At 64.8% G+C, this 113,359-nt stretch carries 99 protein-coding genes, 1 other RNA gene and 4 pseudogenes (2 of these 104 running past the window's edge); 42 read left to right on the top strand and 62 right to left on the bottom strand.

Annotated features, from left to right (window positions below; all coding sequences use genetic code 11):
• The 4 genes from H681_RS15465 to rssC form a co-directional block, all read left to right on the top strand.
• Positions 1–265, top strand: partial view of a UTRA domain-containing protein gene (locus H681_RS15465; RefSeq protein ID WP_015477816.1) — the end only. Its footprint begins 452 nt before the window's first position; 265 of the gene's 717 nt are visible here — the last part of the coding sequence; its start codon lies beyond the left edge, outside the window; its stop codon occupies positions 263–265.
• Between the two features lie 180 nt (positions 266–445).
• Positions 446–1,150 carry an MlaA family lipoprotein gene (locus tag H681_RS15460; RefSeq protein ID WP_015477815.1) on the top strand — a complete coding sequence of 235 codons (705 nt, stop codon included), beginning with the start codon at positions 446–448 and terminating at the stop codon, positions 1,148–1,150.
• Positions 1,151–1,334: 184 nt separating this feature from the next.
• On the top strand, positions 1,335–2,519 hold the full coding sequence (gene rssB / locus H681_RS15455; protein WP_015477814.1) for a two-component system response regulator RssB: 1,185 nt from the start codon (positions 1,335–1,337) through the stop codon (positions 2,517–2,519).
• The gene (rssC, locus tag H681_RS15450; RefSeq protein WP_015477813.1) at positions 2,516–2,998 is read left to right on the top strand and encodes an anti-sigma factor antagonist RssC; all 483 of its coding nucleotides are present in this window, start codon (positions 2,516–2,518) and stop codon (positions 2,996–2,998) included. Before rssB ends, rssC begins: the two co-directional genes overlap by 4 nt.
• A 64-nt stretch (positions 2,999–3,062) precedes the next feature.
• Here the strand turns inward: rssC and tal are convergent, their stop codons facing one another.
• Positions 3,063–3,983 (bottom strand): transaldolase, encoded by a 921-nt coding sequence (gene tal, locus H681_RS15445; RefSeq protein WP_015477812.1) that lies wholly within the window; start codon positions 3,981–3,983, stop codon positions 3,063–3,065.
• 62 nt (positions 3,984–4,045) lie between these two features.
• A complete protein-coding gene (gene dusA, locus H681_RS15440) occupies positions 4,046–5,035 on the bottom strand; it encodes a tRNA dihydrouridine(20/20a) synthase DusA (RefSeq protein ID WP_015477811.1) in 990 nt (329 codons plus the stop codon).
• Positions 5,036–5,303: 268 nt separating this feature from the next.
• On the opposite strand from dusA, the gene H681_RS15435 reads away from it, so the two are divergent.
• Positions 5,304–6,863, top strand: a complete 1,560-nt coding sequence (locus H681_RS15435) for a methyl-accepting chemotaxis protein (protein WP_015477810.1) — start codon at positions 5,304–5,306, stop codon at positions 6,861–6,863.
• Between the two features lie 310 nt (positions 6,864–7,173).
• Here H681_RS15435 and H681_RS15430 read toward each other — a convergent pair whose 3' ends face one another.
• The 5 genes from H681_RS15430 to puuE form a co-directional block, all read right to left on the bottom strand.
• A complete protein-coding gene (locus tag H681_RS15430) occupies positions 7,174–8,520 on the bottom strand; it encodes a nucleobase:cation symporter-2 family protein (protein WP_015477809.1) in 1,347 nt (448 codons plus the stop codon).
• Positions 8,521–8,955: 435 nt separating this feature from the next.
• Positions 8,956–10,281: a urate hydroxylase PuuD gene (locus H681_RS15425; protein WP_015477808.1), complete on the bottom strand. Its 1,326-nt coding sequence runs from the start codon at positions 10,279–10,281 to the stop codon at positions 8,956–8,958.
• Positions 10,282–10,333: 52 nt separating this feature from the next.
• Entirely contained in the window at positions 10,334–10,840 is a 507-nt protein-coding gene (locus H681_RS15420; protein WP_015477807.1) for an ureidoglycolate lyase, read from the bottom strand.
• A 68-nt stretch (positions 10,841–10,908) separates the two neighbouring features.
• Positions 10,909–11,424, bottom strand: coding sequence for a 2-oxo-4-hydroxy-4-carboxy-5-ureidoimidazoline decarboxylase (gene uraD, locus H681_RS15415; protein ID WP_015477806.1), 516 nt, complete (start codon positions 11,422–11,424; stop codon positions 10,909–10,911).
• Positions 11,421–12,356 (bottom strand): allantoinase PuuE, encoded by a 936-nt coding sequence (gene puuE / locus H681_RS15410; protein ID WP_015477805.1) that lies wholly within the window; start codon positions 12,354–12,356, stop codon positions 11,421–11,423. Before puuE ends, uraD begins: the two co-directional genes overlap by 4 nt.
• A 411-nt stretch (positions 12,357–12,767) precedes the next feature.
• Here puuE and uraH point away from each other — a divergent pair, with 411 nt between their 5' ends.
• From uraH to H681_RS26925, 5 genes and pseudogenes are all read left to right on the top strand, one after another.
• On the top strand, positions 12,768–13,121 hold the full coding sequence (gene uraH, locus H681_RS15405; protein ID WP_015477804.1) for a hydroxyisourate hydrolase: 354 nt from the start codon (positions 12,768–12,770) through the stop codon (positions 13,119–13,121).
• 204 nt (positions 13,122–13,325) lie between these two features.
• A pseudogene (locus H681_RS27130) lies at positions 13,326–13,937 on the top strand (response regulator); the annotation flags it as partial.
• A gap of 75 nt (positions 13,938–14,012) precedes the next feature.
• Positions 14,013–15,107: a PAS domain-containing sensor histidine kinase gene (locus H681_RS27125; protein WP_330217879.1), complete on the top strand. Its 1,095-nt coding sequence runs from the start codon at positions 14,013–14,015 to the stop codon at positions 15,105–15,107.
• A 40-nt stretch (positions 15,108–15,147) separates the two neighbouring features.
• A pseudogene (locus H681_RS26930) lies at positions 15,148–15,753 on the top strand (response regulator); the annotation flags it as partial.
• Between the two features lie 93 nt (positions 15,754–15,846).
• On the top strand, positions 15,847–16,929 hold the full coding sequence (locus tag H681_RS26925) for a sensor histidine kinase (protein ID WP_236620545.1): 1,083 nt from the start codon (positions 15,847–15,849) through the stop codon (positions 16,927–16,929).
• Positions 16,930–17,071: 142 nt separating this feature from the next.
• On the opposite strand, the gene H681_RS15390 is transcribed toward H681_RS26925, so the two are convergent.
• Positions 17,072–18,418, bottom strand: coding sequence for an NCS2 family permease (locus H681_RS15390; protein WP_015477801.1), 1,347 nt, complete (start codon positions 18,416–18,418; stop codon positions 17,072–17,074).
• 397 nt (positions 18,419–18,815) lie between these two features.
• On the opposite strand from H681_RS15390, the gene H681_RS15385 reads away from it, so the two are divergent.
• A complete protein-coding gene (locus H681_RS15385; protein WP_015477800.1) occupies positions 18,816–19,592 on the top strand; it encodes a GntR family transcriptional regulator in 777 nt (258 codons plus the stop codon).
• Between the two features lie 54 nt (positions 19,593–19,646).
• Here H681_RS15385 and H681_RS15380 read toward each other — a convergent pair whose 3' ends face one another.
• The 6 genes from H681_RS15380 to H681_RS15355 all read right to left on the bottom strand — a co-directional run bounded on the left by H681_RS15380 (position 19,647) and on the right by H681_RS15355 (position 26,948).
• Positions 19,647–20,999: an MFS transporter gene (locus tag H681_RS15380; protein ID WP_015477799.1), complete on the bottom strand. Its 1,353-nt coding sequence runs from the start codon at positions 20,997–20,999 to the stop codon at positions 19,647–19,649.
• A 41-nt stretch (positions 21,000–21,040) separates the two neighbouring features.
• Positions 21,041–22,234, bottom strand: a complete 1,194-nt coding sequence (lhgO, locus tag H681_RS15375; RefSeq protein WP_015477798.1) for an L-2-hydroxyglutarate oxidase — start codon at positions 22,232–22,234, stop codon at positions 21,041–21,043.
• 133 nt (positions 22,235–22,367) lie between these two features.
• Positions 22,368–23,078 (bottom strand): FadR/GntR family transcriptional regulator, encoded by a 711-nt coding sequence (locus H681_RS15370; RefSeq protein WP_015477797.1) that lies wholly within the window; start codon positions 23,076–23,078, stop codon positions 22,368–22,370.
• 119 nt (positions 23,079–23,197) lie between these two features.
• Positions 23,198–24,265 (bottom strand): HlyD family secretion protein, encoded by a 1,068-nt coding sequence (locus H681_RS15365; RefSeq protein WP_015477796.1) that lies wholly within the window; start codon positions 24,263–24,265, stop codon positions 23,198–23,200.
• Between the two features lie 15 nt (positions 24,266–24,280).
• Complete coding sequence (locus H681_RS15360; protein ID WP_015477795.1) at positions 24,281–25,861, bottom strand: MFS transporter; 1,581 nt, start codon at positions 25,859–25,861, stop codon at positions 24,281–24,283.
• 163 nt (positions 25,862–26,024) lie between these two features.
• Positions 26,025–26,948: a LysR family transcriptional regulator gene (locus tag H681_RS15355; RefSeq protein ID WP_015477794.1), complete on the bottom strand. Its 924-nt coding sequence runs from the start codon at positions 26,946–26,948 to the stop codon at positions 26,025–26,027.
• Positions 26,949–27,111: 163 nt separating this feature from the next.
• On the opposite strand from H681_RS15355, the gene H681_RS15350 reads away from it, so the two are divergent.
• Positions 27,112–27,537 carry a universal stress protein gene (locus tag H681_RS15350; protein ID WP_015477793.1) on the top strand — a complete coding sequence of 142 codons (426 nt, stop codon included), beginning with the start codon at positions 27,112–27,114 and terminating at the stop codon, positions 27,535–27,537.
• Between the two features lie 257 nt (positions 27,538–27,794).
• On the opposite strand, the gene guaD is transcribed toward H681_RS15350, so the two are convergent.
• The 5 genes from guaD to H681_RS15325 all read right to left on the bottom strand — a co-directional run bounded on the left by guaD (position 27,795) and on the right by H681_RS15325 (position 35,539).
• Complete coding sequence (gene guaD, locus H681_RS15345) at positions 27,795–29,099, bottom strand: guanine deaminase (RefSeq protein WP_015477792.1); 1,305 nt, start codon at positions 29,097–29,099, stop codon at positions 27,795–27,797.
• Between the two features lie 97 nt (positions 29,100–29,196).
• On the bottom strand, positions 29,197–30,048 hold the full coding sequence (gene xdhC, locus H681_RS15340) for a xanthine dehydrogenase accessory protein XdhC (RefSeq protein WP_015477791.1): 852 nt from the start codon (positions 30,046–30,048) through the stop codon (positions 29,197–29,199).
• A gap of 155 nt (positions 30,049–30,203) precedes the next feature.
• On the bottom strand, positions 30,204–32,594 hold the full coding sequence (gene xdhB / locus H681_RS15335; RefSeq protein WP_015477790.1) for a xanthine dehydrogenase molybdopterin binding subunit: 2,391 nt from the start codon (positions 32,592–32,594) through the stop codon (positions 30,204–30,206).
• On the bottom strand, positions 32,587–34,050 hold the full coding sequence (gene xdhA / locus H681_RS15330) for a xanthine dehydrogenase small subunit (RefSeq protein ID WP_015477789.1): 1,464 nt from the start codon (positions 34,048–34,050) through the stop codon (positions 32,587–32,589). Before xdhA ends, xdhB begins: the two co-directional genes overlap by 8 nt.
• Before the next feature lie 355 nt (positions 34,051–34,405).
• The gene (locus H681_RS15325; protein ID WP_015477788.1) at positions 34,406–35,539 is read right to left on the bottom strand and encodes an alkane 1-monooxygenase; all 1,134 of its coding nucleotides are present in this window, start codon (positions 35,537–35,539) and stop codon (positions 34,406–34,408) included.
• Between the two features lie 183 nt (positions 35,540–35,722).
• On the opposite strand from H681_RS15325, the gene H681_RS15320 reads away from it, so the two are divergent.
• The 6 genes from H681_RS15320 (at position 35,723) to H681_RS15295 (ending at position 44,359) form a co-directional block, all read left to right on the top strand.
• Positions 35,723–36,382: a GntR family transcriptional regulator gene (locus tag H681_RS15320; RefSeq protein WP_015477787.1), complete on the top strand. Its 660-nt coding sequence runs from the start codon at positions 35,723–35,725 to the stop codon at positions 36,380–36,382.
• A 17-nt stretch (positions 36,383–36,399) separates the two neighbouring features.
• Entirely contained in the window at positions 36,400–39,888 is a 3,489-nt protein-coding gene (gene smc, locus H681_RS15315) for a chromosome segregation protein SMC (RefSeq protein ID WP_015477786.1), read from the top strand.
• Positions 39,889–40,185: 297 nt separating this feature from the next.
• Positions 40,186–41,073 carry a cell division protein ZipA gene (gene zipA, locus H681_RS15310; protein WP_015477785.1) on the top strand — a complete coding sequence of 296 codons (888 nt, stop codon included), beginning with the start codon at positions 40,186–40,188 and terminating at the stop codon, positions 41,071–41,073.
• A gap of 129 nt (positions 41,074–41,202) precedes the next feature.
• On the top strand, positions 41,203–43,596 hold the full coding sequence (ligA, locus tag H681_RS15305; protein ID WP_015477784.1) for an NAD-dependent DNA ligase LigA: 2,394 nt from the start codon (positions 41,203–41,205) through the stop codon (positions 43,594–43,596).
• A gap of 53 nt (positions 43,597–43,649) precedes the next feature.
• On the top strand, positions 43,650–43,928 hold the full coding sequence (locus tag H681_RS15300) for an HU family DNA-binding protein (protein ID WP_015477783.1): 279 nt from the start codon (positions 43,650–43,652) through the stop codon (positions 43,926–43,928).
• A 53-nt stretch (positions 43,929–43,981) separates the two neighbouring features.
• Positions 43,982–44,359, top strand: coding sequence for a hypothetical protein (locus H681_RS15295; protein WP_015477782.1), 378 nt, complete (start codon positions 43,982–43,984; stop codon positions 44,357–44,359).
• A gap of 6 nt (positions 44,360–44,365) precedes the next feature.
• On the opposite strand, the gene H681_RS15290 is transcribed toward H681_RS15295, so the two are convergent.
• Entirely contained in the window at positions 44,366–44,734 is a 369-nt protein-coding gene (locus H681_RS15290; RefSeq protein ID WP_015477781.1) for a hypothetical protein, read from the bottom strand.
• A 240-nt stretch (positions 44,735–44,974) separates the two neighbouring features.
• On the opposite strand from H681_RS15290, the gene ffs reads away from it, so the two are divergent.
• The 3 genes from ffs to H681_RS25950 all read left to right on the top strand — a co-directional run bounded on the left by ffs (position 44,975) and on the right by H681_RS25950 (position 48,874).
• Positions 44,975–45,071, top strand: an RNA gene (gene ffs, locus H681_RS25960) — signal recognition particle sRNA small type.
• Positions 45,072–45,772: 701 nt separating this feature from the next.
• Positions 45,773–46,018 carry a hypothetical protein gene (locus H681_RS15285; protein ID WP_015477780.1) on the top strand — a complete coding sequence of 82 codons (246 nt, stop codon included), beginning with the start codon at positions 45,773–45,775 and terminating at the stop codon, positions 46,016–46,018.
• A 600-nt stretch (positions 46,019–46,618) separates the two neighbouring features.
• The gene (locus H681_RS25950; protein ID WP_015477779.1) at positions 46,619–48,874 is read left to right on the top strand and encodes an NACHT domain-containing protein; all 2,256 of its coding nucleotides are present in this window, start codon (positions 46,619–46,621) and stop codon (positions 48,872–48,874) included.
• A gap of 173 nt (positions 48,875–49,047) precedes the next feature.
• On the opposite strand, the gene H681_RS15275 is transcribed toward H681_RS25950, so the two are convergent.
• Positions 49,048–50,198 (bottom strand): IS3 family transposase gene (locus H681_RS15275; protein ID WP_086009564.1). Its coding sequence is split into 2 segments (ribosomal slippage): positions 49,048–49,955 and positions 49,955–50,198, totalling 1,152 coding nucleotides; the frame shifts between segments, so codons are not numbered across the junction.
• 430 nt (positions 50,199–50,628) lie between these two features.
• Positions 50,629–51,351: a transporter substrate-binding domain-containing protein gene (locus tag H681_RS15265; RefSeq protein ID WP_015477777.1), complete on the bottom strand. Its 723-nt coding sequence runs from the start codon at positions 51,349–51,351 to the stop codon at positions 50,629–50,631.
• 153 nt (positions 51,352–51,504) lie between these two features.
• On the opposite strand from H681_RS15265, the gene dnaX reads away from it, so the two are divergent.
• From dnaX to H681_RS15235, 6 genes are all read left to right on the top strand, one after another.
• Complete coding sequence (gene dnaX / locus H681_RS15260) at positions 51,505–53,628, top strand: DNA polymerase III subunit gamma/tau (RefSeq protein ID WP_015477776.1); 2,124 nt, start codon at positions 51,505–51,507, stop codon at positions 53,626–53,628.
• A 39-nt stretch (positions 53,629–53,667) separates the two neighbouring features.
• On the top strand, positions 53,668–53,994 hold the full coding sequence (locus H681_RS15255) for a YbaB/EbfC family nucleoid-associated protein (RefSeq protein ID WP_015477775.1): 327 nt from the start codon (positions 53,668–53,670) through the stop codon (positions 53,992–53,994).
• A 129-nt stretch (positions 53,995–54,123) separates the two neighbouring features.
• The gene (gene recR, locus H681_RS15250; protein WP_015477774.1) at positions 54,124–54,723 is read left to right on the top strand and encodes a recombination mediator RecR; all 600 of its coding nucleotides are present in this window, start codon (positions 54,124–54,126) and stop codon (positions 54,721–54,723) included.
• 156 nt (positions 54,724–54,879) lie between these two features.
• Positions 54,880–56,028 (top strand): acyl-CoA dehydrogenase family protein, encoded by a 1,149-nt coding sequence (locus tag H681_RS15245; RefSeq protein ID WP_015477773.1) that lies wholly within the window; start codon positions 54,880–54,882, stop codon positions 56,026–56,028.
• Between the two features lie 507 nt (positions 56,029–56,535).
• A complete protein-coding gene (locus tag H681_RS15240; RefSeq protein WP_015477772.1) occupies positions 56,536–56,808 on the top strand; it encodes a DUF4242 domain-containing protein in 273 nt (90 codons plus the stop codon).
• 29 nt (positions 56,809–56,837) lie between these two features.
• Entirely contained in the window at positions 56,838–57,650 is an 813-nt protein-coding gene (locus H681_RS15235) for a class I SAM-dependent methyltransferase (RefSeq protein ID WP_015477771.1), read from the top strand.
• A gap of 62 nt (positions 57,651–57,712) precedes the next feature.
• Here the strand turns inward: H681_RS15235 and H681_RS15230 are convergent, their stop codons facing one another.
• Positions 57,713–58,603, bottom strand: a complete 891-nt coding sequence (locus tag H681_RS15230; RefSeq protein WP_015477770.1) for an SDR family NAD(P)-dependent oxidoreductase — start codon at positions 58,601–58,603, stop codon at positions 57,713–57,715.
• Positions 58,600–60,194, bottom strand: a pseudogene (locus H681_RS15225) (flavin-containing monooxygenase). Before H681_RS15225 ends, H681_RS15230 begins: the two are co-directional and overlap by 4 nt.
• Positions 60,195–60,271: 77 nt before the next feature.
• Here H681_RS15225 and H681_RS15220 point away from each other — a divergent pair.
• Together H681_RS15220 and H681_RS15215 are read left to right on the top strand one after the other, a co-directional pair.
• On the top strand, positions 60,272–60,967 hold the full coding sequence (locus H681_RS15220; protein ID WP_015477768.1) for a TetR family transcriptional regulator: 696 nt from the start codon (positions 60,272–60,274) through the stop codon (positions 60,965–60,967).
• Between the two features lie 36 nt (positions 60,968–61,003).
• Positions 61,004–61,399 carry a GFA family protein gene (locus H681_RS15215; protein ID WP_015477767.1) on the top strand — a complete coding sequence of 132 codons (396 nt, stop codon included), beginning with the start codon at positions 61,004–61,006 and terminating at the stop codon, positions 61,397–61,399.
• Positions 61,400–61,560: 161 nt separating this feature from the next.
• On the opposite strand, the gene H681_RS15210 is transcribed toward H681_RS15215, so the two are convergent.
• The 17 genes from H681_RS15210 to ccoN (H681_RS15130) form a co-directional block, all read right to left on the bottom strand.
• Positions 61,561–62,391: a metal-dependent hydrolase gene (locus H681_RS15210; protein WP_015477766.1), complete on the bottom strand. Its 831-nt coding sequence runs from the start codon at positions 62,389–62,391 to the stop codon at positions 61,561–61,563.
• Positions 62,392–62,659: 268 nt separating this feature from the next.
• Positions 62,660–63,208 carry an adenine phosphoribosyltransferase gene (locus H681_RS15205; RefSeq protein ID WP_015477765.1) on the bottom strand — a complete coding sequence of 183 codons (549 nt, stop codon included), beginning with the start codon at positions 63,206–63,208 and terminating at the stop codon, positions 62,660–62,662.
• A gap of 103 nt (positions 63,209–63,311) precedes the next feature.
• Positions 63,312–64,046: a transcriptional regulator Anr gene (gene anr / locus H681_RS15200; RefSeq protein ID WP_015477764.1), complete on the bottom strand. Its 735-nt coding sequence runs from the start codon at positions 64,044–64,046 to the stop codon at positions 63,312–63,314.
• A gap of 250 nt (positions 64,047–64,296) precedes the next feature.
• Positions 64,297–65,679, bottom strand: coding sequence for an oxygen-independent coproporphyrinogen III oxidase (gene hemN / locus H681_RS15195; RefSeq protein WP_015477763.1), 1,383 nt, complete (start codon positions 65,677–65,679; stop codon positions 64,297–64,299).
• 71 nt (positions 65,680–65,750) lie between these two features.
• Complete coding sequence (locus H681_RS15190; protein WP_015477762.1) at positions 65,751–66,476, bottom strand: sulfite exporter TauE/SafE family protein; 726 nt, start codon at positions 66,474–66,476, stop codon at positions 65,751–65,753.
• Positions 66,469–66,690: a cbb3-type cytochrome oxidase assembly protein CcoS gene (gene ccoS, locus H681_RS15185; RefSeq protein ID WP_015477761.1), complete on the bottom strand. Its 222-nt coding sequence runs from the start codon at positions 66,688–66,690 to the stop codon at positions 66,469–66,471. Before ccoS ends, H681_RS15190 begins: the two co-directional genes overlap by 8 nt.
• 1 nt (position 66,691) lies before the next feature.
• The gene (locus H681_RS15180) at positions 66,692–69,169 is read right to left on the bottom strand and encodes a heavy metal translocating P-type ATPase (protein WP_015477760.1); all 2,478 of its coding nucleotides are present in this window, start codon (positions 69,167–69,169) and stop codon (positions 66,692–66,694) included.
• The gene (locus H681_RS15175) at positions 69,166–69,711 is read right to left on the bottom strand and encodes a FixH family protein (protein ID WP_015477759.1); all 546 of its coding nucleotides are present in this window, start codon (positions 69,709–69,711) and stop codon (positions 69,166–69,168) included. The genes H681_RS15180 and H681_RS15175 overlap by 4 nt, the downstream gene beginning before the upstream one ends.
• A 132-nt stretch (positions 69,712–69,843) precedes the next feature.
• Positions 69,844–71,259: a cytochrome c oxidase accessory protein CcoG gene (gene ccoG / locus H681_RS15170; protein ID WP_015477758.1), complete on the bottom strand. Its 1,416-nt coding sequence runs from the start codon at positions 71,257–71,259 to the stop codon at positions 69,844–69,846.
• Positions 71,260–71,471: 212 nt separating this feature from the next.
• A complete protein-coding gene (gene ccoP / locus H681_RS15165; RefSeq protein ID WP_015477757.1) occupies positions 71,472–72,437 on the bottom strand; it encodes a cytochrome-c oxidase, cbb3-type subunit III in 966 nt (321 codons plus the stop codon).
• The gene (locus H681_RS15160; RefSeq protein ID WP_015477756.1) at positions 72,434–72,625 is read right to left on the bottom strand and encodes a CcoQ/FixQ family Cbb3-type cytochrome c oxidase assembly chaperone; all 192 of its coding nucleotides are present in this window, start codon (positions 72,623–72,625) and stop codon (positions 72,434–72,436) included. The genes ccoP (H681_RS15165) and H681_RS15160 overlap by 4 nt, the downstream gene beginning before the upstream one ends.
• A gap of 5 nt (positions 72,626–72,630) precedes the next feature.
• Complete coding sequence (gene ccoO, locus H681_RS15155) at positions 72,631–73,239, bottom strand: cytochrome-c oxidase, cbb3-type subunit II (protein WP_015477755.1); 609 nt, start codon at positions 73,237–73,239, stop codon at positions 72,631–72,633.
• The gene (gene ccoN, locus H681_RS15150; protein ID WP_015477754.1) at positions 73,239–74,681 is read right to left on the bottom strand and encodes a cytochrome-c oxidase, cbb3-type subunit I; all 1,443 of its coding nucleotides are present in this window, start codon (positions 74,679–74,681) and stop codon (positions 73,239–73,241) included. Before ccoN (H681_RS15150) ends, ccoO (H681_RS15155) begins: the two co-directional genes overlap by 1 nt.
• Before the next feature lie 334 nt (positions 74,682–75,015).
• Entirely contained in the window at positions 75,016–75,939 is a 924-nt protein-coding gene (gene ccoP / locus H681_RS15145) for a cytochrome-c oxidase, cbb3-type subunit III (RefSeq protein WP_015477753.1), read from the bottom strand.
• Entirely contained in the window at positions 75,936–76,127 is a 192-nt protein-coding gene (locus H681_RS15140) for a CcoQ/FixQ family Cbb3-type cytochrome c oxidase assembly chaperone (RefSeq protein ID WP_015477752.1), read from the bottom strand. Before H681_RS15140 ends, ccoP (H681_RS15145) begins: the two co-directional genes overlap by 4 nt.
• A 4-nt stretch (positions 76,128–76,131) precedes the next feature.
• Positions 76,132–76,740 (bottom strand): cytochrome-c oxidase, cbb3-type subunit II, encoded by a 609-nt coding sequence (gene ccoO, locus H681_RS15135; RefSeq protein WP_015477751.1) that lies wholly within the window; start codon positions 76,738–76,740, stop codon positions 76,132–76,134.
• Positions 76,741–76,750: 10 nt separating this feature from the next.
• Positions 76,751–78,175: a cytochrome-c oxidase, cbb3-type subunit I gene (ccoN, locus tag H681_RS15130; protein WP_015477750.1), complete on the bottom strand. Its 1,425-nt coding sequence runs from the start codon at positions 78,173–78,175 to the stop codon at positions 76,751–76,753.
• A 122-nt stretch (positions 78,176–78,297) separates the two neighbouring features.
• Here ccoN (H681_RS15130) and H681_RS15125 point away from each other — a divergent pair, with 122 nt between their 5' ends.
• Positions 78,298–79,005, top strand: a complete 708-nt coding sequence (locus tag H681_RS15125) for an alpha/beta family hydrolase (protein ID WP_157883333.1) — start codon at positions 78,298–78,300, stop codon at positions 79,003–79,005.
• Between the two features lie 312 nt (positions 79,006–79,317).
• Here H681_RS15125 and acnA read toward each other — a convergent pair whose 3' ends face one another.
• A complete protein-coding gene (acnA, locus tag H681_RS15120; protein WP_015477748.1) occupies positions 79,318–82,050 on the bottom strand; it encodes an aconitate hydratase AcnA in 2,733 nt (910 codons plus the stop codon).
• 316 nt (positions 82,051–82,366) lie between these two features.
• Between acnA and rlmM the strand changes: the two genes are divergently transcribed.
• Positions 82,367–83,434, top strand: coding sequence for a 23S rRNA (cytidine(2498)-2'-O)-methyltransferase RlmM (rlmM, locus tag H681_RS15115; RefSeq protein WP_015477747.1), 1,068 nt, complete (start codon positions 82,367–82,369; stop codon positions 83,432–83,434).
• A gap of 101 nt (positions 83,435–83,535) precedes the next feature.
• On the top strand, positions 83,536–84,414 hold the full coding sequence (locus H681_RS15110; RefSeq protein WP_015477746.1) for a MaoC family dehydratase: 879 nt from the start codon (positions 83,536–83,538) through the stop codon (positions 84,412–84,414).
• 115 nt (positions 84,415–84,529) lie between these two features.
• On the opposite strand, the gene H681_RS15105 is transcribed toward H681_RS15110, so the two are convergent.
• The gene (locus H681_RS15105; protein WP_015477745.1) at positions 84,530–86,086 is read right to left on the bottom strand and encodes an alpha/beta hydrolase; all 1,557 of its coding nucleotides are present in this window, start codon (positions 86,084–86,086) and stop codon (positions 84,530–84,532) included.
• 158 nt (positions 86,087–86,244) lie between these two features.
• Here H681_RS15105 and tusA point away from each other — a divergent pair, with 158 nt between their 5' ends.
• Entirely contained in the window at positions 86,245–86,484 is a 240-nt protein-coding gene (gene tusA, locus H681_RS15100; RefSeq protein ID WP_015477744.1) for a sulfurtransferase TusA, read from the top strand.
• A 109-nt stretch (positions 86,485–86,593) separates the two neighbouring features.
• Here tusA and H681_RS15095 read toward each other — a convergent pair whose 3' ends face one another.
• From H681_RS15095 to H681_RS15060, 8 genes are all read right to left on the bottom strand, one after another.
• Complete coding sequence (locus H681_RS15095) at positions 86,594–87,409, bottom strand: ABC transporter permease (RefSeq protein WP_015477743.1); 816 nt, start codon at positions 87,407–87,409, stop codon at positions 86,594–86,596.
• A gap of 12 nt (positions 87,410–87,421) precedes the next feature.
• Positions 87,422–88,258 carry an ABC transporter permease gene (locus H681_RS15090; RefSeq protein WP_015477742.1) on the bottom strand — a complete coding sequence of 279 codons (837 nt, stop codon included), beginning with the start codon at positions 88,256–88,258 and terminating at the stop codon, positions 87,422–87,424.
• A 15-nt stretch (positions 88,259–88,273) separates the two neighbouring features.
• On the bottom strand, positions 88,274–89,404 hold the full coding sequence (locus H681_RS15085) for an ABC transporter substrate-binding protein (protein ID WP_015477741.1): 1,131 nt from the start codon (positions 89,402–89,404) through the stop codon (positions 88,274–88,276).
• 56 nt (positions 89,405–89,460) lie between these two features.
• Positions 89,461–90,546, bottom strand: coding sequence for an ABC transporter ATP-binding protein (locus tag H681_RS15080; RefSeq protein ID WP_015477740.1), 1,086 nt, complete (start codon positions 90,544–90,546; stop codon positions 89,461–89,463).
• Positions 90,547–90,686: 140 nt separating this feature from the next.
• Entirely contained in the window at positions 90,687–91,610 is a 924-nt protein-coding gene (locus tag H681_RS15075; protein ID WP_015477739.1) for a LysR substrate-binding domain-containing protein, read from the bottom strand.
• 235 nt (positions 91,611–91,845) lie between these two features.
• Positions 91,846–93,159, bottom strand: a complete 1,314-nt coding sequence (locus H681_RS15070; RefSeq protein ID WP_015477738.1) for an NAD(P)/FAD-dependent oxidoreductase — start codon at positions 93,157–93,159, stop codon at positions 91,846–91,848.
• Positions 93,160–93,357: 198 nt separating this feature from the next.
• Entirely contained in the window at positions 93,358–94,722 is a 1,365-nt protein-coding gene (locus H681_RS15065; RefSeq protein ID WP_015477737.1) for a glutamine synthetase family protein, read from the bottom strand.
• Positions 94,723–94,895: 173 nt separating this feature from the next.
• Positions 94,896–95,084: a hypothetical protein gene (locus H681_RS15060; RefSeq protein WP_015477736.1), complete on the bottom strand. Its 189-nt coding sequence runs from the start codon at positions 95,082–95,084 to the stop codon at positions 94,896–94,898.
• Between the two features lie 233 nt (positions 95,085–95,317).
• Here H681_RS15060 and H681_RS15055 point away from each other — a divergent pair, with 233 nt between their 5' ends.
• Positions 95,318–95,587 carry a MoaD/ThiS family protein gene (locus H681_RS15055; RefSeq protein ID WP_015477735.1) on the top strand — a complete coding sequence of 90 codons (270 nt, stop codon included), beginning with the start codon at positions 95,318–95,320 and terminating at the stop codon, positions 95,585–95,587.
• Between the two features lie 9 nt (positions 95,588–95,596).
• Positions 95,597–96,700 carry a WD40/YVTN/BNR-like repeat-containing protein gene (locus tag H681_RS15050; RefSeq protein WP_015477734.1) on the top strand — a complete coding sequence of 368 codons (1,104 nt, stop codon included), beginning with the start codon at positions 95,597–95,599 and terminating at the stop codon, positions 96,698–96,700.
• A gap of 89 nt (positions 96,701–96,789) precedes the next feature.
• Here the strand turns inward: H681_RS15050 and H681_RS26920 are convergent.
• Positions 96,790–97,023, bottom strand: a pseudogene (locus tag H681_RS26920) (RimK-like ATPgrasp N-terminal domain-containing protein); the annotation flags it as partial.
• Between the two features lie 14 nt (positions 97,024–97,037).
• Here H681_RS26920 and H681_RS27250 point away from each other — a divergent pair.
• The 5 genes from H681_RS27250 (at position 97,038) to H681_RS15025 (ending at position 99,364) form a co-directional block, all read left to right on the top strand.
• Entirely contained in the window at positions 97,038–97,235 is a 198-nt protein-coding gene (locus H681_RS27250) for a GNAT family N-acetyltransferase (RefSeq protein ID WP_080636230.1), read from the top strand.
• 76 nt (positions 97,236–97,311) lie between these two features.
• Positions 97,312–97,641 (top strand): ArsR/SmtB family transcription factor, encoded by a 330-nt coding sequence (locus H681_RS15040; protein WP_015477733.1) that lies wholly within the window; start codon positions 97,312–97,314, stop codon positions 97,639–97,641.
• A complete protein-coding gene (locus tag H681_RS15035) occupies positions 97,638–98,066 on the top strand; it encodes a YeeE/YedE family protein (RefSeq protein ID WP_015477732.1) in 429 nt (142 codons plus the stop codon). The genes H681_RS15040 and H681_RS15035 overlap by 4 nt, the downstream gene beginning before the upstream one ends.
• 3 nt (positions 98,067–98,069) lie before the next feature.
• Positions 98,070–98,504, top strand: coding sequence for a DUF6691 family protein (locus H681_RS15030; protein ID WP_015477731.1), 435 nt, complete (start codon positions 98,070–98,072; stop codon positions 98,502–98,504).
• Positions 98,501–99,364 (top strand): MBL fold metallo-hydrolase, encoded by an 864-nt coding sequence (locus tag H681_RS15025; RefSeq protein WP_015477730.1) that lies wholly within the window; start codon positions 98,501–98,503, stop codon positions 99,362–99,364. Before H681_RS15030 ends, H681_RS15025 begins: the two co-directional genes overlap by 4 nt.
• A gap of 77 nt (positions 99,365–99,441) precedes the next feature.
• Here H681_RS15025 and aceF read toward each other — a convergent pair whose 3' ends face one another.
• The 3 genes from aceF to H681_RS15010 form a co-directional block, all read right to left on the bottom strand.
• Positions 99,442–101,367, bottom strand: a complete 1,926-nt coding sequence (gene aceF / locus H681_RS15020) for a dihydrolipoyllysine-residue acetyltransferase (RefSeq protein WP_015477729.1) — start codon at positions 101,365–101,367, stop codon at positions 99,442–99,444.
• Positions 101,368–101,378: 11 nt separating this feature from the next.
• Positions 101,379–104,027, bottom strand: coding sequence for a pyruvate dehydrogenase (acetyl-transferring), homodimeric type (gene aceE, locus H681_RS15015; RefSeq protein ID WP_015477728.1), 2,649 nt, complete (start codon positions 104,025–104,027; stop codon positions 101,379–101,381).
• 202 nt (positions 104,028–104,229) lie between these two features.
• The gene (locus H681_RS15010; RefSeq protein WP_015477727.1) at positions 104,230–105,201 is read right to left on the bottom strand and encodes a GGDEF domain-containing protein; all 972 of its coding nucleotides are present in this window, start codon (positions 105,199–105,201) and stop codon (positions 104,230–104,232) included.
• A 349-nt stretch (positions 105,202–105,550) separates the two neighbouring features.
• On the opposite strand from H681_RS15010, the gene H681_RS15005 reads away from it, so the two are divergent.
• Both H681_RS15005 and H681_RS15000 read left to right on the top strand, forming a co-directional pair.
• Positions 105,551–106,207 (top strand): histidine phosphatase family protein, encoded by a 657-nt coding sequence (locus tag H681_RS15005; RefSeq protein WP_015477726.1) that lies wholly within the window; start codon positions 105,551–105,553, stop codon positions 106,205–106,207.
• 17 nt (positions 106,208–106,224) lie between these two features.
• On the top strand, positions 106,225–107,061 hold the full coding sequence (locus H681_RS15000) for a phosphatase PAP2 family protein (RefSeq protein ID WP_051070479.1): 837 nt from the start codon (positions 106,225–106,227) through the stop codon (positions 107,059–107,061).
• Here the strand turns inward: H681_RS15000 and H681_RS14995 are convergent.
• The 7 genes from H681_RS14995 to H681_RS14965 all read right to left on the bottom strand — a co-directional run.
• The gene (locus H681_RS14995) at positions 107,048–107,620 is read right to left on the bottom strand and encodes a hypothetical protein (protein ID WP_015477724.1); all 573 of its coding nucleotides are present in this window, start codon (positions 107,618–107,620) and stop codon (positions 107,048–107,050) included. The two genes, H681_RS15000 and H681_RS14995, sit on opposite strands and share 14 nt — an antisense overlap.
• 105 nt (positions 107,621–107,725) lie before the next feature.
• Complete coding sequence (locus tag H681_RS14990) at positions 107,726–108,103, bottom strand: NUDIX hydrolase (RefSeq protein ID WP_015477723.1); 378 nt, start codon at positions 108,101–108,103, stop codon at positions 107,726–107,728.
• Between the two features lie 359 nt (positions 108,104–108,462).
• Entirely contained in the window at positions 108,463–109,842 is a 1,380-nt protein-coding gene (locus H681_RS14985) for an ATP-binding protein (protein WP_015477722.1), read from the bottom strand.
• Positions 109,842–110,498, bottom strand: a complete 657-nt coding sequence (locus H681_RS14980; protein ID WP_015477721.1) for a response regulator — start codon at positions 110,496–110,498, stop codon at positions 109,842–109,844. The genes H681_RS14985 and H681_RS14980 overlap by 1 nt, the downstream gene beginning before the upstream one ends.
• Positions 110,499–110,587: 89 nt before the next feature.
• A complete protein-coding gene (locus tag H681_RS14975) occupies positions 110,588–111,385 on the bottom strand; it encodes an SDR family oxidoreductase (protein WP_015477720.1) in 798 nt (265 codons plus the stop codon).
• Positions 111,372–112,058, bottom strand: a complete 687-nt coding sequence (locus H681_RS14970) for a TenA family transcriptional regulator (RefSeq protein WP_015477719.1) — start codon at positions 112,056–112,058, stop codon at positions 111,372–111,374. Before H681_RS14970 ends, H681_RS14975 begins: the two co-directional genes overlap by 14 nt.
• A gap of 10 nt (positions 112,059–112,068) precedes the next feature.
• Positions 112,069–113,359 carry the 3' portion of an AMP-binding protein gene (locus H681_RS14965; RefSeq protein ID WP_015477718.1) on the bottom strand. The gene runs 176 nt beyond the window's last position, so only the last 1,291 of its 1,467 coding nucleotides appear in the window; its start codon lies beyond the right edge, outside the window — the gene reads right to left on this strand; its stop codon occupies positions 112,069–112,071.

Raw genomic sequence — 113,359 nt, 5'->3', positions numbered from 1 at the left:
CCTGCTCGACGAGGCGCTGGACAGGTCCCTGACCCGGGTACTGCGCGAACGCCTGGGGCTGACGCTGTCGCGCTGCGAACTGATGATGCATCCCACGGCGCTGGATGACGTCTGGGCGGCGCCCTTGCAGCTCACGCCGGGGTCGCCGGGGCTGCACGTGGAGCGGACAAACTACACTGCCGGCGGGCGGCTGGTGGAGTTCGACCGGGAGTTCTGGCGTTCGGATGCGCTGGAAATCGTCATCGACGCACGCTTCCCGGACTGAACTGGCACTATGCTTTGTCCGTGGAGGTCGTCGCGGGCGGCATGCTTGCCCGCGGCGGCGGCCTTTTCGAAACTCCACGATGGTGCTGCCTGTCATCAAAATGCTCGCGGACCTATATACTCCGCCCGCATAGCGGCCTGCTCGGACGGGTCCGAAATGTCATTCACTGGAGAACTACCGATGCGCCCACTAGGCGTCCAATGGACGAAACGCTGCCTCAGCCTGCTCGCCGCTACCTGCCTGGCGACGACTCCCATCCTGGCCCAGGCCGAGAGCGAGGATGATCCGTGGGAGAGCATCAACCGCCCGATCTTCACCTTCAATGACACCCTCGACACTTACGCGCTCAAGCCGCTGGCCCAGGGTTACCAGTACGTCACCCCGAACTTCGTCCAGGACGGCGTGCACAACTTCTTCAGCAACATCGGCGATGTGCGCAACCTGGTCAACGACCTGCTGCAGCTGAAAATGCGCGATGCCGGCGTCGACACCAGCCGCCTGCTGTTCAACACCACCTTTGGCCTCGCCGGCTTCTTCGACGTCGCCACCCACATGGGCCTGCGCCGCAACGACGAAGACTTCGGCCAGACCCTCGGTCACTACGGCGTCGGCAGCGGCCCCTACGTGATGCTGCCGCTGCTGGGCCCGAGCACCCTGCGCGATGCGCCGTCGCTGATTCCGGACGCCTACACCGGCCCGTATCCGTATATCGACAACGTATCGGTGCGTAACAGCATCCGTGGGGTGGACATCGTCGATACCCGCGCCGACCTGCTGAAGTCCGAGAAGCTGATCAGCGGCGACAAGTACACCTTCATTCGCAACGCCTACCTGCAGAACCGCGAGTTCAAGGTCAAGGACGGCCAGGTCGAAGACGACTTCTGATCCTGGCCCTCCCGCTCCGCAGGCACAGCCCCCGCGCCCGGCAGACCCGGTCGCGGGCGGCGCCCGCTTGAACCCTCGGACGGATGGGAGTAGTGTCTGCGCCTTGTCGCACCCGACCCGCGCCGTTGTTCCCTTGAATGAGCGCCACCACCACTACCTCCGGCGCCGTTTGCCTGGATGACCCATGCACAAACCCAGTGCCTCGCTGCTGATCATCGATGACGACGACGTCGTTCGAGAAAGCCTCGCCGCCTACCTGGAAGACAGCGGATTCACCGTCCAGCAGGCCACCAATGGCCAGCAGGGCCTGCAGGTATTCGAGCACTCGCTGCCCGACCTTGTGATCTGCGACCTGCGCATGCCGCAAATGGATGGCCTGGAGCTGATCCGCCGCGTCAGCGAGATGGCGGTGGAGACTCCCGTCATCGTGCTTTCCGGCGCCGGCGTCATGAGCGATGCGGTCGAGGCCCTGCGCCTGGGCGCCGCCGACTACCTGATCAAGCCGCTGGAAGACCTCGCCGTCCTGGAACATTCGGTCCGCCGCGCCCTGGACCGCGCCTTCCTGCGTTCGGAAAACCGCCGCTACCGCGAGAAGCTCGAAACCGCCAACCGCGAGTTGCAGGCCAGCCTGAACCTGCTCCAGGAAGACCAGAACGCCGGTCGCCAGGTGCAGATGAACATGCTGCCGGAAACCCCGTGGGAGTCCGACGGCCTGGTGTTCTCCCACCAGATCATCCCGTCGCTGTACCTGTCGGGCGATTTCGTCGACTACTTCCGCGTGGATGCCCGCCGCATCGGCTTCTATCTGGCGGATGTGTCCGGCCACGGCGCCTCCTCGGCGTTCGTCACCGTGCTGCTGAAGTTCATGACCACGCGCCTGCTCTACGAATCGCGGCGCAACGGCATGCTGCCGGAGTTCAAACCCTCCGATGTGCTCGGGCATATCAACCGTGGCCTGATCAACTGCAAGCTGGGCAAGCACGTGACCATGCTCGGCGGCGTGATCGACCTGGATACCGACCGCCTGACCTACAGCATCGGTGGCCACCTGCCGTTGCCGGTACTCTATGTCGACGGCGAAGCCCGTTACCTGGAAGGCCGTGGCCTGCCGGTCGGGCTGTTCGACGAAGCGACCTACGAGGACCATGTCCTTGATCTACCCAAGTCCTTCAGTCTTTCGTTGTTCTCCGACGGCATTCTCGATGTGCTGCCGGGAGTTACCCTGAAGGAGAAGGAGACGGCCCTGCCACAGCAGGTCGTCGCCGCCGGCGGAACGCTGGATGGCCTGCGACAGGTCTTCGGGCTGGCCAAGTTGTCCGAGATGCCGGATGATATTGCCTTGCTGGTGTTGAGCAGGAACCTTGCATGAGTACCGGTAAAATCCAGTTCGCCGAGCAGGATGGCTCATTCGTCCTGAAGTTCGTGGGCGAAGTCCGACTGACCCTGTGTTCGGCGCTGGATGCCACCATTGAAAAAATCTTCGCCGCGCTGAATTTCTCGGCGATCATCATCGATCTCACGGAAACCCAGAGCATCGACAGTACCACGCTGGGCCTCCTGGCCAAGCTGTCGATCCTCTCGCGGCAGAAGGTCGGCCTGTTGCCCACGCTGGTCACCACCAACGCGGACATCACCCGGCTGCTGCAGTCGATGGGCTTCGATCAGGTGTTCAACATCGTCGATCGCCCGATTCCGTGCTCGGATTGCCTGACCGATCTGCCTCCCCAGGACCAGTCCGAGGAGGTGGTGCGCGGCAAGGTGCTGGAAGCCCACCGCATCCTGATGGGACTCAACGAGTCCAATCGCGAGGCTTTCCACGATCTGGTGAACGCCCTCGAGCGTCACTGATCCGCTGATCCCCGAATGAGAACCGGCGCCCTGGGGCGCCGGTTCTCATTCGTGCGCGCCGGGATTATTGGCCGGAAAGCAGCGCCTCGAGCTTTTCCTGGTCGCGGGCGAACAGGCGGATGCCTTCGGCCAGCTTCTCGGTGCCCATCGCATCCTCGTTCATTTGCCAGCGGAAGGCGCTTTCGTCCAGCACCTGGCGCGCTTCGCCGCCGCCGGGTTGCAGTACGCGGGGCAGGTCGCCCTGGGCCTCGGCCAGTTGCTGCAGCAGGTCCGGGCTAATGGTCAGGCGGTCGCAGCCGGCGAGCTGTTCGATCTGGCCGAGGTTGCGGAAGCTGGCGCCCATCACCACGGTTTCGTAGCCGTTGGCCTTGTAGTAGCGGTAGATGCGCGAGACGGACTGCACGCCTGGATCTTCCGCGCCCACGTAGTCGCGGCCGTTGGCCTTCTTGTACCAGTCGTAGATGCGGCCGACGAAGGGCGAGATCAGGAATACGCCGGCATCGGCGCAGGCTGCGGCCTGGGCGAAGGAGAACAGCAGGGTCAGGTTGGTCTGGATGCCTTCGCGCTCCAGTTGCTCGGCGGCGCGGATGCCTTCCCAGGTGGAGGCGATCTTGATCAGCACGCGGTCGCGGCCGATGCCTTGCTGGTCGTACAGTTCGATCAGGCGATGGGCGCGCTGCAGCGTGGCTTCGCTATCGAAGGACAGGCGGGCGTCCACTTCGGTGGAGATGCGCCCCGGAATCACGCCGAGAATATCCTTGCCCACGGCGACGGCGAAGCGGTCGCAGGCCAGGCCGGCGTCACCGCGCGCGCCTTCGGTGGCGCGGGCAAGGTGCTCGGCGTAGCGGGGCAGGGCGGCGGCTTTCAGCAGAAGCGAAGGGTTGGTGGTGGCATCCACCGGCCTCAGGCGGGCAATGGCGTCGAAATCGCCGGTATCAGCGACGACCGTGGTGTACTGCTTGAGTTGTTCGAGCTTGGAAGTCATGGCGAGTTTTCCGTGGAGGATGCATCGACCTTACCCGAGGCCGATGCATCGCTCAACGGGACTCAATGACCCGCGAGAAGTTCGCCCGCCTGGTCGAGCAAGGCCAGCGGATCGGCGGCCTTGTGCACGTCCACCGACAGCAGTTGGCGGAAGCGCCGCGCGCCGGGGAAACCCTGGGCCAGGCCGAGGATATGGCGGGTCACGTGGTGCATCGCGCCGCCTTCGGCGATGTGCCGCTCGATGTAGGGACGCAGGCGCGCCAGGGCGTCGGCGCGGCTGATCGCGGGTACGTCCGAGCCGTACAGCGCCGCGTCCACCTGGGCCAGCAGATAGGGGTTGTGATACGCCTCGCGGCCGAGCATCACGCCGTCGAACACCTGCAGGTGCTCGCGGCATTCCTGCAGGGTCTTGATGCCGCCGTTGAGGATGATCTCGAGGTTGGAGAAGTCGCGCTTGAGTTGCGCGGCGATGTCGTAGCGCAGCGGCGGAACCTCGCGGTTCTCCTTCGGCGACAGGCCTTCGAGGATGGCGATGCGCGCGTGCACGGTGAAGCTGCGGCAGCCGGCATCGCGCACCTGAGCGACGAAGTCGCAGAGCTGTTCATAGCTGTCGCGGCCATTGATGCCGATGCGGTGCTTGACCGTCACCGGGATCGACACGGCGTCGCGCATGGCCTTCACGCAGTCCGCCACCAGTGCCGGATGTCCCATCAGGCAGGCGCCGATCATGTTGTTCTGCACGCGGTCGCTGGGGCAGCCGACGTTCAGGTTGACTTCGTCGTAGCCGGCGGCCTCGGCCAGCTTCGCCGCCGCCGCCAGGTCCGCCGGATTGCTGCCGCCCAATTGCAGCGCCAGCGGATGCTCGCACTCGTGGTGGCGCAGGAAGCGCGCGGTGTCGCCATGCAGCAGTGCGCCGGTGGTGACCATCTCGGTATAGAGCAGGGCATGGCTGGACAGCTGGCGCAGGAAAAAACGACAGTGACGGTCAGTCCAGTCCATCATCGGGGCCACGCTGAAGCGGCGGGAAGGCTCGGGACGGGTGGTGGCGGTCATCGTGGCAGTGGTCATCGGTGCGTCGGATCAGGGGTCGCTGGGTGGCGCGAAATCGATCGCGCCGGCGGAAAGGGCGGAGATTTTACCGGTCTTGCCGGCCGAGCGCACGGAAACCGGCGGGCGGTCGATGCATGTGCCTGGCGTGCTACTAAGGAACGATAGCCGCAGCCCGCCGCAGGCTGCCTAATGGCCCCGACAAGAATAATCAGGGCTCCCGGCGGGGTCGCACGAGTCCCGGCCGAGCGCCTGCCAGAAGAGAGCTGCCGCCATGGATACCGCGCGTCCGCGTATCGTCCTCACCCTTTCCCTGCAGACTTCCGGTCTGGTGCTGTTGTTCATCGCCCAATCCCTGGGTGGCTGGCCCTTGTCGTTGTGCCTGTTGCTGGGAGCGGCGCTGCTCTGGGTGCCCTGGTTCCTCCACTGGTACTCATCCTCGCCCAGCGAGCCGGCGACGCTGCCGGACATCGCCGAGCTGACCCGCGAACTGTCGCGGGGGACCAGCCGCAACGCGCTGTCCGCCGCGGGTGTGTCCTATTCGGTGCAGCGGCTGGTGGAGAAGCTCGAATCCCAACTGGTGGCCGCCGAGCAGATCGTCGGCAGCGCCGAAGTGATGATCCATACCGAGCGCGCCACTTCCAGTCTGGCCCGCCAGGCGAAGGAGGCTGCGACGCGCGCGCGGGCCGGCAGCGACCAGGGACGTGGCGAATTGCAGGCGGCCATCGATTGCATGCATCAACTCAGCGAGCGTGCCAATGCCAGCCGGGCGCTGATCGAGACCCTGAACCAGCGCAGCGAGGACATCCAGCGGGTAACCCAGGTGATCCAGTCCATTGCCAGCCAGACCAACCTGCTGGCGCTCAACGCCGCCATCGAGGCGGCGCGCGCTGGGGCGCATGGGCGTGGTTTCGCAGTGGTGGCGGAGGAGGTGCGCGGGCTGGCCGGACGCACCGCCGAGGCGACCGATGAAGTGGGGCAGATGGTCGAGGACATCCAGCGCCAGACCAGCGAGGTGGTGGAGCAGATCCGCCAGTTGGTCGACGATCTGGTACAGGGCGTCGGCCAGGTGGAAGGCACCGGGCGGCAGTTGCAGGACATCGCCGGCCTGGCCGCCACGGTGGAAACCCAGATCACCGAGATCGCCGAAGGCGCGGAGATCAACCGCAGCCAGCTGGACAGCCTGTTCGCCGCCGTCGAGCAGGTGCGTGGCGACCTGCGCGTGAGCGACGAGCAGACCCATCGCCTGGCGGAAGCGGCGGTGCAGCTGGAAACCCAGGCCGAGATGGTCAGCGAGCGCCTGGCCCAGGTCGCCCTGGACGATTATCACCAGCGCGCCTATGACCTGGCCCGTGAAGGCGCGCAGGCCATCGCCGCGCGTTTCGAGACGGACCTCGATGCGGGCCGCATCGGGCTCGACGACCTGTTCGACCGTGATTACCAGCCGCTTCCCGGAACCCGTCCGCAGAAGTACCGCACGCGCTTCGACCGCTATACCGACGAAGTCCTGCCGCGCATCCAGGAGGACCTGTTGCAGCGTCACGAAGGGCTGGTCTTCGCGATTGCCTGCACCGCCGAAGGCTACGTGCCCACGCACAACCAGGCGTTCAATCATCCGTCGAGCGGCGACCTGCAGGTCGACATGCTCAAGAGCCGAAGCAAGCGCTTGTTCAACGATCGCACCGGCCTGCGCTGCGGCAGCCATAGCCAGCCGATGCTGTTGCAGACCTACTGCCGCGACACCGGCGAGCTGATGCATGACCTGTCGGTGCCGATCTTCATCGGCGGCCGGCAGTGGGGTGGCCTACGCCTGGGCTATCGCCCGGAGGCTTGAGCGTGTGCTGCGCTTTGGCATGTCTGCGTTAAGGCGGGCGCCCCCGGAGGGTTGCCTGTGGCAGATGACGGGGCCTGTGCCAGGCTCGGTTTCTACCGAACTGCCGAGTTGGAGCCCCGTGCGGGGGGCGGCTTGCCGTGTAGGAGCGAGCTTGCTCGCGAACCGCCCAAACATCGGAGTCATCGGTAAACACCGTTCTCGAGCAGGCTCGCTCCTACGAGACAGAGAGATCCTGCGCAGACGAAAAAAAGCCGCGCAGGAATAGGCGCGGCTTTGAAACGGGTGCCCGGGAAGCACCCGCGAAAGCGCCTCAGTGATGCCCGCAGAGGGCATCCCGGCCATGTTCTCCAAGGATGTTGAACAGAATGTTCAGCACCACGGCCCAGATCGAGGTCATGGCGATGCCGCTGTGGGTGATCGGCTCCATCCACTGGGGCAGGGCGGCGAAGAAGTCCGGGCGGACCACCGGGACCATGCCCATGCCGATGCTCACCGCCACCAGCAGCTGGTTGCGGCGGTCAACGATATCCGCTTCATGCAGGATGCGGATGCCGCTGGCGGCGACCATGCCGAACATGGCGATACCGGCGCCACCCAGCACCGCCGGCGGAATCGAGGCGACCAGGAAGGCGGCCTTGGGCAGCAGGCTCAGGATGATCAGGAAGACGGCGGCGGCCGCGGTGACGTAGCGGCTGCGCACCCCGGTCATCTGCACCAGGCCGATGTTCTGGGCGAACGAGGAGTGGGTGAAGGTGTTCATGAAGCCGGCGAAGAACGACGCGCTGGCGTCGCACAGCAGGCCGCGACGCAGGCGGTTGGGGCAGATCTCGGTTTCGGTGACCTTGCCCAGGGCGAGGAACATGCCGGTGGACTCGACGAAGATGATCACCACCACCAGGCACATGGAGAGCACGGGGGCCAGGTGGAACTCCGGCGTGCCGAAGTGCAGCGGGGTGACCACGTCGAACCAGGGGCGCTGTTCGATGCCGTCCAGGCTGACCATGCCCATGCTGGCGCCGATGATGTAGCCCAGCAGCATGCCGATCAGTACCGAGACGTTGACCCAGAAGCCTTTCAGGAAGCGGTTGATCAGCAGGATCACCGCCAGCACGAAGGAGGACAGGCCGAGGTATTCGAGCGCGCCGAAGTTGGCCGCGCCTTCGCCGCCACCGGCCCAGTTGATCGCCACCGGGAACAGGCACATGCCGATGGAGGTGATCACGGTACCGGTCACCAGCGGCGGGAAGAAGCGCACGATACGGCTCATGAACGGCGCGATGATCATGCCGAAGAAACCGCCGGCGATGGTCGCGCCGAAGATGCCGTTGAGGCCCACGCCGGGCATGCCGGCCATAGCGACCATGCTGCCCACGGCGGCGAAGCTGGCACCCATCATCACCGGCATGCGGATGCCCACCGGACCGATGCCGAGGGATTGTACGAGCGTGGCGATACCGGCGACCAGCAGGTCGGCGTTGATCAGGAAGGCGATTTCTTCACGGGAGAGACCGGCGGCCTGGCCGACGATCAGGGGAACGGCGACGGCGCCGCCATACATCAGGAGAACGTGCTGGAACCCGACCAGCAGCAGCTGCAGCAAGGGCAAACGCTGATCGACAGGCGAGCCGGGAATGCGGCGTTCAGATACCACGGACATGCAACACCTCGGTTTTTATTGTTGTCAGTCACAGGCTGCCGGACGGGCGCGGCAGCTGGGAGATACTGGCCATCATTCACCCCCGGGGCCGAGCGGGTGAAGCGGTGCGGCACTTTATACTTGCGATATGTATTAGGTTCAATCGATTTTTGTATACAACTCATCGGTCACGTTCTGTCTCGGTGGTGTTGGATGCCTCTAGGTCGCGTGTTTCCTGGCTTCGCGATTTATGTAGCCATTGGTCGAGTGGACTACATTTTTTGCTTTATTGGCTTTTCGTAGGAGCGAGCTTGCTCGCGAACCGGGCCGCAGCCTATTGATCCGGCGTGCACTGATGGTTTGTTTGCGAGCAAGCTCGCTCCTACAGGTTTGCTTTATTCGCAGGCATAAAAAAACCGCACCCGAAGGTGCGGTTTTCCTGGCCGTGCCGCAGGCTCAATTAACCTGGGCACCCTTGGCGATCCAGTCGCCAACGAGCTTGCGCTCTTCCGGGGTCATCTGGGTGATGTTGCCCAGCGGCATCACCTGCGAAGCCACGGCCTGCGCCTGGATGCGCGGGGCGAGCTGCTGGATCTGCTGCGGGGTGTCGAACATCACGCCAGCCGGAGCGGCACTGAACATGTTGCTGGTCGGCTTGGACGAGTGGCAGACAGTGCAGCGTTCCTGGATCACGTGGTGGACCTTGTCGAAGCCGGCACCGACGCCCGTGGAGGCTTGCGCCTGGGCGGGAGCCTGCTCGACAGTGGCGGGTTTCGCGGCGTCTTCCTTGGCGCGCTCGGCCGGGGTCTTGCCACCGATGGCGGTTTCCGGCAGCGGCTGGTACTCCACCTTCGCAGGCTGGGCGCTGGCGGCGCTGTCGCTGCTGGGGAGGTTCGGGCCGGTGACGAAGGCCAGGGCGATCATGCCGACGGCGCCGGCGGGCAGGGCCCAGGCCATGCCGTTGCCTTCGTGGCGGGTGTTGAAGTAGTGGCGCACGATCACTGCCAGACCCGCGATGCCCGCCAGGATCAGCCAGTTGTACTGGCTGCCGTAGGTGCTCGGGAAGTGGTTGCTGATCATGATGAACAGCACCGGCAGGGTGAAGTAGTTGTTGTGGCGCGAACGCAGCAGGCCCTTGGCCGGCAGCACCGGGTCGGGCTGGCGGTTTTCCTCGATGGCCTTAACCAGCGCGCGCTGGGCCGGCATGATCACGCGGAACACGTTACCCACCATGATGGTGCCGATGATGGCGCCCACGTGCAGGTATGCGCCGCGGCCGCTGAACACCTGGCTGAGCAGGTAGGCGGCGAGGACGATCAGGGCGAACAGGATGGCGCCGAGCAGGGCAGGGGTCTTGCCCAGCGGGGAGTCGCACAGGGTGCTGTAGATGAACCAGCCGGCGATCAGCGAGCCGATGCCGATGGCGATGGCGGCGGCCGGGGCCAGGTCACTGCCCGGAGCGATCAGGTACAGGGTCGGGTTCAGGTAGAACACGATGGTCAGCAGGCAGACGCCCGAGAGCCAGGTGGAGTAGGCCTCCCATTTGAACCAGTGCAGGTTGTCCGGCATTTTCGGCGGGGCGAGCTTGTACTTCTCCAGGTGGTAGATACCGCCACCGTGGATCGCCCATAGATCACCGGAGAGCCCTTCGCGCGGGTTGGCGCGATTGAGGTTGTTTTCCAGCCAGACGAAATAGAACGAGGCACCGATCCAGGCGATACCGACGATCATGTGTACCCAGCGAACCAGCAGGTTCGCCCATTCGATGAGATGTGCTTCCACTGTTATTACCTCTTGCCCGGACGCCGCCGTCGCGGTGAATGGGCCACTCTTATTAGTTTAGTTGGGGGTCGAGGAGGAGCTGTTCGTCCTCGGTGAAGAAATGCTCGTCGCAGTTGTTGCCAGAACCGCTGCGATCGACCACCAGGAAGTCATCCCGCTTTTCGATCGTCAGCACCGGGTGGTGCCAGACGCCGCGGTGGTAATTGACGCCCTGCTTGCCGTTGGACAGGAAAGCGCGGACGAGGCCCGATACAGGTACGTCGCCAACTGGCGCGACCACGATCAGAAATTGGTTGCCGAGCAGCGGAATGAACGCTTGGCTGCCCAGCGGATGGCGCTCCAGCATGCGGATGCGCAACGGCATCTCCAGGGATTCGGCGCTGAAGATGCTGATGATCGCCTTGTCATCGGGCTGCGCCGTTTCGACGGTGGCGAGCTTGTGATAACGGCGGGTGGAACCGTTGTTGATCATGAAGAAGTCGCTGCCTTCGGTTTCGATGACATCACCGAACGGTGCGAAGGCTGACTGGGTCAACGGCTCGATCTTCAGGGTACGCATGGCTGGTCTTCTTATCTCGTTGTTCGCATGGGCCCCTTCGTACGGAAGGGGAGTGAAGGTCCGCTCGCTCAGAGCTGCTGCAGGCGGAACATCGCGATCTTGTTGATCTCCGCCAGGGCGGTCTGGAACTCCTGCTCCGGCGTGTTGTGGATGCGCTCTTCGAACGCAGCCAGGATCTGGTGGCGGTTGCTGCCCTTCACCGCCTTGATGAAGGGGAAGCCGAACTTGGCCTTGTAGGCGTCGTTGAGTTCGGTGAAGCGGGCGAACTCCTCGGCGGTACAGTCCTGGATGCCGGCGCCGGCCTGTTCGGCGGTGCTCGAGGCGGTCAGTTCGCCGCGGATCGCGGCCTTGCCGGCGAGGTCCGGGTGGGCGTTGATCAGTGCCAGCTGGGCTTCATGACTGGCGGACAGGAGGATGTCGGCCATGCGCTGCTGCAGCAGCTCGATGTCGTTCAGGCTGTCGTCGACGCCCAGGTCATAGGCCTTCTCGGCGACCCACGGGGAGTGCTCGTAGATGTCGGCGAAGGTGGCGACGAACGCGGCGCGGTCGAGGCTGGCCGGAGTCAGGGTCTGGAAACGGCTCATGCCTGGTTCTCCTGGGCTTTGAACGGGTGGTTTTCGTGCCAGTGCTTGGCGATGTCGACACGGCGGGTGATCCACACCTTCTCGTGACCCTTAACGTACTGGATGAAACGCTCCAGCGAGGCCATGCGGGCCGGACGGCCGAGCAGGCGGCAGTGCATGCCGATGGAAAGCATCTTCGGCGCGCCCTCGGCACCCTCGGCGTAGAGCACGTCGAAGGCGTCTTTCAGGTATTCGAAGAAGTCGTCGCCCTTGTTGAAGCCCTGCACCTGGGTGAAGCGCATGTCGTTGGTGTCCAGGGTGTAGGGGATCACCAGGTGCGGCTTCTCGGCGGTGCTCGCCGGGTCCCAGTAGGGCAGGTCGTCGTCGTAGGTGTCGGAGTCGTAGAGGAAGTTGCCGTCCTCGCGGACGATGCGTCGGGTGTTCGGGCCCAGGCGGCCGGTGTACCAGCCCTGCGGGCGCTGGCCGGTCAGTTCGGTGAGGATGCGCACGGCCTCGAACATGTGCTCGCGCTCCTGTTCCGGATCCATGTACTGGTAGTCGATCCAGCGGTAGCCGTGGCTGCAGATCTCGTGGCCGTCGGCGACCATCTGGCGGATCGCCTCGGGGTGGCGCTGGGCGGCCATCGCCACGGCGAAGATGGTCATCGGCAGGTCGTATTTCTTGAACAGCTTGAGCAGGCGCCATACGCCAGCGCGGCTACCGTATTCGTACAGCGACTCCATGCACATGTTGCGCTCGCCCTTGAGCGGCTGTGCGGCCACCATCTCGGAGAGGAAGGCTTCGGATTCCTTGTCTCCGTGCAGGATGCAACGCTCGCCGCCTTCCTCGTAGTTGAGGACGAAGGAGAGAGCGATGCGGGCATCGTTCGGCCAATGCGGATGGGGGATGTTGTTGCCGTAACCGATCAGGTCGCGTGGGTAGTCGGCGCTCACTGCAGTGTTCCTTCTTGTGGTTGGCGGTCTGCGCGGAGTCGGTGGACCGGGCGCTGCCGTTGATGGGCGCATTGTATACAAAATGTTTGGCGATCTGTAAATACAATCCGCACAACGGTCATTTCTCTTCCGTATACGCGTGGGAGTCGCCGCAAGAACCCCGCCTGACCACGTTCCATGCTGTCTGCGACGCCCATTCTCAGGCATCTGGTGCACCCGTGCAGGCGGCTGTCCTGGTGGCTTTTTGCAAGGTTGAATTACTTTTTTGTATACAATTGAGCGCATCGCTGGGTATATTCGATTCCGCACAAACGCACTTGCCGGCTGTCCGTGCGGCAGCCCGCCGAATTTGAATCAACGAGACAGAGGAGGAAGGTGTCCGCCGGCGGCGCCGGAGACATCGATAAGCCAATGGGACGCTTGACCACTCACGTACTGGATTCCGCCCACGGCTGCCCTGGCCACGGCATCAAGATCGAGCTGTACCGCGTCGAAGGTCAGCAGCTGGAGTTGATCACCACCCGTGTGACCAATGACGACGGCCGTGTCGACGAGCCGCTGCTGCAGGGCGACGATTTACGCGCCGGCGTCTACCAGTTGCTGTTCAATGCCGGCGATTACTACCGCGCCCGTGGTGTGGAACTGCCGACCCCGGCCTTCCTCGACCAGGTCGTACTGCGCTTCGGCATCGCTTCCGAGAAAGATCACTACCATGTGCCGCTGCTGATTTCGCCTTACAGCTATTCCACCTATCGCGGCAGCTAGCAGGCGCTTCTTCGACGGCCTGCCGCCGGCCCGGGCATTACCCCCGACTCTTCGTGGAGTCTCCTTCAGCCCGCCGATTGGCGGGCTTTTTTATCCTCCTCCTGAGTACGTCTGCCTCATGGTTGGCGCACCGTTGCCTGCGCGGTCGCTGCCCGGGGCATAGCCATCTATTCTTTCTGTCCTGAGTATTCGATGGAGTTCTGGATGAGCAGGATCCTGATCGCCGACGCGCAGCCGGTGACCCGGCACGCGATCCGGCTATTGATGGAAGAAGATGGCCATGAGGTGGTGGGCGAAGCCGACAATGGCCCGAAGACATTGCAACTTGCGCGCTCCCTGCGCCCCGATCTGACCATCCTCGAACTTTCCATTCCCGGTCTGGGCGGGCTCGAAGTGCTCCAGCGCCTGATTGCCGCCGAGCCGGATGCGCGAGTGCTGGTGCTGACCACCCAGGATTCCGAGTACTTCGCCGGGCGCTGCCTGCAGACGGGCGCCGGTGGCTTCGTCAGCAAGCAGGACGATCCCCTGAATCTGCGGCGTGCGACGAACGCCATACTGCGGGGGCACAGCTATTTCCCGGATGGCGCACTGACTGGCGCCGCCCCCGCGCTGGTGGGCTGCCAGCAGCCGTCGCTTTCCGCGCGCGAGGTTTCGGTCCTGCAACTGCTCGCCCGTGGCTTCAGCAACATCGCCATCGCCGAGCAACTGGCGATCAGCGACAAGACCGTCAGCACCTACAAGGCGCGTCTGCTGCAGAAGCTGCACGCATCATCGCTGGTGGAGCTGATCGACATCGCCCGCCGCAATGACCTGTTGGGCTCGTCCAGCGGCGACGCGAAAGCCACTGACCTCGGCCCCGGACAGGGCGAGCAGCTCGAACTGCTGCAGAAGATGATCGACGCCGTGCCCGGAACCCTTGCGGTGCGCGATATCGACGGGCGAGTGATGATCTGCAACCAGGCCTTCCTCGAGATCTCGGGATTGTCCAGCGACGAGGTCATCGGTAGCCGCTACGCCGATATCATGACCTATTCGCTGGAGGATGCCCGGGCGGTTCAGGGCAACTACCTGCAAGCGGTTGCGCAGAACGCGCCGATGACCTTCGAGCGGGTATTTACCGACAAGCGCGATGGACGTCGGGTGCTGACGCTGTGGGCCAAGCCTCTGCATGACGCGGGTGGGCGACTGATAGGCATGCTGTGCGGATCGCAGAACCAGACCGAGCGCGATGGTCTGCTGCGCGAGTTGCGCGATACCTCCCGGCGCATGGAAGCCGGGAATCGTGTCAGGGATGCCTTCATACAAGCCATGAGCCGGGAAGTGGGCGCGGTATTTCGCGGGATCTCGGCGATGATCGATCTGACGCTGTCGCAACCGCGCATCGGCGACGCCCAGCGCGAGCCGTTGAAAGTGGCCCATGAGATGACGGCAAGTCTGAGCAGCGTGTTCGCCGATCTGCAGGACTTCGGCCTGTTGCAGGCCGGAAGGCTGACCCTGGATCCGCAGCCCCATGACCTGCGCGAGCTGGCCGAGAGCTGTATTGCCGGGCAACGGGATCAGGCCCAGGCCAGGGGACTGGCGCTGGAGCTGCAGTGTGGCCGGTTGCAGGAGCCCAGGGTGTGGGTGGATGCCGGGCGACTGCGCCAGGTGCTGGACAACCTCCTCGGCAATGCCGTGAAGTTCACCGACGACGGCGGCGTGTTGATGCGCCTGAGTGCGGTGGCGGGGGGCAAGGGGCAGGTCGAGGTCATGCTGGCCGTGGAGGACAGCGGCCCCGGCATCGACGATGGAGAGCTGGAGCGGCTGTTCGAGCCATTCCGCCAGTTGCCGGACGCCGGGCACATTCTGCGCGGCGGCTCGGGCCTTGGCCTGACGCTGTGCCGCATGTTGCTTGAACTGATGCACGGCAGCATCGAGCTGAAAAGCCATCCCGGCGCGGGTACGCAGGCGCTGGTGCGGTTGTCGTTGCCGGTAGCGGAGGGTTGATGCGGATGTCGAAGTCTGTGGTGATTCCGGGAGGCCGCGGGTGAGCAGGATCCTGATTGTCGATCCGGAGCCGGTAATCCGGCATGCGATCCGTCTGCTGATGGAAGCGGAAGGGCATGAAGTCGTGGGCGAAACCGGCAGCGGTCCACAGGCGCTGCAACTGGCTCGCAGGCTGTTGCCCGACCTGGTGGTGATGGAGCTTTCCATTCACGGGCTGGGAGGGCTGGAAGTGATCCAGCGCCTGGTTGCGATGGAGCTGGGCTGCAGGATTCTGGTGCTGACGGCCCAGAATTCGGAGTATTTCGCCGGCCGCTGCCTGCAGTCTGGGGCGCGGGGTTTCGTCAGCAAGCAGCAGGACCCGCGTGAACTGAAGGCCGCCGTACATGCTTTGCTCGCCGGTCAGAACTATTTCCCCAGCCACATACTACTTGGCGCAAGCCAGCATAGCGAAGTGCTGCAGGACCTGTCGGTACGCGAACTGGCGGTGCTGCAACTGCTGGCGCGCGGGCTCAGCAACGTCGCGATCAGTGAACAGCTGGCGATCAGCGACAAGACCGTGAGCACCTACAAGGTCCGCCTGATGCAGAAACTGCATGCGACGTCGCTGGTGGAACTGATCGACATCGCCCGGCAACAGGGGCTGGTCGAAGCCTCCGGGAGCGAGCCGGAGCCTCAGGCTGGCGGCCCGGGGCTGAAACAGCGGGAAAGGCTCGAAATCCTGCAGAAACTGATCGATGCCATGCCGACCCCGCTCACCCTGCGTGACCCCGAAGGGCGGCTGATGGCCTACAACCAGGTCTACCTGGATTCGATCGATATGCCGCGCGAAGAGGTGATCGGCAGTCAATTCGTCGAGGTATCCAGATTCACCGACCCGGAAGACAGGCGGGTCATCCGGGAGGCTTACCTGAAGGCGGTGGCCGAACGGAAACCGCTGTTCATCGATCGCGTGGTGGAAACCAGGGAGGGGCGGCGCACGCTCTCCACCTGGACGAAGCCCATGTTCGACGCCGATGGCTCGCTGCTCGGCATGTTCTCCGGCTCCGAGGATCACACCGAACGGGAAGAGCTGCTGCGCCAGTTGCGCCATTCCAGTCTGCAGGCGCGGTCGACCGAACGCATGCGCAGTCACTTCCGCGGCGCGGTGACGCGCGAGATCGGTGTGGCCTTGCGCGGAATCTCGAAAACGCTGGAGCAGGTACTGGCCGGGACGGAAATCGGCGAGGGGCAGCGTGACCTGCTGACGGCCGTTGGACAGATCGCGGAGAACCTGCAGGGCGTGTTCGCCGACGTGGACGATTTCGTCCAGCTGGATACCGGCACTCTGCTTCTAGAGCCCCGGCGCCATGATCTGCGTGAGCTGATCGACGCCTGCCTGCCGGACTACCGCACCGAGGCTTCGACGAAAGGGCTGGATTTCAAGGTGCGGCTGGAGCGGCTGCAGGCTAAGCCGGTGTGGATCGATGCCCCGCGTCTGCGCCAGGTACTGGACAATCTGATGGGCAATGCCCTCAAGTTCACCGATCGTGGCGAGGTACTGCTGCGCGTCGAGACCAGCGAGAGTGCCGGTGGTCAGGTCGAGTTCGTGCTGGATGTCGAGGATAGTGGCCCGGGGATGGCCGACGAGGAGCTGGCGCACCTGTTCGAGCCGTTCCGCAGGCTGCCCGACTCGGAGCACCTGGTGAGTGGTGGGATCGGTTTCGGGCTGGTGCTGTGCGAAGGGCTGGTGAAGCGGATGGGGGGCAGTATCGACGTCAGCAGCGAGCAGGGCGTCGGCACAAAAGTGCGTGTGCGCCTGCTGCTGCCCGTTGCCAGTGACTGAGCCTCGGCGGCTCGGCAGGGAAGCTCCGTCTGCGGCGGCGAACAGTGCGGCGTTGCTGTAGAGCAGCCGGGTATCCGGGATCATCGACGGTGTTTCGCCGAAAGTGAAAGCCCCGGCGCAGTTGCGCCGGGGCCCCAGGGTCTTACAGGAAGATGAACTTGGCCACGAAGATGGCGCACAGCGCATACAGGCTGACGGTCACGTCCTTGTGGCGGCCGGTGAAGACCTTCATCGCCACGTAGGTCACGAAGCCCAGGGCGATGCCGTCGGCGACCGAGAAGGTCAGCGGCATCATGATCACGGTAACGATGGCCGGAATGGTTTCGGTGTGCTCGTTCCAGTCGATGTGGGCCATGCCGCCCATCATCAGCATGGCGACATAGATCAGCGCGCCGGCGGTGGCGTAGGCGGGGATCATGCCGGCCAGCGGAGCGAAGAACATCGCGGCGACGAACAGCAGGCCCACCACCACGGCGGTCAGGCCGGTACGGCCACCGGCGGCGACGCCCGCGGCGCTTTCCACGTAGCTGGTCACCGGCGGTACGCCGAGCACCGCGCCGAAGGCGCTGGAGGTGCTGTCGGCCTTCATCGCCTTGGACAGGTTCTCGATGCGACCGTCCTCACGTACCAGGTGCGCACGCTGGGCCACCCCCATCAGGGTGCCGGCGGTGTCGAACATGTGCACGAAGAGGAACGCCAGGATCACGCTGATCATGGTCACGTTGAAGGCGCCGGTGATGTCCATCGCCATGAAGGTCGGCGCCAGGCTCGGGGGCATGGAGAACACGCCGCCGAACTGGACGATGCCCAGGGCGATGCCGGCCACGGTGACGGTGAGGATGCTGATCAGGATGCCGCCGAACACGCGACGGTACTCCAGCACCGCGATCATCAGGAAGCAGAGGGCGGCCAGCAGCGGCCCGGGGCTGGTCAGGTCACCCAGGTGTACCAGGGTGGCGGGGCTGGCGACCACGATACCGGCGGTCTTCAGGCCGATCAGCCCGAGGAACAGGCCGACGCCGGCGCCCATCGCGAAGCGCAGGCTCACCGGGATGCTGTTGAGCAGCCATTCGCGCACGCGGGAGAAGGTCAGGATCATGAAGGCGATGCCGGAGATGAACACCGCGCCCAGCGCGATCTCCCAGCTGTAGTTCATGGTCTTGACCACGGTGTAGGTGAAGAAGGCGTTGAGGCCCATGCCCGGCGCCAGGCCCACCGGCCAGTTGGCGTACAGGCCCATCAGGAAGCAGCCGAGCGCCGCGGCAAGGCAAGTCGCGACGAATGCGGCGCCGTGGTCGATGCCGGCGTCGGCCATGATGTTGGGGTTGACGAAGATGATGTACGCCATGGTGATGAAGGTCGTGAGGCCCGCGGCGAGTTCGGTCTTCACGGTGGTGCCATGCTGGCTGAGCTTGAACAGACGTTCGAGCAGGCCGGTAGCAGGCGGGCTTGAAGCAAAGGCTTGTTGTTCTTGTTTGGTGCTTTCCACAGCGGTACTCCTCAACGCTCTTGTTGTTGGTCCCTTGCCGTCGGCTGGTTCACCTGCGTCCCTTGCGCAAACGGAAAGAGTTGTGAGGGTGTGATTTGTTGACTCTTAGGTCAGGAAGTCACGCCGCGATTATGCAGTTGTGTACAAAAAGTTCAAATAATGTTTGGTGCCTTTTTGAAAGATTTTTACAAGCAAAGGCATGGATTGGTCGCAGGATGGTGCCGGAACCCCTGGCGAATCCCTTCCTATTGGCGCCAATCGCGACTCGCTTGGGACGGCTGCACGATGCTGGCCATTTTGTGTACACTGTTGCCCAATACCTGGCCGACGCCAGCTCTCCGCTCGCTCCAACGGATTTCGCGCCGGCCCCACGCCGGCTGATCAGGGTTCGACACCAATGACCGACCAGTTGCAACAGATCAGGAAGCAGCCGCGCAATGGCAAGAGCCGCAGCGGTACTCAGGACGAGATCGTCTACGCGCACATCTTCGATGCGATCCTTGAGCAGCGCCTCGCTCCCGGCACCAAGCTGAGCGAAGAGGCCCTCGGCGAAATCTTCGGTGTCAGCCGCACCATCATCCGTCGCGCGCTGTCGCGCCTGGCCCATGAGCAGGTCGTGCTGCTGCGCCCGAACCGCGGCGCGGTGGTGGCGAGCCCGAGCATCGACGAAGCCCGGCAGATCCTCTTCGCCCGCCGCACCGTCGAGCGCGCGATCACCGAGCTGGCCGTGGACAACGCCAGCAGCGATACCCTCGCCGAGCTGCGCGACATGGTGAAACAGGAGCAATCCAGCTTCGCCCGTGGCGACCGTGGCGCCGGCATCCGCCTCTCCGGGGAATTCCACCTCAAGCTCGCCGAGATGGCGAAGAATGCGCCGCTGGTGGTCTTCCAGCGCAGCCTGGTGTCGCAGACCTCGCTGATCATCGCCCAGTACGAAAGCGGCGGTCGCTCGCACTGCTCGTTCGACGAGCACAACGAGATCCTCGACGCCATCGAACGGGGCGACAAGGAAAAGGCCGTGATGCTGATGATGCACCACATGGCGCACATCGATGACAAGCTGAACCTGGACGTGGATGGCGCATCCGGCGACCTGCACGCGGTGTTCTCGCACCTGCTGGCCGGCAAGAAGAAGCCGCGCCGCAGCAAGGCGGATGCCGATTCGGCGGCCTGATCGCCAGGCAGAAAAAAGCCCCGCAAACGCGGGGCTTTTTTCGTTCTGGCGGCGTCAGTTCTTGAATGCCGAGTGCTTGCTGCCCTGGTCGAACGACGCGGCGATCACCAGGATCACGGCGGCAACGAACAGGATCGCGACCACCCCGGCCGTGGAGTGGGTCGGCGACGACGCCACCAGCGACAGCGCACCCAGCGGTGCCAGGCCGCCTGCCACCGCGGTGCCAATCTCGCGGCCGGTACCCACGCCGGAGGAGCGGGTGTGAGTGGGGAACTGGCGGCTGAGGAAGGAGCCCTGCGGAGCGAACATCATCGGCGCGAGGAGGCCGGTGCCGATACCCAGCGCCACGTAGATCCACAGGCTCTCGCCGGTTTCCAGCAGCGCCATGAACGGGTACGCGCAGATCGCCGAGAGTACGCCGCCGGCGATCAGCACCTGCTTGCTGCTGTAACGGTCGCACAGGCGGCCGAACAGTGGCACGGCGAAGATGGCGATGAGGCTGGCGATGGTTACCGACAGCGAGGTGACGTTGGCCGTGACGTGCTTGTACTGGGTCAGATAGGCCAGGGAGAAGGTCTTGAAGATGTAGCTCAGCGCGTTGTAGCCGATGGCCACGAAGAACACCACCAGCAGGCCTTTCAGGTCGTTGCGGAATAGCGCCAGCAGCGGGACTTTCTGCACGCTGTGCTCGTCGTGGCTGACCAGTTCGCCGGCCTTGGCTTCGTGCAGTTCGCTGTATTCCGGGGTTTCCGGGATGCTGCTGCGCACCCACAGGCCCACGCCCACCAGTACGATGCTGGCGATGAACGGGATGCGCCAGCCGCCATCGAGCAGGAACTGATCGCCATGCAGGGTCAGCGCGTACACGGTGAGGGACGACAGCAGCAGGCCCAGGTTCAGGCCCAGCGCCGGCCAGGCGCCCTGGCTGCCGCGCTTGCCTTCGGAGGCGTGTTCGTAGGAAGTCACCGCGGCGGCGGCCAGTTCGGCGCCGGCGCCCAGGCCCTGGATGATGCGGATCGCCACCAGCAGGATCGGTGCCCAGATGCCGATAGTGTCGTAGTTGGGAATCAGGCCGATCAGCGTGGTGCACACGCCCATCAGCACGAAGGTCACCACCAGCATCTGCTTGCGGCCGAACCTGTCGCCCATGTGGCCGAACAGCATGCCGCCGAAGGGACGGGCGATGAAGCCGATGGCGAAGGTGGAGAATGCCAGCAGCGTCGCGGTTTGCGGGTCGCTCGGGTCGAAGAAGATCTTGGCGAAGACGATCGCCGCCATCGTCGCGTAGAGGTAGAAGTCATACCACTCGAGCATGGAACCGACGATGGTGGCGGCGGCCACCTTGCGCAGACGGGTCTTTTCCTGGGCAGGCGTTTCCCGCAAGGACGCGGGCCTTGTTGCGGTCATCTGTTGTTTTCCTTGTGTGAATGACGAGGTCGGGCGTTGGCTCAGGCCTGTTGCAGCAGGCGGTCGGCGATCATTTCGCCGATGGGGATGGCCGAGGTGGCGGCCGGCGAGGGCGCGTTGCAGACGTGCAACATGCGCGGCGTTTCGAGGAACAGGAAATCATGCACCAGCGTGCCGTCGCGCATCACCGCCTGGGCACGGATGCCGGCCTCGATGGGTTGCAGGTCGTCCAGTTGCAGGGACGGGCAGTACTTGCGGCATTGCTCCAGGTAACCGGCCTTGAACAGCGAGTTCTTCATCTCTGCCAGGCCCGAGCGCAGGTTGGCGCCGATGGTTTTCCAGAAGCCGGGGAAGCGCGCGTACTCCAGTACGTCGGCGAGGTGCGTGGAGAACTTCGGATAACCCTCGCGGGCGAAACCGAGCACCGCGTTGGGGCCGACGGTGACGCTGCCATCGATCATCCGCGTCAGGTGGATGCCGAGGAACGGCAGTTCCGGGTCCGGGATCGGGTAGATCAGGTGCTTGACGATGTCGTTCTTGCTCGCCGGCAGGCGGTAGTACTCGCCGCGGAACGGAATGATCTGATGCTGCGTTTCGATGCCCGCCAGGCGCGCCAGGCGGTCGGACTGCAGGCCGGCGCAGGCCACCAGTTGCCGTGCCGTCCAGCCTTCGTCGCCAGCACGGATGTGGACGTTGTCGCCGCCCTCGCGGATCGCATCGACCTTCACGCCCAGGCGGACTTCGCCACCGCTGCGTTCGATGACTTTCGCCATCGCCTGGCAGACCTGGCGGTAGTCGACGATGCCGGTGGAGGAGAGGAACAGGCCGCCGAGGCCGACGATGTTCGGCTCGCGCTCGCGCAATTCGCCGGCCTCCACGCGCTTGACGTCCAGGCCGTTGAGCTTCGAGCGCTCCAGCAGGGCGTCCATGCGTTGCAGTTCGAGGGCGCTGGACGCCACCAGCAGCTTGCCGCAGACGTCGTAGGCGATGCCGTGCTCGTCGCAGAAGTCCTGGGTGGCCTGGGCGCCACGCTTGCACAGGTCTGCCTTCAGGCTGCCCGGCGCGTAGTAGATGCCGGCGTGGATCACGCCGCTGTTGTGGCCGGTCTGGTGGCGGGCCAGGCTGTCTTCCTTTTCCAGCAGGAGCAGCGACGCACCGGGGCGCACCTGCAGCAGGCGCATGGCCGTGGCCAGGCCGACGATGCCGCCACCGATGATGCAGAAGTCGTAAGTCATTGTTGTTTCTCTTGTACCGCGGTCGGGTTGTCAGACTTTATTGATCAGGTCAGGTTGTCTGACAAATTCAGCTGGCGGCGATTAAATCAGGTTGTCAGACAAATTTCGAGTCCGACTTACGGATGAATATGTTTCAGTGGGGCAGGGGCGCCAGTTCGATGCCTAGGCGCTTGGCCGAGGCGCGCAGATGGCTCTCGGCGCTGTTCGCGGCGGCGTCCGCATCGCTGGCGGCGATGGCTTCGTAGAGCGCGCGGTGCTCGTTCTGCGCAGGAGACGAGCCGCCCTTGAGGCCGGCGGAGTTCTCCCAGGCGGTGCGCCGGGTGTGCGCCAACTGGCCGCCGAGGAAGTCGTGGAAGGCCACGAAATAGTCGTTCTTGCAGGCGGCGGCGATGGCCTTGTGGAACTCCACGTCGGCCCCGCCGGAGCGGTCGAAGTCGGCGCGGTGCTCGTCCATCACCTTCAGCGCCTCGGCCATGCGCGCAAGGTCGGCGGCGCTGCGGCGCTGGGCGGCGATGCGGGCGGCCTGAATCTCGATCCACAGGCGCATCTCGAACAGTTGCGCCAGCCCCTGGCCGCCATCGTTGCGGCCAGGCAGACGAAACACCGTACCGCCGGGTGTGCCGGAGATGAACGAACCGCTGCCCCGGCGGCTGACCAGTACGCCGTCGGCCTTGAGCTGCGCCACCGCCTCGCGCACCACCGAACGGCTGACGTTCAGCTGTTCGGAAAGCTGGAATTCCGTGGGCAGGCGCGAACCTGCGGGCAGGCGACCGGAATCGATTTCACGGCGCAGGGAGGCGACCACGCGCTCCACCAGGGAGTCGGGGCGTTCGAGTTCGATCATGGGATTCGTCAGGTTGTCGGACTGGATGGCGCATAGCGTGGCTGATCGACGCGCGCCAGGCAACCGCCGCGTCAGACGCGGTGGGTGCCGTGCAGCCTGTCCGAGGTGCCGGCGGGGGATCATTGCACCGCCACTTTCCGCTCATCCGCGGCGTGCTTGCCGGTGTCGATGCGCGCGATCACCGACATGCCCACGCGCAGCTTCTCGCGCAGCGGTTGGTCGGTGTCGAGGACGATCTTCACCGGGATGCGCTGGACGATCTTGGTGAAGTTGCCGGTGGCGTTGTCCGGAGCGATGGGGGCGAAGCTCAGGCCGGTGGCCGGGGCGATGCTGTCGACGTGGCCGTGCAGGGTTTCGCCGGGGAAGGTGTCGATGCTGATCTCGACGCGCTGCCCTGGCTGCACTTCGGTCAGCTGGGTTTCCTGGAAGTTGCCGACCACGTAGGCGTCCTGCAGCGGCACCACCGCCAGCAGGGCATTGCCCGGCGTGGTGTAGGCGCCCACGCGCACAGCGCGGCGGCCGACCATGCCGTCGAAGGGCGCACGAATCTCGGTGTACGACAGGTTCAGTTGCGCCTGCTGCAATTGCGCCTGGCCACGCTTCAGTGCGCCGAGAGCTTCGGCCTGCTGGGCCAGCAGGACGTCGAGCTGCTTGCGCGCGGCGAGGGCGGCGGCCTTGTCCTTGTCCAGCACGGCCCTGGCCGAGTCGATGCGGGAGCGCGCCTGCTGGGCGTTCTGCAGGGTACCGGCGCCCCGGCTGACGAGGTGCTCGTAACGCTTGAGCTCCTGCGAGGCGAAGACCAGCGCGGCCTGGTCGGCCTGTACCTGGGCGGCGCTCTGGGCGATCACCGCCTGCTGGCGTTCGAGGTCGGCGGCGACATGATGATGGCGCGCCTCGGCAGCCAGCACGTCGGCCTCGGCGGCCTCCAGCGCGGCACGGTAGTCGCGGGCGTCGATGCGCGCCAGGACCTGGCCGGCCTTCACCGATTGGTTGTCTTCCACCAGCACTTCTGCGATGAAGCCGGCGACCTTCGGCGCCACCAGGGTGAAATCGGCGTGGACGTAGGCGTCGTCGGTGCTCTGCTCGCGGGCGGGACCCAGCAGGCGCAGCAGCAGGTAGACGACCAGGGCGAACAGCAGCACGGCGACCAGGGCCAGGCTGCCGCGACGGGCGTTCAGTTTCGACATGGGCAGACCTTCGAATCAGGGAGTGGGAACGACAGGGCGCGGCGGGTAGACCCGCAGCGGCATCAGCGGAATCAGGACGAGCAGGGCGGCGGCCAGGCCGGCCATCGCCAGCAGGGTGTCGGAGGCGGCGAGCACGCCGGCCTGGCCACGTACCTGGCCGGCCAGGCGGTCGATGTTCTCGACGCCGCCCAGTTGCTCCAGGCGCAGGCCGAGGGCATGCGGGACGTTGCCCAGATGATCGACCAGGCGGTTGGAGTGGTAGTGCTCGCGCCAGGTCATCAGGATCGACACCACGGCGCTGCCGAGCACCGCCGAGAAGCCGCGCACGCTGTTGAACCAGGCCGAGGCGAACGGCCCTTCGATGGGCGCGACCACACTGGTGGCGGACATCAGCAGCGGCACCACGGCCATCGGCTGGCCGATGATCTGCAGCGCCAGCAGCCAATAGAAGTTCTCCCGCGTCCACTCGCTGGTCAGTTGGCTCATGCCGAAGGCCGACAGCCCGCACAGGCTGATGCCGATGGCCAGCACCCAGCGGCAGTCGACGCGGGGGATGTTGCACAGTCCGGCGACCAGCGGCAGCGAGATCAATTGCGGCAGTGCCACCAGCAGCGCCATCGGCGCCGATTGCAGTGGGCGATAGCCGTGGGCCGAGGCAAGGTAGGACGCCGGCACCCCGGCGCATGCGCCGAGCACCACCAGCACGCCGGCGAGGGTGATCAGCGAGTGGGTGAAGTTGCGCCGCTTGAGAATGTCCAGACGGTAGAAGGGCAGCGGGTGCGTCCATTCGTTGATGAAAAAAGCCACCAGCAGCCCGGCCCCACCGATCACCAATAGGATGATCAGGTCGGATTCGAACCAGTCCAGGCGTTCGCCCTGCAGCAGGCCCATCACCAGCATCAGGATGCCCGGCAGGCCGAGGGCGAGGCCCAGGTAATCGAACTGGCGCAGGCGCTCCAGGCGCAGCGGGTCCTGTGGGATGCCCCAGGCGACGGCGGCCAGCGCCACCGCGCAGAGCGGGATGACCTGCCAGAACACCCACTGCCAGCCGACGAACTCGGTCCACAGCGCCGCCAGCGGCATGCCCAGGTTGGGCGCGAAGGTGGCGGTCAGCGCGTAGGCGCCCAGGCCGTAGAGCTTGATGCCCGGCGGCAGGAAGCGCAGCGCCACGGTCATCAGCATCGGTGGCATGCAGCCGCCGGCGAAGCCCTGCAGCAGGCGCAGCAGGTAGAGCGTCTCGACGTTCGGCGCGAACGGGCAGAGCAGCGCCAGCAGGGCGAAGCAGGCGATGGCGCCGAGGGTGAAGCGGCGCAGCGAGACGGTGACCGAGAACCAGGGCGCGAAGGCCATCGCCGCCACCTGCGCCGCCGAATACAGGGCGAGCAGCCAGGTGCCCTCGTCGTGTCCGATGGCCAGCGCGCCGCGCACGTCGGTCATGGCCAGGTCGGTGACCTTCTCGTTGAGCCCGGCGCTGAGGGACGCGATCAGCACGCCGAGCATGCCGACCACGATGCGCAGGCCGAATGGCTGGGCAACAGGTGCGGAAGGTTTCGCTGGTGGCGGGCTGGCAGCTGAAATCGGGGCGAGCGCGGTCATGGCCGGCCTCCACGAGGGTGGCCGATGCCGCCGCCCTTGGGCGGTGAGGTGCAAGGCATAGGAATCAACTCGGATATTTTCGACCGAGTCTAGGGAAGGGCGATAGCTGTGGAAATTGAAATGATTGCAGCTAATCAGTGTGTCTGATGCACTTGTTGTTCGCTCAGCTCAGCAGGCCGGAGCTCTCGCGCAATTCGATGCAGACCCGTTTCACCGTCTGCCGCAGCCAGCAGTGCGCCGGGTCGTTGTCGAAGCGCGGGTGCCAGGCCTGCAGGATCACCACGGATTTCAGCGGCAGCGGAATGTCGAACTGGCGCAGGGCGAAGCCCAGGCGATCCAGGCGCCAAAGCGAGTGCTCGGCGATGGGCAGCACCAGGTCGGACTCCAGCAGGGCGAAGATCGAGGAGTGGAAGGTCGGCGCGGTGAGGCGAATTTCACGGTGCAGGCCGAGGTTCGCCAGTTCCTCGTCGATCGGCCCGATGGCGCGGCCGCGCCGCGAGACGCTGATCTGCGGGAAGGAGGCGAAGCGCTCGGCGGTGATCTCGTCGTCGAAGATCGGATGGTCGCGCCGCGCCAGGCCGACGAAGCTGGTGGTGAACAGGGTCTGCGTGCGGATTTCCGGTTCCAGCGTCGAGGTGGCGCCGATGTACAGGTCGATGCGGTTCTGCCGCAGGGCTTCGTCGTCGAAGTCGGCTTCCGGGGCGATGCGCAGGCTGCAGCGCGGCGCTTCCTCCTTCATCACCGCCAGCATCCGGGCGGCGAAGCCTCCCACCAGCACGTTGTTGGAGCGCAGCACGAAGCAGCGTTCGAGTTGGTCCATGCGCAGGTTTTCCTTGGCATTGAACAGGCGCGTGGCGTGTTCAACCAGGTCGCTGACTTCCTCGCGCAGCTGCAGCGCACGTGGCGTAGGCACCAGGTTGCGCCCGGCACGGACCATGATCGGGTCGCCCACCGCCTCACGGATGCGCGACAGGGTGCGGCTCATCGCCGGTGCGCTCAGGTGCATGCGCCGTGCGGCACCAACCACGCTGCCTTCTTCGAGCAGGATGTTAAGGGCGACCAGCAGGTTCAGATCGGGCAGGGCCATGACGACTCCGAAGGGGCAGGGCAGTCCGGACATGTTCCATTTCGACGGGCCTGCCTGGCAAGCGTGCGTTTCCTGCAAGGGTCCATTACGTTTTGCGTGTCTTTACGGGGCCCGGTGAGGCCCGAAGAATGCCCCTGGGTTCTTGTTTCGGAAGGAGAGCGGCATGTTCAAACGGATTCTGCTGGCCATCGATGGCGCGGCGCAGTCACCACGGATCATCGCCACGGCGGGGGAGCTGGCGCGTTGCAACGGCGCGGAGCTGCACGTGGTCTGCGCGGTGGACCGCGCCTTCGCCATGCCCCGCCAGGACGTGCTGGAGTACCCGCCGGCGGAGCTGGAGCAACATGAGGCGCAGGTGCTGGTGGATGACGCGGTGGCGCAGTTGCAGCCGTGCGCCGCTTCCGCTGCCGTGGTGGCGGGCGACCCGGCGCGGGCGATCCTGCGCGAGGCGGAGCGGCTGGCGTGCGACCTGATCGTGATCGGTCATCGGCACCTGGGGCGTATCGAGCGGCTGCTGGACCCGTCGGTGGGGCAGCGGGTGATCGAGCGGGCGCCTTGCCCGGTGCTGGTTGAGGTGCGGGGGGAGTAGAGGCTTTCGCAGGAGCGGACTTCGTCCGCGATCCAGTGCCGTGCTGTTCGCGAGCAAGCTCGCTCCTACAAGTCAGCTCCGGTGCGCTCTTCGTAGGAGCGAGCTTGCTCGCGAACCAACACCTGCACCGTGCCACGGCCCGGAAATCCAGGTGTTGGGTGGGAGCGGTCGCGTGCAAGGCGCGCGAGGGGGGAATGAAAAGCGGCCGCAGCGCCGGGTTGGTCCTGAGCGAGGCCCCGGCGCTGCGACCGTAAGGGTCAACCGCGGCGATGAACGGAACGGCCGTGCGCGAAGGTTTCCTTCACGGTACGGTCGTCGCCGAGGATGACCAGTGCGAAGAGTTTCTCCTCCAGGGTCCTGGCCTGCTGCAGGCGATAGTCCAGCAGCGGGGTGGCCTTGTAGTCGAGGACCACGAAGTCGGCCTCGTTGCCCTGGGCGAAGCTGCCGACCTTGTCCTCCAGCTCCAGCGCGCGGGCGCCGCCGAGGGTGGCCAGGTACAGCGACTTGAACGGATCGAGCTTGATGCCCTGCAACTGCATCACCTTGTACGCCTCGTTCAACGACTGCAGCTGGGAGAAGCTGGTGCCGGCACCGACGTCGGTGCCCAGGCCGACCTTGACCTTGTGCTTCTCCAGCTTGGCCAGGTCGAACAGGCCGCTACCGAGGAACAGGTTGGAGGTCGGGCAGAAGGCCACGGCCGAACCGGTTTCCGACAGGCGCTGGCATTCGCCGTCGCACAGGTGCACGCCGTGGGCGAACACCGAGCGCGGGCCGAGCAGGCCGTGGTGGTCATAGACGTCCAGGTAGCCCTTGCGCTCCGGGAACAGCTCCTTGACCCACTCGATTTCCTTGAGGTTCTCCGACAGGTGCGTGTGCAGGTACACGCCGGGGTGTTCCTTGAGCAGGCGGCCGGCGGCGTCCAGTTGCTCCGGAGTACTTGTGGGAGCAAAGCGCGGAGTTACCGCGTAGAGCAGGCGGCCCTTGCCGTGCCAGCGCTCGATCAGCGCCTTGCTGTCCGTGTAGCTGGATTCGGCGCTGTCGGTCAGGTAGTCCGGTGCGTTGCGGTCCATCATCACCTTGCCGGCGATCAGGCGTAGGTCGAGCTTCTGCGCAGCGCCGAACAGCGCGTCCACCGACTGCGGGTGCACGGTGCCGAACACCAGCGCGGTGGTGGTGCCGGCGCGCAGCAGTTCCTTGAGGAAGATGCCGGCGACATCGGCGGCATGGGCCGGGTCGGCGAACTGCTTCTCGGTGGGGAAGGTGTAGGTGTTCAGCCAGTCCAGCAACTGCTCGCCGTAGGAGGCGATCATGCCGGTCTGCGGGTAGTGGATGTGGGTGTCGATGAAGCCGGGGGTGATCAGCGCGTCGCGGTATTCCAGCACGTCGACACCGCCCAGTTGCGGCAGCAGCTCGGCGGCGTGGCCGACGCGGGCGACCTTGCCGTCTTCCACCAGCAGGATGCCGTCCTCGAAGTACTGGTAGGACTTCTCCACACCGACTTCGGCCGGGTCGGCGACGCTGTGCAGGATGCTGGCGCGGTAGGCTTTGGCTTGAGTGCTCATCGATCTCTCTTCAGTCGGGTTTCGGGGCCGGGGCGCTCGCAGGCGCCGGGGCGGGATGGGCGGCGCGGAATAGAGATGCGCCCATGCTACGGAAATTTCAGGCGCCGCTTTCGGCGGTGCGTGCGCGACGGCTCGTGGGTAACAGTTTGGCCACAGTGTTCTCGCCCTTGCCGGTCTGCTGACCGAAGGTGGCGTTGTAGGTGGCGATCACCTCGCCGGCGATGGACACGGCGATCTCCACCGGCAGCTTGCCCTTCACCTCGCCGATGCCCATCGGGCAGCGCATGCGTTGCACGGTGTCGGCGGCGAAACCGCGGTCGCGCAGGCGGTGTTCGAACTTGGCGCGCTTGGTGTCGGAGCCGATCAGGCCGAAGTAGGCGAAGTCGTTGCGTTCGAGGATCCTGGCGGTCAGCTCCAGGTCCAGCGCGTGGTTGTGGGTCATGACGATGAAGTAACTGCCGGCGGGCATCTCGTCGATCTCGTCGATCACGTCCTCGTTGATTACTCGGGTCACGCCTTCGGGGATGCGGTCGGGGAACTCGGCCTCCCGCGAGTCGATCCAGCGCACCTTGCACGGCAGGCTGGCGAGCAGCGGCACCAGGGCGCGGCCGACGTGGCCGGCGCCGAATACGGCGATGTGCGCCTGGGGCTGGCCCATCGGCTCGAACAGCAGCACGGTGGCGCCACCGCAGCACTGGCCGAGGCTGGCGCCGAGGCTGAAGCGCTCCAGCTTCGGCTCGCGCTCGCGGGCCAGGAGCATCTCGCGGGCGATTTGCATGGCCTTGAACTCGAGGTGGCCGCCGCCGATGGTGTCGTAGGCCTTGTCGGCACTGATGACCATCTTCGAACCAGCATTGCGCGGGGTCGAGCCGCGCTCTTCGATGATGGTCACCAGCACGCTGGCTTCGGCGCGTTGTTGCAGGTCGGCGAGGGCACTGATCCAGTTCATGGCTTCAACCTCTGAGGCTGGGCTCTTCGTAGGAGCGAGCAAGGACTAGGCGTCCCCCTCGCTCCTACAGGTTCTTGAAAGGATGGGGCGCCGCTGACCCGGGGGAGGACGGGATTGGGGACGTCTTCCCGTGCCAGCGGCACCCCATGGTCACATCACGCCGGCTCGACCTGAGCCGGTGCCTTCTCCGCCTGGGCCAGCTTCAGCTTGCGCATCTGCTCCACGCCCCAGAGTACGCGCTCAGGGGTGGCCGGGGCGTCGATCTGCGGCTGGGCGCGATAGTCGGCCAGGCTGGCCACGGCGTCCTTGATCGCGCAGAACACCGAGATGCCCAGCATGAACGGCGGTTCGCCGACGGCCTTGGAATGGAACACCGTCTGCTCCGGGTTCTTGCGGTTCTCCACCAGCTTCACCCGCAGGTCGATGGGCATGTCGGCGATGGCCGGGATCTTGTAGCTCGCCGGGCCGCTGGTCATCAGCTTGCCCTTGGCGTTCCAGACCAGCTCTTCCATGGTCAGCCAACCCATGCCCTGGACGAAGCCGCCTTCCACCTGGCCGATGTCGATGGCCGGGTTCAGCGAGGCGCCGACGTCATGCAGGATGTCGCTGCGCAGCATCTTGTACTCGCCGGTGAGGGTGTCGACTATCACTTCCGAGCAGGACACGCCGTAGGCGAAGTAGTAGAACGGCCGGCCGCGCGCCTGGCTGCGGTCGTAGTAGATCTTCGGCGTGCGGTAGAAGCCGGTGGAGGACAGCGACACCTGGCTGAAGTAGGCCTGTTGCACCAGTTCCTCGAAGGGCAGGATGAGGTCGCGCACACGCACCTGGTTGTTGCGGAACTCGATGTCTTCCTCGGTCACCTTCCAGTGTTTGGCGGCGAATTCCACCAGGCGCTGCTTGAGGGTCTCGGCGGCGTTCTGCGCGGCCTTGCCGTTCAGGTCTGCGCCAGACGAAGCGGCGGTCGGCGAGGTGTTGGGCACCTTGTCGGTGTTGGTCGCGGTGATCTGCACGCGGTCGATATCGACCTGGAAGACCTCGGCCACCACCTGGGCGACCTTGGTGTTCAGGCCCTGGCCCATCTCGGTGCCGCCGTGGTTCAGGTGGATGCTGCCGTCGGTGTAGATGTGGATCAGCGCGCCGGCCTGGTTGAGGAAGGTGGCGGTGAAGCTGATGCCGAATTTCACCGGGGTCAGCGACAGGCCTTTCTTCAGCACCGGACTGCTGGCGTTGAACTCGCGGATTTCGGCGCGGCGCTTGGCGTACTCGGCGCTGGCTTCCAGCTCCTCGGTCATCTCCTGCAGCAGGTTGTGTTCCACCTGCTGGTAGTAGTGGGTGACGTTGCGCTCGTCCTTGCCGTAGTAGTTGCGCTTGCGCACTTCCAGCGGGTCCTTGCCGAGGTGGCGGGCGACCGCGTCCATGATTTCCTCGATGGCGACCATCCCCTGCGGGCCGCCGAAGCCGCGGTAGGCGGTGTTCGACGCGGTGTTGGTCTTGCAGCGGTGACCGTTCACCGTGGCGTTGCCGAGGAAGTAGGCGTTGTCGGAGTGGAACATCGCGCGGTCGACGATGGAGCCGGAGAGGTCCGGCGAGTAGCCGCAGTTGCCGGCCAGCTCGATGTTGATGCCGTGCAGCAGGCCGTCATCCTCGAAGCCCACGTCGTACTCGACGTAGAAGGGGTGGCGCTTGCCGGTCATCTGCATGTCTTCGACGCGCGGCAGGCGCATCTTCGCCGGGCGACCGGTGAGGCGCGCGATCACCGCGCACAGGCACGCCGGTGCGGCCGCCTGGGTTTCCTTGCCGCCGAAGCCGCCACCCATGCGGCGCATGTCGATGACCACCTTGTTGAAGGAGATGCCCAGCACTTCGGCGACCAGCTTCTGCACTTCGGTGGGGTTCTGCGTGGAGGTGTAGACGATCACGCCGCCGTCTTCGGTGGGCATCACCGAGGAAATCTGCGTCTCCAGGTAGAAGTGTTCCTGGCCACCGATGTGCAAGGTGCCCTGGATGCGGTTCGGCGCGGTGGCCAGCATGGCCTGCGAGTCGCCGATCTTGTGCTGGTGGCTGTCGAGCACGAAGTGCTTCTTGCGCAGCGCCTCGACCACGTCGAGCACCGGCTCCAGGTCTTCGTACTCGATGATCGCGGCCATGGCCGCCTTGCGCGCGGTTTCCAGGCTGTCGGCGGCGACGGCAATGACCATCTGGCCGACGTATTCGACCTTGCCGTCCGCCAGCAGCGGGTCACCGGCGACCACCGGGCCGATGTCCAACTGGCCGGGCACGTCGTCCTTGGTGATGGCGATGGCGACGCCGGGGAACTGGTAGCAGGGGCTCAGGTCCAGCTTGGTGATGCGCGCATGGGCGCGGTCGCTCATGCGGGCATAGACGTGCAGCTGGTTGGGGAATTCCAGGCGATCGTCGATGTACTGCGCCTCGCCGCTGACGTGCTTGGGCGCGCTCTCGTGCTTGACGCTGCGGCCCACGCCGGTGGTGAGGTCGGCGCGGAACAGTTCGGCGAGTTCTTCCTGGCTCTTCTGGGGCTTATGCATAGTGGGTCACCCGGGTTACGGCCTGAGGGGCTTCCAGTTCCAGGAAGCACTTGCGCAGCAGGTTCTGTGCGGTGAGCAGGCGGTATTCCTTGCTCGCACGGAAGTCGGTGAGCGGGGCGAAGTCCTCGCTCAGAGCCTGCGCGGCACGTTCGAAGGTGGCGCTGTTGAAGGTCTGGCCCAGCAGCGCGGCCTCGCAGGCCTTGGCGCGTTTCGGGATGGCGGCCATGCCGCCGAAGCCAGTGCGCACGGCGGTGATCCTGCCGTCTGCCACGGTGATCTGGATCGCGGCGCAGACGGCGGAGATGTCGTCGTCCAGGCGCTTGGAAACCTTGTAGGCGCGGAACGCCTGGTTGGCCTGCGGACGCGGGATGATCACCTGCTCGATGAACTCGCCTTCCTGGCGCGCGGTGACCTTGTAGTCGATGAAGTATTCATCGATGGGCAGTTCGCGGCGCTCGGAACCCTTGCGCAGCACCAGGCGTGCGCCGAGGGCGATCAGCAGCGGCGGCGAGTCGCCGATGGGCGAGGCGTTGCCGATGTTGCCGCCCAGGGTGCCCTGGTTGCGGATCTGCAGGGAGGCGAAGCGGTGCAGCAGCTCGCCGAAGTCCGGGTAGTCGCGGGCCAGGGTTTCGTAGCAATCGGTCAGCGGGGTGGCGGCGCCGATCTCGATGCGGTCGTCGAAGACTTCGACGCGCTTCATTTCCTCGACGTGGCCGACGTAGATCATCACCGGCAGTTCGCGGTGGAACTGGGTGACTTCCAGGGCCAGGTCGGTACCGCCGGCCAGCAGGCGCGCCTGCGGGTTGGCGGTGTAGATGTCGGCCAGGTCGGCGATGGTCAGCGGCAGCAGGCAGCGCTTGTCGCCGCTGTTGAGCTCTGCGGTTTCGCGCGGGGCGATGGCTTTCAGCTGGGCGATGGTCTCGGCTTCGGCGGCGTCGAACTGGTCCGGCTGCTTCTGGCAGCAGGACTGCTCGGCGGCATCCAGGATCGGACGGTAGCCGGTGCAGCGGCAGAGGTTGCCGGCCAGTGCTTCATGGGCTTCGGCCTTGCGTTCCTCGACGCTTTCGCCGGAGCTGTTCTTCTGCAGGGCAAACAGCGACATGACGAAACCCGGGGTGCAGAAGCCGCATTGCGAGCCGTGGCAATCGACCATCGCCTGTTGCACGCCGTGCAGTTCGCCACGGTGCTTCAAGTCATCGACGCTGATCAGCTGCTTGCCGTGCAACGAGGATACGAAGGTGAGACAGGAGTTGAGGGTGCGGTAGCGAATGCGCTCGGCGCCATCTTCGCCCACCAGCTCGCCGACCACGACGGTGCAGGCGCCGCAGTCACCGGAGGCGCAGCCCTCCTTGGTGCCGGTCTTGCCCAGGGTCTGGCGCAGGTAGTTGAGCACGGTGAGATTGGGGTCGAGGCGGTCTTCGACGCGCAGCTCGCGGTTGAGCAGGAACCTGATCAAGGCTTGCCTCCAGGCTGGTTCTTGTTTTTGGTAGGGCACTGGAGGGTGAATCTATGAAAAGCTGACTTTTGAGTCAATAAAAATTCTGTCCAAATGGTCAGAAATTTTTTCGCAGGCGATAAATGGTGCTTTTTGTAGGAGCGAGCTTGCTCGCGAACAGCCGGAATTGCCGGCGAGCGCGGTGCTGGTCGGGCATGCCAATGCGCTCCCTCTGCCTTTGCGAGAGAGTAGGGGGAGGTGATTCCAGGTAGAAGAGCTTCGCGAGCAAGCTCGCTCCTACCAAAAGCCAAAGCCAATAGCAAAAAAGGCGGCAAGCCGGGGTAAGGGCTTGCCGCCAAGGCGTGGAACGCGCGGATCAGGCTTGTTGGGTGGCGCTCAGCTGGTACTCCTCGCCGGCGTAGTAGGCGCGTACCCGCGGGTCCATCACCGCGCGCCAGAGCGGCGGGAACAGCGCGAGGACGATCATCCCGGCATAACCATTGGGCAACTGCGGACTCTCGTCGAAGTGGCGCAGCACCTGATAGCGGCGCTTGGCATTGGCGTGGTGGTCGGAATGCCGCTGCAGGTGGAAGAGGAACAGGTTGGTCAGCAGGAAGTTGCTGTTCCAGGAGTGCTCGTGGGTGGTCCGCTCGTAGCGTCCGGACTCCAGGCGACGACGGTGCAGGCCGTAGTGCTCGACGTAGTTGACGATCTCCAGCAGGGTGAAGGCCATCACCGACTGGCCGATGAAGTACAGCGCGCCGATCCAGCCGAAGGCGACGCTGAAGCCGACCAGGAACAGCGCGCTGATCGCGTACCACCAGATCAGTTCGTTGCGCCAGTGCAGCGCCGGCAGGCCCTTGCGCTTCAAGCGCTCACTCTCCAGTCTCCAGGCGTTGAGGAAGTTGTGCCTGTAGGCGTGGGGCAGGAAGGCATAGAGGCTCTGGCCGTAGCGCGACGACGAGGCGTCTTCCGGTGTGGAGACGTTGACGTGGTGCCCGCGCACATGCTCGACCTTGAAGCCGGCGTAGCACACCGCCGCCAGCAGCAGGCCACCGGCGTTCTGCTCCAGTTGCGGGTCCTTGTGGATCAGTTCATGGGACACGGTGATGCCGATGGCCCCCATCACCGTGCCGACGGAGAGAATCCAGCCCAGTTGGCCGATCCAGTTCCACGCGTCATAAGTGGCCAGCACCCAGCCGCCGTAGACCAGCATGCCCAGCAGCAGCGGTACGGTGGCCAGGCTCAGCAGGCGGTAGTAGCCCTCGCGCTCCAGCCGCGGGACGTCCTCCGCCTCATCGGGGTTGGCCGGGTCGCGGCCGACCACGAAATCCAGCAGCGGGATCACTCCGAAGACCACGGTGATTACCAGCCAGGGCCAGGCGTTGGGATACTCGCTGCCGTAGGACCACCAATAACTGACGGGAATGCCGAAGACCGGCACCAGCCAGATCCAGTAACCGGCTTTCTTCAGGCGCAGCGTCCAGGCGGGGGAAAGGAGGGCGAACATGGGCGACTCCCGGCATGTCTTTGTGTAGGATTGTCCGACAATCCTGCGCCTGTTCTGCCCGTCGGGCGCACCAACCTTTGTTCTGTCGCCCACCCGTCAGAGGAGATGGCGCGGTAACACCCTGTGTTACACTTCGCGCCCGCGTCACCCCCTCGAAAAGCGCCCAGATTCTTAAGGACAACCATGACGTTCAAGGCCCCGGACAGCCTGGCTGAGCAGATCGCGCACCACCTTGCCGAACGCATCATCCGGGGCGAACTCAAGGAACGCGAGCGCATCCAGGAACAGAAGGTCACCCAGACCCTCAACGTCAGCCGCGGCTCGGTGCGCGAGGCGCTGCTGATCCTCGAGCGCCGCCATCTGGTGGTGATCCTGCCGCGCCGGGGGGCGCAGGTGTCCGAGCTCTCCGCCAGCCATGTGGAAAGCCTCTACTCGCTGGTCACCGAGCTCTACATCATGCTCGCCAGCAGCGTGGCCCGGCGCTGGCGCGAAGAGGGCGACCTGCAACCCTTCCTGGCCATCCAGCAGCGCCTGCTGGACAACCTCGAGCGCGGCGATATCAATGCCTTCGTCGAATCCAGCTTCGACATCATGCGCGTCGCCTTCCCGTTCGCCGCCAACCCCTACCTGCAGGAAACCGTGGAAAACCTCCTGCCGGCCATCAGCCGCACCTATCATCTGGCCCTGGAACGCCGCAAAGGCGAAATGAGCCAGTTCATCGGCAGCTTCGAGCAATTGCTCCGCGCCGTGGTCGGACGTGACGAGGCGGCGATCCGCGAGGTGCTGCTCGACTACAGTCGGCGCAACAGCCAACTGGTCCTGGCCGCGCTGGCTGAACGATAAGAGATAGGGGGGGGCGCATGCGGCTCAAGTGCATCAAGCTGGCGGGCTTCAAGTCCTTCGTCGATCCGACGACGGTCAGTTTCCCGAGCAACATGGCGGCCGTGGTCGGCCCCAACGGATGCGGCAAGTCCAACATCATCGACGCCGTTCGCTGGGTAATGGGCGAGAGTTCGGCGAAGAACCTCCGTGGCGAGTCGATGACCGACGTCATCTTCAACGGCTCCAACACGCGCAAGCCGGTAACCCAGGCGTCCATCGAACTGGTGTTCGACAACTCCGACCAGACCCTGCTGGGCGAGTACGCCAGCTACACCGAGATTTCCATTCGCCGCCGCGTCACCCGCGACGGCCAGAACACCTACTTCCTCAACGGCACCAAATGCCGGCGCCGCGACATCACCGACATCTTCCTCGGCACCGGCCTGGGCCCGCGCAGCTACTCGATCATCGAGCAGGGCATGATCTCCAAGCTGATCGAGGCCAAGCCGGAGGACCTGCGCAACTTCATCGAGGAAGCCGCCGGCATCTCCAAGTACAAGGAGCGCCGCCGCGAGACCGAGAACCGCATCCGTCGCACCCAGGAAAACCTCGCGCGCCTGACCGACCTGCGCGAAGAACTGGAGCGTCAGCTGGAACGCCTGCACCGCCAAGCCCAGTCGGCGGAGAAATACCAGGAGTTCAAGGCCGAGGAGCGCACCCTCAAGGCCCAGCTCGGCGCCCTGCGCTGGCGCGACCTGAACGAGCAGGTCGGGCAGAAGGAAAAGGTGATCGGCGACCAGGAAGTGGCCTTCGAGGCGCTGGTCGCCGAGCAGCGCAGCGCCGACGCCAGCATCGAGCGCCTGCGCGACGGCCACCACGAGCTGTCGGAAACCTTCAACCAGGTGCAGGGTCGCTTCTATTCCGTGGGCGGCGACATCGCCCGCGTAGAGCAGAGCATCCAGCACGGCCAGCAGCGCCTGCGCCAGTTGCAGGACGACCTGCGCGAGGCCCAGAAGTCCCGCCAGGAGACCGAATCCCACCTTGGTCACGACCGTACCCTGCTGGCCACACTGTCCGAGGAACTGGAGCGTCTGGCCCCGGAGCAGGAAATCAGCGCCGCCGCCGCCGAGGAAGCCACCGTTGGCCTGGAAGAATCCGAGCTGCGCATGCAGGACTGGCAGCAGCGCTGGGATGCCTTCAACCAGCAGAGCGCCGAGCCGCGCCGTGAGGCGGAGGTGCAGCAGTCGCGCATCCAGCACCTGGAGCAGAGCCTGGAGCGCCAGGGTGAACGCCAGCGCCGCCTGAACGACGAGCGCGTGCAACTGGCCGCCGACCCGGAAGACGCCGCGATCCTCGAGTTGAGCGAGCAGGTCGCCGCTATCGAGTTGCTGCTGGACGAGTCACAGATTGAAGAGCAGGAACTGGCCGAACGCCTGGAGCGTGTGCGCCAGTCCTTGCAGGAAAGTTCCGCCGCGCAGCACCAGGCGCAAGGCGAGTTGCAGCGCCTGAATGGCCGCATCGCCTCGCTGGAAGCCTTGCAGCAGGCGGCGCTCGATCCGGGCGACGGCACTGCGCAATGGCTGCGCGATCAGGGGTTGGAGCAGCGTCCGCGCCTCGCCGAAGGGCTGCGCGTGCAGCCGGGCTGGGAGCTGGCGGTGGAAACGGTGCTCGGCGCCGACCTGCACGGCGTACTGCTGGATGATGTGAAGGGGCTGCCGTTCGATGCGCTGGAGAAGGGCGAGCTGCGCCTGCTCGACCTGGCCGCCGGCGCCGCGTCCCGTCCCGGCAGTCTGCTGGACAAGGTCGAGACCACTGTCGACCTGAACTACTGGCTGGGCCGCGTGCGCCCGGTGGAAACCCTCGACCAGGCGCTGGCGCAACGCGCTTCGCTGGGCGACGGCGAAAGCCTGATCAGCCGCGAAGGCTACTGGGTCGGGCGGAATTTCCTCCGCGTGCGCCGTGGCGAGTCTGCCGATGGCGGTGTGCTGGCGCGTGGCCAGGAGCTGGAGCGTCTGTATGTCGAGCGCGAAACGCTGGAGCAGCGCCTCGCCGAAATCGATGAACAACTGATGCGCCTGCGCGATGAGCAGCGCCAGGCCGAAGAGGGTCGCGACCAGGTGCGCCGTCGTCTGCAGGACGAAGGCCGTCGCCAGGGCGAGCTGAAGGCGCAGCTGTCCGCGCAGCAGGCCAAGGTCGAGCAGTTGACCCTGCGCCGCCGACGACTGGACGAAGAACTGGCGGAACTGGCCGAGCAGCACGCCATCGAACAGGAACAGCTGGGCGAAGCGCGCCTGAGTTTGCAGGAAGCACTGGATGCGATGGCGGTGGACACCGAGCACCGCGAGTCGCTGCTGGCCGAGCGCGACGGCATGCGCGAGAAGCTCGACCGTATTCGCCAGGAATCCCGCCAGCACAAGGATCATGCTCATCAACTGGCCGTGCGTGTCGGCTCGCTGCGCGCCCAGTACGAATCCACCCGCCAGGCGCTGGAGCGCCTGGACAGCCAGGCGGTGCGTCTGGTCGAGCGCTGCGAGCAGCTCAACCTCAACCTGGAGGAGGGTGCCGCGCCGCTGGAAGAGCTGCGCATGCGCCTGGAGGAGTTGCTCGACCGGCGCATGGCGGTGGAGGACGAACTCAAGCACGCGCGTCTGGCCCTGGAAGACGCCGACCGCCAGTTGCGCGATGCCGAGAAGCGCCGCACCCAGGCCGAACAGCAGTCGCAACTGCTGCGCGGCCAGCTGGAGCAGCAGCGCATGGAGTGGCAGGCCCTGAGCGTGCGGCGCAAGTCGCTGCAGGAGCAGCTCCACGAGGACGGCTACGACCTGCACGGCGTGCTCGGCACGCTGCCGCACGATGCCGCCGAGAAGGTCTGGGAAACCCGCCTGGAAGAACTGGCCGCGCGCATCGGGCGCCTGGGCCCGATCAACCTGGCGGCCATCGAGGAATACCAGCAGCAATCCGAGCGTAAACGCTACCTGGACGACCAGAACGACGACCTGGTGGAAGCGCTGGATACCCTGGAAAACGTGATCCGCAAGATCGACAAGGAAACCCGCAACCGCTTCAAGGAAACCTTCGACCAGATCAATGCTGGCCTTCAGGCATTGTTCCCCAAGGTTTTCGGCGGCGGTCACGCTTATCTGGAACTTACCGGCGAGGATCTACTCGATACCGGAGTGGCGATCATGGCGCGCCCGCCGGGCAAGAAGAACAGCACCATCCATCTGCTGTCCGGCGGCGAGAAGGCCCTGACCGCCCTGGCGCTGGTATTCGCGATCTTCCAGCTGAACCCGGCACCGTTCTGCATGCTCGACGAAGTCGATGCGCCGCTGGACGATGCCAACGTCGGCCGCTATGCGCGGTTGGTGAAGGAAATGTCGGAGAAAGTGCAATTCATCTATATCACCCACAACAAGATCGCGATGGAGATGGCCGATCAATTGATGGGGGTGACGATGCACGAACCGGGATGTTCGCGACTGGTGGCCGTGGATGTCGAGGCGGCGGTGGCGCTGGCCGAAGCCTGATGTGGATACAACTTGCAAGGCGCTATCGGAATACTACGCTACGCTTGTAAGGCGTTGATTATATTGAGGTAGCCATCGCGCCAAGGATGAACTCGCGATAGGCTATGAAAAGTTGCAAAGACCAGGGCGGAGTGTCGCTACAAGCAGTGTAAAGTTGTGTGCGAGCGTGTTAGCTTAATGCCCACTTTTGTATCGCGTGGAAAACATCAGTCAGAACATGAAGTTGGCTCCACGTTTTCAAGGGATAGGATGTCCTTTTCTTCATCATCATTTTTTGTTCAGGGGCTACGGGATTAGATGGATATCGGTCTGCGCGAATGGCTGATCGTCATTGGGCTTATCGTGATCGCCGGCATTCTGTTCGACGGCTGGCGTCGTATGCGGGGTGGCAAGGGCAAGTTGCGCTTCAAACTGGATCGCCACTTCGCCAACCAGCCTGACGATGGGGATGATAGCAACCCCGAACTGCTCGGGCCGTCCCGCGTGGTCGAGCACCGCGAGCCGGCGCTCGACGAGGAAGACCTGCCCAAGGTCAGCGCCAGGGAGTCGCGCGGCAAGCGCCGCGGCGAGCCGCGCCAGGGCGACCTGAACCTGGACGATCCGGCGCCGAACCTGCTCGGCCCGCTGGACGAGGAGGATTTCCCCAACCCGCTGGACGAAGCGCCGCAGGAGAAGGAAAAGCCCAGGAAGGAGCGCAAGAAGGACAAGGAGCGCGCCGCCGCACCGGCTGCTGCCTCCGCGCCTCTCGCCCCGGTCGAGGAAGTGCTGATCATCAACGTCATCAGCCGCGACGAGAACGGCTTCAAGGGCCCGGCGCTGCTGCAGAACATCCTCGAAAGCGGCCTGCGCTACGGCGAGATGGATATCTTCCACCGTCACGAGAGCATGGCCGGCAACGGTGAAGTGCTGTTCTCGATGGCCAACGCGGTCAAGCCGGGTACCTTCGATCTGGACAACATCGACCAGTTCAGCACCCGCGCGGTGAGTTTCTTCCTCGGCCTGCCGGGCCCGCGCCATCCCAAGCAGGCGTTCGACGTGATGATCGCCGCCGCCCGCAAGCTGGCCCAGGAACTCAACGGCGAGCTGAAGGACGAGCAGCGCAGCGTGATGACCGCTCAGACCATCGAGCACTACCGCCAGCGGATCATCGACTTCGAGCGGCGCGCGCTGACCCAGAAGCGCTGATCCTGATACGAAAACCGCAGCGATAAGCAACAGGCCCCAAGCTGCAAGCCCTAGCGCTTGGCTTGGGGCTTTGCTTTTCTTTAGGGCTCCTGTCCTGCCGCTTACAGCTTGCAGCTTGAGGCTTCCCCAATGACCGATTCCCAGACCGCTGCCGAACGCATCGCCCAGTTGCGCAGCGAGCTCGACGACCACAACTACCGTTACTACGTGCTCGACGAACCGAGCGTGCCGGACGCCGAATACGACCGCCTGTTCCGCGAGCTGAAAGAACTGGAAGCCGAGCATCCCGAGCTGATCACCGCGGAGTCGCCGACCCAGCGCGTTGGCGGTGCGGCCGCCTCGGCCTTCGGTGAGGTGCGCCACGAAGTGCCGATGCTCAGCCTGGGCAACGCCTTCGAGGAGCAGGACCTGAGCGACTTCGACCGCCGCGTGCGCGAAGGCCTGGCCGACCAGTTGCCGTCCTCCGACCTGTTCGGCGGCGGCGTCGACGTGGAATACAGCTGCGAGCCCAAGCTCGACGGCCTGGCGGTCAGCCTGCTGTACGAGAATGGCCTGCTTACCCGTGGCGCCACCCGTGGCGATGGCACCACCGGCGAAGACATCAGCACCAACGTGCGCACCATCCGCAATGTGCCGCTGCGCCTGAAGGGCGACGGCTGGCCGGCAGTGCTGGAAGTGCGCGGCGAGGTGTTCATGTCCAGGGCTGGCTTCGACGCGCTCAACGCGCGGCAGATGGAAGCCGGCGGCAAGACCTTCGCCAACCCGCGCAATGCCGCCGCCGGCAGCCTGCGCCAGCTGGATTCGAAGATCACCGCCAGCCGTCCGCTGGAATTCTGCTGCTACGGCTTCGGCCGGGTCGAGGGCGGTGTGCTGCCGGATACCCAGGTTGGTATCCTCGAAGCACTCAAGGGCTGGGGGATCCCGATCAGCCGCGAGCTGAAGCTGGCCAAGGGCGTCGAGGGCTGCCGCGCCTATTACGAAGACATCGGCAGCCGCCGCGACAGCCTCGCCTACGAGATCGACGGCGTGGTGTTCAAGGTCAACCGCATCGACTTCCAGCGCGAACTGGGCTTCCGCGCCCGCGAGCCGCGCTGGGCCATTGCCCACAAGTTCCCGGCCCGCGAGGAGCTGACCGAACTGCTTGACGTGGAGTTCCAGGTCGGTCGCACCGGCGCGGTGACGCCCGTGGCGCGCCTGAAACCGGTGCAGGTGGCTGGCGTGACCGTATCCAACGCCACCCTGCACAACATGGACGAGGTCGCCCGCCTGGGCCTGATGATCGGCGACACCGTGATCATCCGCCGCGCCGGCGACGTGATCCCGCAGGTGATGCAGGTGGTGACCGAGCGCCGCCCGGCGGACGCCCGCCCGGTGGAAATCCCCACCCAGTGCCCGGTGTGTGGCTCGCAGGTCGAGCGCACCCAACTGGTCAAGCGCAGCAAGGGCAAGGAATCGGTCAGCGAGGGCGCCATCTACCGCTGCGTCGGCCGGCTGTTCTGCCAGGCGCAGCTCAAGCAGGCGATCATCCACTTCGTCTCGCGCCGCGCGATGGACATCGACGGCCTCGGCGACAAGATCGTCGAGCAACTGGTGGACAAGGGCCTGGTGAAGTCCCCGGCCGACCTCTACACCCTGACATTCGAGCAGGTCATCGAGCTGGAAGGCTTCGCCGAAGTTTCCACGCGCAACCTGCTCGCCGCTATTGCCGACAGCTGCAAGCCCACCCTGGCGCGCTTCGTCTTCGCCCTGGGCATTCCGGACGTGGGCGAGGAGACCGCCAAGCTGCTGGCGCGCTCCCTGGGCTCGCTGGCGCGCATCCAGAAGGCGTTGCCGGAAGTGCTCACCTATCTGCCGGACGTCGGCGGCGAGGTGGCCTACGAGATCCATAACTTCTTCGATGACGAGCACAACCGCAGCGTCATCGCCGAGCTGCTCGACCCCGAGCATGGCGTGCAGTTGCAGGACGAGGGCGAGGTCTCCGCCGAGTTCGCTGCCGTTGCCACGCTGGCGGGCTTCATCGACAAGCTGAATATCCCCTTCATTGCCGCCACCGGCGCCGAGAAGCTGGCTGACCGGACCGGCAGCCTCGACGCGCTCGTCACCCTCAGCCAGGACTGGCTGGACCTCAGCACCCTCAAGGGGGTGAACGAGAAGGCCAGGCAGTCGGTGCGCGAGTATTTCGCCAACGCTGTGCGTGTGGAGCGTGCCAAGGCTGTCGAAGCGCAGCTGGTAGAGTTCGGCATGCACTGGCGCAGCGAGCGCAAGGTGGTCGAAGGTCTGCCACTGGCCGGCCAGACCTGGGTGCTCACCGGCACGCTGGAGGCCATGAGTCGCGACGTCGCCAAGGAAAAGCTCGAAAGCCTGGGCGCCAAGGTAGCCGGTTCGGTCTCGGCCAAGACCCATTGCGTCGTTGCCGGACCGGGAGCGGGTTCGAAGTTGGTCAAGGCCCAGGAACTTGGCGTCGCCGTGATGGACGAAGAGCAACTGATCAGGCTGCTGGCCGATCACGGTATCGGCGCCTGACACGCCTTTCAACCGATCGAAGAATCAAGATCAACCTATCAAGGAGTCATTCCATGCCCATGACCAAGGACCAACTGGTTCGCGATATCGCCGAATCCCTCGACCTGACCCAGGCCGCCGTGCGCGGCGTGTTCGAGCAGTTGGCGCAGATCGCCCAGGACGCCCTGGAAAATGACGGCGAGCTGACCCTGCCGGGTATCGGCAAGCTCAAGGTCAGCGAGCGCGCTGCCCGTACCGGCCGCAACCCGCAGACCGGCAAGACCATCCAGATCGCCGCGAAGAAGTCGGTGCGCCTGGTGCCCGCCAAGGCCCTGGTCGACAGCCTGAACTGATCGGCAGGCCCGTTCCGCACAACGGGGCGGGCTGTCCGCTAGCGGAGAGCGAGATGGACAAGGCAAGAAAACAGCGCCTGCTCGGCGTGGCGGCACTGGTGCTGCTGTTCGGGGCCTACGTGGCCTGGACCGAGCGCCCGCAGATCGTCCTTCACTACGAGGGGCAGGGCGGGCCGGCGGTGAGCTACAGCTTCAAGGAAAATGGTGAGGAACGCCTGGCAGGAGAGATCAAGCCGGGCGAGGCGCGCGCATTCCCGCTGCGCCTGTGGCGCTCGGGCGAGTACCGCGTGGCCTTCCAGTTCCACCAGGGCGCGGAGCGCTATTCCACGTTCAGCACCCGTCCGGGCTACAGCAAGATGGACCTGTTCATCGGGCCGAACCTGGAAGTCTCCACCCAGCCCCGGCCCGAAGGATTGCTGCAGGCGCAGTGAGTCCCGTTACAGGTACTCGGCCACGAGCACCAGGTTGCGTTCGGCGCCAGCGGCGGCGCCTGCCGTCATGGCGCGAATGACCCTGTCGGTGCCGCCAGTGGTGGTGACCGCCGGGCCCAGTGCGCGCCCTTTCGTGTCCGTCAGCTGATAGTGCTTGCTGGGCAGTGCGCCCCGTGGCTCGTTGAGTTGCAGGAACATTGTCTGGTTGCATTGGCGTACCTGCACCTGGGCACTGCTGGCGGTCGAGCTCCCCAACTGGAGCTGGCAGCCGTCCTCGACGACGGCACCGGTGAACCGGACCATGCCATCGGCGGCCAGGAGCTGGCCACTGAAAAGCGTGGCCAGGAGCGTGGTGGATCGCAGGGCAATAGACATATCGGCATTCCTCGCTCGGTATTGGCCGCCCCTCATGGGCGGCCATGTTCCTAAGCGTCGGCCTGGTCGGGCGTTTCTCAATGAGTTGTAGGGTGATTCCCTTACTTTTCAGGGCGATTCGTGATGCTGATCGGGAATTGCTTGAAGGACGCACCTAAGTGCTTGAAGTACTTGTAACTTGCGAACAAGCCGCTACAATGGCGCGGCTCGCCGAACTGGCGAGATTCGCGATGGTGGCCCTGTCGGTCCCCCCGCAACGATTACTCGCTTACCTGGTCAGGTCCGGAAGGAAGCAGCCAAGGCGGGGACATTGTGTGCCGGGGTGTGGCTGACGGGGCCGCCTCCATTTCGTAAGTCCTTAATTCTAAAGGACTTCCTCTCCTGAAATTCTCTGAGTGTGACAGCGCCTTGGCACACCTGTGTGGTGCACCGAGAGAATACGCTACAGCATTCCATTCGTGCCTTCTAGACAGGTTTTCTTGTCGAATCCCTTCCTATCTTCTCAATGCCGAGGCTCGCCGGCCGAGAGATGTGGAGTGACAGAATTTTGGAGGGAAATGCCTCTGAAATATTCAGAAACAAATGGTACGACAATGGCTTGACGTTTCTCTCGGGAAGGAGGGAATACGCTTAAGTGCAGGCTGTGTAAGGGCTTTTGCTCTTAGGTGGGGGAATTGATCACATATTGCCCACCATTCACGCACAAGTTATCCACAAGAATTCCCAACCTGGTCTGCCTTGCAAATGCTCTGATGCCCCGTATCATGTGGGCTGTAGCTGGTGCAGACACAATATATTGTGATCTGTTCGCTGCATCCTGCGTATTGAGTGAAGGTAAAGACTACGGGCAGTGCCGCTTCGGTCGACCAAAACTTGGCGACACCACCCGTACCACCGGAGCCAAGCGACAGGAATGACGCTGGTTCTGATAGGGGTGGCTATTCAGCCTAGTATTGCTTTCCGTCGTCAATGGGCAATCTGCTGAGCGGTTTCCTCTATCGGAGTTGGCACATCACTCCTTGGTTGAGGAATATTCCCATGACCAATCGCAAGACCACTTCTGGCGACGTATCCAAGCTCGCCTCTGACACCCTCCGTGATCCCAACGCTTCCGCTATCGCCAAGAGCTTGGCTGCATCTGCCCTTTCGCAATCGTCGACCTCCAAGGAGACGGGAAAGGCGATGGAGACGAAAGCATCCAAGGTGCTTCAGTCGGAAAAGTACAGTGATGACACCAAGACGCTCGCCGCCTCGGTTCTGTCGCAGTCTGATAAGCAGCGCTGAGGGTTGATGCCATGTACAGCAACTACTACGTCAATCGCCAAGCTCAGTCCAATGGTGACCATGAGGTCCATCGTGACGACTGCCGCTACCTGCCGTCGAACCGACACTACCTGGGAGTGTTCACGAGTTGTTCTAGTGCGGTCGCAGAAGCACAGCGTCTGGGGTTCTACCGGGCGAATGGATGCTATTTCTGCTCCAATGCATGCCACACGAGCTAGACGGCAGATGGAAGAAGGGGGTGGCGGAAATCGCCGCCTCCTTTAATTGACGATCGTAGCGACGAGCGCGACGTCGGAAAGTACCTCCGGAACCCCCTCCGCAGTCTATAAGCCTGAAAAATCAGTCATCGCCTTCGATTTCACTCAGTCCCTCGGTTGTACTAGCTTTGCTAAAGCTCTCGAAGGGAATGGTTTGGGTGCCAAAGCGGATCGATCCTCTACTACTATTCAGCAAAAGGACATCGCATCGCAGTCGACCTACATCTGTTGATGTCAATCTGGAATCACTATAGATTTCATGGCTAACCGCATTAGACCTCGCAGCGCTCTCTCGAAGGCCCTGTCTAGAGCGGGGTTTTTGTCATCAAAAATGGAAAAAGACATGGATGCCCAAAAAGTAGAACGACTCAAGTCCTTAGAAAAAGAAGTCCAGGATTTTCATCCATTGTTGAAGGTTCTTCTGTCCCGTATTCCATATATACGGAGTGTGGAGTATCGGCAGGGGCCTCATGAGAATGGAGCTGACTTTGTTCTTGAGAAAAATGACGATATTTTAGGGTCTACGACTTATATTGGAGTAATTGTAAAGGTCGGGAAGATTAAGCAAGATCAATCTGATATTGAGCGCCAGGTTGATGAGTGTGGTATGGAGCGAACTTTTGATGGGGGGAAGAGGAAGATATTTTTGAATGAGGTTTGGATAATAACGAACGATGCAATTACAGAGAATGCTCAACAAAAAATTCATCATAAATACAAGAGTACCAATATACAGTTTTTTGATGGCGTGAAGATTGTAAGTTTGCTTGATAGGTTCTATCCTGAGTATTGGACTGATATAAGCGTTAAGCTTGGTGAATATATTCGTAGGACTAGAGCTTTTGCTGAAAAGATAACCAGGAACTCTGCGCTTTTGGAGTTTCAAGAAAACATAAATATAGAGCAGAGGCTCGTAAAGCTATCTACAAAAATTAAGCCTGATCAAGGTCGGCCTCAAGAGCAAAAGAAGACAACAATTCATGAGGCCATACGAAGTGAGCAGTTGATTTTTTTAGAAGGCTTTATGGGTTCGGGTAAGTCCAACCTTGTAAAACGTGCTATCGAGAGGATTACTAAGCCAGATGTGCTTAATCTGGAAAAAATAATACCGATAGGTATGACCTTTAAAGAGTATCTCGATCTATATGGAATGGACTTGGAGGGGGTTTTCCAGTCAGCCATAGATGATTCCAGTACGGATCCGAAGGCTCATACTTACCTATTGGTTCTTGATGGCCTTGATGAGGTGGCCCTTTCTACAGAAGAAAGGAGGGAAATACTCCAAGAGATCAGTCAATTTATACGAAATAGGGCAAACTACAAGGTTCTAGTAACAAGCAGGCCTTTGGATGATCTCAAGGAAAGAAATGAAATAGATAAGCATTTCTGTAGATATCAAGTTCTTTCCTTGTCCACAAGTCAGCTGATTACCTTTATATCAAATTCTTGCGATAATCCGGTGGCGATTGAACGATTGACCTCCGGTATCGAAAGGTCACTTCTTTTTAAATACCTTCCTAAGACTCCTATTTCTGCAATTCTCCTCGCTAGAATAATAAAAGAGGATCCGGCAGAGTTGCCATCGACGATGACGGAACTGTACTCAAAGTACTCTGAGTTAGTTCTGGGGCGTTGGGATATGAGCAAAGGCCTTCAGTCGCAGAAAGAGTATGAAATTATTGATAGTGTTTGCACGGATTTGGGCGCCTATGTAATTCAGAATGGTCTTGATGAGGTTTCTTCTGCGGAGGCTCGTGAATTCTTCTCTAGATACATAAAAGAGAGGAATATAAAGCTTGATCCTGGTGTTGTATATGAAAGGTTTTTGTCGAAGAAGGAAATAATAAATTACAATGTTAATAATTTGACTATTAGCTTTAAGCACAGGACTTTCGCTGAGTATTTTTCGGCTAAGAAGCTTGTTCGAGAAAACTCGGCAGTCATTGACGAAAAGGTTTTTGACTCCTACTGGTGCACTGTTTATTTCTTTTTCGTTGGCCTGAAGAGAGACTGTCCCGAGCTAATTGATGCGATTGTGGCAGTGGAAAGCAAGGACGAAAGGCAAAAAATTATTCGTGTGTTCCAGATGAGTCAATATTTACTTGCTGGACACTTAACTCCTTATAAAAATATTCAGAATGGACTCAAGAAAACCTATAAACTCGCAGCAACCTTACTGCGTGAAGGGCTTGATGGAAGTTCACCATTGTCATCTTTGCCTCCGATGCAGATGGTCTATATTTTTAGTCATGGTATAAGCAATGCTTATGGTTATGAGTATTTTAGTGATGCAATACATAACGCTATGCTTGAGTCGCTGAATGGCGAGCTAACCGAAGAGGAGTTAATAGAGCTGTTTTTGTTGAGTACTACCTCTGCCTATCTCGGAAGGAACGACGCTTTCGATGCAATGATAGAAGAGTATGGTGCTGCCCTTCCTGAAGTCCTGCGGTTAGGGATAAAACATATTAATGATGATTTCTCTCTAAAGTCTGATGTGGCAAATAAGTATATTAAGAAATTGAATAAAAATCTTCGTGCAAGACAGAATATGCGCGAATTGGTTACACAGCTTTACGAAACTCCAGTTTCAAAATAAGAGAGTAGGATTTTTGTATCCAGGGGGCTTGGTTGCAGAATGCGTGCTCCCTGGGTTTTTAGTTTTCGGCTTGGAAGGTAGGGGATGGTAAGCAAGAAATCTTCAGAGATGATTGGATGGTACTTCATCGATGGCGGTGGTAGGGGAATTGAGTATGAATCGCCCCGGCTTTCCTAGACACTCTCCAAGCTCTGGAAATAGCGCTTTTCAAACTCCACTGGCGATAGCTGCATAGCGCTGCTGTGCCGGCGTTTGGGGTTATAAAACATCTCGATGTAATCGAACACATCACTGCGAGCTTCTTCGCGAGTGCCGTAGGTTTTCCGTCGGATGCGTTCGCGCTTCAGCAACTGGAAAAAGCTTTCTGCCACCGCGTTGTCGTGACAGTTGCCGCGTCGACTCATGCTGCTGATGAGATTGTTGGCCTTGAGGAAACTCTGCCAGTCCGAGCTGCTGAACTGGCTGCCCTGGTCGGAGTGGATCATCACTTCCTGCTTGGGCTTGCGCCGCCACACCGCCATCAGCAACGCATCGATGGCCAGGTCGCTGCACATCCGTGGTTTCATCGACCAGCCAATCACCTGGCGTGAAAACAGATCCAGCACCACCGCCAAGTACAACCAACCCTCATAGGTGCGGATGTAGGTGATGTCGGTGACCCAGACCTTGTTCGGTTCACTGACGTTGAACTGCCGCTCCAGGCGATTGGGCGAGGCCACCGTCGGTCTGCCACCGTAATAGCCGGGACGCCGACGATAACCGGTCTGCGAGCGCAGCCCTCTCCCCGCCATCAGGCGAGCCACGCGGTGCCGGCCACAGGACTCCCCCAGTTCACGCAGGTCGTCGTGGATCTTGCGGTAGCCGTAGACCCCACCGCTTTCCAGCCAGGCATGCTTGATCAATCCGAGCAGGCGCTGATCTTCCTTGGTGCGTACGGATTTCGGCTCGGCCAGCCAGGCGTAGTAACCGCTGGGATGCACCTTGAGGGTCTGGCAGAGACGCCGTACCGGGTACTCCACCGACAGCTTGCTGATGAAGGCGTACTTCAGCCGGACTCCTTGGCAAAGTACGCGGCGGCCTTTTTTAGGATGTCTCGCTCTTCGGTCACCCGCTTGAGTTCGGCGCGCAGACGACGCAGTTCGGCCTGCTGATCGTCTTCCTGCTGCCGTTGTTCCTGGGGCTTGCCGTAGCGCTTGATCCAGGCATACAGGCTATGCACCGACATGCCCAGCCGCGCTGCCACCTCGGCCACGGGGAGGCCGCGCTCGGTCACTTGCTTGACCGCTTCGATTTTGAATTCTTCGGGGTAACGCTGGTTGCTCATGGCACCTCCTAACGGGCCTCATTATGAGGCTTGGAGGTGTCTACGAAACTAGGGGCGATTCAGGTGTCGCGTTGACGGTGTAGGTGCTTGGGCAGTCTCAAGTTGAGGTAATAGACAGCGCCGCGACGAAGGATGAATGCCATGAGTGTGACACCTGGGTGGTACAGCAAAGTGTGACAGTGCAGCCACACCCAGAACTTTCAGGACCGATTCTTTATGAAAATTTCGGTTTGGAATTCCTTGAAAACCACGCCCCACAGGGCTTTCAGCGATGCATTTGCCGATCTGGAAGGCTTCGGAAATAGTCAGCCAAAACAACGGGAAATACCTTGCCAAATGCTGACGGGGCCGCCTCCATTTCAGGGCCAGGAAAATCGCTCCGCCGTCCCGGGTGTCGAGCTTTTGCCTTGCCCTTGATGGTGCGGCCCCCTCAACGATAGTGGCTGAGGATGCGCTCGATCTCTCCGGAAGCCTTCAGCGCCGCCAACGCCGCCAGCACCTCGTCCGTGGACGTTTCCGGGCTGTCCAGCACCATGCACGACAGCGGGGTTTCCTCGATGATGCTGGCGGGTGTCAGCCGCTGGCTCTGCGGCAACGAGCGGTTGAACCAGTCCAGGGCGATTTCGCTGCTGATCGCGTACTGGTAACGGCCAATCTGCAGCTTCTTCAGTACCAGCTCCTGATTGCGCGCTTCATCGCGGGTTGCCCGGCCGCTTTCCAGCAGCGGCTGCAGGCGCGGGTAGTGGTAGCCGAGCACGGTGCCGACGGCCTGGCCGGATAGGCTCTGCAGGTCGCCCTTGAGGCCGGCGCGACTGACCAGCACGTCGCGCTGCATCATCAGCGGCACGCTCCAGCGGTAATCGTGGAAGTCGTGTTCGGTCCAGGCCGGTGCGACGTAGCAGCGCACGTCCACCGCGTGGCTGAGCAGCGCCTGCTCCACGCGGGCGCGGGGCAGGATATGGAAGACCGGCGTCCGATGCACCTGGCGGGCGGTTTCGGTGAACAACTCGAAGAGAATACCGCCGGTCAGCTTGTCGTCTTCGATTCGCGCCAGGGGCATCGCCCAGCTGTCGACCACCGAGAAGCGCAGGGGGCGGTCCTCGGCAAGGGTGACGGCAGAGCTCAACAGCAGGACGATGGCGAGCAGGCGCATCTAGACTCCGATGGCGGCGTAGTGGCGACACAATGCCTGTACGGGTCGGGCCTTGCCAAGATGTACCAAAGGCCAGAGCGGACATCGGGTGCAATTTACGGTCCGCTTCGCTAGGATTAGCCCACTTCTGCTCACCTGTCGCGATGGATATCAATGAGTTATCAGGTTCTTGCCCGCAAATGGCGTCCGCGTTCGTTCCGCGAAATGGTCGGCCAGACCCATGTGCTCAAGGCCCTGATCAACGCGCTGGACAACCAGCGCCTGCACCACGCCTACCTGTTCACCGGTACCCGCGGGGTGGGCAAGACCACCATCGCGCGGATCCTGGCCAAGTGCCTGAACTGCGAGAACGGTGTCAGCTCGACCCCGTGCGGGCAGTGTTCGGTGTGCCGCGAGATCGATGAGGGGCGCTTCGTCGACCTGATCGAAGTGGACGCCGCCAGCCGCACCAAGGTCGAGGACACCCGCGAGCTGCTCGACAACGTGCAGTATTCGCCGACCCGCGGGCGCTACAAGGTGTACCTGATCGACGAAGTGCACATGCTCTCCAGCCACAGCTTCAACGCCCTGTTGAAGACCCTGGAGGAGCCACCGCCCCACGTGAAGTTCCTGCTCGCCACCACCGACCCGCAGAAGCTGCCGGTGACCATCCTCTCGCGCTGCCTGCAGTTCTCCCTGAAGAACATGCCGCCGGAGCGGGTGGTGGAGCACCTGACCCATGTGCTGGGCGCCGAGAACGTGCCGTTCGAGGACGATGCGCTGTGGCTGCTCGGTCGTGCCGCCGACGGCTCCATGCGTGACGCCATGAGCCTCACCGACCAGGCCATCGCCTTCGGTGAAGGCAAGGTGCTGGCCGCCGACGTGCGCGCCATGCTCGGTACCCTGGATCATGGGCAGGTCTACGGCGTGCTCCATGCGCTGCTCGAAGGCGATGCCCGCGCACTGCTGGAAGCCGTCCGCCACCTGGCCGAGCAAGGCCCGGACTGGGGCGGCGTGCTGGCCGAAATGCTCAACGTGCTGCATCGCGTGGCCATCGCCCAGGCGCTGCCCGAGGCGGTGGACAACGGCCAGGGCGACCGCGACCGCGTGCTGGCGCTGGCCCAGGCGCTGCCCGCCGAGGACGTGCAGTTCTACTACCAGATGGGCCTGATCGGCCGCCGCGATTTGCCGCTGGCGCCCGATCCCCGTGGCGGCTTCGAAATGGTGCTGCTGCGCATGCTGGCGTTCCGCCCGGCCGATGCCGACGGCGCGCCCAGGTCGCCACTAAAGGATCTGGGGATCAGCAAGGCCACGGCTGATTCCAACCCGAACCCAGTGGCCGCCGCCGCCGTTGCAGCGCCGGTTGCATCCATTGCTCCGCCGCCTGTTGCGCCTGCGTCGGTCGCTCCCGTAGCTCCGGTCGCCGAGGTTGCGCCGATCATTGCCGCGCCGCAGCCTCAAACGGCTCCGGTCGTGGAGGCAGTGCCTGCTGCTCCCGCGCCGGTCGTCGAAGCGTCCTCGGCTACGGTCGAACCGCAATCGGAAGGGATCTCTGAAGCAAAGCCGGCTCCGGCCGTCGAACCTCAGCCGGCAGTTGCCGAAGCGCCGGTCGACCTGCCGTGGGACGAGCCTTCGGCACCGGTTGCCGCCGCCCCCGCGCCAGTCGAACCTGCCGCACCTGCACCTGCACCTGCACCTGCACCTGCACCTGTAGCGGCAGCACCGGCTCCGGTGGAAGCGCCCGCTCCGGTCGTGGCCGAGGCTGACGATGACGACCGCGACGACGAGCCGCCGCCCGCCGAGGACTACTACGAAGTCGACATGGAGTCCTATGGCTACCTGGAAAGCGAAGCGCAGCTCGAAGCCGCCGAGCCGGAACCCGAGCCCGCCGCCATGCCGGCAACGGGCCTTGCCGCCGAGTGGCTGGAGTTGTTCCCGCGCCTGGGCCTGGCCGGCCTGACCGCCAGCATCGGCGCCAACTGCACCCTGGTGGCGGTGGAGGGCGACAACTGGTACCTGCACCTGGACCCAGGGCAAAGTGCGTTGTTCAACCCCAACCAGCAGCGTCGCCTGAACGATGCGCTGAGCCAGTTCCACGGGCGCGCCCTGAGCCTGCAGGTGACCCTGCAGAAGCCCGAACAGGAAACCCCCGCCCAGGCCGCCGCGCGCAAGCGCGCCGAGCGTCAGCGCCAGGCCGAGGCATCGATTGCCGCCGACCCCTACGTGCTGCAGATGAAACAACAGTTCGCCGCGATCGTCCGCGACGGTACTATCGAACCCCTGGAAGCAAAGGCTTGATCGCCTGCGCCGACGACTGAACGAATCGAGGAACTCGACATGATGAAAGGTGGCATGGCAGGCCTGATGAAGCAGGCTCAGCAGATGCAGGAAAAGATGCAGAAGATGCAGGAAGAGCTGGCTAACGCCGAAGTGACCGGTCAATCCGGCGCCGGCCTGGTGAGCGTGGTGATGACCGGTCGCCATGACGTCAAGCGTGTCACCCTGGATGACAGCCTGATGCAGGAAGACAAGGAAATCCTCGAAGACCTGATCGCCGCCGCGGTAAACGACGCCGTGCGCAAGATCGAGCAGAACAACCAGGAGAAGATGTCCGGCATGACCGCCGGCATGCAGCTTCCCCCTGGTTTCAAGATGCCGTTCTGATCCAGGCGCTTCCCCTGTAGGAGCGAGCTTGCTCGCGAACGCTCTTCCGGCCCTGGTGGCTGGGGCAGGGTTCGCGAGCAAGCTCGCTCCTACAGTCGTTCTAATCCCCAGAAAACCCGAGACCGCCCCATGAGCTTCAGCCCGCTGATCCGCCAACTGATCGACGCCCTGCGCACGTTGCCCGGAGTGGGACAGAAGAGTGCCCAGCGCATGGCGCTGCAGCTGCTGGAGCGTGACCGCAGCGGCGGTCTGCGCCTGGCCCAGGCGCTGACCCAGGCGATGGAAGGCGTCGGCCATTGCAAGCAGTGCCGCACCCTGTCCGAGGACGAGTTCTGCCCGCAGTGTTCCGATCCACGCCGTGACGACAGCCTGCTGTGCGTGGTGGAAGGCCCCCTGGACGTGTTCGCTGTCGAGCAGACGGGCTATCGCGGCCGCTACTTCGTGCTCAAGGGGCACCTGTCGCCGCTGGACGGCCTCGGCCCGGAAGCCATCGGCATTCCCGAGCTGGAAGCGCGGATCAAGGCTGGCAACTTCAGCGAGATCATCCTGGCCACCAACCCCACGGTGGAGGGCGAGGCGACCGCCCACTATATCGCCCAACTGCTGGGCGGCGGCGACCTGGTGCTGTCGCGTATCGCCCACGGCGTACCGCTGGGTGGCGAGCTGGAGTTGGTGGACGGCGGCACCCTGGCCCACGCACTGGCGGGACGTAGGCCGATCAGCGGCTGATCCTTGCTCGGCAAGGGCTCCGGCGGCAGCAACGGTGCGATTCCCCGGCGCGCATGAGTTTGACGGCGCTTTTGTCCTAGCCGATGGCGGGTGTCTCGCCTTGTAAACCAAGCAAGCGCTCGGTAAGTTCTCAGGCATATTGTCTGGAGCCTTGCCATGTCCGTGTTCACCGACTACTTCGATGACAGCCACCGCCTGGTCCGCGACAGCGTTCGGCGCTTCGTTGAACGGGAAATCCTGCCCCACGTCGCCGACTGGGAGGAGGCCGAGGAGTTTCCCCGCGAGCTGTACCGCAAGGCCGGCGAGGCCGGCATCCTCGGCATCGGCTATCCGGAGGTGCTCGGCGGCAGCCACGAGGGCGACCTGTTCGCCAAGGTGGTGGCCAGCGAGGAGCTGATGCGCTGTGGTTCCGGCGGGTTGGTGGCGGGGCTGGGCTCGCTGGATATCGGCCTGCCGCCGCTGATCAAGTGGGGCCGCCCGGAACTGCGCGAGCGCATCGCGCCGCAGGTGCTGGCCGGCGAGAAGATCATGGCGCTGGCGGTCACCGAGCCGTCCGGCGGCTCCGACGTCGCCAGCCTGAAGACCCGCGCCGTGCGCGATGGCGATCACTACCGCGTGAGCGGCAGCAAGACCTTCATCACCAGCGGGGTGCGTGCCGACTACTACACCGTGGCTGTGCGCACCGGCGGCGATGGCTTCGGTGGCGTCAGCCTGCTGCTGGTGGAGAAGGGTACGCCCGGCTTCACCGTCAGCCGCAAGCTGAAGAAGATGGGCTGGTGGGCGTCGGACACCGCCGAGCTGTTCTTCGACGACTGCAAGGTGCCGGTGGAGAACCTGATCGGCGCGGAGAACATGGGCTTCGCCTGTATCATGGCGAACTTCCAGAGCGAGCGCCTGGCCCTGGCAATCATGGCCAACATGACCGCGCAGCTGGCGCTGGACGAGGCGCTGGCCTGGTGCCGCGAGCGTGAGGCGTTCGGCAAGCCGATCGGCAAGTTCCAGGTGCTCAAGCATCGGTTGGCGGAGATGGCCACGCAGGTCGAAGTGTCGCGCGAGTTCACCTATCGCCAGGCGGCGAAGATGGCGGCCGGCAAGAGCGTGATCAAGGAAATCTCCATGGCCAAGAACTTTGCCACCGACGTCGCCGACCGGGTGACCTACGATGCGGTGCAGGCGCTGGGCGGCATGGGCTACATGCGCGAGAGCCTGGTGGAGCGGCTGTACCGCGACAACCGCATCCTTTCGATCGGCGGCGGCACGCGGGAAATCATGAACGAGATCATCGCCAAGCAGATGGGGTTGTAACGGGTACGGACCGCTTTTCGTAGTAGCGAGCCTGCTTGCGAACCGGCCCGCTGGGAGGTTTGTTCGCGAGCAGGCTCGCTCCTGCAAAAGCTGAAGCCGTACGCCAGCGCTCTGACTGCGCCGCCAGGTTGCCGGCGGACAACCGATCAGACCCTGGAAGCGCTCGGCCAGCAGCGATCGCGAGGTGCCGGCGCAGCGTGCCAGTCGGGACTGACCCGCTCGCCGCCGCCCTTCCAGTGGGCGGTGGCGGCGACATCCTGACTCCGGGCGATGGCGGGCCGCTGGCGCACCCGGTGGGCCAGGCGCCGTTGTGCGGCGAGGATGGTTTGGACAGTCCCTCGCCGGGAGCTTTCAGAAATTCTGGGCGTGATCCGACCGCCGCGATGGGCCGTCGGACGATCGGGCGGGGAAGGCCGACGCCGGAGCAGGACGGAAGCCGGCGCGCGGCGCAGTATGAAGGTGCGGGAGGTTGCAGTCCCCGTCCGTTCCTTCCCACTGGAGACTGCCATGCCCAGGTTCGTTATCGAGCGCGAAATCCCCGGCGCCGGAGCCCTGCCCGAGCGTGATTTCAAAGCCATCGCACAGACGTCCTGCAAAGTCCTGAATCAGTTGGGGCCGCAGATTCAATGGCTGCACAGCTACGTGCTCGATGACCGCATCTACTGCCCGTACATCGCCCCCGACGAGGCCACCGTGCGCGAGCACGCGAGCCTGGGCGGCTTTCCGGCCAGCGGGGTGTCGCAGGTCGTCACCATCCTCGATCCGACCACCGCCGAATGAGCGCGCCCGCTCGGCCTGGAGAGATACCAATGAGCACCGCCGTAGACCTCAATGCCCTGAAACAACGCCAGATGGCCACCTGGGCCAGCGGCGACTACGCCGTGATCGGCACCACCCTGCAGATTGTCGGCGAGCGTCTGGCCGAAACCTGCGACCTGCTCTGCGACGAGCGGGTGCTGGATGTCGCCGCCGGCAACGGCAATGCCACCCTGGCGGCGGCCCGACGCGGTTGCCGGGTCATGTCCACCGACTATGTGCCGCGCCTGCTGGAACTGGGAGCCGAACGTGCCCGCGCCGAGCATCTGGATGTGGAATTCCGCGAGGCCGACGCCGAAGCGTTGCCCTTCGAGACGGGCGGTTTCGATGCCGTTGTCTCGACCTTCGGTGTGATGTTCACTCCCGATCAGTCCAAGGCAGCCTCGGAGCTGGCGCGAGTCTGCCGTTCCGGCGGGCGCATCGGCTTGGCCAACTGGACGCCGGAAGGCTTCATCGGTCAGTTGTTCAAGGTGCTTTCGGGTTACGTGCCGCCGGCTGCCGGCGTGCGTCCGCCGTCGGCCTGGGGGCGGGAGGAGCACCTGCGCGAACTGTTCGGCGACTCGATCAGTGAACTGCGCGCCTCGCGGCAGACCTTCAACTTCCGTTATCGCTCTGCGGCGCATTTCATCGAGATCTTCCGCGACTGGTACGGCCCGTTGCACAAGGCCTTTGCCAGTCTGCCGGAGGCTGAAGCGAAAGGATTGGAGCGTGACCTGACGCAATTGCTGGATGCGAGCAATCGTGCGGGGCCGGCGTCGCTGGTGGTGCCCAGCGAGTATCTGGAGGTGGTGCTGATTCGTCGCTGATAAAAAAGGCGCTCACCCGGGGGTAGAGGGTGAGCGCCGCCCCGACAGGGAAAAAGGGACTCTTACTTGGCTTCGTACCCTTCAGCACCTTGCTTGCGCTTGGGTTTGGGGGCGAAGCGCTTGGCCAGTTTCATGCTGCCGGTGACCACGTTCTGGTACCAGACCGGTAGCAGGCGCAGCATCAGGTCGATGGCGTGGGCGTCCGTGCCGATCAGGATGCGCCGCGAGTCGCGCTCCACGCCTCGGATGATTACCTGCGCGGCCCTCTGCGGGGTGGTGCGCAGCAATTGGTCGTTGAACTGGCTGCGGGCGGCTTCGGCGTTCTGCCCGGTGACCTTGGCCATGCTCTCGTTCATTCGCGCGGTCTTGGCGATGTTGGTCTTGATCCCGCCGGGGTGCACGCAACTGGCGGAGACGCCGCCGCGTTCCATGTCCAGCTCCTGGCGCAGCGACTCGGTGAAGCCGCGCACGGCGAACTTGGTGGCGTTGTAGGCGCTCATGCCTGGCTGGGAAAACAGGCCGAACACGCTGGAGACGTTGACCACGTGGCCGTCGCCGGACGCCTTCAGGTGTGGCAGGAAGGCCTTGGTGCCGTAGACCACGCCCCAGAAGTTGATGTTGGTGATCCACTCGTACTCTTCGTAGTCGCTGGCTTCCACGGTGCCGGCATGGGCGACGCCGGCGTTGTTGAACACCAGGTTGACCTTGCCGTGTTCGCGGGCGGCCTTGTCGGCCCAGGCGTGCACCTGCTCGCGGTCGGCGACGTTCACCGTATCGATGGACACACGCACCCCGGAGGAGGTGAGCAACTGACGGGTTTCCTCCAGGCCGGCGGCGTTCACGTCCGCCAGCGCCAGGTGGCAGCCACGGGAGGCCAGTTCGATGGCCAGGGCGCGGCCGATGCCGGAACCGGCGCCGGTGATGGCGGCGACTTTGTTCTCGAAGTTCTTCATGCCGACATCTCCTCGGCGTGGCGTTGCGGTTGGACGACAGGGCTGCTCAAGGGCTTGGCCTTCAGATGATAGGCGCTGGGGTCGAACTGGCTGGTCAGCGCGCGGAAGCGCCAGGTAAAGCCCGGCCACAGGGTGCAGTTGCGCCCGCTCACCGGGTGCAGGTACCAGCTCTTGCAGCCGCCGGTGTTCCACACGCTGTGGTTGAGGCCGCGCTGCAGCTTCTCGTTCCAGCGCTCCTGCACCTCTTCCTTGACTTCGACGCTCTGCAGTTCGCGGCGGTCCATCAGCTTGATGGCGCCGAGCACGTAGGTAATCTGCGACTCGATCATATAGACCATCGAGTTGTGGCCCAGGCCGGTGTTCGGACCCATCAGGAAGAACAGGTTGGGGAAGCCGCGGGTCATGGTGCCCTTGTAGGCTTCCGGGCCGTTCTTCCAGGTATCGAGCAGGTCGACGCCGTTCTTGCCGAACACCACGCCGCGCGGGATGGGGTCGTTGGCGGTGAAGCCGGTGCCGAAGATGATGGTGTCCACCTGGCGCTCGCGGCCGTCGCTGGTGACGATGCTGTTGGCCTTGATCTCGCGGATGCCGTCAGTGATCACCGAGGAATTGGAGGCGGTCAGCGCCGGGTAGTAGTTGTGCGACATCAGCACACGCTTGCAGCCGATGGTGTAATCCGGGGTCAGCTTGCGGCGCAGGTCCGGGTCCTTGACCTGTCGGCGGATGAAGCGCTCGGCCTGCTTGCCCACCAGCTTCATCGCCCAGGGCGCGAAGGTGAAGCCCAGTACACGGCCTTCGAGCATGCTGTACAGCGCGCCGCGCCAGAGCTTCTGTGCCAGCGGGAAGTGGCGGAAGCGTGCGCGCTCCTTGTCGCTGATGGCACGGTCGGGCTTGGGCAGGATCCACGGCGCGGTGCGCTGGTAGAGGTCGAGCTTGGCCACCTGCGGCTGGATTTCCGGGACGAACTGGATGGCCGAGGCGCCGGTACCGATCACCGCCACGCGCTTGCCGGTCAGATCGTAGTCATGGTCCCACTGCTGCGAGTGGAAGGCCTTGCCCTGGAAGTTTTCCAGGCCGTTGAGTGCCGGGATCGAAGGGATCGACAGCGCGCCCATGCCCGACACCACGGCCTTGGCGGTGTAGTGGTTGCCGGCGGCGTCGAACAGGTGCCAGAGCTGCTGCTCGTCATTCCACTCGAAGCGCAGCATCTCGGTATTGAGCAGAGTCTTGTCTTCCAGACGGTACTTCTTCCAGCAGTTCTCCAGGTAGGCGCGGATTTCCGGCTGGGGGGCGAACATGCGCGTCCAGCCCGGGTTCGGCTCGAAGGAGAAGGAGTAGACATGGGATTGCACGTCGCAGGCGCAGCCCGGGTAGTTGTTGACGCGCCAGGTGCCGCCGACGCCGGCATCCTTTTCGAACAGCAGGAAGTCGTTCTCGCCTTCCTGCTTCAGGCGGATCGCCATGCCCAGCCCGGAAAAACCGGTGCCGATGATGGCGATCTTGCAGTGTCTGCTCGGGGCAGTCTGAGGTTGCGTGCTCATACCCGTACTCATGGCCAAGCTCCTGTTATGATTATTGCTGGCGTATACAACTGTCTACGTGGCTAGAATGTAGACATCTGTATACTTCGGGGTCAACCAACCTTAGGTAGGGTCGGACGGGAGCCTTATGGACATCGAACAGGAAGAACGGCCGGCGGAAGCGGCGGGCAAGCGGGCGTTGATCGATGCGGCGCTGCGTCTGGCCTCGGGGCGGCGCAGCCTGAGCAGCCTGGGATTGCGCGAACTGGCACGGGAAGCGGAGTTGAATCCGAACACCTTCTACCGGCATTTCGGTGACGTCGACGACCTGGGGCTGGCGATCATCCGCGACATCGCCGCCCAACTGCGCCAGCCGCTGCGCGACCTGCGCCGTGAGGCCGCCGAGCGTGCACAATCGGGGGAGGGCGCCGCCAGCGCGCCCTTCGGTCTGGACATGGAGCGGGGCCTACGGGTGACGCGGGAAACCGTGCGGCTGTTCTTCGACTGCGTCGAGAGCCACCCGGAGGCCTTCATCATCGGCGTGCGCGAACTGCACGGCCCGTCTCCGGTGCTGCGCGCGGCGCTGGCGCGAGTGATGGATGAGTTCGGCGAGGACATGGCCGAGGATATCCGCCAGTTCCACCTGCTGCCGGAGATCGACGAGGGCGAGCTGAACCAGCTGTCGCGCGCGATCAGCCGACAACTGTTCCAGCAGTCGCTGGATTACCTGGAGCGCCCGCCGGAGCAGCGTGCGGACGTCTGTGCCCTGGCCGTGCGACAAATCCTGTTGCTCTTCACCGGTGTCGCGGTGCTGCAGACTTTCGGCATGCTGGCCAGGCTCTGAATCTTCTTTGTCATGATCGGGTTGCCTGAGATGGCCATGTCGACCTTGCCCCTGTTCGGTGGTTGCGCCTGTGGCGCGGTGCGCTACCGTGTGGACGCCGAGCCGCAGGAGACCGGCTACTGCCACTGCCGCATCTGCCAGAGGTCCAGCGCCGCGCCGGCGGTGCCCTGGGCGGTGATTCCGCTGACGGGGTTCGCCTACCTGTCCGGTGAGCTGGGCCTGTGGCGTTCGAGCGAGGAGGGCGAGCGGCGCTTCTGCGTGAAGTGCGGCACGCCATTGGAGTTCCGGGTGCGGGACGGTGAGACGGTCGGGCTCAACATCGTGACCCTGGACGAGCCGGAACGGATCGAGCCGCAGTGCCATATCTGGTGTTCGTCGCAACTGTCCTGGTTCGATACCAGGGACGATCTGCCACGTCGGCAGGAGGGCTAGCCGGCTTTCGTAGGAGCGGACTCCGTCGTCTGCGATAGGGCCGCATCGCGCTGGACGGCATCGCGGACGGAGTCCACTCCTACGTACAGATGGCCATTGATGCATTAGGTTGAATGAAAAACGCCAGGCATTGCCTGGCGTTTTCTATTTCACCCCGAGGATCAGCCGGCAAAGTCCAGCTGGTCTTTCCAGCGGGTTTCCAGTGCCTTGGTGTCATGGTCGAAGGGGTGGAAACCAGGGCGGAAGTAGTCCAGCCACGGGCGGATCAGGTTGACGAAGTAGCCACGGCGCGGGTGCAGCAGCACGCCCAGGCCGTGCTTCCAGCTGCGCCAGTTGAACAACTGGCCGTCGCGGCGCAGCAGGTTGATCTGGAAGCCGGCGATGACCCCGAGGAAGATCACGGTGGTCAGCAGCATCACCGCTGTACGAGTGAAATAACCGCCGTAGACCTGCTGGTAGACGTCGTAGGCCACCGCCTTGTGCTCGTTCTCCTCGACGGCGTGCCACATCCACAGCTTGTACATCTTGTCCGACTTCATCTGGCTGCTCAGGTCTTCGCGCTTGAGCAACTGCTCGGCCATCGTCGCGGTGAAGTGCTCCAGGGCGCAGGTGATCGCCAACTGGTGCTTCTTGGTGGTGACCTTGCTGATGTTCTCCAGCAGGACCTTGATGCGCAGTTCCAGGGTCTCCAGGTCGATCCCGTGCTCGTCGGCATACTCGTTGTAGGCCGCGTGCTCCTTGGAGTGCATGGCTTCCTGGCCGATGAAGGCGCTGACGTCCTTCTGCAACTGCGGGTCCTGGATGCGCTCGCGTACGGCGCGCACGCTGTCGACGAAGAACTTCTCGCCGTAGGGGAAGAGCGACGACAGATTGTTCATGAAGTGGGTCATGAAGGGTTGTCCGTCCCACCAGTATTTCGGCGTTTCGCTGAAGCTGAAGTCCATGCGACGGACTGGGAAGTTGGCGCGGATCGGCGTGGTGCTGGCATTCATGACTAACTCCTTGTTGTTGTGCGGGCTTGGGATGCGGGAGCGCGGCAGGTGCGGCGACCCGGGCAAGTCCTGTCGTTAGTTCGCTATGCCACCTCGGAATGTGTCATTAGCTGATGTCATATTCGAAGTGTTGTCGGACAATCGCCAGGTCATATCCGGTCATGGATGGGTCGAATCAGGCCAATGCGGCCACGACCAGCCTTAGGATGGGGCGGTAGAAACGACAACGGGCGCCGAAGCGCCCGTTGTCTGGAGGCAGTAGCGCCGATCAGCGTTCGTCGAGGGTGAAGGCGGTCAGGCTGTAGGTGGGAATCTGCGCGTCGGCCAGTTTGGCCGAGCCGCCCAGTTCCGGCAGGTCGATGATCGCGGCGGCTTCGAACACGCTGGCACCCATGCGGCGCACCAGCTGCGCGGCGGCCAGCAGGGTGCCGCCGGTGGCGATCAGGTCATCGAAGATCAACACGCTGTCGCCTTCGCACAGGCTGTCGGCGTGGACTTCCAGCAGGGCTTCGCCGTACTCGGTCTCGTAGGCCTGGGCCAACACGTCGGCCGGCAGCTTGCCGCGCTTGCGGAACAGTACCAGCGGCTTGTTCAGTTCGTAGGCGATGATCGAGCCGATCAGGAAGCCGCGCGCGTCCATTGCGCCAATGTGGGTGAACTCGGCCTCGACATAGCGCTGGATGAAACTGTCGGCAACGAAGCGCAGGGCCCGCGGCGACTGGAACAGCGGAGTGATGTCACGGAAGATCACGCCCGGCTTGGGGAAGTCGGGTACGGCGCGGATCATGGATTTCAGGTCGAGTTGATTGAGGATCATACTGGTTTTGCACCTGACGGACGCGGAGTTTTCAAGGGCGGAAGTATAACGGGCCCGCCAGTTGGCGAGCCCGTTTTCGATGACCGGAAAGTCGACCGATTGGTTAACTTTCCAGTTGCCCACCGGCCAGTGCGCACAGCTCGATGGAGTCGAGGATGTGCACCTCCTTGCCTTCGGCGGCAATCAGGCCGTTCTGCTGGAAGCGGGTGAAGACGCGGGAGACGGTTTCCACCGCCAGGCCCAGGTAGTTGCCGATCTCGTTGCGCGACATGGCCAGGCGGAACTGCTGGGCCGAGAAGCCGCGGGCGCGGAAGCGTGCGGAGAGGTTCACCAGGAAGGTGGCGATGCGCTCGTCGGCGGTCTTCTTCGACAGCAGCATCATCATCTGCTGGTCGTCGCGGATTTCGCGGCTCATCACCCGCAACAGCTGGCGGCGCAGTTGCGGCAGTTGCTCGGAGAGCTCGTCCAGGCGTTCGAAGGGAATCTCGCACACCGACGTGGTTTCCAGGGCCTGGGCCGATACCGGGTAGCTCTCGGTGTCCATGCCGGACAGGCCGACCAGTTCACTGGGCAGGTGGAAACCGGTGATCTGCTCTTCGCCGCCGTCGGTGATGCTGAAGGTCTTGAGTGCGCCGGAACGGACCGCGAAGACCGAGCCGAAGGCGTCGCCCTGGCGGAACAGAAATTCGCCTTTCTTCAGCGGCCGACCGCGTTTGACGATTTCATCCAGGGCATCCATGTCGTTGGTGTTCAGCGACAGGGGCAGGCAAAGGGGCGCCAGACTGCAATCCTTGCAGTGTGCTTGGGGGAGGGCGCGCACTTTGATGGTTTCGGCCATTGGGAGTTCCTTGAATGGGAAGGCACACAAAAACCAAGGGTACCCCAGTCGAAGGATCTGACGCCAGTTGCCGGCCCCTCTGAATCGGCCATTTGAGCGATGGAGGCGGGGGCCCGTGAGGGCTTCGAAACAGCTCGAGACGGTCCGAAGAGGGCCGGTTCAGGGCGGTTCCCCGAGGTGGAGGCGAGGGACACATCCTGTTGCAATGGTGCGACAGTCAGTCTCGGCCGTCTGTCGCGTCATGGGTGGATCAGATGACCCGCGAGAAGCGTTGCAGGTTCTGCATCGGCAGGTAGCGATCGAACGCCATGCAGATGCTGCGCACCAGCAGCCGGCCCGAGGCGCTGACGTCGATGCCGCGTTGGCTGAGGCTGATCAGCCCATCGGCGGCAAAGCGCTCGAGTTCCGGCCAGATGTCGTTGAAGTAACCACGGAAGTCGATGTTGTAGAGCTCCTCGATCTCGTCGAAGTCCAGTTGGAAATGGCAGATCAACTGCTGGATCACCGCGCGGCGGATGCTGTCGTCCTTGTTGCAGTGCAGGCCGCGACGGGGCGCGAGCTGGCTCTGGTCCAGCGAGCTCTGGTAGTCGGCGATGTCGCTGCTGTTCTGGCTGTAGAGGTCGCCGATATGGCTGATCGCCGAAACGCCCAGGCCCACCAGGTCGCAGTGGCCGTGGGTGGTGTAGCCCTGGAAGTTGCGTTGCAGGGTGCCGTCTTCCTGGGCCATTGACAGTTCGTCGTCCGGCAGGGCGAAGTGGTCCATGCCGATATAGCGGTAGCCGGCGCTCTCCAACTGCTCGGTAGTGTGCTGGAGCATTTCCAGTTTCTGGCCGGGGGAGGGCAGGTCGTCGACGTTGATCCGGCGCTGCGGCATGAAGCGTTCCGGCAGGTGTGCGTAGTTGAACACCGACAGCCGGTTGGGCTGCAGGGCGATGACCTGTTCGACGGTGCGGGCGAAGCTGTCGGGAGTCTGCTTGGGAAGGCCGTAGATCAGGTCGATGTTGATCGAGCGGTATTGCAGGGTGCGCGCGGCATCGATGATGGCGCGGGTCTCGTCGAGGCTCTGCAAGCGGTTGACGGCCTGTTGCACCTCCAGGTTGAAGTCCTGTACGCCAATGCTGACACGGTTGAAGCCCAGCTCGCGGAGCAGGCCCATCGTCGACCAGTCGGCCTCGCGCGGGTCGATCTCGATGCCGTAGTCGCCGGAGTCGTCGTCGAGAAGGTGGAAATGCGTGCGCAGTTGGCTCATCAGCTCGCGCAGCTGTCCAGGGCTCAGGAACGTCGGGGTGCCGCCGCCGAAGTGCAGTTGCTCGACCTGCTGCTGGCTGCCCAGGTGGCGGCTGACGATCTCGATCTCGCGAATCAGGCGGGCGAGGTAGGGGGCGCTGCGGCCGCGGTCCTTGGTGATGACCTTGGTGCAGGCGCAGTAGTAGCAGATGTTGGCGCAGAACGGGATGTGCACGTAGAGCGAGAGCGGGCGCTGCGCCTTCTGGCTATCGCGCAGCGCGTGCAGCACGTCGAAGGGTCCGACGCCTTCGTGGAACTGCACGGCCGTGGGATAGGAGGTGTAGCGCGGGCCGGACAGATCGTAGCGGCGTATCAGATCTGCATCCCAGCGAATATTGTCGAGCATGCCGAGGTCCCCGGTGGCGAGCTTTTCCCGCGCAGTCTAGGGAGTGTCCGATGGGGGGCTGTTGACCTGTATCAAGCGGCTTTATGGTGGGTGTCGGCCGCGCCGGCGTGCATCTCGTGCCCCATGATCCAGGCCTGGTGTGGTCCAGGCAGGGTCCACAGGCCGAAGAGGATCACCAGGATGCCGCCAGTCATGCGCACGCTGCGCTTGCGCAACAGTGCCGTGACGCGTTCCGCCGCAAGACCCGTGGCCAGCAGCACCGGCCAGGTGCCCAGGCCGAAGGCAAGCATCAGTAGTGCGCTGTCGATCGCCGAACCCTGGCTGGTGGCCCACAGCAGGGTGCTGTAGACCAGGCCGCAGGGCAGCCAGCCCCAGAGGGCGCCGAGCAGCAGCGCCCGCGGGACGGTGGCGACCGGCAGCAGGCGGCTGGCAAAGGGCTGGATGTGTTTCCACAGGCCGCGGCCGAGGGCTTCGATACGGGTCAGGCCGCTCCACCAGCCGGCCAGGTACAGACCCATGACGATCAGCAGTAGTCCTGCAGCGACGCGCAGCGCGGAGGCGAACGGCGTGCGGGCGATGGCCCAGCCGGCGAGGCCCAGCAGAAGGCCGGCGCAGGCATAGCTGAGAATGCGCCCCAGGTTGTAGGCCAGCAGCAGGCGCAGGCGTCGACCGCGCTGTTCCGGCGGAATCGCCAGGGTCAGAGCGCCCATCAGGCCGCCGCACATGCCCAGGCAGTGGCCGCCGCCGAGCAGGCCGAGGATCAGCGCCGATGCCAGCAGCGGCGCCAGCTCAGGCATCGCGCTTGTCCTGCGGCTGATCGTCCGGGGAGGCGGCGCCCTCGGCCTCGTCGATGCCGGCCTGGTGCTTGGGATCTTCGTCGTCGAACAGGATGCTGTGGGCCGGTCCGTCCATGTCGTCGTACTGGCCGCTGTTCACCGCCCAGAAGAAGATCACGATGCAGATGCCGACGATCAGCACGGCGATCGGGATCATGACGTAGAGTGCGGGCATTTCAACTCCGTGGCAGCGCCTGGGCCGCGAGCGGGGCGGCTGACAGGGCGGTGGTCGCTGAGGGGGTGTCGGCGCCCTTGGGCAGCCGGGTCAGGCGCAGGGCATTGAGCACCACGGTCAGCGAGCTGATCGACATGCCTACCGCCGCCCACACGGGCGTGATCCAGCCGAGGGCGGCGAAGGGCAACATGAGGCCATTGTACAACCCCGCCCAGACCAGGTTCTCGATGATTACCCGGCGGGTGCGGCGCGCGAGGCTGAATGCCTGCACCAGGCTGTCCAGTCGATTGGACAGCAGCACGGCGTCGGCGCTGGTCTTGGCCAGGTCGGTGGCGGAGCCCATCGCGACGCTGATGTCGGCGGCGGCCAGTACCGGCACGTCGTTCACGCCGTCACCCAGCATCAGCACGCGGTGGCCGTCCTGGTGCAGTTGGCGCAGTACGTCCAGTTTGTCGTCGGGGCGCAGGCCGCCCCGGCAGTCGTCGATGCCCAGTTCGGCGGCAACCCGGCCGACCATCGGCGAGCTGTCGCCGGACAGCAACAGGGTGCGCCAGCCACGGGCGCGGCAGGCGTCGAGGAGGGCGGAGGCGTCCTCGCGGATGCGGTCGTCCAGCACCAGCCAGGCCAGTGCGCCGCGCTCGTCGCCCAGCAGCAGCCATTGGCCGGGCTCCTGTGGGTGCGCCGGCGCCGCGGTCTGGCTCAGGGTGCAGACGAAGGAGGGTTCGCCGATACGCAGGCGGCGTTCGCCAACCTGGCCTTCCAGGCCGAGGCCGGGATGGCTTTCGACACCTTCGGCGGGCTGCGGCGCGCGGCCGAAGGCACGGGCGATGGGGTGTTCGGAACGGTTCTCCAGCGCGGCGGCCAGGGCCAGGCAGGTGTCGCTGTCCAGGTCCGCCAGCGGGCGTACGGCGCGCAGGGTCAGGCGGCCTTCGGTGAGGGTGCCGGTCTTGTCGAAGATCACCGTGTCGATGTGGTTCAGGCCTTCCAGTACATGGCCCCGGGTCAGCAGCAGGCCGAGCTTGTGCAGGGTGCCGGTGGCGGCGGTGAGTGCGGTCGGCGTGGCCAGGGACAGCGCGCACGGGCAGGTTGCCACCAGCATTGCCAATACCACCCAGAAGGCGCGGGAGGCGTCGTGCTGCCACCAGAACAGGCCGACCACGGCGGCCAGCACCAGCAGGGCGACGAGGAACCACTGCGCGGCTTTGTCGGCGAGTTCGGCCAGGCGCGGTTTGTCCGATTGGGCGCGCTCCAGCAGACGAACGATGGCCGAGAGCCGGCTGTCGCCGCCCAATGCGCTGACTTGTACGGTCAGCGGGCCTTCCACGTTCAGCGTGCCGCCGGTAACACCGTCGCCGACCTGACGCGGTTGCGGCAGGTATTCGCCGGTAAGCAGGGACTCGTCGACACTGGACTGGCCATCGAGGATCAGGCCGTCGGCGGGAATCACCGCGCCGGGCTGCACCAGCACGCGGTCGCCCAGCTTCAGTTCGCTGAGCAGCACGCGGCTACTCTGGCCGCGCTCGTCCAGGCGCAGGCAGGAGGCGGGCAGCAGATTGACCAGCTGTGCGGTGGCTGCAGCCGTCCGCTCACGGGCGCGGCGTTCCAGATAGCGGCCGGTGAGCAGGAATAGCGCGAACATGCCGACGGCGTCGAAATACAGGTCGCCGCTGCCGGTGACGGCGGTCCAGATGCCGGCCAGGTAGGCGCCGCCGATGGCCAGGGAAACCGAGACGTCCATCGTCAGGTGGCGGGTGCGCAGGTCGCGCAGGGCGCCCCGGAAGAACGGCTGGCAGGAGTAGAAGACGATCGGGGTGGTGAGGAACATCGCGACCCAGCGCAGGATTTCGTGCAGCTCGGGGCTGAGATCGATGTTGAACTCCGGCCAGGTGGCCATCGTCGCCATCATCGCCTGGAACCACAGCAGGCCGGCGACGCCCAGTTGCCGCAGGGAGCGGCGGTTTTCTTCGTGCAATTGCTCGGCGGCACGGTCGGGCTGGTAGGGATGGGCGGCGTAGCCGATCTTGCGCAGTTCGGCGAGCAGTGCGCTCAGGGGCATCTGGCTGTCGGACCAGCGCACGTGCAGGCGGTGGTTGGACAGGTTGAGGCCGGCCTCGGCGATGGCGGGCAGGCCCTTGAGGTGCTTCTCGATCAGCCAGCCGCAGGCGGCGCAGCTGATACCTTCCAGGATCAGGGTGGTTTCCGCCAGTTCGCCTTCGTGGCGGACGAAGGGTTCCTGCACGTCGGGGCGGTCGAACAGCTTCAGCTCGTCGCTGAGCTGCTCGGGCAGTACGTCGGGATTGGGCGCCGCTTCGGTGCGGTGACGGTAGTAGCCTTCGAGGCCGCCGGCGACGATGGCTTCGGCCACGGCCTGACAGCCCGGGCAGCAAAATTCGCGGGTTTCACCAAGAACCTGCGCCGTGAAACGGCTGCCGGGAGGAACCGGCAGGGCGCAGTGGTAGCAGGGCAGCGGGGCGCTCATGGGCGCTCGGCTTCGTCTCCCTTGAGGGGTTCGTCGCCAAGGACGAACGAACCGCCGGGGGCGACTTTCTCTTCTTCGAACAGACGCCAGGCCTGACCGTTTTCCTGGCCGAGCAGTTCGATGAAGCGACGACCCTTGACGGCGGCGTCGAGGCTGCCGGTGTAGCGGCCGGGCTCGACCGGGCTGGGCAGCAGCTCGATGTGCTTGTCCTGGGCTTCCAGGGTAGGGGAGAGCAGGTTGAGGGTGAGTTTGTCCGGGTGGCTGCCGCCGGAGAGGCGCAGGTCGATTTCACCGGTCAGCTCGTCGAAGCTGATTTTCGCTTGCAGCTTGAGCTGCTGCGCCAGGTGTTCGCGGTCCAGGGAACGGTTGATGCCCTTGCCGGCCTCGTAGTAGTTGTCGCTGACCAGGGAGTCCTGGTTGTTCACTGCGATGTTGACCATCACCAGGCTGAGGAACACCGAGGTGGCCAGCATGCCGATGATGATCCACGGCCAAAGGTGCTTGTACCAGGGTTGCACGGGCGTTTTCATGGCCGTTTGCATTGTCTTTTTCTCTCGCTGGAATGGCCCGCGCTGACGCGGTCTACCCGTTGACGGGGCGGGCGGATTCTACGTACTTCGATCGGCACTGGCACCCCATGCGCAACATGGGGTGCCAATTCGTTCAGCCGGGGTTCAACGAACGCGCGGACCGATGAAGCGGCTGGAGGATTCCTTGCTGATGGACGGGTTGTCCACCGACTGGATGGTGAAGCTGATTTCGTTGGTGGTGGAGGGCAGCTTCTCCGGGTCGATGGAGAGTTCCACCGGCATGCTGATGATATCGCCGGCGGCCACCGAAATTTCCTTCTTGCCTTCCAGGATCAGGCCGTCCAGGCCCTTGGCGCCGAGTACGTAGGTGTGGTCCTGCTGATCCTTGTTCATGATCTTCAGGCTGTACACGTTCTCGATGCGGCCTTCGGCGTTCTCGCGGTAGAGCACGCGGTCCTTGCTGACGTCGAAGCCTACCAGCGGGCGGATGGCGATGGCGGTGATCAGCAGGCCGATCATGATGCACAGGGCGATGGCATAGCCAATCAGGCGCGGGCGCACCAGGTGGGTTTTCTGGCCGGACAGGTTGTGCTCGGTGGTGTAGCTGATCAGCCCGCGCGGATAGTTCATCTTGTCCATGATGCTGTCGCAGGCGTCGATGCAGGCGGCGCAGCCGATGCACTCGATCTGCAGGCCGTCGCGGATGTCGATGCCGGTCGGACAGACCTGCACGCACATGGTGCAGTCGATGCAGTCGCCCAGGCCCTGTGCCTTGTAGTCCACGGTCTTCTTGCGCGGACCGCGCGTCTCGCCGCGACGGGGATCGTAGGAGACGATCAGGGTGTCCTTGTCGAACATCACGCTCTGGAAGCGGGCGTAGGGGCACATATAGATGCACACCTGTTCGCGCAGCCAGCCGGCGTTGCCGTAGGTGGCGAGGGTGAAGAAGCCGACCCAGAAATAGGCCCAGCCATCGGCCTGGCCGGTGACCATGTCGGTCAGCAGTTCGCGGATGGGCGCGAAGTAGCCGACGAACGTCAGGCCGGTGACCAGGCCGATCAGCAGCCAGAGACTGTGCTTGGCGATCTTGCGCAGCAGCTTGTTGCCGCTCATGGGCGCCTTGTCGAGCTTCATGCGCTGGTTGCGGTCGCCTTCGGTGACTTTCTCGCACCACATGAAGATCCAGGTCCACACGCTTTGCGGGCAGGTGTAGCCGCACCAGACCCGACCGGCGAATACGGTGATGAAGAACAGGCCGAAGGCGCTGATGATCAGTAAGCCGGACAGCAGGATGAAGTCCTGCGGCCAGAAGGTCGCGCCGAAGATGTAGAACTTGCGCTCGGGCAGGTCCCAGAGCACTGCCTGGCGACCGTTCCAGGTCAGCCATACGGTGCCGAAGTAGAGGAGGAACAGGAAAGCGCCTCCGGCCATTCGGAGTTTTCGGAAGAATCCGGTGAAGGCTCGGGTATAGATTTTTTCCCGAGAGGCATAAAGATCGACGTTTTCACCCTTGCCCTTGGCGGGCGGGGTGACGTCTTGGACGGGAATCTGTTTGCTCATCAGTGTATTCCACGGCAGCGGGAGGGCGCCCTGTCGATACATGCCGAGCAGGGTCAGAGATATGCTTGCACGCCTAACAATGATACGGCGTGGAGGGCGCTCCAAAGGTGCGACAGTTGGTCGCGCAAGGAATTATGGACCCAGAAATAGAGCGGCGCCGGTGTAGGAACCGGCGCCGCTGGGGGTCGCTTTTGGAGTAGGAGGGCAGAGGCTTATTCGGCGCTCTTCTCACCTTCACCATGAGACAGGCTGTACACGTAGGCTGCCAGCAGGTGGACCTGGTCCTTGCCCAGACGTTCCAGCTGAGCCGGCATCTGGCCTTGGCGGCCGTAGCGGATGGTTTGCTGCAACTGAGCGAAGCTCGAGCCGTAGATGAAGGCGGCCGGGTGAGTCAGGTCCGGTGCGCCCATCGCGGCGGTACCTTTGCCTTCCGGACCGTGGCACGCCACACAGTTGGTCTGGAAGATCTTCTGACCGCTGGCAACCTGCTCGTCAGTCACGCCTTCGGGCAGCTTGCGGCCGTCCAGCTTGGTGGTGATGAAGGCGGCCACGTCGTGAACGCCAGCGTCGCCGATGACTTCGCCCCAGGCCGGCATGGCCGCGTGGCGACCGCCTTCGATGGTGGCGATGATGTCTTTCGGCTCGCCGCCCCAGCGCCAATCGGTGTCGGTCAGGTTCGGGAAGCCGTGGGCGCCCTTGGCGTCGGAGCCGTGGCAGACCGAGCAGTTGGAGGCGAACAGGCGGTTACCCATTTTCAGGGCTTGCTCGTCCTTGGCCACGTCCTCGATCGGCATGGTGCCGAACTTGGCGTAGATCGGACCGTACTTCTCGTCCGCCTTGGCCATTTCCTTTTCCCATTGGTGCACACCGGTCCAGCCTTGTTCGCCGTTGGCGAACTCGGCCTTGTCCTGGTAGCCAGGCAGCAGACCTTTCCAGTTGCCCAGGCCCGGGTAGAGCACCAGGTAGGCGAGGGCGAAGACGAAGGTGGCCACGAACAGCATGAACCACCACTTCGGCAGCGGGTTGTCGTATTCCTCGATACCGTCGAAGGCATGGCCGACGGTTTCGTCGGTGGCTTCGCTGCGCTGGCCGCGGCGGGTAGCGAACAGCAGCCACGCCAGGGCGAAGATGGTGCCCAGGGTAAGTACGGTGACGTACAGACTCCAGAAGGTTGTCATTCTTTGTTGCTCCTAGAAGCTTGCTCTTGCTCGACGTGCTTTTTGGCGACCGGGTCGTCCGCGAAGGGCAACAGGGCGTCTTCGTCGAAACGCTCCTTGCGCTTGCCGCTGTAGGCCCAGAGCAGTACGCCGATAAAGGCGACCATCACTACTACGGTGCCGACACCGCGAATCGTCCCGATATCCATCACCGTCACCGTTTGCTCTTGATGATGGTGCCGAGGCCTTGCAGGTAGGCGACGACAGCATCCATCTCGGTCTTGCCTTTGACGGCATCACGTGCACCGGCGATGTCTTCGTCGGTGTAGGGCACGCCCAGCGTACGCAGGGCTTCCATCTTCTTCGCCGTGTCCTTGCCATCGAGCTTGTTCTCGACCAGCCACGGGTAGGACGGCATCTTCGACTCAGGCACTACGTTGCGCGGGTTGTACAGGTGCGCGCGGTGCCAATCGTCGGAGTAGCGGCCGCCGACACGGGCCAGGTCCGGACCGGTACGCTTGGAACCCCACAGGAACGGGTGGTCCCAGACGCTCTCGCCGGCGACGGAGTAGTGGCCGTAGCGCTCGGTTTCGGCGCGGAACGGACGCACCATCTGCGAGTGGCAGCCTACGCAGCCTTCGCGGATGTAGATGTCACGGCCTTCGAGCTCGAGCGCGGTGCGTGGCTTCATGCCTTCGACCGGCTTGTTGGTGACGTCCTGGAAGAACAGCGGGACGATCTGGGTCAGACCACCGATACTCACGGCGATGACCATGAAGAAGGCCAGCAGGCCGATGTTCTTCTCGACTGCTTCGTGCTTCATCAGTGGGCTCCTACAGCGGGAATCTGAGCGGCGGCATCGGCTTCAGCCTGCTTGTAACCGCGTACGGTACGGAAGGTGTTGTAGGCCATCAGCAGCATGCCGGTGGCGAAGAAGGCACCGCCCAGCGCACGGACCATGAAGCCCGGGTGGCTGGCCTGCAGCGCTTCGACGAAGGAGTAGGTGAGGGTGCCGTCGGCGTTGACTGCGCGCCACATCAGACCCTGGGTGATGCCGTTGACCCACATGGAGGCGATGTACAGCACGGTACCGATGGTGGCCAGCCAGAAGTGCGCGTTGATCAGGCCGACGCTGTGCATCTGTTCGCGACCGAAGACCTTCGGAATCAGGTGGTACAGGGAGCCGATGGAAATCATCGCAACCCAGCCCAGAGCGCCGGCGTGTACGTGGCCGATGGTCCAGTCGGTGTAGTGCGACAGGGAGTTGACGGTCTTGATCGCCATCATCGGGCCTTCGAAGGTGGACATGCCGTAGAAGGCCAGGGACACCACCAGGAAGCGCAGGATCGGGTCGGTGCGTAGCTTATGCCAAGCGCCGGAGAGGGTCATCATGCCGTTGATCATGCCACCCCAGCTCGGAGCCAGCAGGATCAGGGACATCACCATGCCCAGCGACTGGGCCCAGTCCGGCAGCGCGGTGTAGTGCAGGTGGTGCGGGCCGGCCCAGATGTACAGGGTAATCAGCGCCCAGAAGTGCACGATGGACAGGCGATAGGAGTAGATCGGACGCTCGGCCTGTTTCGGCACGAAGTAGTACATCATCCCCAGGAAGCCGGTGGTGAGGAAGAAGCCCACGGCGTTGTGGCCATACCACCACTGGATCATCGCGTCGGTGGCACCGGCGTAGATCGAGTAGGACTTGAAGGCTGTTACCGGGATTTCCGCGCTATTGACGATGTGCAGCATCGCGGTCACCAGGATGAAGCCGCCGTAGAACCAGTTGCCCACGTAGATGTGCTTGGTCTTGCGCTTGACGATGGTGCCGAAGAACACCACGGCATAGGTGACCCAGACGATGGCCAGCAGGATATCGACCGGCCATTCCAGTTCGGCGTACTCCTTGGAGGAGGTGTAGCCCAGCGGCAGGGTGATGGCGGCCAGCACGATCACGGCTTGCCAACCCCAGAAGGTGAAGGCGGCGAGGCTGTCAGAAATCAGGCGAGTCTGACAGGTGCGCTGTACGACGTAGTAGGAGGTGGCGAACAGAGCACAGCCGCCGAAGGCGAAGATCACCAGGTTGGTGTGCAGCGGACGCAGGCGCCCGAAACTGGTCCAGGGAAGGTCCAGGTTCAGTTGGGGCCAAACCAACTGTGAGGCGATGTAAACACCGAGCCCCATTCCAAGTATCCCCCAGACCACCGTCATGATGGCGAACTGGCGGATGACCTTATAGTTATAAGCAGTCGGACTGATTGCTGTGCTCATTCTAAGGTTCCACGGTTTTTGAGTATTTATGGACAAAAAAACGGCGGCAAGTATGGAGAAAGCAGATAGGCAATGCAACGCGCCGGGCCTGGGCCCAAGGCCGGTTCGATGCCTGCTTCAGAGCGCTTTCGGCCGTTGTTCGCCGCTCGTTTCGAGTCGCTCGTAGCAACCTGGGGCGTGGGTCAGGTTAGTCATATTGCAGGTTTGCGAATGGAAACCAGCTTAGACGCGAACGCTGAGGGTGTGAAGAAAGGGGATGGGGAGGGTGCGACACTTCGTCGCTAGAGGCGGGAAAACTCGCGCCCGATGACGGGCGCGAGTGGGGGAGGGGAAATTACTTCGCCTGACCGGAGATGTTGTAGATGTAGGCGGCGAGGATGTGCACCTTGTCCTTGCCCAGGTACTGTTCCTGCGCCGGCATCTGGCCCTGGCGGCCGTGACGGATGGTTTGCTGCAGTTGCGCGTAGCTGGAGCCGTAGATGAAGGCGCCCGGATGAGTCAGGTCGGGGGCGCCCATCAGCGGGTTGCCCTTGCCTTCCGGACCGTGGCAGGCGACGCAGGTGGTGGCGAACAGATTGCTGCCGTTGTCGACGTTGTCCGCGGTCACGCCCTCGGGCAGCTTGCGGCCGTCCAGTTTGGCGGTGACGAAGGCGGCTACGTCCTGCACTCCCTTGTCGCCCAGCACGTCACCCCAGGCCGGCATGGCGGCGTGACGTCCACCGAGGATGGTGGCTTCGATGCTCTTGGCATCGCCGCCCCAGCGCCAGTCACTGTCGGTGAGGTTCGGGAAGCCGACAGCGCCCTTGGCGTCGGAACCGTGGCAGATGGAGCAGTAGGTGGCGAAGAGGCGCTCGCCCATTTTCATGGCTTGCGGATCTTTCGCGACTTCTTCCACGGGCATGGCGGCGTATTTAGCGAAGATCGGGCCATATTTCTCTTTGGCCAGTGCTTCTTCGCGCTCCCATTGCTTGTCCTGGGTCCAGCCGCCGTCGTAGCCCGGCAGGATGCCTTTCCAGGTGCCCAGGCCCGGGTAGAGGACCAGGTAGCCGGCGGCGAACACGATGGTGCCGACGAACAGCAGGAACCACCACTTGGGCAGCGGGTTGTCGTACTCCTCGATGCCGTCGAAGGCGTGGCCCATGGTCTGGTCGGTGGTGTTCGAGGACTGTCCGCTGCGGGTGGCGAATACCAGCCACAGCAGGGCGATCAGCGAGCCGACTGTTAGAACGGTGATGTACAGACTCCAGAAGGTAGTCATGCGTTGTTGCTCCTAGAAGCTTGCTCTTTCTCAGCGTGCCGCTTGGCCACCGGGTCATCCGCGAAGGGCAGCAGGGCGTCTTCGTCGAAGCGCTCCTTGCGTTTGCCGCCGTAAGCCCAGAGCAGTACGCCGACGAAGGCCGCCATCACGATGACGGTGCCGAGGCCGCGAATGGTCCCGATATCCATGCTGTCACCGCTTGTTCTTGATGGAGGTGCCGAGGACCTGCAGGTACGCGACCACCGCGTCCATTTCGGTCTTGCCTTTGACAGCGTCGCTGGCGCCAGCGATGTCGTCGTCCGTGTAGGGCACGCCCATGACACGCATCACTTCCAGTTTCTTCGCCGTGTCCTTGCCGTCGAGTTTGTTCTCGACCAGCCAGGGGTAGGCGGGCATCTTCGATTCCGGCACCACGTTGCGCGGGTTGTACAGGTGCGCGCGGTGCCAGTCGTCCGAGTAGCGGCCGCCGACGCGGGCCAGGTCCGGGCCGGTACGCTTGGAGCCCCACAGGAACGGGTGGTCCCAGACGCTTTCGCCGGCGACGGAGTAGTGGCCGTAGCGCTCGGTCTCGGCGCGGAACGGACGGATCATCTGCGAGTGGCAGCCTACGCAGCCCTCGCGGATGTACACGTCACGGCCTTCCAGTTGCAGCGCGGTGTAGGGCTTCATGCCTTCCACCGGGGTGTTGGTGACGTCCTGGAAGAACAGCGGAACGATCTGGGTCAGGCCGCCGATGCTGACGGCGACGGCCATGCACAGGGCCAGCAGGCCGACGTTTTTCTCGAGTACTTCGTGTTTCATGTCGGTCTCCTCAGGCCATCTGCGCCGCGGCTTGCATTTCAGCCGGCTTGGCGGCAGCGACGGTGCGCCAGACGTTGTAGGCCATGACCAGCATGCCCAGCAGGAAGATGGCACCACCGATCATCCGCACGATGAAGCCGGGGTGGCCGGCGGCCAGGGCTTCGACGAAGGAGTAGGTGAGGGTGCCGTCTGAGTTCACTGCACGCCACATCAGGCCCTGGGTGATGCCGTTGACCCACATGGAGGCGATGTACAGCACGGTGCCGATGGTGGCCAGCCAGAAGTGGGTGTTGATCAGGCCGACGCTGTGCATCTGCTCGCGACCGAAGACCTTCGGGATCATGTGGTACAGGGAGCCGATGGAGACCATTGCCACCCAGCCCAGAGCACCGGCGTGTACGTGGCCGATGGTCCAGTCGGTGTAGTGGGAGAGGGCGTTGACGGTCTTGATGGCCATCATCGGGCCTTCGAAGGTGGACATGCCGTAGAAGGCCAGGGACACCACCAGGAAGCGCAGGATCGGGTCGGTGCGCAGCTTATGCCAGGCGCCGGAGAGGGTCATCATGCCGTTGATCATGCCGCCCCAGCTCGGAGCCAGCAGGATCAGGGACATCACCATGCCCAGAGACTGGGCCCAATCCGGCAGCGCGGTGTAGTGCAGGTGGTGCGGACCGGCCCAGATGTAGACGGCGATCAGCGCCCAGAAGTGCACGATGGACAGGCGGTAGGAGTAGACCGGACGCTCGGCCTGCTTGGGTACGAAGTAGTACATCATCCCCAGGAAGCCGGCGGTCAGGAAGAAGCCCACGGCGTTGTGGCCGTACCACCACTGGATCATCGCGTCGGTGGCGCCCGAGTACAGCGAGTAGGACTTGGTCAGGCTGACCGGGATCTCCATGTTGTTGACCACGTGCAGGATCGCCACGGTCAGGATGAAGCCACCGAAGAACCAGTTGCCCACGTAGATGTGCTTGGTCTTGCGCTTCATCAGCGTGCCGAAGAAGACGATGGCGTAGGAGACCCAGACGATGGTGATCAGGATGTCGATCGGCCATTCCAGCTCGGCGTACTCCTTGGAGGAGGTCATGCCCAGCGGCAGCGTGATGGCGGCGCACAGGATCACCAACTGCCAACCCCAGAAGGTGAAGGAAGCGAGCGTGTCGGAGAAAAGACGGGTCTGGCAGGTCCGCTGCACCGAGTAGTAGCTGGTGGCGAACAGTGCGGAGCCGCCGAAGGCGAAGATCACCGCATTGGTATGCAGCGGACGCAGGCGACCGAAGCTCGTCCACGGTAAGCCGAGGTTAAGGTCCGGCCACACCAATTGAGCAGCGATCAGGACACCGACGGCCATGCCGACGATCCCCCACACCACTGTCATAATGGCGAACTGGCGGACCACCTTGTAGTTATAAGCGGTCTGATTGGTTGTGCTCATTTATGGGCTTCCATCCACGGTTATGGGCTATGCCCATCCCGGCAAGGTTTTTTACGGCTTACGGCGTATGCCGCCCCTCCCCCTTGGGATAGGTACTAATTTCGAAATTAGCGGAGTGAAGGATGGATAAAGGCACCTCTTGGAATATTGATTCGGATCAATTTCCACTTGAGACCCCTGTCGCGAGCGCCTGCGGTCCTTTGTCGCTGCTATGGAACCTGACACGCTGCGAACGGTCAGCGACGCTGGTTCTGGCGCACGGAGCGGGTGCGCCGATGGACAGTCCGTTCATGGACGACATTGCCGCACGCTTGGCCGAAAGAGGTATCTCGGTAGTGCGCTTCGAGTTCCCCTATATGGCTATGCGCCGTGAGGACGGAAAGCGCCGCCCGCCGAACCCGCAGAAGCAATTGCTGGAGTGTTGGCGGCAGGTCTACGCGCAGCTTCGCGCCGAGATTCCGGGCAAGCTGGCCATCGGCGGCAAGTCCATGGGCGGGCGCATGGCCAGCCTGCTGGCGGACGAACTGGATGCCGATGCGTTGGTCTGCCTGGGCTACCCGTTCTACGCCGTCGGCAAGCCGGAGAAGCCGCGCGTGGCGCACCTGGCCGAGCTGGAGACGCCGACCCTGATCATCCAGGGCGAACGCGATGCGCTGGGCGATCGCCCGACGGTGTCCGGCTACGCCCTGTCACCGGCTATCCGGTTGCATTGGCTGGCGGCTGCCGACCACGATCTGAAGCCGCTGAAAGCCTCCGGCCTGACCCATGAGCAACATCTGAAGGCAACGGCGGAGCGCGTTGCCGAATTTCTGCGGAATTTGCCCGCCTGAATGAAAAGCCCGTCTCAAGGACGGGCTTTTTCTTGTGTCTCTCATCTCGGCGGTTGAACCGCACCACCCGCGAGTACTGGCGGTGCGCGGTCTGGGTCAGCTCTTCGCTGAGCAGGGCCGTACGCTGGGTGATCGACTGGATGTTGCGCATGTCCGGACGTCCACGGTGGAAGCGAACCGGTGGGTTGGGTTATCGGCTGCCGGACGCCAGGTCGATGGTTGTGACGGAAAGAAGTCGGGACAGTGGCGCCAGGATAGTGCCTGGCTTTGCAGCCGTGGTGCGGCGGCCCGTTGCGGGCCGCCGCCGGTGGCTCAGATCAGGCTGCGCAGCACGTAGTGGAGGATGCCGCCGGCCTTGAAGTACTCGACTTCGTTCTGGGTATCGATGCGGCAGAGCACCTCGAAGCTGTCCTGGCTGCCGTCCTCGCGCGTCACCCCGATCCTGAGGCTCATGTGCGGCTTCAGTTCACCGGACAGTCCGCTGATGCTCAGCACTTCCTTGCCGGTCAGCTTCAGGGTCTTGCGATCCTGGCCGTCCTTGAACTGCAACGGCAGAACGCCCATGCCCACCAGGTTGGAGCGGTGGATGCGCTCGAAGCTCTCGGCGACCACCGCCTTCACGCCCAGCAGGTTGGTGCCCTTGGCCGCCCAGTCGCGGGAGGAGCCGGTGCCGTATTCCTTGCCGGCGATGATCATCAGCGGCGTGCCGTCCTGCTGGTAGCGCATGGCCGCGTCATAGATCGCCAGCTTGTCGCCGCTGGGTACATGGAGGGTGTTGCCGCCTTCCTCGCCGCCGAGCATCTCGTTCTTGATGCGGATGTTGGCGAAGGTGCCGCGCATCATCACCTCATGGTTCCCACGGCGTGAGCCGTAGGAGTTGAAATCGGCGTAGGCCACGCCGTGCTCACTGAGGTAGCGGCCGGCGGGGCTGTCCTTCTTGATGTTGCCGGCGGGGGAGATGTGGTCGGTGGTCACCGAGTCGCCCAGCACCGCGAGGATACGGGCGTTCTGGATATCCTCGACTTTCGGTGGCGCTTCGGCGATGTGCTCGAAGAAGGGTGGATGCTGGATGTAGGTGGAGTCGTCCTGCCAGGTGTAGGTCTTGGCGTCCGGTACCTGGATCGCGCGCCATTTCTCGTCGCCCTGGAAGACTTCGGCGTATTCCTTGTGGAACATCGCGGTGTCCACTTTCTGGATCGCCTCGGCGATTTCCTGCTGGGTCGGCCAGATGTCCTTCAGATAGACCGGCTGGCCGTCCTTGCCGGTGCCCAGCGGGTCTTTCGTCAGGTCGGTGCGTACGGTGCCGGCCAGGGCATAGGCCACCACCAGCGGCGGCGAGGCCAGCCAGTTGGTTTTTACCAGCGGGTGCACGCGGCCCTCGAAGTTGCGGTTGCCGGAGAGAACCGAGGCGACGGTCAGGTCGGCCTGCTGGATGGCCTTCTCGATGGGCTCCAGCAGCGGGCCGGAGTTGCCGATGCAGGTGGTGCAGCCGTAGCCCACCAGGTCGAAGCCCAGTTCGTCCAGGTAGCGGGTCAGGCCGGCGGCGCGGAAGTAGTCGGTGACCACCTTGGAGCCGGGCGCCAGCGAGCTCTTCACCCAGGGTTTGCGCTGCAGGCCCTTCTCCAGCGCCTTCTTCGCCAGCAGGCCGGCGGCCATCATCACGCTGGGGTTGGAGGTGTTGGTGCAGGAGGTGATGGCGGCGATCGCCACGGCGCCGTTCTTCAGCCGGTAGGTGTGGCCGTCCTGCTGGTAGTCGATCTCGCCGGATGGCGTCGAGGCGCCTACGGCAGCGCCACCACCGCCTTCGCTGAGTAGCCGGCCTTCCTCGGTGGAGGAGGGTCTGATCTGCAGGCCGAGGAAGTCGTCGAAGGCCTGGCTGACGTGGCCGAGGGCCACGCGGTCCTGCGGGCGCTTGGGGCCGGCGAGGCTGGCTTCGACGTCGCCCATGTCCAGTTGCAGGGTGTCGGTGAACACCGGCTCATGGCCTTGTTCGCGCCACAGGCCCTGGGTCTTGCAGTAGGTCTCCACCAGCTTGACGGCGTCTTCCGGGCGGCCGGACAGGCGCAGGTAGCCCAGGGTGATCTCGTCCACCGGGAAGAAGCCACAGGTGGCGCCGTATTCCGGAGCCATGTTGGCGATGGTGGCGCGGTCGGCCAACGGCAGGTCGGCGAGGCCGTCGCCGTAGAACTCGACGAATTTTCCGACGACGCCTTTCTTGCGCAGCATCTGGGTGACCGTCAGTACCAGGTCGGTGGCGGTGATGCCTTCCTTCAGCTTGCCGGTGAGCTTGAAGCCGATCACCTCGGGAATCAGCATCGACACCGGCTGGCCGAGCATGGCCGCTTCCGCCTCGATGCCGCCCACGCCCCAGCCGAGCACGCCCAGGCCATTGATCATGGTGGTGTGCGAATCGGTTCCGACCAGGGTGTCGGGGAAGGCGTAGGTGCGGCCGTCCTCGTCCCTGGTCCACACGGTGCGCCCCAGGTATTCCAGGTTGACCTGGTGGCAGATGCCGGTGCCCGGCGGTACCACGCGGAAGTTGTCGAAGGCGTTCTGCCCCCAGCGCAGGAAGGCGTAGCGCTCACCGTTGCGCTGCATCTCGATCTCGACGTTCTGGGCGAAGGCGGCCTGACTGGCGAACTTGTCGACCATCACCGAGTGGTCGATGACCAGGTCGACCGGGGACAGCGGGTTGATCTTCTGCGGATCGCCCCCGGCCTTGGCCATTGCATCGCGCATGGCGGCGAGGTCGACCACCGCCGGCACGCCGGTGAAGTCCTGCATCAGCACCCGCGCCGGACGGTACTGGATCTCGCGCTCGGAGCTGCGGGTCTTCAGCCAGCCGGCCAGCGCCTTCAGGTCGTCGCCGGTGACGGTGTTGTCGTCCTCCCAGCGCAGCAGGTTTTCCAGCAGGACTTTCAGGGACATCGGTAGCTTGCCCAGGTCTCCGAGACTCTTCGCCGCTTCGGGCAGGCTGTAGTAGTGATAGGTCTTGCCGGCGACCTCCAGGGTACGCAGGCTGTTCAGGCTATCCACTGCGGGCATGACTTTCTCCTCAGGCTTGGATCGGCAGCGTATGGCCGATACTGGGCGAAGGGCGGGCAAAATGCCCTGATCCATCGCATAAAAATCACGATTGGCGTCGATCTTCGCCATACTGGGTGATCACCGGCGCCGGTCGGCGGCGGTGCACCGGAACACTCAAGCTAGACCGCCGTGCAGGGTCTTGCCATCTGTTCTGGACCGGTCGCCCGGTTCAGGGGGTCCTGCCAAATGCAGGTCATGGTCGGAGAATACCCGCGAATCTGAATGAAACCTTCACGAGCAGGCTCTTATAGTGCGCGACCGAGGAGACACCCCGATGAATACCCTGTTACTGCATTGTCGTCCGGGCTTCGAGAGCGAGGTCTGCGCCGAGCTGTCCGAGCACGCCGCGCGCCTGGGAATCCCCGGTTACGCGCGGGCCAGGCCGTCCGCCGCCTATGCCGAGTTCGTCTGTCAGGACGCCGATGGCGCCGAGCGCCTGATGCGCCAACTGCGCTTCTCCGAGCTGATCTTCCCGCGCCAGTGGGCGCGTGGCGTCGGTTTCACAGTGTTGCCGGAGCAGGACCGCATCGGTGCGATCCTCGAGGCGCTCGCCGGCGCTCCCCAGTGTGGCAGCCTCTGGCTGGAGGTGTTCGACACCAACGATGGCAAGGCGCTCTCGACCTTCTGCCGCAAGTTCGAGAAGCCCCTGCGCGCCGCCCTGGCGAAGGCCGGCAGGCTGCTGGACGACCCCAGCCTGCCACGCCTGCTGCTGACCTTCCGCTCCGGCCGCGAGGCGTTCGTTGGCCTGGCCGAGTCGCGTAACTGCGCCATGTGGCCGATGGGCATCCCGCGCCTGAAATTCCCCCGCGAGGCGCCCAGCCGTTCGACGCTGAAGCTGGAAGAAGCCTGGCACCACTTCATTCCGCGCGCCGACTGGGACCGCCGCCTGGCGCCGGACATGCTCGCGGTGGACCTGGGCGCCTCTCCCGGCGGCTGGACCTGGCAGCTGGTGAACCGCGAAATGCGCGTCGTCGCCGTGGACAATGGGCCGCTGGCGGAGAACCTGATGTACTCCGGGCTGGTCGAGCACCAGCGTGTCGATGGCTACGCCTATCGTCCGCGTCAGCGCATGGACTGGATGGTTTGCGACATCGTCGAGAAGCCCGCGCGCACCGGGGCCATGATGGAAACCTGGATCGGCGAAGGGCTGTGCCGCGAGGCCATCGTCAACCTCAAGCTGCCGATGAAGCAGCGCTACGCCGAGGTGCGGCGTATCCTCGACCGCCTGCGGGAAGCCTTCCGCGAGCGTGGCCTGAAGGTGCAGGTCGGCTGCAAGCAGCTCTACCACGACCGCGAGGAAGTGACCTGCCACTTGCGCCGGCTGGGGAAGGGCGAGCGCTGACGTGCCGGAGTCGCCCGGCAGCGCCACCCGACCTTCGGTGACTTGTCGCGGCGCGCCGCCTTGGCCCATGCTGTGCGGCGCGAATCCTTGCGGAGACCTTCGTGAAGCGAAAGTTGCCCTCCCTGCTGGGCAGTTACAGCCGCATGCTGCTGCCGCGCCGTGGCCTGGGCCAGGGCGAACGCGTCCCCTACCTGGCGATGGACAGCCGCACCCTGCATTTCGATCTGCGCCACTTGCGCGCCTACCGCGAGCACTTCGGCCTCGATCCGGCGCTGGGCGTGCCGCTGCTCTATCCGCAGGTGATCAGCCTGCCGTTGCACCTGCGCCTGCTCAGCCGCTCGCGCATGCCGCTGTCGGTGCTCGGGCTCATCCACTTGCGCAGCCATATCCAGCGCTACCGCCTGCTCGACGAGCACGAGCCGCTGCAGTTCGACTGCCGCATCCTCACCAGCCGGCGCAGCGCGCTGGGCCTGGAGGTGGACGTACTCACCGAGGCCTGGCACCACGACATGCTCTACTGGCAGTCGATCACCACCTACCTGCGCCGTGGCGACTTCCTCGACCCCGGCGCCGCGCCTGACCCACTGCCGGAGCGGGCCCAGTGGCATACCCTGGAGGCACCGATCCACGCGGGCGTGCAGTGGCGCGTACCGAAGATCGTTGGCTGGCGCTACGCCGGGTTGAGCGGCGACTTCAATCCGTTGCACCTGTCGCGGCTGATGGCCTCGCACTATGGCTTCGGCAAACCCTTCGCCCACGGCATGTGGGGGCTGGCACGCAGCCTGACCGGCCGTCGGCTGGCGGAGAACGTGCGGCTGGACGCGCACTTCAAGGCGCCGCTGCCGCTGGGCAGCCAGGTGAAACAGAGCTATCGCCGGTTGGGCCAGAAGGAGCAGTGGGCGTTGCTGCCAGTCGAGGGGGATGGGGAGCCGATGCTGTTGGCGCAGCTGGACGAGGCGCCGGACGGGCCTTTGCGTTAGTTGTCATGCGGGAGCGTCGGCGCGCCTCTGTTCGCGAGCAAGCTCGCTCCTACAACGAGCGCACCGAGCTCGTCCTGTAGGGGCGAGCTTGCTCGCGAACCGCACGGCAGAGCGGTTACGGGTGCACGGCAACGCGGGGCTGCAGCGGGACGAGGCTGGGCAGTTGCACTTCACCCTGCAATTCCACGGGGGATAGCCGCCAGGAGCTGTTGAACAGGTACTGGTCGCTGAACCCGCTCACCAGCAACCCAATCTCATCCCCCGGCGCGAGGCTGGCGCTGACGGCGTTTAGCCGCGTGCTGCCCTGGTTCGCCAGCGGTTTCACCTGTTCGTCCAGGCGCCGGGTACGGCCATCCGCGCTGCGGATCGCCAGAGCCGCGAACACCTGCGCGTCGGGGCGCCCGGCCAGCGGCTGGCTGAGGTGCACTTCGGCGCTGCCGAGCAGGGCGCTGTGCTCGCTGACACGTTGCAGGGGAATGAAGCGGGAGGGTTGCAGCAGGCCGCTCACTGCCGGGCGGATGGCCGTGGCTGGCAGCGTCACGGTAGGGCCGGGCGGCGGCAGGTCGTCCAGCGCCAGGCCCTGGTCCAGGTCCAGGCTGATGCACAGGTCCGGCACGCCGTCGGCGGCGCCGGGACGCTGGCGCAGCTTTTCCTCGTACCAGGCGACGATGCCGGTGTAGAGGTTGATCGCCCGCGAGCCGCAGTGGATCACCGGCTCGTTGTTGAACGGCGGCAGCCCGCTCCAGGCCTGCAGGGGCGGCGGCAGGATGTGCCCGCCCTGCATGCCCAGTAGGCGCACGTCCGCCGGGCCCTGTTTCAGGCACTGGCGGATCTGCAGGCCCTGGTCCAGCGGGAACAGCGTGTCGCGCAGGCCCTGGATCAGCAGGGCGTCGGCGTGGGGCCGGCGGCCCGCCGCGCAATAGCTGGCAAGGCTGTTGGCGTGCAGTTCGGCTTGCACCGGCGCGGCCATGCGCCCGCCGGTGGTGTGCAGGTAATCGGCCTGGACGAACTTGCCCAGGTCGTAGCCGGTGGCCAGGCCCAGGCTGACCAGTACGCCGCCCCAGCCGATCTTCAGTTGGCCATCGGGTGCCAGGGCATCGGCCAGGTCGTACCAGGTGGCGATGGGCACGATGGCATCGATGCGCGGGTCTTCCGCCGAGGCGAGCAGTTGCACCGCGCCGCCGTAGCTTTCGCCAAGCATGCCGACGCGCGGGTCGTTCGGGCCGTCCATCCGCAGGCGCGGCAGGTGCGCGGCGGACCAGTCGATCACCGCGCTGGCGTCCTGTACCTCGAACTGCGGGTTCATCATCTCGATGCGCCCGTCGCTGCCGCCCCAGCCGCGCTGGTCGTAGCTGACCACCCAGAAGCCGGCCTTCCAGGCGCGCAGCGCGGCGCGGCCGGACATCATGGTCTTGCCGTAGTAACCGTCCGGCCCGGTGACCCGCCAGCCGCCCCAGCCGTGGGTATGGACGACCAGCGGGGCGGTTTCGCCGGCTTTCAGCGCGGGCTGGAATACGGTGGCGGAGAGCTTCGTGCCGTCGCGGGCGACGATCACCGCCTCGAACCAGGTGGCGGGCAGGTCCTTGTCGGTACTGGCGTCGAAGTCGGGCAACTGGTCGCGGGCGGCGCAACCGGCGAGCAGCAGGACGAACAGGCAGAAGAGGGCGCGCATCGAAACTCCTGTCGGGAAGGGTGGGGGCGGATGCGCCAGCATGCCCGGCACCCGCGGCGCCTTCCCCCAACCAAGGTTCGGTGACCCGGACGGACGCGGGGTGACCGCACGGTGCGCTTTGCGCGAGAATACGTCATTGGTTTTTCTGGAGTTAAGCGATGTCCCAGCCTGTCGACGCGATTCTCGACGCCACCGGCCTGAACTGCCCCGAGCCGGTCATGATGCTGCACAACAAGGTGCGCGACCTGCCGGCCGGCGGCCTGCTCAAGGTGATCGCCACCGACCCGTCCACCCGTCGCGACATTCCCAAGTTCTGCGTGTTCCTCGGGCATGAGTTGGTGGAACAGCAGGAAGAAGCGGGGACCTACCTGTACTGGATTCGCAAGAAGGCGGAGTGATCCGTCTGAAGAGGGGCTTTCGTAGGAGCGAGCTTGCTCGCGAATTACTCAGCGTAAGAGCTGCCGGGAAGCTGGTTCGCGAGCAAGCTCGCTCCTACAGGTCAAGTCCTCAGTTCCCCACCGGCCGCGCCGCCAATTTCTGGGCAACCATCCGCCCGACCAGCGCAACGAAGGTCAGGGCGATCAGCACCACCGAGATGGCCGCCACGGCCGGGTCGATGTTGTCGCGCAGGCCGGACCAGATCTGCCGGGGCAGGGTATTCACCTCGGTGCTGGTGACGAACAGGGTCACCGCGATCTCCTCCCACGAGAGCGCAAAGCACAGTAGTGCGGTGCTCGCCACGCCCAGCTTGAGGTTCGGCAGCACCACCATGAAGGTGGTCTGGCCCAGGCTCGCGCCGAGGTTGCGCGCGGCCAGCTCGATGCGCCGGTCCAGTTGGCTCAGCGCCACCAGCATGGTCACCACGCCGTAGGGCACGACCATCACGATGTGCGCGATGGTCAGGCCGAACAGGGTGTCATAGCCCAGGCCGGGGGCGAACTGGCTGACCTTGGTTTCCATGAAGTACAGGACCATCGCCGAGATCATCGGCGGGATCGCCATGGGCAGCAGCACCAGGCCGATCAGCAGGGTCGCCAGGCGCGAGCGCAGGTACCAGATGCCGAGGCTGAAGCTCACCGCCAGCGCGGTGGCGATGATGCAGGTGGCGGTGGCGACCATCAGGCTCTGGCCGATTGCCGAGAGCCATTCCGGGCTGTCCAGCAGCGCTTGGTAATGCCGCAGCGACCAGTTGCCGTTGGGCATCGACAGGAAGCGCTTGCTGGTGAAGGACACTGGGATCACCGCCAGCAGCGGGAAGACCATGAAGATCATCGCCATGGTCGCCAGCAGGCGGCTCGGTGCCTTGGTTTCGTGTGCGTTCATTTCTGCGGCTCCTTATCCCACCAGCTTGTCGACGCGGGTCATGCGCAGCAGCGCCCAGATCATCCCGCTGACCAGCGCCAGCAGCACCACCGAGAGCGCGGCGCCCAGGCCCCAGTTGCTGGTCTGGAACATCTGCAGGTAGACGTACTCGGCCACCATCACGGTCTGCCCGCCGCCGAGGATCGCCGGGGTGATGAAGAAGCCCAGGCAGAACACGAAGACGATGATGAAGGCGCCGAGGATGCCGGGAATGGTCTGCGGCACGAAGATGCTCCAGAAGGTGCGCATCTGCCCGGCGCCCAGGCCGCGCGCGGCCAGCAGCACGCGCGGGTCGAGGCGGCGCATGGTCGAAACCAGCGGGAACAGCGCGAAGGGCACCATGAAGTGCACCATGCCGATCACCACGCCCATCTCGTTGCGGGTGAGCTGCAATGGCTCGCTGGTGATGCCCAGGTACTGCAGCCACTCGTTGAGCAGGCCGTTGCTGCGCAGGGCGATCAGCCAGCCGAAGGCGCGCACCAACACCGACAGCCAGAACGGGATGAACACGCAGATTTCCACCACGCGCTGCCAGAACGGCGGGCTGTAGACCCAGCAGTAGGCCATGAGGTAGGCGATCAGCAGGGAGATCACGCTGACCGTGGTGCACAGGCGGAAGGTCCGCCAGAGCACGTCGTGGATCGCCGGGTCCGTCATGATCCGCTGGTACTGCTCGATCCCCGGCTCCGGCAGGGTCACGCTCCAGCCGAGCACGCCGAGGAAGGGCAGTACGTAGAACACGATCAGAACCACCGGCAGCGGCAGCAGCAGGGCGCCCAGCTTGAGCCGCGAGGGGGCGTTATCGGCCATGACCTGCGCTCCGCGTCACTTGGAAATGTGGGTCAGGTACTGCTCCAGGGTTGCCGCGTAGTGGTCGGTGTACCACTCGTGGCTGAGCATGATCTGCTTGGGCAGGTTGGCCGGGTCGGTGCAGTTCAGGTGCTTGCGGTCGTCCGGGATCAGCGCGGCGGCGGCAGGGTTGGCCGGGCCGTTGCCGAACATCTTGAACAGTTCCACCTGGGACTGCGGGTCCTGGGCGTAGGCGATGAACTTCATGGCCGCCTCGGTGCCGGCCGGGTTGCCCTTGAGCACGCCCCAGTTGCTGCAGCCCAGCAGGGCGTTGTCGAAGGTCCACTTGATGCGGTCTTCGCTGTCCTCGGTGATTACCTGGGCGCGGGTGTTCCAGATCGCGCCCATGGATACTTCGCCCTCGATCAGCAACTGCTGAGTCTCCGCGCCCGAGCCCCAGAAGGCCAGCACGTGGGGTTTGAGCTCCTCGATCTTCTTCATGGCGCGCGCCACGTCCAGCGGGTAGAGCTTGTCCGGCGCCACGCCGTCGGCCAGCAGCGCGGCCTCGAGCATGCCGTTCATCCACTTGTAGAGGGTGCGCTTGCCGGGGAAGGTCTTCACGTCCCAGAAGTCGGCCCAGGTCTTGGGCGCCTTGTCGCCGAAGCGCTCGCTGTCGTAGGCGATCACGTAGCTGAGCATGTAGTCGGCGATGCCGTATTCGTAGGCGAAGCCGGGCAGCACCTTGTCCTTCGAGACGACGTTGTAGTCGATGGCCTGTACCAGGCCTTCCTTGCCCAGGTTCTGCAGGATTGAGCTTTCCGCGTCGACCACGTCCCAGCTCACCCGGCCGCTGGACAGTTGGGTGCGGATGGCGCCCTCGGTGGGGCCGCTGCCGTCGATCTTCACCGGGATGCCGGTGGCCTTGCTGAAGCCCTCGGTCCAGGCCTTGCCGAACGCCTTGATGGCGTCGCCGCCCCAGTTCACCACCACCAGCGGCTTGTCGCCGGCAGCGAAGCTCACGCCGCTGCGCAGGGCCAGCGGCAGGGCGGCCATCAGGCCCATACCCTTGAGGAAGGTGCGGCGGTCGATCTGCCCGCGGCGGGTCTTTTCGATGAGGACTTCGATGCAGTCTTGCTGGTGAGGATTGAACTCTTTCGGATTGAACATGGGTGCAGCTCCCGATCAGGTGGGATGGCGAATAGGGGACGAACGCGTTCGGCGACTCAGGCGATCAGCAGGCTTTTCTCGATGGGCCAGCTCAGCCAGACCTTGGCACCCTGTTCCAGGCGCGAGGCCTGGTGGTCGGCGTGCACGGCCAGGCTCATCGGTTGCTTGCCCTCGCTGCCGGCACCCAGGCACAGCTCGGTGCTGGCGCCCTGGTAGGTCTTGGCGGTGAGTACCGCCTGCACCACGTTGTGGCCATTCACCTGGGGCGGCACGCTATGCAGCTGCATGTGTTCCGGACGCACGGCCAGCAGCGGTGCTTCGGCCTGCACGGCCGGGGAGTAGCCGGCGCGCAGCTCGGCCTCGCCGAAGCGTCCGCAGGCCAGTTCGCCGGCACGGCCCACCTGGCTCAGCGGGAACAGGTTCATCTTGCCGAGGAACTCGGCGACGAAGCGGTTGCTGGGTTGGTTGTAGATGGTCTGCGGGTCGTCGACCTGGGCCAGTTGGCCACGGTTGAAGATGGCGATGCGGGTGGACAGGGCGAGGGCTTCGTTCTGGTCGTGGGTGACGAAGACGAAGGTGGTGCCGACCTGGCGGTGGATGCGCTGCAGTTCGGCCTGCAGCTGCTCGCGCAGGTTCTTGTCCAGCGCCGAGAGGGGTTCGTCGAGCAGCAGCATGTCCGGCTCGAACACCAGTGCGCGGGCGATGGCCACGCGTTGCTGCTGGCCGCCGGAGAGCTCGCCGGGGCGCTTGCCCAGGTGCTCGCCGAGGCCGACCACTTCGAGCATGTGGCGCACGCGACGGTTGCGTTCCTCGGCCTTCACGCCACGGATCTTCAGCGGGAAGGCGACGTTGTCCTCGATACTCATGTGCGGGAACAGGGCGTAGCCCTGGAACACCATGCCGAAGTTGCGCTTCTCGGCAGGGCGTTTGGTGATGTCGGCGCCGCCCTCTTCGAGCTTGCCGCGGGACGGGTCCTGGAAGCCGGCGAGGATCATCAGGAAGGTGGTCTTGCCGGAGCCCGAAGGCCCGAGGAGGGTCAGGAACTCGCCCTGGCGGATGTCGATGGACACGTTGTCCAGCGCGTTGAAACTGCCGTAGCTCTTGCCGATGCCGATGGCACGTAGTTGGGGCTGTCGCTCCACTGCATTTACCTCGATTTCTTGTTCTTGTTCGAGCAGCCGCCGGGTGAGGATCGGGGTAAAAATCGGCGGCCTTTTTTTAATGCAGTATTGTTAAAACTCTCTTCGCTTCAATCGCGTTTTTTCTCCCTTATTGTTCGAAATTATTCACCAATCAGGACATTGCGACCGCCCTGGCGGAACTGCTCGGACATGCGCAGTTCGGCCTTCATCCAGGCCTTGAAAGCCCGCACGTCGGGGCGTTCGGTCTTCGCCGGGTCGGTGACGAAGTAGTAGCGGTTGGGCGGCTCGATGGCGACGTTGAACAGCCGCACCAGTTGCCCCTTGGCCATCGCATCGCCGCTGACCAGTGCGTCGCCCATTGCCACGCCTTGTCCGGCGATGGCCGCCGACTGCACCAGGTGGGCGTCGGAGAAGACGATACCGTTGCGCACGTTGAGGTCGCGCACCCCGGCCGCGGCGGCCCAGAGCAGCCAGTCGGAGTGATCGACCATGTGCAGGAAGGGCAGGCTGGCGAGATCTTCCGGCGAGTCCAGGCCGCCCACCGAGTTGAGCAGCGACGGGCTGCACACCGGGAAGGTGTCGAGGGTGGCGATCAGCTCCACATGCAGGTCCGGCCAGTCGCCCACGCCGTAGGCGATGAACAGGTCGACGTCGCGGTTGGTGACGTCGTCGGGAATCCGGGGCGAGACCAGGTTCAGTTCCACCTGCGGGTGGGCGCGCTGGAACTTGCCGATCTGGTGGCACAGCCAGTAGGTGGCGAAGCCCGGCGTGCAGCTCACGCACAGGCGGCCGGCCACTTCCTCGGCATTGGCGAAGCGCCGCGCCTCGTTGAGGATCGCCAGGGCGCGCTGGGTTTCGCGGGCGAAGCATTCGCCGTGGTAGGTCAGCGCGATGCCGCGGCCGACCCGTTCGGTAAGCGGGATGCCCAGGCAGTCTTCCAGGCTGTGCAACTGGTGGCTGACGGCGCTGCGGGTCAGGCTCAGTTCGCTGGCCGCGCCGGACAGGCTGCCCAGGCGGGCAACGGCGTCGAGCACGCGCAGGGCGGTCATCGAGGGGAAACGCATGGCTCACTCCAATTTCGAAGTGGAGCCTTTATCCCTGAGCGCGGCGGTGGTGTCGAGTGGCTGCGGGTACGGGCGCACTGGGCGCCTGTTTCCTGGCGTTTCGTGATGCGCAAGTCGCTGCGGCGATGGTGACGGCGAACCCCCTGTAGGAGCGAGCTTGCTCGCGAATTCCGCCCCGCTGCGGAGCCCGTTCGCGAGCAAGCTCGCTCCTACAGGTTGGCCTCGCAGTCTGCTATCAGCGCAGCTTCTCCATCATCTGGTAGTACCACATGCCCGCGGCCAGCATCGGGTTGCCGAACACGTCGCCCATGGGCACGCGGATGTGCTTGCACTGGGCGAAGGTGTCGAACTTCTCCAGGTCGCCGGTCATCGCGGTGGCCATGATCTCGCCCATGATGTGGGTGGTCGCCACGCCGTGGCCGGAGTAGCCCTGGCAGTACCAGACGTTCTCCGACAGCTTGCCCAGCTGCGGGATGCGGTTCATCACAATGCCCATGGCGCAGCTCCACTGGAACTCGATGTCCACGCCCTTGAGCGCCGGGAAGGTGCGTTCGATGCACGGGCGCAGTTCGCCGGCGATGTCGCGCGAGTCGCGGCCCGAGTAGTTGGCGCCGCCGCCGAACAGCAGGCGGCCGTCGCCGGTCATGCGGTAGTAGTCGAGCACGAAGCGGCAGTCGTAGACCGCCAGGTCCTGCGGGTTGATGCGCTTGGCCAGCTCGCCCAGCGGCTTGGTGGTGACGATGCCGCCCATCGCCGGGAAGATCATGCCCTTGAGCTGCTTGCGTTCCAGCTTGTGGTAGACGTCGCCGGCGAGCATCACTTGCGCGGCGTTGATCCGCCCGCCTTTGGTGACCACCGCCGGGCGCGCGCCGTGGATGATGTCCAGTACCTCGGAGTGCTCGAAGATCAGCGTGCCCAGGCTGGCGGCGGCCTTGGCCTCGCCGATACACAGGTTGAGCGGGTGCAGGTGCATGTTGCGGGTGTTCTTGATGGCGCCGCAGTAGAGGTCGCTCTCCAGGTGCGCGCGCACGCCGGCACCGTCCAGCAGGCTGATCTCGTCGCCCATGCCACGGCGCTTGGCGTCGTCGAAGGTGGCCTTCAGCTCGTCCATGTGCGACGGCTTCATGGCCGCGTGCAGGTGGCCGAACTTCAGGTCGCAGGCGATGCCGTACTTCTCCACGCGGCTCTTGATGATCTCGTGGCCGCGCCAGCGCAGGTGCCAGATGAAGTCGTCGACGTCGTCGCCCAGCCACTGGCGCATCTGCTTCTCCATCGCGGCGTCGCCCGAGAGGCTGCCGGTGACCTGCCCGCCGTTGCGCCCGCTGGCGCCCCAGCCGACCTTGTTGGTCTCGACGATGGCCACCTTGTAGCCGCGCTCGGCCAGTTCCACGGCGGTGGCGACGCCGGTGAAGCCGCCGCCGATGATGGCGATGTCGACGCTCACCTCGCCTTGCAGCGTGGGGTAGCCGGTCTCTTCGTTGAGGCTCGCGGAGTAGTAGGACTTCGCGCGCTCGGGGGCGGGCGTGGCGGGGTTCAGTGCAGCGTTCATTTCGGTGTTCCTGTTGTTGTTCGCTTTCCCTCTCCCCAGCCCTCTCCCTGAAGGGAGAGGGAGCTGATTGGAGCGGGCTGAAAATTCGGTTTCCGCCGATGGCTTCAGTGAGCGAAAGGCTCATCTCGGCACGAACGGCCCCCTCTCCCTCTGGGAGAGGGCTGGGGTGAGGGGTTCTTCAATTCTTCCATCACAACTTCACGCTTGCGTCAGATACCAGCGCCAGTCCTGCTCGCCGACCTCACCCATGAACTGGCGATATTCGGCCTGCTTGACCTTCAGGTAGACGCCGAGGAATTCGTGCCCCAGCGCATCCCGCGCCCAGCTGGAGCGCTCCAGCGCGCGCAGTGAGGTCAACCAGTCGGTGGGCAGCAGTTCCTTGGCCTGGGCATAGCCGTTGCCTTCCACCGGCGCGCCCGGGTCGATCTCCTCGCGGATGCCGCGATGGATGCCGGCGAGGATCGCCGCGGCAGCCAGGTAGGGGTTGGCGTCGGCGCCGCAGATACGGTGCTCCACGTGGCGGGTATGGGCCGGTCCGCCGGGTACGCGCAGGCTCACGGTGCGGTTGTCGCAGCCCCAGGTCGGCGCCAGCGGCGCATAGCTGTTGGCCTGGAAGCGACGGTAGGAGTTGGCGTTGGGGCAGAACAGCAGCAGCGAGTCGAGCAGGCTTTTCAGCATGCCGCCCACGGATTGGCGCAGCAGCGGCGTGCCGGCAGGGTCCTCGCTGGCGAACAGGTTGTTGCCCTCGGCATCGGCCAGCGACACGTGCATGTGCATGCCGGTGCCGGCCAGGTCGTCGAACGGCTTGGCCATGAAGCACGCCTGCATCCCGTGCTTGTGCGCCACACCTTTGACCAGGCGCTTGTAGCGCACCGCCTGGTCCATTGCGGTGAGTGCGTCGCCGTGCTCCAGGGTGATCTCCACCTGGCCCGGCGCGTACTCGGAAATCGCCGTGCGCGCCGGAATGCCCTGAGCCTTGCACGCGGCATAGAGGTCGGCGAGGAACGGCTCGATCTGTTCCAGCTCGCGCAGGCCGTAGACCTGGGTGGCGCGCGGGCGGCCGCCGTCGGCATCCAGCGCCGGTTGCGGGCGGCCGTTGGCGTCGCGCTTGGCGTCCAGCAGGTAGAACTCCAGCTCGCAGGCCATCACCGGGTGGTAGCCAGCGGCCTTGAGACCGTCGATCACGTGGATCAGGACATGGCGCGGGTCGGCGATGTCCGCCGGCTTGCCTTGCTCGGGGTGCATGCTGACCTGCACCGCCGCCGTGGGAATCTGCCGCCAGGGCAGGCGCACCAGGCTGCCGGCCAGCGGGTAGGCGCGGCAGTCGATGTCGCCCACGTCCCAGACCAGCCCGGAATCCTCCACATCCTCGCCGTGCATGGTCAGGCCGAGGATGGTGCTCGGCAGCGGCCGGCCGGACTGGTACACGGCGAGCAGTTCCTCGCGGTGCAGCAGCTTGCCGCGCGGCACGCCGTTGGCGTCGAGGATGAACAGCTCGACCATCTCGATATCGGGGTTCTGGGCCAGGAAGGTGTGGGCTTCTTGCACGGAGGCGAAATTCATGGGGCTCTCGTTAGCATCCAGCCGGATGCGCTGACGACCTGCAGGCCAGGGCCGCACTTGGAGTGCGGAGATAAAGGCAGGCAAGCGATGTGACGGGCTACGTCTGGTTCGGGGAGGGCGTCGGGCCTTCCTTGAGCGTAGTTCCGTCGATGGAGTTCGGGCGCGGCGGCCCGTCAGCGGTTGGCGCTATCCGGTGGACGCGCATGGCGGCAATGCCAGAGCGCCCAGAAGGCCAGTTCGAGAGGCAGGGTCAGCGGTTGCAGTTCGAGCCAGCGGGCATGTTTGCGCGGCAGGCGGACGACGCTGCCGGCCTTGCGGGCGGCGACGGGTTCCAGCGGTGCGGGCGAAACGAGCAGATGCATGGGGGACGAGTTGGCTGACGTTGGAAGCAGCCTCGCACAGGCACATGCGTTTATTAAATGTGATTTTCAAGATGCTTGGTTTTGAAAAAACGAAACTGAATGCCGAGGCCCCGTCGCTACGAGCGCCGTGCCAGAGGTATCGCGGGGGATCGAGTGCAGTTGGTCGTGTGCTCCGATGGGGGAGTGTGCCTCTCTTACACTGGGAACATCGTTCGTCAGTATCGGGCCCGCCCATGTGCCGCATCGTCTTCGCTCCCTCGATCCAGCGCCACGTCGCACTGGAGGAACGCGAGCTGGCGGCGCCGACGTTGCGCGCGGCGCTGGAGACGGTATTCGCCGAGGCGCCGGCCCTGCGCGGCTACCTGCTGGACGACCAGGGCGGGCTGCGCCGGCACCTGACGATATTCATCGACGGCCTGCGCCTGCGCGACCGCGCCCGCCTCAGCGATGCGCTGGCGGCGGACAGTGAGGTCTACGTGGTCCAGGCCCTGAGCGGCGGTTAGGAGGCGGAAATGGACGATCGACTGCTGGTGGCGACCCGCAAGGGGCTGTTCACCTTCCAGCGTGGCGCGAACGGCTGGCAGGAGGCGCGCCGCGAATTTATCGGCGAGCCCCTGAGCATGGTGCTGGCCGATCCCCGCGACGAAACCCTCTACGCCGCCCTCAACCTCGGCCACTTCGGCTGCAAGCTGTGGCGCCAGCGTCCCGGCGAGGCCTGGCAGGAGGTCGCCGTGCCGGTCTACCCGCCGCAGCCGGACCCATTGCCGACCCCGAAGGAGGGCGATGCCCCGCCCGCGCCCTGGACCCTGCAACAGATCTGGTGCCTGGAGACCGGCGGCGCCAGCGAACCGGGCGTGCTCTGGGCCGGGACCATTCCCGGCGGGCTGTTCCGCAGCGCCGACGCTGGCGACAGCTGGGAGCTGAATCGTTCGCTATGGGACCGCCCCGAGCGCGCCCGCTGGTTCGGCGGCGGCTACGACTGGCCGGGCATCCACTCGGTCAGCGTGGATCCGCGCGACAGCCAGCACCTGACCGTGGGGGTGTCCTGCGGCGGCGTCTGGCAGAGCGACGACGGCGGCGCCAACTGGCGCAACACCACGGCGGGCATGTACGCCGACTACATGCCGCCGGAACTGCGCGAGGACGGTGCCATCCAGGACCCGCACCGCCTGGTGCAGTGCCCGGCGCAACCCGACCGCCTGTGGGTGCAGCACCACAACGGCATCTTCACCTCCGCCGATGGCGGCGCGCGCTGGCACGATGTGCCGGTCAAACCCTCCAGCTTCGGCTTCGCCGTCGCGGTGCACCCGACCCAGCCGGATACCGCTTGGTTCGTCCCGGCGGTGAAGGACGAATGCCGGGTGCCGGTGGACGGCCGCTTCGTGGTTACCCGTACCCGCGATGGCGGCGCCAGTTTCGAGGTGCTGGACGGCGGACTGCCGCAAGGCCCGGCATTCGACCTGGTGTACCGCCACGGCCTGGCGGTGGACGACGATGGTGTGTGCCTGGCGATGGGCTCCACCACCGGTGGGCTGTGGCTGTCGGAGAATGGTGGCGACCATTGGCAATGCCTCTCGGCCAACCTGCCGCCGATCTACTGCGTGCGCTTCGGCTGAGCCTTGCGCCTGGCCTGCTCGCGCACCTCGCGCGGCCTCATGCGATGGTCGAAATAGTTGATCGCGGTGCCGAAGACGACGATGGCGATCAGGATAGCCAGGTCATAGCGCGCCAGGCGCCGCGAGTTGGGCTGCGCCAGACGCGCCGGCTGAAGCGGTCGAGGGCGTCGGCGATGGTTCTCCCGCAGCTAGTGCGGGGCGCCGGGGGGCGCACCGGCGATAGGCCAGGCATCGGTGCGGCGGAAGTCCACCAGCAGGATCGGGCAGGGGAAGGCCTCGAACAGCTGGCGGGCGATGGGCTGCAGCGGTTCGAGGTCGATTCTGGCGCAGGGGGGGGCTGGGCGGTGGCCTGCTGGAGCAGGCGGAACTGTTCGCCGCGCGGCACGGCTGCAACGTGCTGCGGCTTGCAGTGCGCGTCGATAACAGTGTTGCCATCGGCCTCTACGAATGGCGGGGTTATCGGCGCTCCGGCCATATCCGGGGGTTCTACGCGGACGCTGCCGATGCCTGGCGCTATGAGCAGCCGCTGATCTGAGAAAGGCCTGAGGGTCTGGTCAGGGCACGAAAAACAATCTATAAAAATATAGATTATTTATTGGTAGATCGTTCCCATGACCGCCACCACGCTCGACCCCGCCGACGCGCTGCGTCTGCATCAATCCGCCGAATCCGCCTGCCAGCTGCTCAAGGCGCTGGCCAACACCGACCGCCTGATGCTGCTCTGCCAGTTGGCCCAGGGCGAGCTGAACGTCGGCGAGCTGGAAGCCCTCACCGGCATCAGCCAGCCCACCCTGTCGCAGCAACTGGCCGTGCTGCGCCGCGAAGAACTGGTGGAAACCCGCCGCGAGGGCAAGCAGGTCTACTACCGCATTGCCAGCCAGCAGGCGCTGGCGGTGATCGAGACGCTGTACCGGCTGTTCTGCGCGGAGGCAGCGAAATGATCGACTGGACCAGCTTCACACCCTGGAGCGCCCTGGCCGGTGGCGCGTTGATCGGGCTGGCGGCGGGGCTCTTCGCCGTGCTCGATGGCCGTATCGCCGGCATCAGCGGTTTGCTCGGCGGCCTGTTCAAGCGCGCCGCGTGGGGCGGGGAGGGATCACTGTTCCTGCTCGGCCTGCTGGCGGCGCCGCTGCTGTGGGCGCTGCTGCGGCCGCTGCCGGAGATTCGCTTCGACGCCGGCTGGGCGACCTTGCTGGTGGCGGGGTTGCTGGTCGGCGTCGGCAGCCGCTTCGGCTCCGGCTGCACCAGCGGGCATGGCGTCTGTGGCCTGTCGCGGCTGTCCGGCCGCTCCCTGGTGGCGACGCTGTGCTTCATGGGCACCGGCTTCACCACCGTGTTCATCCTGCGTCACCTGCTGGGAGGCTGAGACATGGGCAAGATCGTCGCGTTTCTGGCCGGGCTGCTGTTCGGCGTCGGCCTGCTGCTGTCGGGGCTGGCCAATCCGGCGAAGGTGCTGGGTTTCCTCGATCTCGCCGGGCGCTGGGACCCGTCGCTGGCGCTGGTGATGGCGGCCGCCATCGGCGTGGCGCTGCCGTTCTTCGCCTGGGCGCGGCGGCATGATCGCGCGCTGCTGGGTGGGGCCATGCAGTTGCCCACGCGGCGCGATCTGGATGGCCAACTGATCGGCGGAAGCCTGTTGTTCGGAGTCGGCTGGGGGATTGCCGGCATCTGTCCGGGACCGGCGCTGGTGACCGTTGCCGCCGGCTACTGGCAGGGCGCGCTGTTCTGCCTGGCCATGCTGGCGGGCGTGGGCCTGCACGCCGGCTACGAATGGCAACGCGACGCGACGAGGAGACCCGCATGAGCGCCACTCTCCAACCCTTCTTCGATCCGGCCACCTCCACCTACAGCTATGTGGTGGCCGACCCCGGCACCGGGCGCTGCGCCATCGTCGACCCGGTGCTCGACTACGATGCCGCCGCCGGACGCATCGGTTACGGCAATGCCCGGAGCATCCGCGACTACGTGCGCGAACAGGGGCTGACGGTGGAGTGGCTGCTGGAGACCCACCTGCATGCCGATCACCTGTCCGCCTCGGCCTGGCTCAAGGACGAACTGGGCGGGCGGCTGGCCATCGGCGCAGCCATTGCGCCGGTGCAGCACACCTTCGCCGGGTTGCTCAACCTGGGCGCGGCGTTTCCCTGCGACGGCAGCCAGTTCGACCACCTGTTCAGCGATGGCGAGCGTTTCTTCATTGGTGAGCTGGAAGCCGAGGCGCTGCATACCCCCGGCCACACGCCGGCGTGCATGACCTACCGGGTGGGCGATGCGGCCTTCGTCGGCGACACCCTGTTCATGCCCGACTACGGCACCGCCCGCTGCGACTTCCCAGGCGGCGATGCGCGCCAGCTGTACCGCTCGATCCAGCGATTGTTCGCGCTGCCGGACGAGACCCGGCTGTTCATGTGCCACGACTACCTGACGCCGGATCGGCAGGAGCACGCGTACGAAACCACCGTCGCGCGGCAGCGCAGGGACAACGTGCACGTGCACGATGGCGTGGGCGAGGAGGCTTTCGTCGCCATGCGCCGGCAGCGCGACGCGACGCTGCATGCGCCAGCGCTGATCTGGCCGTCGATCCAGGTGAACATGCGCGGTGGGGTGCTGCCGGAGGCGGAGGACAACGGCGTGCGCTATTTGAGGATTCCGCTGGATCGGATGTGATGGGTTCGCGAGCAAGCCCGCTCCTGCGAAGAGCAGGCCTGCCCCACCTGTAGGAGCGAGCTTGCTCGCGAACCGCGTTACAACAGCAGACTGCGAATATCCCCCAGCAACTCGCCCAGCCGCCGGGTGAACCGCGCCGCCGCCGCGCCGTTGATCACCCGGTGGTCGTAGGACAGCGATAGCGGCAGCATCAGGCGCGGCTGGAAGGCCTTGCCGTCCCACACCGGCTGTATCGCCGCCTTGCTGACGCCGAGGATCGCCACTTCCGGCGCGTTGACGATCGGCGTGAAGCCGGTGCCGCCGATATGCCCCAGGCTGGAGATGGTGAAGCAGGCGCCCTGCATGGCGTCGGCGGAGAGCTTCTTGGTCCGCGCCTTCTCCGCCAGTTCGGCGGCCTCGGCGGCCAGTTGCAGCAGGCTCTTCCGGTCGACGTCGCGGATCACCGGCACCAGCAGGCCGTCCGGGGTGTCCACGGCGAAGCCGATGTGCACGTACTTCTTGCGGATCAGCGCCTTGCCGCTGGGAGCCAGGGAGCTGTTGAAGTCCGGCAGCTCGCGCAGCAGATGGGCGCAGGCCTTGAGCAGGATCGGCAGGATGGTCAGCTTGGTCCCGGCCTTTTCCGCCGCCGCTTTCTGCGCGATGCGGAAGGCTTCCGCCTCGGTGATGTCGGCGGACTCGAACTGGGTGACGTGGGGCACGTTGAGCCAGCTGCGGTGCAGGTTGGCGGCGCCGACCTGCATCAGGCGGGTCATGGCGACTTCTTCCACTTCGCCGAACTTGCTGAAGTCGACTTCCGGGATCGGCGGGATGCCAGCCCCGCCAGTGGTACCGGCCGACGCCGACTTGCCGCGTTGCAACTGCTCCTTGACGAACGCCTGCACGTCCTCCTTGAGGATGCGGTCTTTCGGACCGGTGCCTTTCACCTGGGCGAGATCGACACCGAACTCGCGGGCGACCATGCGCACCGCCGGACCGGCATGGACCTTGGCGCCATCGCGGCTGGGCGCGCCCACCGGGGAGACGTCCGGCGCCTTGGGCGGCTCGGCCCTGGCGACGGGCTGCTCCGCGCTGGGCGTCTGAACCCGGGATTGAGCCTGGGCCGGCGCGGCGCCACCGGCGACTTCCAGTTCGAGGATGGCATCGCCTTCCTTGAGGGTGTCGCCGATCTTCACCTGGAGCGCCTTCACCACGCCGGCTTTCGGCGCGGGGATTTCCATGCTGGCCTTGTCGGATTCCAGGGTCAGCAGGCTCTGGTCGGCCTCGATGCGGTCGCCGGCCTTGACCATCAGTTCGATGACCTGGCCCTCGCCATTGCCGATGTCCGGCACCCGGATGGTTTCCACGCCACCACCTGAAGGGGCGGGTGCCGTTGCCGGTGTTGCGGCGGGCGTGTCTTGCGCCGCCGGCGCCGGTTCGGCGGGCGCGCTGGCGGCCGGCGCGCCACCCTCGGTTTCCAGCTCGAGGATGTCGTCGCCTTCCTTGAGCGTGTCGCCGATCTTCACCTTGATCGCCTTCACCACGCCGGCTTTCGGCGCGGGGATTTCCATGCTGGCCTTGTCGGATTCCAGGGTCAGCAGGCTCTGGTCGGCTTCGATGCGGTCGCCGACCTTGACCATCAGTTCGATGATCTCGCCCTGGCCGTTGCCGATATCCGGGACCTTGATGGTTTCCAGGCCGCCGCCACCGGCAGCGGGTCGGGGCTCGGGCGTTGCGGGCGGTTTCGGAGCCGCGGCGGCGGGCGGGGTGGGGGCCGGCGCTTCGGCGGCTCCGCCTTCGGCCTCCAGCTCGAGGATGTCGTCGCCTTCCTTGAGGGTGTCGCCGATCTTCACCTTGATGGCTTTCACCACGCCGGCGCGGGGACAGGGGATTTCCATGCTGGCCTTGTCCGACTCCAGCGTCAGCAGGCTCTGTTCGGCCTCCACGCGGTCGCCGACCTTGACCAGCAGTTCGATGACTTCGCCCTGGCCGTTGCCGATGTCGGGTACGCGGATGGTCTCGCTCATCGTGCCTCTCCTCAGCAATCCAGCGGGTTGGGTTTCTCGGGATCGAGGCCGAACCTGGCGATGGCCTCGGCCACCACCTTCGGTTCGAGGTCGCCACGGTCGGCCAGGGCTTCGAGCGCAGCCAGCACTACCCAGTGACGGTCCACCTCGAAGAAGTGGCGGAGCTTGGCGCGGGTGTCGCTGCGGCCGAAGCCGTCGGTGCCCAGCACCTTGTACTCCTTGCCCGGTACCCACTGGCGGATCTGCTCGGCGTAGACCTTCAGGTAGTCGGTGGAGGCGATCACCGGCCCTCGCCGGCCGGAGAGGCATTGCTCGACATAGCTGGGCCTGGGCTTCTGGCCCGGATGCAGACGGTTCCAGCGCTCCACCGCCAGGCCATCGCGGCGCAGTTCGTTGAAGCTGGGTACCGACCAGACGTCGGCGCCGATGCCGAAGTCTTCGCGCAGTATCCTCGCGGCGGCCTCGACCTCGCGCAGGATGGTCCCGGAGCCGAGCAACTGCACGTGGTGCGCCGCGTCCTTCCTGTCCTCGTCGAGCAGGTACATGCCCTTGATGATCCCGGCCTCGACACCCTTGGGCAGCGGCGGGTGCGGGTAGTTCTCGTTCATCACGGTGATGTAGTAGAAGACCTCCTGCTGCTCCTGCATCATCTGCCGCACGCCCTCCTGGATGATCACCGCCAGCTCGTAGGAGTAGGTCGGGTCGTAGGTGCGGCAGTTGGGGATGACCGAGGCCAGCACGTGGCTGTGGCCGTCCTCGTGCTGCAGGCCCTCGCCGTTGAGCGTGGTGCGCCCGGCGGTGCCGCCGAGCAGGAAGCCGCGCGTCAGGCTGTCGCCGGCGGCCCAGGCCAGGTCGCCGATGCGCTGGAAGCCGAACATCGAGTAGAAGATGTAGAACGGCAGCATCGGCTGGCGGTAGTTGCTGTAGGCGGTGCCGGCGGCGATGAACGACGACATGCCGCCGGCTTCGGTGATGCCTTCCTCGAGAATCTGGCCCTTCTTGTCCTCGCGATAGAACATCAGCTGTTCCTTGTCGACCGGCTCGTAGAGCTGGCCCACCGAGGAGTAGATGCCGAGCTGGCGGAACATGCCTTCCATGCCGAAGGTGCGTGCTTCGTCAGGGATGATCGGCACGATGCGCGGGCCCAGCTCCTTGTCCTTGACCAGTTGCGAGATGATCCGCACGAAGGCCATCGTGGTGGAAATCTCGCGATCGCCGGTACCGTCGAGCATGGCTTTCAAGGTTTCCAGCGGCGGTGCCGGGATGCGCTGGCTGTTGCCGTGGCGATGGGGCATGAAGCCGCCCAGGGAGGCGCGGCGCTCCTTCAGGTAGCGTGCTTCGGCACTGCCTTCGTCGGGGCGGTAGAAGGGCAGCTTGGCGAGGTCCGCGTCCTTGATCGGGATGTCGAAACGGTCGCGGAAGGCGCGCAGGCTGTCGACGTCGACCTCGTGGATGTTGTGCGCGATGTTCTTCGCTTCGCCGGTGCCGGTGCCGTAGCCCTTGATGGTCTTGGCCAGCACCACGCTGGGCTGGCCGGTGTGGTTCACCGCGGCATGGTAGGCGGCGTAGACCTTGTAGGGGTCGTGCCCGCCCCGGTTGAGCTTCCAGATTTCCTCGTCGGAGAGGTCCTTGACCATCTCCAGCAGCTCCGGCCGGGTACCGAAGAAGTGCTCGCGGACGTAGGCGCCGTCCTTGGCCTTGTAGTTCTGGTAGTCGCCGTCCACCGCCGCATCCATCCGTGCCTGCAAGAGGCCGGTGGTGTCCTTGGCGAAGAGTGGGTCCCAGAAGCGGCCCCAGATCACCTTGATCACGTTCCAGTTGGCGCCGCGGAATACGCCTTCCAGCTCCTGGATGATCTTGCCGTTGCCGCGTACCGGACCGTCGAGGCGCTGCAGATTGCAGTTCACCACGAAGATCAGGTTGTCCAGCCTCTCGCGCCCGGCGAGGGAGATCGCGCCCAGGGATTCCGGTTCATCGGTTTCGCCGTCGCCGAGGAAGCACCAGACCTTCTGCTTGCCGGCGGGAATGAAGCCGCGGCTTTCCAGGTATTTCATGAAGCGCGCCTGGTAGATCGCCTGGATCGGCCCCAGGCCCATCGACACGGTCGGGAACTGCCAGAAGTGCGACATCAGGCGCGGGTGCGGGTAGGAGGGGAGCCCCTTGCCGTCCACCTCCTGGCGGAAGTTCACCAGTTGCTCGTCCGTCAGCAGGCCTTCGATATAGGCGCGGGCGTAGATGCCGGGGCACGCGTGGCCCTGGAAGTAGATCAGGTCGCCGGCGTGTTCGTCGGTGGGGCCGTTGAAGAAGTAGTTGAAGCCGATGTCGTAGAGGGTCGCCGAGGAGGCGAAGGTGGAGATGTGTCCACCCAGCGACGAGTCCTTGTGGTTGGCGCGCATCACCATCGCCAGGGCATTCCAGCGCACCAGCGAGCGGATGCGGCGCTCCATGAACAGGTCGCCGGGCATGCGGGCTTCATGGGTGACCGGGATGGTGTTGCGGTAGGGCGTGGTGATGGCGTAGGGCAGTTGGGTGCCGGTGCGGCTGGCCAGCTCACCGAGGCGGGTCATCAGGTAGTGGGCGCGCTCCTCACCTTCCTTTTCCAGTACGGATTCCAGCGCGTCCAGCCATTCCTGGGTTTCCACGGGGTCGATATCGTGCATGGTCAGGGGTCCTGGTTTACGGGGTCGGCTCTACGCTATGCCGGCTCCGGGGCCAGTCCCACCGCCAGGTTGGCGGATAGGCCAGGGTCCGATTCCGGACCTCGTTGCCTGCCGCCGGCACGCGCGTGTGGGATAGAGCTTAGACAGCCTTGCCGAGACTGTCGGGGCAGATTGTCGTGTCAGGAGGTCGCAGCGCCGCAAATCAGCGTGTGCCGTCCCGCATCGAGCCCTCGTCACGCGACCATTGCGCCGCCGCCAGCCGGTTGCGTCCGCCCTGCTTGGCCTGGTAGAGCAGCCGGTCCACCGCCGCCACGAAGTCCAGCGGACGATCGCCCGCGCGGGGCACGGCGGTGCCGACGCCGAGGCTGATGGTCAGCAGCGGGGCGACGCTCGACTGCTCATGGGCAATGCGTTGCTCGCGGATGAAGCGGCGGCAGCGCTCGGCCACCTGGAGCGCGGCGTCGCCGTCGGTTTCCGGCAGCACCAGGACGAACTCCTCGCCGCCGAAGCGGGCGATGAAGTCGCGCGGGCGGTGCAACGCGCCGGCCAGCGCCTTGCCGACGCTGCGCAGGCAGTCGTCGCCCTGGATGTGGCCGTAATGGTCGTTGTACTGCTTGAAGTAGTCGATATCGAGGAGGATCAGCGACAGCGGCTGGCCGCTGCGCTGGGCGCTGGCCCATTCGGTTTCCAGCACCGAATCGAACATGCGCCGGTTGGCCACGCCGGTCAGGCCGTCCTTGTAGGAGTACTCCTCCAGCTGGCGCTGCAGCTGGATCAGCTGTTCTTCGGCGCGCTTGCGTTCGCTGATGTCGAACATGAAGCCGATCAGGGCGTCCACCTCGCCGTTGCCGTCGCGCATCACATGCACCACGTCGCGAATCCAGATGTAGTCGCCGGAGGCGGTGAGGGCGCGGTAGTCGGCCTCGTGATCGGTGCCGTTGCGCGATTGCGACACGCAGAAGTCCACCACGCGCTCGCGGTCCTCGGGGTGCATGCGCTCGGCCCAGTCGTTGGCGCTGACCCAGCTGGACTGGCTCCAGCCCAGCAGCGTTTCGATCTGCGGGCCGATGTAGGCGAAGGTCATGGTCTTCCAGTCGATCTTCCAGGGGATGGCCCGGGTCGATTCGAGCAATGTCTTGTAGACCGCGCTATCGGTCGGGGCGTCGTGCAGCATGGTGGCTCTCTAGTGTCAAAGTGCCTTGCTTATACCGTACCCACGGGGCGCCCGGTACGCCGCCAGGCGCCAGTTCGATGCACAGGGGGCGCCTTCTCGACGGACGGTCGCGGCGCCACCGGCGCCAGCGCTCGCGGGTGGCTGCGCCGGGGGACGTTGCGGACGCTAACGGCATCTTCAGCAATTCATGACGGGTTCTTCACGAACCCGGCGCTAGGTTGCCCTCGCCCGACATCTGAAAACCCGCAGTGCGGTGTGAGCCCCACGGATGGGCCGGGCCTCGGAGGCGCGCCACGGCGCTCCGGGCGGGGCAGGGATGCAGCCTTGTTTGCCCGTCACTGGAAATGAAATGTCGATTTCCCTGCTCGTCCGGAAAGCGCGACGAACCCTTGCCAGCCGCTGGCTGCTGTTTCCCCTGGCGCTGCTTGCGTTCGGCCTGATCAGCGGCTTCTGGCTCATCCGCCCGTCAACCGCACAAAGCATCGCCCATGACCCGGTCCGGCTCGAGGCGCTGCGCGAGCACTGGCGCAACGGCGATCTGATCGTCCTGGTGCGTCATGCCGAGCGCTGCGACCATTCCAGCGCCCCCTGCCTGTCCGCCCCCGAAGGCATCACGGTTCGCGCCCAGGCCGCGGCCCATGAGCTGGGTCGGCATTTCCGCATGCTCGGCCTCGCCGGCAGCGACATTCTCAGCAGCCCGCAGGTCCGCGCCGAACAGACCGCCACCTCCATGTTCGGCCAGACGCCGGCGCGGCAGGACTGGCTGTTCGATTGCCGCGGCTCGATGCTGCGCGACGCCCGGCAGCACAAGCAGCCTCACCGCAACCTGATCCTGGTGACCCACAGCGAGTGCATGGAGGACCTGGAGTCCACCGTGAGCATCGCCGATCCCCAGACGCCCGATTACGCGTCGTCGCTGTTCCTCATCAGCGACGGCCACACCGCACCCAAGCTGCTCGGCTACCTGGATGCCGACCAATGGGCCGCCGTCGCACCGATCCGTTGACCCTGCAAGGACCCTGCATGTCTGCTCCCCGCTTCTATCTGCACAATCTCGGCGTACCGCTGCTGCTGGCGGTCGTGCTGTTCTGCGCGTTCGATCTCACCCAGCTCGACGTGCTGATCAGCAATCAGTTCTACGATCCGTTGACGCATACCTTCGTGCTGGAGCACGACCGTCTGTTCGAGAAGCTGACCCACAAGCTGCCGCGCATCCTGCCCGACACCACGGGGGAACTGGCGGTGATCGGGATGCTGCTGTCGTTCGCCTGGACGCTGCTGCCCAAGGGGCGCTTCAGCGCCTGGCTGGAACGCGTGCGGGTCGCGCCGGCCCTGCGCTGGCTCACCGCACACCGGCGGGACTTCATCTTCCTGGTGGTGTCGTTCGCCATCACCACCGGCATGGTTCATTACTTCAAGAGCCACACCAGCGTCTGGTGTCCGGTGGAAACCACGCTCTACGGCGGCATTCACGAGAAGCGCGAATGGTTCGAGAACTTCAGCCTGCTGCACGAGGCAGGCGAGGGGCGCTGCTGGCCGGGTGGGCATGCCTCCAGCGGTTTCACCCTGCTGGCGCTGTATTTCGTGGCGCGGCGCTACCGCTGGCGGCATGCCCGCGCGCTGTTCATCGCGGTGATGACGCTGGGCATGATCTACGGCAGCACCCGCGTGCCGCAGGGCTGGCACTTCGTGTCGCACACTTTCTGGTCGGGCATCATCGTCTGGCTGTCGATGCTGGGCACCGCCCTGGCGTTCTACGGGCGTGAGCGCCTGAGCCAGCCGGCGCTCGATGCTCCCCGGCACGCGCCGGAGACGGCCGCGCCAGGACTGTCGGAAGGGCTTTCCGTCAGCGGACGCTGAGGCTGCGGGGCGCGCCGCCCAGACGGTAGCGCTCCAGTTCCTGCGGCGAGAGCACGCGCATTTTCTGCGGCTCGATGCTCTGCATGTCGTCGGCCAGGGCGAGCGGGATGTCCATGTCGCGCAGGTAGCTGCGCGCGTTGTAGCCGCCGCTGGCCTGGGACGAGTCGCCGCCGGGGTAGTAGGGGCGGTGCAGGCCGACGTAGCCGCGCACCGTCTTGCGATGGCCGGCGGCCAGCAGGTAGACGCACGACCCCTGGCACAGACCGTTGGTCGGCACCAGGGTCTCGAAGCCGGACTCGCGCAGAAGACGGCCCATCTTGATCGATTCCGCCGCGCTGCCACCGATGCTGTCGAGCAGCGCCACCTTGCGCGCGAACTTGCCGGGATTGCCCATCAGCCCCTTGAGCAGGCGTTCGTAGTCGCCCGGCGCGATGTCCTCGGAAATACGCACCGCCAGCACCGGACCGACCTTGCTGTGTTGCACCGGCTTCACCTCGACCTTGGCCAGGACGCTGGCGGAGCACAGAAGGGTGGCGCAGAGCAGGGTGACGCGGCGCATGGGCGGGGAGTCCTGACAAAAGGTGCGTTCGGAAGGCGCCGAAGATACCGCGAAGCGCCTGGGTCTTGCACCTTTCTCAGGGGCGTGGGAAGCGCGACCCGCTGTTCAGCTCGCCTTGGACAGGCAGGTGCGCAGCAGCCGGCGCACCGACTTGTTGACCTTGCGCCGCTCCACTTCGTCCGGGGCAAACCAGCGGCAGTCGGCGATCTCGTTCAGCGGCACCGGTTGCTGGGCCGGATCGACCGGCGTTTCGAAGACGTAATGCAGCGTCTGGTACAGCTCCAGCGGGGCCAGGTAGCTGAGCTGCGCCGCATGCAGACCGGTTTCCTCGTTCAGTTCGCGCAAGGCTGCCTGGCCTGGCCGCTCATCCCGCTCGATACGCCCGCCGGGCAGGTTCCATTTCGACTTGGCCTTGCGCACGAAGAGGATCTTGTCGTCGAGACGGCAGATGACCGTTGCACGTTCCTTCAGCGATTTACCCATGACGGCACCTCTGCGGCAAAACCAGTAACTCTGTAAACCTCGGACGCACGGCCACGGGTAAAGAATTGCTTGGTGGGGTAGTCAGTTACGGACATGAAGTCGGCGGATGGTAGTGGTTGGGGGACGGAGGCGTCTGTAGGGAATTTCCTAGCGCCATACTCCGAGATCCTGAGTCTTGAGTGCCCCGGAGTCTTGTCAGTGAGACGCCAGATAGCCATCACACGTTCATTGAGAATATTTCCCATGACACCTTCCCCCTACGGCAGAGCGCGGGTGCGCTTTCCATAAGCATAAGACGCCCGGAGAAAATCTCCATCGATCGAATGGGTTATGTGCAGGATCTCGACACGGACTGAGGTTCAGGGCGAGGATTGGCCCTGTACCGGCAGGCGCACGCGCGCCTCCAGGCCACCCTCGGGACGGTTGCCCAGCCGCACGTCGCCGCCCAGCCGCTGTACCGCCCGGCTCACGATGGACAGGCCAAGGCCCGCGCCATTGGGGTTTCCGTCGCTGTAGAAGCGCTCGAACGCCCGATCCATCCGGGTTTCCTCGATCCCCGGACCGCTGTCCTGCACGGTCAGCAGCAGGTCGCCGCCCTGGCGCTCGAGGGTGACCCGCACGGTGGCGCCGGCGGGGGAGAAGTTCACCGCGTTGCTGACCAGGTTCTGCAGAACCACTTCCAATGCCCCGCGATCACTCAGGGTGCGGTAGTCGCCGCTGGCGATTTCCAGGTCGGGCTCGACCTGCTGGCGCAGCATCCAGGGGGTCAGCTCGGCGAGGCTGTCGGTGACCAGCGCCTGCACGTCCAGCGCTTTCCAGCGGCTGCGGTTGGACGCCGGCTCCAGGCGCGCCAGGGTCAGCAACTGGTTGACGACCCGGCTGAGACGGTCGACCCCGTCGATCAGGAAGTCCAGGGCCTTGTCCCGCTCCTGTTCGTTGTCGGCCTGGGCGGCGTTCTGCGCGTGCAGCCGCAGGACTGCCAAGGGCGTACGCATCTCATGGGCGGCATCGGCGATGAAGCGGTGTTCGCGCTGGAGCAGGGATTCCACCTGGCTGAGCAGGCGGTTGAGGGCGGCCTGCATGGGTTCCAGCTCGCGCGGCAGAGGCACCAGTTGCAGCGGCTCCAGCGAGTCGGCGTGCCGCCCGCGGATGACCCGCGCCATGTTCTGCAGCGGCTCCAGTCCGCGGCCGATCGCCAGCCAGACCAGCAGCGCCAGCGCCAGGCTGCCGGCCAGGAAGGGCATCAGGGTATGGCGCACGATGCGGCCCACCAGGTCGTCGCGCACGTCGTAGCGCTCGCCGACCCAGATCACCAGTTTCTGCGCCGGCACCGGCAGGACGAAGCCGCGCCATTGCCGGCCGTCGCGGGTCTCGGTGCTGAACCCGGGAGCCTTGGGTGGCGTGTCGAAACCCGGCGCGCTGGCCGAGCGCACGCGCAATTGGCCGTCTTCGCTCCAGACGGCGAAGGCCAGCTTGTTTTCGTAGGGGTGACCGGGGCCGCCGGCGCCGGACTGGCTGAGTGCCTCGTTGAACGCCTGGTACAGCGTCTGGCGCTCGGCGCCGGCCAGCGGCAGGCTCATCACGCCCTGCAGCAGGCGGGCGTTCTGCGCCAGGTGGGCGTCGTAGACTTCGGCGATCTCGTGGCTGCTGTCGTGGTAGTTGTACAGCGCCAGCAGACCGGTGCCTGCCAGCAACAGGAGCATCACCCGCCACAGGGTGCGGCTGCGCAGCGAGCCCATCAGGCTTCCACCAGGTAGCCGATGCCCCGTACGGTGCGGATCAGGCCGCTGAACAGCTTCTTGCGCAGGTGCGAGATGTGGACTTCCAGGGTGTTGCTTTCAGCGCTTTCATCCCAGCCGTAGAGCAACTGGGTCAGGCGGTCGCGGGTGAAGACCTTGCCCGGCTGCGCCAGCAGTTCGTGCAGCAGTTGGTATTCCTTGGGGGTGAGGACCACGGGCTGCCCCTGGAAGCGGACCTGCTGGGTCGACGGGTCGAGGCTGACCCCGGCGTGCTCGATCAGCGCCCGCGCCCGTCCGCTGCTGCGGCGCAGCAGCGCGCGCAGGCGGGCCTGGAGTTCGTGGAGGTCGAAGGGTTTGACCAGGTAGTCGTCGGCGCCGGCGTCCAGGCCGGCGATGCGATCCTCGGTGGCGTCGCGGGCGGTGAGGATCAGCACCGGGACCGTCGAGCCGGCCGCGCGCACGCGGCCGAGTACGTGCAGGCCGTCGAGGCGCGGCAGCCCGAGGTCGAGCACCACCAGGTCGAACTCTTCGGTCCGCAGGGCGTGCAGTGCGCTGGCGCCATCCTGCAGCCAGTCGATGGTGTAGCCCTCCTGGCGCAGGCCGGTGCGTACGCCTTCGCCCAGGGCCTGGTCATCCTCCACCAACAGCAAACGCATGGTCAGTCCTGTCTTGCCTGAATTTCCCTGAGTAAAGCATCGAACTCGCCGTGCCGTGCCCGCTCACGGCCGAGCGGCCGCGGCTGCCGTCAGGGCTGCTGCCCGTGGCGGCTGTGACGGCGAATCAGCGGCAATTGCTTGCGCAGCGCGCGGTCGACGATGCCGGGCAGCATACCGTTGATGCGTACGAAGAGTTTTTCCGGCCAGCCCAGGTACAGCTCGCTGCGCTTGTGTTCGATGGCCGAGAGCACGGCTCGGGCGACGTCGCGGGGATCGTCGGTGCTGGCCTTCAACGCCTCGTTCAGCGCCATCGCCGCCGCGCTGTTCATGCCGGTGCGGGTGGCGCGCGGGGCGACGTAGAGCACGTCTACCGAGGTGTCCGCCAGCTCGCGGCGCAAGGCCTCGGAGAATCCGCGCAGGGCGAACTTGCTGGCGCAGTAGACCGCATAGCCCGGATAGCCGATGGAGCCGTAGATGGAGCCGACGTTGACCACCAGCGCGTGGGGCTGTTCACGCAGTATCGGCAGCAGCAGGCGGGTGAGGTGCAGGGTGGCGGCTATGTTCAGCTCGACCATGTCGTCCAGGCGCGACTCGTCCAACTGGTCGAGCATGGCGAACTGGTTGACCCCGGCGGCGTTGATCAGCAGATTGATCCCGTCGCCGCGCCGCAGGCTGTCCAGCAGCGCGTGGCGATCGGCGCCCAGGCGCAGGTCGGCGGCCTGCCAGCGCAGGCGCTCGGGGTAGCGACGCATCAGTTCGTCCAGCGCCCCGGCGTGACGGCTGACCGCCAGCACCTGGGCGCCGGCCGCGCAGAGCTGTTCGGCCAGTTGCAGGCCGATGCCGCCGCTGGCACCGGTGAGCACCACGCGGCATTCAGGCAGGCGCATGCTGCACCTCGTCCTGCTGCGCCTGGGCGCGCGGCAGGCCACGGAACATGTCGGCGTACAGGCGGTAGACGACCTTCGCCGCATGGATCACCGCGTCCTGGTCGGCCGGGTCTTCCAGGCGGTTCATCAGGCGCCGGTAGGTCTGCATGTGATCCTGGTCCAGCGTGCCGTGGGAACTGAGATAGCTGAAGGCTTCCGGGGGCAGGCCGAGGCTGCCGCGGATGGTGTCGGCGGCCTGGGTGGCGAGGGCGATGCTGGTGCCTTCGAGCACGTTGACCATGCCGAACAGCCCCACCGGGTTGCCACGCTGGATGAGGTCATAGAGGAAGGCCACCATCAGCTCGATGGCCAGCGAAGGGCGGCCGGTGCGCACGGCCTCCGGGTCGCCGCCGCAGGCCGCGATGTCGTCGAGAATCCAGCGCTCGTGGCCGTATTCTTCGTCGATGTACTCGCACACCGCGCCGCGCAGCCATTCCAGGTGGGCGGGCAGGCGCGCGCCGCAGGCCATCATCAGCGGCACGGTGTGGCGGACGTGGTGGTAGGCCTGGGACAGGAAGGCGACGTAGCCCTCCAGGCTGACGCTGCCGGACAACGCCTCGCGGATCACCGGGACGCTGAACAGCGCCTCGCGCTCCTGGGCGGTGGTCGACTGCAGGGTGTCGAAAAAGGACATGGGGCAAACCTCACTCGGTAACCATTGCGGAAAGGATTTCGCGATACTGCTCGAGAATGGCCATGCGGCGCGGACGACCGTTGGCGGTGAGCAGGCCGCTGGCGCTGCTGAAGGGTTCGGGCAGTCGCGCCCAGCGGTGTACCCGGGCGTAGTCCGGCAACTGCTCGTTGCACTGGCGCACCGCCTGCTCCAGAACCTGGTCGGTGCAGGCCGGGTCGACCGGCCAGAGCAGCGCCAGGTTCTGGTGCAGGCCTTCGCCGTGGACGAAGGCCTGGAGCACCACGCCGTTCTGCGTCAGCTCGGCTTCGATCCATTCCGGGTTGACGTTGCGTCCGAAGCTGGTGATGAACTGGTTCTTCTTGCGCCCGGCGAGGTAGAGGTAGCCGTCCTCGTCGAAGCGGCCGAGGTCGCCGGTGGGCCACCACTGGCCGAGGTGCGGCGGCTCGCCGAGGTAGCCGAGCAGGGATGAGCCGCTGACCAGGACCTCGCCATCGTCGGCCAGCTTTACCTGGACGTGGGGCAGGGGGCGGCCCACGCTGCCCGGCCGCACTGCGCCGGGACGGTTCAGGCAGACCACCGAGGCGCACTCGGAGAGCCCGTAGCCCTCGTATACCGGCAGTCCTACGGCAGCGGCGCGCCGTAGCAGCGAGGGCGCCACCCGCGCGCCGCCCACGGCGACGAACTTCAGCGGGCCGGGACGCATCACGCCGCGCTCGATGGCGGTCACCAGGCCGAGCAGCAGTTGCGGCACCAGGATCAGGCTTTGCGCGCCGCTCAGGGCGATGCTGGCGAGCAGGCGCTTCCAGTCCACGCTGCTCGATCCCCCCAGGCCCAACTGTTCGCCGGGCAGCAGGGTCAGGGTGGCGCCGGCGCAGAGGGCGGCGTACAGCCCGAGATTTTCCAGCAGCACCGCCAGCGGCAGGATCGCCAGGTAGTGGCTGGGCTCGGTGGGCCGGCTGGCGGCCTCCAGTTCGCGGGCCACGCGGAGCATGGCGCCGGCGTCCAGGCATACGCCCCTGGGCGTGCCGGTGCTGCCGGAGGTGTAGGTGATCTTCGCCGTTCCCAGGGGCAGGCCGGCGTCCACCACGGCCGGGCGGTACCAGAAGGTTTCGCCGTGGCTGAAGCCGTTGCCGCGCAGTTCGTCTTCCAGGCGCGGCTCGACCAGCGCCAGGCTTGCCTGGCTCTGCATCAGGCAGTGGGCACGCTGGGCGGGGCTGAAGAAGGGCGGCAGGAGGAGGCAGGGGCGTTCGCTGAACAGCGCGGCCAGGTCCCAGATCAGCGCATCCGGGCCGTTGTCCAGC

Origin of the sequence: Pseudomonas sp. ATCC 13867 (genome assembly GCF_000349845.1) — a bacterium.
GTDB lineage: Bacteria > Pseudomonadota > Gammaproteobacteria > Pseudomonadales > Pseudomonadaceae > Pseudomonas.
The sequence above is the reverse complement of the archived record's forward strand: the minus strand, read 5'-3'. Positions and strand labels throughout refer to the sequence as shown.

Excerpts from the sequence above, each read along its gene's own strand:
- H681_RS15025 (WP_015477730.1), top strand. The coding sequence starts at position 98,501 with ATGAGCGCCACTCTCCAACCCTTCTTCGATCCGGCCACCTCCACCTAC.
- H681_RS15380 (WP_015477799.1), bottom strand. The coding sequence starts at position 20,999 with ATGACCGCAACAAGGCCCGCGTCCTTGCGGGAAACGCCTGCCCAGGAA.
- H681_RS15035 (WP_015477732.1), top strand. The coding sequence starts at position 97,638 with ATGATCGACTGGACCAGCTTCACACCCTGGAGCGCCCTGGCCGGTGGC.
- H681_RS15005 (WP_015477726.1), top strand. The coding sequence starts at position 105,551 with ATGTCGATTTCCCTGCTCGTCCGGAAAGCGCGACGAACCCTTGCCAGC.
- H681_RS14980 (WP_015477721.1), bottom strand. The coding sequence starts at position 110,498 with ATGCGTTTGCTGTTGGTGGAGGATGACCAGGCCCTGGGCGAAGGCGTA.
- dusA (WP_015477811.1), bottom strand. The coding sequence starts at position 5,035 with ATGACCGCCACCACCCGTCCCGAGCCTTCCCGCCGCTTCAGCGTGGCC.
- guaD (WP_015477792.1), bottom strand. The coding sequence starts at position 29,099 with ATGAGCACTCAAGCCAAAGCCTACCGCGCCAGCATCCTGCACAGCGTC.
- ccoP (WP_015477753.1), bottom strand. The coding sequence starts at position 75,939 with ATGACTACCTTCTGGAGTCTGTACATCACCGTTCTAACAGTCGGCTCG.
- H681_RS15230 (WP_015477770.1), bottom strand. The coding sequence starts at position 58,603 with ATGAAGAACTTCGAGAACAAAGTCGCCGCCATCACCGGCGCCGGTTCC.
- H681_RS15300 (WP_015477783.1), top strand. The coding sequence starts at position 43,650 with ATGCCCATGACCAAGGACCAACTGGTTCGCGATATCGCCGAATCCCTC.
- H681_RS25950 (WP_015477779.1), top strand. The coding sequence starts at position 46,619 with ATGGATGCCCAAAAAGTAGAACGACTCAAGTCCTTAGAAAAAGAAGTC.
- ccoO (WP_015477751.1), bottom strand. The coding sequence starts at position 76,740 with ATGAAACACGAAGTACTCGAGAAAAACGTCGGCCTGCTGGCCCTGTGC.
- H681_RS14975 (WP_015477720.1), bottom strand. The coding sequence starts at position 111,385 with ATGCGCCTGCCTGAATGCCGCGTGGTGCTCACCGGTGCCAGCGGCGGC.
- H681_RS15085 (WP_015477741.1), bottom strand. The coding sequence starts at position 89,404 with ATGTTCAATCCGAAAGAGTTCAATCCTCACCAGCAAGACTGCATCGAA.
- H681_RS15360 (WP_015477795.1), bottom strand. The coding sequence starts at position 25,861 with ATGACCGCGCTCGCCCCGATTTCAGCTGCCAGCCCGCCACCAGCGAAA.
- H681_RS15050 (WP_015477734.1), top strand. The coding sequence starts at position 95,597 with ATGGACGATCGACTGCTGGTGGCGACCCGCAAGGGGCTGTTCACCTTC.
- H681_RS15385 (WP_015477800.1), top strand. The coding sequence starts at position 18,816 with ATGACCGACCAGTTGCAACAGATCAGGAAGCAGCCGCGCAATGGCAAG.
- H681_RS15365 (WP_015477796.1), bottom strand. The coding sequence starts at position 24,265 with ATGTCGAAACTGAACGCCCGTCGCGGCAGCCTGGCCCTGGTCGCCGTG.
- ccoP (WP_015477757.1), bottom strand. The coding sequence starts at position 72,437 with ATGACAACCTTCTGGAGTCTGTACGTCACCGTACTTACCCTGGGCACC.
- H681_RS26925 (WP_236620545.1), top strand. The coding sequence starts at position 15,847 with ATGCCGACCCCGCTCACCCTGCGTGACCCCGAAGGGCGGCTGATGGCC.
- xdhC (WP_015477791.1), bottom strand. The coding sequence starts at position 30,048 with ATGAACTGGATCAGTGCCCTCGCCGACCTGCAACAACGCGCCGAAGCC.
- uraD (WP_015477806.1), bottom strand. The coding sequence starts at position 11,424 with ATGAGCCGTTTCCAGACCCTGACTCCGGCCAGCCTCGACCGCGCCGCG.
- H681_RS15370 (WP_015477797.1), bottom strand. The coding sequence starts at position 23,078 with ATGATCGAACTCGAACGCCCCGACTCCCTGGTGGAGCGCGTGGTCGCC.
- H681_RS15205 (WP_015477765.1), bottom strand. The coding sequence starts at position 63,208 with ATGATCCTCAATCAACTCGACCTGAAATCCATGATCCGCGCCGTACCC.
- H681_RS15255 (WP_015477775.1), top strand. The coding sequence starts at position 53,668 with ATGATGAAAGGTGGCATGGCAGGCCTGATGAAGCAGGCTCAGCAGATG.
- H681_RS15325 (WP_015477788.1), bottom strand. The coding sequence starts at position 35,539 with ATGTTCGCCCTCCTTTCCCCCGCCTGGACGCTGCGCCTGAAGAAAGCC.
- H681_RS15160 (WP_015477756.1), bottom strand. The coding sequence starts at position 72,625 with ATGGATATCGGGACGATTCGCGGTGTCGGCACCGTAGTAGTGATGGTC.
- dnaX (WP_015477776.1), top strand. The coding sequence starts at position 51,505 with ATGAGTTATCAGGTTCTTGCCCGCAAATGGCGTCCGCGTTCGTTCCGC.
- H681_RS14995 (WP_015477724.1), bottom strand. The coding sequence starts at position 107,620 with ATGCGCCGCGTCACCCTGCTCTGCGCCACCCTTCTGTGCTCCGCCAGC.
- ccoG (WP_015477758.1), bottom strand. The coding sequence starts at position 71,259 with ATGAGCAAACAGATTCCCGTCCAAGACGTCACCCCGCCCGCCAAGGGC.
- H681_RS15295 (WP_015477782.1), top strand. The coding sequence starts at position 43,982 with ATGGACAAGGCAAGAAAACAGCGCCTGCTCGGCGTGGCGGCACTGGTG.
- H681_RS15235 (WP_015477771.1), top strand. The coding sequence starts at position 56,838 with ATGAGCACCGCCGTAGACCTCAATGCCCTGAAACAACGCCAGATGGCC.
- rssB (WP_015477814.1), top strand. The coding sequence starts at position 1,335 with ATGCACAAACCCAGTGCCTCGCTGCTGATCATCGATGACGACGACGTC.
- H681_RS15065 (WP_015477737.1), bottom strand. The coding sequence starts at position 94,722 with ATGAATTTCGCCTCCGTGCAAGAAGCCCACACCTTCCTGGCCCAGAAC.
- smc (WP_015477786.1), top strand. The coding sequence starts at position 36,400 with ATGCGGCTCAAGTGCATCAAGCTGGCGGGCTTCAAGTCCTTCGTCGAT.
- xdhB (WP_015477790.1), bottom strand. The coding sequence starts at position 32,594 with ATGCATAAGCCCCAGAAGAGCCAGGAAGAACTCGCCGAACTGTTCCGC.
- zipA (WP_015477785.1), top strand. The coding sequence starts at position 40,186 with ATGGATATCGGTCTGCGCGAATGGCTGATCGTCATTGGGCTTATCGTG.
- H681_RS15320 (WP_015477787.1), top strand. The coding sequence starts at position 35,723 with ATGACGTTCAAGGCCCCGGACAGCCTGGCTGAGCAGATCGCGCACCAC.
- H681_RS15000 (WP_051070479.1), top strand. The coding sequence starts at position 106,225 with ATGTCTGCTCCCCGCTTCTATCTGCACAATCTCGGCGTACCGCTGCTG.
- uraH (WP_015477804.1), top strand. The coding sequence starts at position 12,768 with ATGGGACGCTTGACCACTCACGTACTGGATTCCGCCCACGGCTGCCCT.
- H681_RS14990 (WP_015477723.1), bottom strand. The coding sequence starts at position 108,103 with ATGGGTAAATCGCTGAAGGAACGTGCAACGGTCATCTGCCGTCTCGAC.
- rssC (WP_015477813.1), top strand. The coding sequence starts at position 2,516 with ATGAGTACCGGTAAAATCCAGTTCGCCGAGCAGGATGGCTCATTCGTC.
- H681_RS15285 (WP_015477780.1), top strand. The coding sequence starts at position 45,773 with ATGACCAATCGCAAGACCACTTCTGGCGACGTATCCAAGCTCGCCTCT.
- H681_RS15105 (WP_015477745.1), bottom strand. The coding sequence starts at position 86,086 with ATGCGCGCCCTCTTCTGCCTGTTCGTCCTGCTGCTCGCCGGTTGCGCC.
- anr (WP_015477764.1), bottom strand. The coding sequence starts at position 64,046 with ATGGCCGAAACCATCAAAGTGCGCGCCCTCCCCCAAGCACACTGCAAG.
- H681_RS15095 (WP_015477743.1), bottom strand. The coding sequence starts at position 87,409 with ATGAACGCACACGAAACCAAGGCACCGAGCCGCCTGCTGGCGACCATG.
- H681_RS15060 (WP_015477736.1), bottom strand. The coding sequence starts at position 95,084 with ATGCATCTGCTCGTTTCGCCCGCACCGCTGGAACCCGTCGCCGCCCGC.
- ligA (WP_015477784.1), top strand. The coding sequence starts at position 41,203 with ATGACCGATTCCCAGACCGCTGCCGAACGCATCGCCCAGTTGCGCAGC.
- H681_RS15215 (WP_015477767.1), top strand. The coding sequence starts at position 61,004 with ATGTCGACCTTGCCCCTGTTCGGTGGTTGCGCCTGTGGCGCGGTGCGC.
- tusA (WP_015477744.1), top strand. The coding sequence starts at position 86,245 with ATGTCCCAGCCTGTCGACGCGATTCTCGACGCCACCGGCCTGAACTGC.
- ccoO (WP_015477755.1), bottom strand. The coding sequence starts at position 73,239 with ATGAAGCACGAAGCAGTCGAGAAGAACATCGGCCTGCTGGCCTTCTTC.
- acnA (WP_015477748.1), bottom strand. The coding sequence starts at position 82,050 with ATGCCCGCAGTGGATAGCCTGAACAGCCTGCGTACCCTGGAGGTCGCC.
- hemN (WP_015477763.1), bottom strand. The coding sequence starts at position 65,679 with ATGCTCGACAATATTCGCTGGGATGCAGATCTGATACGCCGCTACGAT.
- H681_RS27125 (WP_330217879.1), top strand. The coding sequence starts at position 14,013 with ATGATCGACGCCGTGCCCGGAACCCTTGCGGTGCGCGATATCGACGGG.
- H681_RS15290 (WP_015477781.1), bottom strand. The coding sequence starts at position 44,734 with ATGTCTATTGCCCTGCGATCCACCACGCTCCTGGCCACGCTTTTCAGT.
- ccoS (WP_015477761.1), bottom strand. The coding sequence starts at position 66,690 with ATGCCCGCACTCTACGTCATGATCCCGATCGCCGTGCTGATCGTCGGC.
- H681_RS14985 (WP_015477722.1), bottom strand. The coding sequence starts at position 109,842 with ATGGGCTCGCTGCGCAGCCGCACCCTGTGGCGGGTGATGCTCCTGTTG.
- aceF (WP_015477729.1), bottom strand. The coding sequence starts at position 101,367 with ATGAGCGAGACCATCCGCGTACCCGACATCGGCAACGGCCAGGGCGAA.
- H681_RS15140 (WP_015477752.1), bottom strand. The coding sequence starts at position 76,127 with ATGGATATCGGGACCATTCGCGGCCTCGGCACCGTCATCGTGATGGCG.
- H681_RS15075 (WP_015477739.1), bottom strand. The coding sequence starts at position 91,610 with ATGCGTTTCCCCTCGATGACCGCCCTGCGCGTGCTCGACGCCGTTGCC.
- H681_RS15180 (WP_015477760.1), bottom strand. The coding sequence starts at position 69,169 with ATGAGCGCCCCGCTGCCCTGCTACCACTGCGCCCTGCCGGTTCCTCCC.
- H681_RS15430 (WP_015477809.1), bottom strand. The coding sequence starts at position 8,520 with ATGTCCGTGGTATCTGAACGCCGCATTCCCGGCTCGCCTGTCGATCAG.
- H681_RS15210 (WP_015477766.1), bottom strand. The coding sequence starts at position 62,391 with ATGAATGCCAGCACCACGCCGATCCGCGCCAACTTCCCAGTCCGTCGC.
- ccoN (WP_015477754.1), bottom strand. The coding sequence starts at position 74,681 with ATGAGCACAGCAATCAGTCCGACTGCTTATAACTATAAGGTCATCCGC.
- H681_RS15220 (WP_015477768.1), top strand. The coding sequence starts at position 60,272 with ATGGACATCGAACAGGAAGAACGGCCGGCGGAAGCGGCGGGCAAGCGG.
- H681_RS15190 (WP_015477762.1), bottom strand. The coding sequence starts at position 66,476 with ATGCCTGAGCTGGCGCCGCTGCTGGCATCGGCGCTGATCCTCGGCCTG.
- H681_RS15010 (WP_015477727.1), bottom strand. The coding sequence starts at position 105,201 with ATGCTGCACGACGCCCCGACCGATAGCGCGGTCTACAAGACATTGCTC.
- H681_RS15420 (WP_015477807.1), bottom strand. The coding sequence starts at position 10,840 with ATGCGTACCCTGAAGATCGAGCCGTTGACCCAGTCAGCCTTCGCACCG.
- H681_RS15355 (WP_015477794.1), bottom strand. The coding sequence starts at position 26,948 with ATGGCCCTGCCCGATCTGAACCTGCTGGTCGCCCTTAACATCCTGCTC.
- rlmM (WP_015477747.1), top strand. The coding sequence starts at position 82,367 with ATGAATACCCTGTTACTGCATTGTCGTCCGGGCTTCGAGAGCGAGGTC.
- H681_RS15435 (WP_015477810.1), top strand. The coding sequence starts at position 5,304 with ATGGATACCGCGCGTCCGCGTATCGTCCTCACCCTTTCCCTGCAGACT.
- H681_RS15245 (WP_015477773.1), top strand. The coding sequence starts at position 54,880 with ATGTCCGTGTTCACCGACTACTTCGATGACAGCCACCGCCTGGTCCGC.
- H681_RS14970 (WP_015477719.1), bottom strand. The coding sequence starts at position 112,058 with ATGTCCTTTTTCGACACCCTGCAGTCGACCACCGCCCAGGAGCGCGAG.
- H681_RS15175 (WP_015477759.1), bottom strand. The coding sequence starts at position 69,711 with ATGCAAACGGCCATGAAAACGCCCGTGCAACCCTGGTACAAGCACCTT.
- H681_RS15240 (WP_015477772.1), top strand. The coding sequence starts at position 56,536 with ATGCCCAGGTTCGTTATCGAGCGCGAAATCCCCGGCGCCGGAGCCCTG.
- H681_RS15090 (WP_015477742.1), bottom strand. The coding sequence starts at position 88,258 with ATGGCCGATAACGCCCCCTCGCGGCTCAAGCTGGGCGCCCTGCTGCTG.
- H681_RS15040 (WP_015477733.1), top strand. The coding sequence starts at position 97,312 with ATGACCGCCACCACGCTCGACCCCGCCGACGCGCTGCGTCTGCATCAA.
- lhgO (WP_015477798.1), bottom strand. The coding sequence starts at position 22,234 with ATGACTTACGACTTCTGCATCATCGGTGGCGGCATCGTCGGCCTGGCC.
- ccoN (WP_015477750.1), bottom strand. The coding sequence starts at position 78,175 with ATGAGCACAACCAATCAGACCGCTTATAACTACAAGGTGGTCCGCCAG.
- H681_RS15125 (WP_157883333.1), top strand. The coding sequence starts at position 78,298 with ATGGATAAAGGCACCTCTTGGAATATTGATTCGGATCAATTTCCACTT.
- aceE (WP_015477728.1), bottom strand. The coding sequence starts at position 104,027 with ATGCACGATATCGACCCCGTGGAAACCCAGGAATGGCTGGACGCGCTG.
- H681_RS15350 (WP_015477793.1), top strand. The coding sequence starts at position 27,112 with ATGTTCAAACGGATTCTGCTGGCCATCGATGGCGCGGCGCAGTCACCA.
- tal (WP_015477812.1), bottom strand. The coding sequence starts at position 3,983 with ATGACTTCCAAGCTCGAACAACTCAAGCAGTACACCACGGTCGTCGCT.
- H681_RS15070 (WP_015477738.1), bottom strand. The coding sequence starts at position 93,159 with ATGAACGCTGCACTGAACCCCGCCACGCCCGCCCCCGAGCGCGCGAAG.
- H681_RS15055 (WP_015477735.1), top strand. The coding sequence starts at position 95,318 with ATGTGCCGCATCGTCTTCGCTCCCTCGATCCAGCGCCACGTCGCACTG.
- H681_RS15265 (WP_015477777.1), bottom strand. The coding sequence starts at position 51,351 with ATGCGCCTGCTCGCCATCGTCCTGCTGTTGAGCTCTGCCGTCACCCTT.
- H681_RS15030 (WP_015477731.1), top strand. The coding sequence starts at position 98,070 with ATGGGCAAGATCGTCGCGTTTCTGGCCGGGCTGCTGTTCGGCGTCGGC.
- recR (WP_015477774.1), top strand. The coding sequence starts at position 54,124 with ATGAGCTTCAGCCCGCTGATCCGCCAACTGATCGACGCCCTGCGCACG.
- H681_RS15460 (WP_015477815.1), top strand. The coding sequence starts at position 446 with ATGCGCCCACTAGGCGTCCAATGGACGAAACGCTGCCTCAGCCTGCTC.